The organism is Streptomyces sp. NPDC050485 (assembly GCF_044458185.1).
Classification (GTDB): Bacteria; Actinomycetota; Actinomycetes; order Streptomycetales; family Streptomycetaceae; genus Streptomyces.
Window position 1 is genome coordinate 337,610 of sequence record NZ_JBITHR010000003.1, and the last position, 112,684, is coordinate 450,293.

Annotated in this window: 102 protein-coding genes and 2 riboswitches (1 of these 104 only partly in view); of the genes, 47 read left to right on the plus strand and 55 right to left on the minus strand. The window is 71.3% G+C overall.

Annotation, left to right across the window (positions count from 1 at the left end):
• The first annotated feature begins 123 nt into the window (after positions 1 to 123).
• The 4 genes from ACIBK6_RS08145 (at position 124) to ACIBK6_RS08160 (ending at position 5,725) form a co-directional block, all read left to right on the plus strand.
• Entirely contained in the window at positions 124 to 690 is a 567-nt protein-coding gene (locus ACIBK6_RS08145; protein WP_399049806.1) for a beta-class carbonic anhydrase, read from the plus strand.
• 201 nt (positions 691 to 891) lie between these two features.
• Positions 892 to 1,902 (plus strand): AAA family ATPase, encoded by a 1,011-nt coding sequence (locus ACIBK6_RS08150; RefSeq protein WP_399049808.1) that lies wholly within the window; start codon positions 892 to 894, stop codon positions 1,900 to 1,902.
• Complete coding sequence (locus ACIBK6_RS08155; protein ID WP_399049810.1) at positions 1,902 to 3,260, plus strand: DUF58 domain-containing protein; 1,359 nt, start codon at positions 1,902 to 1,904, stop codon at positions 3,258 to 3,260. Before ACIBK6_RS08150 ends, ACIBK6_RS08155 begins: the two co-directional genes overlap by 1 nt.
• Positions 3,257 to 5,725, plus strand: a complete 2,469-nt coding sequence (locus ACIBK6_RS08160) for a transglutaminaseTgpA domain-containing protein (protein ID WP_399049812.1) — start codon at positions 3,257 to 3,259, stop codon at positions 5,723 to 5,725. The genes ACIBK6_RS08155 and ACIBK6_RS08160 overlap by 4 nt, the downstream gene beginning before the upstream one ends.
• A gap of 116 nt (positions 5,726 to 5,841) precedes the next feature.
• Here the strand turns inward: ACIBK6_RS08160 and ACIBK6_RS08165 are convergent, their stop codons facing one another.
• The 3 genes from ACIBK6_RS08165 to ACIBK6_RS08175 all read right to left on the minus strand — a co-directional run bounded on the left by ACIBK6_RS08165 (position 5,842) and on the right by ACIBK6_RS08175 (position 7,998).
• Complete coding sequence (locus ACIBK6_RS08165) at positions 5,842 to 6,231, minus strand: DUF3040 domain-containing protein (RefSeq protein ID WP_399049813.1); 390 nt, start codon at positions 6,229 to 6,231, stop codon at positions 5,842 to 5,844.
• Positions 6,232 to 6,507: 276 nt separating this feature from the next.
• A complete protein-coding gene (locus ACIBK6_RS08170) occupies positions 6,508 to 7,266 on the minus strand; it encodes a class I SAM-dependent methyltransferase (RefSeq protein ID WP_399049814.1) in 759 nt (252 codons plus the stop codon).
• Positions 7,267 to 7,446: 180 nt separating this feature from the next.
• Entirely contained in the window at positions 7,447 to 7,998 is a 552-nt protein-coding gene (locus tag ACIBK6_RS08175; protein ID WP_399049816.1) for an SAV_6107 family HEPN domain-containing protein, read from the minus strand.
• Positions 7,999 to 8,199: 201 nt separating this feature from the next.
• On the opposite strand from ACIBK6_RS08175, the gene ACIBK6_RS08180 reads away from it, so the two are divergent.
• The 5 genes from ACIBK6_RS08180 to ACIBK6_RS08200 all read left to right on the plus strand — a co-directional run bounded on the left by ACIBK6_RS08180 (position 8,200) and on the right by ACIBK6_RS08200 (position 14,127).
• A complete protein-coding gene (locus ACIBK6_RS08180) occupies positions 8,200 to 8,979 on the plus strand; it encodes an ATP-binding cassette domain-containing protein (RefSeq protein ID WP_399049818.1) in 780 nt (259 codons plus the stop codon).
• Positions 8,951 to 11,035, plus strand: a complete 2,085-nt coding sequence (locus tag ACIBK6_RS08185) for a YhgE/Pip family protein (RefSeq protein WP_399049820.1) — start codon at positions 8,951 to 8,953, stop codon at positions 11,033 to 11,035. Before ACIBK6_RS08180 ends, ACIBK6_RS08185 begins: the two co-directional genes overlap by 29 nt.
• Positions 11,036 to 11,046: 11 nt before the next feature.
• Positions 11,047 to 11,655, plus strand: a complete 609-nt coding sequence (locus ACIBK6_RS08190; RefSeq protein ID WP_329465629.1) for a TetR/AcrR family transcriptional regulator — start codon at positions 11,047 to 11,049, stop codon at positions 11,653 to 11,655.
• Between the two features lie 303 nt (positions 11,656 to 11,958).
• Positions 11,959 to 12,576 carry a DUF4126 domain-containing protein gene (locus tag ACIBK6_RS08195; protein WP_399049823.1) on the plus strand — a complete coding sequence of 206 codons (618 nt, stop codon included), beginning with the start codon at positions 11,959 to 11,961 and terminating at the stop codon, positions 12,574 to 12,576.
• 39 nt (positions 12,577 to 12,615) lie between these two features.
• Entirely contained in the window at positions 12,616 to 14,127 is a 1,512-nt protein-coding gene (locus ACIBK6_RS08200) for a phytoene desaturase family protein (protein WP_399049824.1), read from the plus strand.
• Positions 14,128 to 14,169: 42 nt separating this feature from the next.
• On the opposite strand, the gene ACIBK6_RS08205 is transcribed toward ACIBK6_RS08200, so the two are convergent.
• The 5 genes from ACIBK6_RS08205 to ACIBK6_RS08225 form a co-directional block, all read right to left on the minus strand.
• Positions 14,170 to 15,069: a hypothetical protein gene (locus tag ACIBK6_RS08205; protein ID WP_399049826.1), complete on the minus strand. Its 900-nt coding sequence runs from the start codon at positions 15,067 to 15,069 to the stop codon at positions 14,170 to 14,172.
• Positions 15,070 to 15,130: 61 nt separating this feature from the next.
• Complete coding sequence (metF, locus tag ACIBK6_RS08210) at positions 15,131 to 16,048, minus strand: methylenetetrahydrofolate reductase [NAD(P)H] (protein WP_399049828.1); 918 nt, start codon at positions 16,046 to 16,048, stop codon at positions 15,131 to 15,133.
• Positions 16,049 to 16,208: 160 nt separating this feature from the next.
• Positions 16,209 to 16,859 (minus strand): thiamine phosphate synthase, encoded by a 651-nt coding sequence (gene thiE / locus ACIBK6_RS08215; RefSeq protein ID WP_399049830.1) that lies wholly within the window; start codon positions 16,857 to 16,859, stop codon positions 16,209 to 16,211.
• 109 nt (positions 16,860 to 16,968) lie between these two features.
• Complete coding sequence (locus ACIBK6_RS08220; protein WP_399049831.1) at positions 16,969 to 17,334, minus strand: Rv2175c family DNA-binding protein; 366 nt, start codon at positions 17,332 to 17,334, stop codon at positions 16,969 to 16,971.
• 147 nt (positions 17,335 to 17,481) lie between these two features.
• The gene (locus ACIBK6_RS08225) at positions 17,482 to 18,702 is read right to left on the minus strand and encodes an NAD(P)/FAD-dependent oxidoreductase (RefSeq protein WP_399049832.1); all 1,221 of its coding nucleotides are present in this window, start codon (positions 18,700 to 18,702) and stop codon (positions 17,482 to 17,484) included.
• 119 nt (positions 18,703 to 18,821) lie between these two features.
• Positions 18,822 to 18,934, plus strand: a riboswitch (TPP riboswitch).
• On the opposite strand from ACIBK6_RS08225, the gene thiO reads away from it, so the two are divergent.
• The 5 genes from thiO (at position 18,932) to ACIBK6_RS08250 (ending at position 24,082) form a co-directional block, all read left to right on the plus strand.
• The gene (gene thiO / locus ACIBK6_RS08230) at positions 18,932 to 20,113 is read left to right on the plus strand and encodes a glycine oxidase ThiO (protein ID WP_399049834.1); all 1,182 of its coding nucleotides are present in this window, start codon (positions 18,932 to 18,934) and stop codon (positions 20,111 to 20,113) included. Its footprint overlaps the riboswitch before it by 3 nt.
• Positions 20,110 to 20,310 (plus strand): sulfur carrier protein ThiS, encoded by a 201-nt coding sequence (gene thiS / locus ACIBK6_RS08235; protein ID WP_399049836.1) that lies wholly within the window; start codon positions 20,110 to 20,112, stop codon positions 20,308 to 20,310. Before thiO ends, thiS begins: the two co-directional genes overlap by 4 nt.
• Before the next feature lie 6 nt (positions 20,311 to 20,316).
• A complete protein-coding gene (locus ACIBK6_RS08240) occupies positions 20,317 to 21,111 on the plus strand; it encodes a thiazole synthase (RefSeq protein WP_399049837.1) in 795 nt (264 codons plus the stop codon).
• 140 nt (positions 21,112 to 21,251) lie between these two features.
• Entirely contained in the window at positions 21,252 to 23,219 is a 1,968-nt protein-coding gene (gene pknB / locus ACIBK6_RS08245) for a Stk1 family PASTA domain-containing Ser/Thr kinase (RefSeq protein ID WP_399049839.1), read from the plus strand.
• 11 nt (positions 23,220 to 23,230) lie between these two features.
• Positions 23,231 to 24,082, plus strand: coding sequence for a deoxyribonuclease IV (locus ACIBK6_RS08250; protein ID WP_399049841.1), 852 nt, complete (start codon positions 23,231 to 23,233; stop codon positions 24,080 to 24,082).
• Between the two features lie 23 nt (positions 24,083 to 24,105).
• Here ACIBK6_RS08250 and ACIBK6_RS08255 read toward each other — a convergent pair whose 3' ends face one another.
• Positions 24,106 to 24,738, minus strand: a complete 633-nt coding sequence (locus tag ACIBK6_RS08255) for a sulfite oxidase-like oxidoreductase (protein ID WP_399049842.1) — start codon at positions 24,736 to 24,738, stop codon at positions 24,106 to 24,108.
• Positions 24,739 to 24,891: 153 nt separating this feature from the next.
• Here ACIBK6_RS08255 and bfr point away from each other — a divergent pair, with 153 nt between their 5' ends.
• Positions 24,892 to 25,371, plus strand: coding sequence for a bacterioferritin (gene bfr, locus ACIBK6_RS08260; protein ID WP_161258098.1), 480 nt, complete (start codon positions 24,892 to 24,894; stop codon positions 25,369 to 25,371).
• Between the two features lie 7 nt (positions 25,372 to 25,378).
• Here the strand turns inward: bfr and ACIBK6_RS08265 are convergent, their stop codons facing one another.
• A complete protein-coding gene (locus tag ACIBK6_RS08265) occupies positions 25,379 to 25,636 on the minus strand; it encodes a bacterioferritin-associated ferredoxin (protein WP_399049844.1) in 258 nt (85 codons plus the stop codon).
• A gap of 172 nt (positions 25,637 to 25,808) precedes the next feature.
• Positions 25,809 to 27,149, minus strand: coding sequence for a class II 3-deoxy-7-phosphoheptulonate synthase (locus ACIBK6_RS08270; protein ID WP_399049845.1), 1,341 nt, complete (start codon positions 27,147 to 27,149; stop codon positions 25,809 to 25,811).
• A 177-nt stretch (positions 27,150 to 27,326) separates the two neighbouring features.
• Between ACIBK6_RS08270 and ACIBK6_RS08275 the strand changes: the two genes are divergently transcribed.
• Positions 27,327 to 29,402 (plus strand): trp operon leader peptide, encoded by a 2,076-nt coding sequence (locus ACIBK6_RS08275; protein WP_399049847.1) that lies wholly within the window; start codon positions 27,327 to 27,329, stop codon positions 29,400 to 29,402.
• 104 nt (positions 29,403 to 29,506) lie between these two features.
• The gene (locus ACIBK6_RS08280) at positions 29,507 to 31,357 is read left to right on the plus strand and encodes an anthranilate synthase family protein (RefSeq protein ID WP_399049849.1); all 1,851 of its coding nucleotides are present in this window, start codon (positions 29,507 to 29,509) and stop codon (positions 31,355 to 31,357) included.
• Between the two features lie 19 nt (positions 31,358 to 31,376).
• On the opposite strand, the gene ACIBK6_RS08285 is transcribed toward ACIBK6_RS08280, so the two are convergent.
• From ACIBK6_RS08285 to ACIBK6_RS08305, 5 genes are all read right to left on the minus strand, one after another.
• Complete coding sequence (locus ACIBK6_RS08285) at positions 31,377 to 32,375, minus strand: 2-hydroxyacid dehydrogenase (protein WP_399049850.1); 999 nt, start codon at positions 32,373 to 32,375, stop codon at positions 31,377 to 31,379.
• A gap of 114 nt (positions 32,376 to 32,489) precedes the next feature.
• The gene (locus ACIBK6_RS08290; RefSeq protein WP_399049851.1) at positions 32,490 to 33,518 is read right to left on the minus strand and encodes a 6-phosphofructokinase; all 1,029 of its coding nucleotides are present in this window, start codon (positions 33,516 to 33,518) and stop codon (positions 32,490 to 32,492) included.
• A gap of 144 nt (positions 33,519 to 33,662) precedes the next feature.
• The gene (locus tag ACIBK6_RS08295) at positions 33,663 to 34,361 is read right to left on the minus strand and encodes a response regulator (protein WP_399049852.1); all 699 of its coding nucleotides are present in this window, start codon (positions 34,359 to 34,361) and stop codon (positions 33,663 to 33,665) included.
• Positions 34,358 to 35,572 (minus strand): MacS family sensor histidine kinase, encoded by a 1,215-nt coding sequence (gene macS / locus ACIBK6_RS08300; RefSeq protein ID WP_399049854.1) that lies wholly within the window; start codon positions 35,570 to 35,572, stop codon positions 34,358 to 34,360. The genes ACIBK6_RS08295 and macS overlap by 4 nt, the downstream gene beginning before the upstream one ends.
• A gap of 27 nt (positions 35,573 to 35,599) precedes the next feature.
• Positions 35,600 to 36,379 (minus strand): lysophospholipid acyltransferase family protein, encoded by a 780-nt coding sequence (locus ACIBK6_RS08305; RefSeq protein ID WP_399049856.1) that lies wholly within the window; start codon positions 36,377 to 36,379, stop codon positions 35,600 to 35,602.
• A 155-nt stretch (positions 36,380 to 36,534) separates the two neighbouring features.
• Here ACIBK6_RS08305 and ACIBK6_RS08310 point away from each other — a divergent pair, with 155 nt between their 5' ends.
• Both ACIBK6_RS08310 and ACIBK6_RS08315 read left to right on the plus strand, forming a co-directional pair.
• Positions 36,535 to 37,314: an alpha/beta hydrolase gene (locus ACIBK6_RS08310; RefSeq protein ID WP_399049857.1), complete on the plus strand. Its 780-nt coding sequence runs from the start codon at positions 36,535 to 36,537 to the stop codon at positions 37,312 to 37,314.
• Complete coding sequence (locus ACIBK6_RS08315) at positions 37,226 to 37,861, plus strand: hypothetical protein (RefSeq protein WP_399049858.1); 636 nt, start codon at positions 37,226 to 37,228, stop codon at positions 37,859 to 37,861. The genes ACIBK6_RS08310 and ACIBK6_RS08315 overlap by 89 nt, the downstream gene beginning before the upstream one ends.
• Positions 37,862 to 37,943: 82 nt before the next feature.
• Here the strand turns inward: ACIBK6_RS08315 and ACIBK6_RS08320 are convergent, their stop codons facing one another.
• The 6 genes from ACIBK6_RS08320 to ACIBK6_RS08345 form a co-directional block, all read right to left on the minus strand.
• Positions 37,944 to 38,693: an endonuclease/exonuclease/phosphatase family protein gene (locus ACIBK6_RS08320; RefSeq protein ID WP_399049859.1), complete on the minus strand. Its 750-nt coding sequence runs from the start codon at positions 38,691 to 38,693 to the stop codon at positions 37,944 to 37,946.
• 71 nt (positions 38,694 to 38,764) lie between these two features.
• Positions 38,765 to 39,718 (minus strand): ROK family glucokinase, encoded by a 954-nt coding sequence (locus ACIBK6_RS08325; RefSeq protein ID WP_399049861.1) that lies wholly within the window; start codon positions 39,716 to 39,718, stop codon positions 38,765 to 38,767.
• Positions 39,719 to 39,847: 129 nt separating this feature from the next.
• Positions 39,848 to 40,279: a DUF5304 domain-containing protein gene (locus tag ACIBK6_RS08330; RefSeq protein ID WP_399049863.1), complete on the minus strand. Its 432-nt coding sequence runs from the start codon at positions 40,277 to 40,279 to the stop codon at positions 39,848 to 39,850.
• Between the two features lie 71 nt (positions 40,280 to 40,350).
• Positions 40,351 to 41,484, minus strand: coding sequence for an ArsA family ATPase (locus ACIBK6_RS08335; protein WP_399049865.1), 1,134 nt, complete (start codon positions 41,482 to 41,484; stop codon positions 40,351 to 40,353).
• Positions 41,484 to 41,936, minus strand: a complete 453-nt coding sequence (locus ACIBK6_RS08340; RefSeq protein WP_399049867.1) for an SRPBCC family protein — start codon at positions 41,934 to 41,936, stop codon at positions 41,484 to 41,486. Before ACIBK6_RS08340 ends, ACIBK6_RS08335 begins: the two co-directional genes overlap by 1 nt.
• 126 nt (positions 41,937 to 42,062) lie before the next feature.
• Positions 42,063 to 42,824, minus strand: a complete 762-nt coding sequence (locus ACIBK6_RS08345) for a metallophosphoesterase (RefSeq protein ID WP_399049868.1) — start codon at positions 42,822 to 42,824, stop codon at positions 42,063 to 42,065.
• Between the two features lie 274 nt (positions 42,825 to 43,098).
• On the opposite strand from ACIBK6_RS08345, the gene ACIBK6_RS08350 reads away from it, so the two are divergent.
• The gene (locus ACIBK6_RS08350) at positions 43,099 to 44,895 is read left to right on the plus strand and encodes an AMP-dependent synthetase/ligase (protein ID WP_399049870.1); all 1,797 of its coding nucleotides are present in this window, start codon (positions 43,099 to 43,101) and stop codon (positions 44,893 to 44,895) included.
• 252 nt (positions 44,896 to 45,147) lie between these two features.
• On the opposite strand, the gene ACIBK6_RS08355 is transcribed toward ACIBK6_RS08350, so the two are convergent.
• On the minus strand, positions 45,148 to 46,290 hold the full coding sequence (locus tag ACIBK6_RS08355) for a glycosyltransferase family 4 protein (protein WP_399049872.1): 1,143 nt from the start codon (positions 46,288 to 46,290) through the stop codon (positions 45,148 to 45,150).
• A 156-nt stretch (positions 46,291 to 46,446) separates the two neighbouring features.
• Between ACIBK6_RS08355 and ACIBK6_RS08360 the strand changes: the two genes are divergently transcribed.
• Positions 46,447 to 47,673: a glycosyltransferase 87 family protein gene (locus tag ACIBK6_RS08360; protein WP_399049873.1), complete on the plus strand. Its 1,227-nt coding sequence runs from the start codon at positions 46,447 to 46,449 to the stop codon at positions 47,671 to 47,673.
• Here the strand turns inward: ACIBK6_RS08360 and ACIBK6_RS08365 are convergent.
• Positions 47,634 to 48,962: an MATE family efflux transporter gene (locus ACIBK6_RS08365; protein ID WP_399049874.1), complete on the minus strand. Its 1,329-nt coding sequence runs from the start codon at positions 48,960 to 48,962 to the stop codon at positions 47,634 to 47,636. The two genes, ACIBK6_RS08360 and ACIBK6_RS08365, sit on opposite strands and share 40 nt — an antisense overlap.
• A gap of 94 nt (positions 48,963 to 49,056) precedes the next feature.
• Here ACIBK6_RS08365 and ACIBK6_RS08370 point away from each other — a divergent pair, with 94 nt between their 5' ends.
• Positions 49,057 to 49,584, plus strand: coding sequence for a PadR family transcriptional regulator (locus ACIBK6_RS08370; RefSeq protein WP_399049876.1), 528 nt, complete (start codon positions 49,057 to 49,059; stop codon positions 49,582 to 49,584).
• Here ACIBK6_RS08370 and ACIBK6_RS08375 read toward each other — a convergent pair whose 3' ends face one another.
• From ACIBK6_RS08375 to ACIBK6_RS08395, 5 genes are all read right to left on the minus strand, one after another.
• Positions 49,585 to 50,817 (minus strand): hypothetical protein, encoded by a 1,233-nt coding sequence (locus tag ACIBK6_RS08375; RefSeq protein ID WP_399049878.1) that lies wholly within the window; start codon positions 50,815 to 50,817, stop codon positions 49,585 to 49,587.
• A gap of 15 nt (positions 50,818 to 50,832) precedes the next feature.
• Complete coding sequence (locus ACIBK6_RS08380; RefSeq protein WP_399049880.1) at positions 50,833 to 51,861, minus strand: NlpC/P60 family protein; 1,029 nt, start codon at positions 51,859 to 51,861, stop codon at positions 50,833 to 50,835.
• 239 nt (positions 51,862 to 52,100) lie between these two features.
• Positions 52,101 to 53,126, minus strand: coding sequence for an NlpC/P60 family protein (locus ACIBK6_RS08385; protein WP_399049882.1), 1,026 nt, complete (start codon positions 53,124 to 53,126; stop codon positions 52,101 to 52,103).
• 276 nt (positions 53,127 to 53,402) lie between these two features.
• Complete coding sequence (locus ACIBK6_RS08390) at positions 53,403 to 54,764, minus strand: NYN domain-containing protein (protein WP_399049884.1); 1,362 nt, start codon at positions 54,762 to 54,764, stop codon at positions 53,403 to 53,405.
• Positions 54,765 to 54,809: 45 nt separating this feature from the next.
• Positions 54,810 to 55,064, minus strand: coding sequence for a hypothetical protein (locus ACIBK6_RS08395; protein ID WP_399049886.1), 255 nt, complete (start codon positions 55,062 to 55,064; stop codon positions 54,810 to 54,812).
• A gap of 154 nt (positions 55,065 to 55,218) precedes the next feature.
• Here ACIBK6_RS08395 and ACIBK6_RS08400 point away from each other — a divergent pair, with 154 nt between their 5' ends.
• Positions 55,219 to 55,968, plus strand: coding sequence for a rhomboid family intramembrane serine protease (locus tag ACIBK6_RS08400; RefSeq protein WP_399049888.1), 750 nt, complete (start codon positions 55,219 to 55,221; stop codon positions 55,966 to 55,968).
• On the plus strand, positions 55,965 to 56,246 hold the full coding sequence (locus ACIBK6_RS08405) for an Lrp/AsnC family transcriptional regulator (RefSeq protein WP_399049890.1): 282 nt from the start codon (positions 55,965 to 55,967) through the stop codon (positions 56,244 to 56,246). The genes ACIBK6_RS08400 and ACIBK6_RS08405 overlap by 4 nt, the downstream gene beginning before the upstream one ends.
• Before the next feature lie 113 nt (positions 56,247 to 56,359).
• Here the strand turns inward: ACIBK6_RS08405 and ACIBK6_RS08410 are convergent, their stop codons facing one another.
• The 6 genes from ACIBK6_RS08410 to ACIBK6_RS08435 all read right to left on the minus strand — a co-directional run bounded on the left by ACIBK6_RS08410 (position 56,360) and on the right by ACIBK6_RS08435 (position 63,609).
• Positions 56,360 to 57,757 carry an aminotransferase class V-fold PLP-dependent enzyme gene (locus tag ACIBK6_RS08410; protein WP_399049891.1) on the minus strand — a complete coding sequence of 466 codons (1,398 nt, stop codon included), beginning with the start codon at positions 57,755 to 57,757 and terminating at the stop codon, positions 56,360 to 56,362.
• Between the two features lie 250 nt (positions 57,758 to 58,007).
• Positions 58,008 to 58,125: riboswitch (SAM riboswitch) on the minus strand.
• An 85-nt stretch (positions 58,126 to 58,210) separates the two neighbouring features.
• Positions 58,211 to 59,275, minus strand: coding sequence for an anthranilate phosphoribosyltransferase (trpD, locus tag ACIBK6_RS08415; RefSeq protein ID WP_399049893.1), 1,065 nt, complete (start codon positions 59,273 to 59,275; stop codon positions 58,211 to 58,213).
• 170 nt (positions 59,276 to 59,445) lie between these two features.
• Positions 59,446 to 61,071: a cytochrome bc complex cytochrome b subunit gene (locus ACIBK6_RS08420; protein ID WP_399049894.1), complete on the minus strand. Its 1,626-nt coding sequence runs from the start codon at positions 61,069 to 61,071 to the stop codon at positions 59,446 to 59,448.
• Positions 61,068 to 62,117, minus strand: a complete 1,050-nt coding sequence (locus tag ACIBK6_RS08425) for a Rieske 2Fe-2S domain-containing protein (protein ID WP_399049896.1) — start codon at positions 62,115 to 62,117, stop codon at positions 61,068 to 61,070. Before ACIBK6_RS08425 ends, ACIBK6_RS08420 begins: the two co-directional genes overlap by 4 nt.
• Complete coding sequence (locus ACIBK6_RS08430) at positions 62,114 to 62,923, minus strand: c-type cytochrome (protein ID WP_399049898.1); 810 nt, start codon at positions 62,921 to 62,923, stop codon at positions 62,114 to 62,116. The genes ACIBK6_RS08425 and ACIBK6_RS08430 overlap by 4 nt, the downstream gene beginning before the upstream one ends.
• 65 nt (positions 62,924 to 62,988) lie before the next feature.
• Positions 62,989 to 63,609: a heme-copper oxidase subunit III gene (locus tag ACIBK6_RS08435; RefSeq protein ID WP_399049900.1), complete on the minus strand. Its 621-nt coding sequence runs from the start codon at positions 63,607 to 63,609 to the stop codon at positions 62,989 to 62,991.
• Positions 63,610 to 63,796: 187 nt separating this feature from the next.
• Here ACIBK6_RS08435 and ACIBK6_RS08440 point away from each other — a divergent pair, with 187 nt between their 5' ends.
• On the plus strand, positions 63,797 to 64,198 hold the full coding sequence (locus tag ACIBK6_RS08440) for a hypothetical protein (RefSeq protein ID WP_399049902.1): 402 nt from the start codon (positions 63,797 to 63,799) through the stop codon (positions 64,196 to 64,198).
• A gap of 2 nt (positions 64,199 to 64,200) precedes the next feature.
• On the opposite strand, the gene ACIBK6_RS08445 is transcribed toward ACIBK6_RS08440, so the two are convergent.
• The 4 genes from ACIBK6_RS08445 to coxB form a co-directional block, all read right to left on the minus strand.
• Complete coding sequence (locus ACIBK6_RS08445) at positions 64,201 to 65,454, minus strand: Ig-like domain-containing protein (protein WP_399049904.1); 1,254 nt, start codon at positions 65,452 to 65,454, stop codon at positions 64,201 to 64,203.
• 112 nt (positions 65,455 to 65,566) lie between these two features.
• Positions 65,567 to 65,965: a cytochrome c oxidase subunit 4 gene (locus tag ACIBK6_RS08450; RefSeq protein ID WP_399049906.1), complete on the minus strand. Its 399-nt coding sequence runs from the start codon at positions 65,963 to 65,965 to the stop codon at positions 65,567 to 65,569.
• Positions 65,962 to 67,704 (minus strand): cytochrome c oxidase subunit I, encoded by a 1,743-nt coding sequence (ctaD, locus tag ACIBK6_RS08455; RefSeq protein ID WP_399049908.1) that lies wholly within the window; start codon positions 67,702 to 67,704, stop codon positions 65,962 to 65,964. The genes ACIBK6_RS08450 and ctaD overlap by 4 nt, the downstream gene beginning before the upstream one ends.
• Positions 67,701 to 68,666 (minus strand): cytochrome c oxidase subunit II, encoded by a 966-nt coding sequence (coxB, locus tag ACIBK6_RS08460; RefSeq protein WP_399049909.1) that lies wholly within the window; start codon positions 68,664 to 68,666, stop codon positions 67,701 to 67,703. The genes ctaD and coxB overlap by 4 nt, the downstream gene beginning before the upstream one ends.
• Before the next feature lie 273 nt (positions 68,667 to 68,939).
• On the opposite strand from coxB, the gene ACIBK6_RS08465 reads away from it, so the two are divergent.
• Positions 68,940 to 70,319: a cysteine desulfurase/sulfurtransferase TusA family protein gene (locus tag ACIBK6_RS08465; protein WP_399049911.1), complete on the plus strand. Its 1,380-nt coding sequence runs from the start codon at positions 68,940 to 68,942 to the stop codon at positions 70,317 to 70,319.
• A gap of 29 nt (positions 70,320 to 70,348) precedes the next feature.
• Here the strand turns inward: ACIBK6_RS08465 and ACIBK6_RS08470 are convergent, their stop codons facing one another.
• Entirely contained in the window at positions 70,349 to 71,323 is a 975-nt protein-coding gene (locus ACIBK6_RS08470) for a carbohydrate kinase family protein (protein WP_399049912.1), read from the minus strand.
• 132 nt (positions 71,324 to 71,455) lie between these two features.
• Here ACIBK6_RS08470 and ACIBK6_RS08475 point away from each other — a divergent pair, with 132 nt between their 5' ends.
• Positions 71,456 to 71,662 (plus strand): hypothetical protein, encoded by a 207-nt coding sequence (locus tag ACIBK6_RS08475; protein ID WP_399049913.1) that lies wholly within the window; start codon positions 71,456 to 71,458, stop codon positions 71,660 to 71,662.
• Between the two features lie 114 nt (positions 71,663 to 71,776).
• The gene (locus tag ACIBK6_RS08480; RefSeq protein WP_399049914.1) at positions 71,777 to 73,204 is read left to right on the plus strand and encodes a hypothetical protein; all 1,428 of its coding nucleotides are present in this window, start codon (positions 71,777 to 71,779) and stop codon (positions 73,202 to 73,204) included.
• 90 nt (positions 73,205 to 73,294) lie between these two features.
• Here the strand turns inward: ACIBK6_RS08480 and ACIBK6_RS08485 are convergent, their stop codons facing one another.
• Positions 73,295 to 73,651, minus strand: a complete 357-nt coding sequence (locus tag ACIBK6_RS08485; RefSeq protein WP_030933606.1) for an iron-sulfur cluster assembly accessory protein — start codon at positions 73,649 to 73,651, stop codon at positions 73,295 to 73,297.
• Between the two features lie 295 nt (positions 73,652 to 73,946).
• Here ACIBK6_RS08485 and nadA point away from each other — a divergent pair, with 295 nt between their 5' ends.
• A complete protein-coding gene (gene nadA / locus ACIBK6_RS08490; protein ID WP_399049916.1) occupies positions 73,947 to 75,152 on the plus strand; it encodes a quinolinate synthase NadA in 1,206 nt (401 codons plus the stop codon).
• Between the two features lie 89 nt (positions 75,153 to 75,241).
• Here the strand turns inward: nadA and ACIBK6_RS08495 are convergent, their stop codons facing one another.
• The 5 genes from ACIBK6_RS08495 to ACIBK6_RS08515 all read right to left on the minus strand — a co-directional run bounded on the left by ACIBK6_RS08495 (position 75,242) and on the right by ACIBK6_RS08515 (position 81,607).
• Complete coding sequence (locus ACIBK6_RS08495) at positions 75,242 to 78,361, minus strand: efflux RND transporter permease subunit (protein WP_399049918.1); 3,120 nt, start codon at positions 78,359 to 78,361, stop codon at positions 75,242 to 75,244.
• Between the two features lie 204 nt (positions 78,362 to 78,565).
• A complete protein-coding gene (locus ACIBK6_RS08500; RefSeq protein WP_399049920.1) occupies positions 78,566 to 79,252 on the minus strand; it encodes a response regulator in 687 nt (228 codons plus the stop codon).
• A complete protein-coding gene (locus ACIBK6_RS08505; protein WP_399049921.1) occupies positions 79,249 to 80,466 on the minus strand; it encodes a sensor histidine kinase in 1,218 nt (405 codons plus the stop codon). The genes ACIBK6_RS08500 and ACIBK6_RS08505 overlap by 4 nt, the downstream gene beginning before the upstream one ends.
• A 48-nt stretch (positions 80,467 to 80,514) precedes the next feature.
• Positions 80,515 to 80,793, minus strand: a complete 279-nt coding sequence (locus ACIBK6_RS08510; protein WP_399049923.1) for a hypothetical protein — start codon at positions 80,791 to 80,793, stop codon at positions 80,515 to 80,517.
• A gap of 19 nt (positions 80,794 to 80,812) precedes the next feature.
• Complete coding sequence (locus ACIBK6_RS08515) at positions 80,813 to 81,607, minus strand: PspA/IM30 family protein (RefSeq protein WP_399049924.1); 795 nt, start codon at positions 81,605 to 81,607, stop codon at positions 80,813 to 80,815.
• Positions 81,608 to 81,879: 272 nt separating this feature from the next.
• Between ACIBK6_RS08515 and ACIBK6_RS08520 the strand changes: the two genes are divergently transcribed.
• The 3 genes from ACIBK6_RS08520 (at position 81,880) to ACIBK6_RS08530 (ending at position 84,605) form a co-directional block, all read left to right on the plus strand.
• Complete coding sequence (locus tag ACIBK6_RS08520; protein ID WP_399049926.1) at positions 81,880 to 82,476, plus strand: DUF3043 domain-containing protein; 597 nt, start codon at positions 81,880 to 81,882, stop codon at positions 82,474 to 82,476.
• 59 nt (positions 82,477 to 82,535) lie between these two features.
• Positions 82,536 to 83,270: a class I SAM-dependent methyltransferase gene (locus ACIBK6_RS08525; protein WP_399050174.1), complete on the plus strand. Its 735-nt coding sequence runs from the start codon at positions 82,536 to 82,538 to the stop codon at positions 83,268 to 83,270.
• 249 nt (positions 83,271 to 83,519) lie between these two features.
• Entirely contained in the window at positions 83,520 to 84,605 is a 1,086-nt protein-coding gene (locus tag ACIBK6_RS08530; RefSeq protein ID WP_399049928.1) for a S1C family serine protease, read from the plus strand.
• 49 nt (positions 84,606 to 84,654) lie between these two features.
• Here the strand turns inward: ACIBK6_RS08530 and ACIBK6_RS08535 are convergent, their stop codons facing one another.
• A complete protein-coding gene (locus ACIBK6_RS08535) occupies positions 84,655 to 84,864 on the minus strand; it encodes a hypothetical protein (protein ID WP_399049930.1) in 210 nt (69 codons plus the stop codon).
• A gap of 79 nt (positions 84,865 to 84,943) precedes the next feature.
• Here ACIBK6_RS08535 and ACIBK6_RS08540 point away from each other — a divergent pair, with 79 nt between their 5' ends.
• The 4 genes from ACIBK6_RS08540 (at position 84,944) to ACIBK6_RS08555 (ending at position 89,833) form a co-directional block, all read left to right on the plus strand.
• On the plus strand, positions 84,944 to 86,140 hold the full coding sequence (locus ACIBK6_RS08540) for a bifunctional adenosylcobinamide kinase/adenosylcobinamide-phosphate guanylyltransferase (protein ID WP_399049932.1): 1,197 nt from the start codon (positions 84,944 to 84,946) through the stop codon (positions 86,138 to 86,140).
• A 30-nt stretch (positions 86,141 to 86,170) separates the two neighbouring features.
• Positions 86,171 to 87,256: a nicotinate-nucleotide--dimethylbenzimidazole phosphoribosyltransferase gene (cobT, locus tag ACIBK6_RS08545; RefSeq protein ID WP_399049934.1), complete on the plus strand. Its 1,086-nt coding sequence runs from the start codon at positions 86,171 to 86,173 to the stop codon at positions 87,254 to 87,256.
• Positions 87,257 to 87,335: 79 nt separating this feature from the next.
• Positions 87,336 to 89,105, plus strand: a complete 1,770-nt coding sequence (locus tag ACIBK6_RS08550; protein WP_399049936.1) for a phosphatidylglycerol lysyltransferase domain-containing protein — start codon at positions 87,336 to 87,338, stop codon at positions 89,103 to 89,105.
• Positions 89,102 to 89,833 (plus strand): hypothetical protein, encoded by a 732-nt coding sequence (locus ACIBK6_RS08555; RefSeq protein WP_399049938.1) that lies wholly within the window; start codon positions 89,102 to 89,104, stop codon positions 89,831 to 89,833. The genes ACIBK6_RS08550 and ACIBK6_RS08555 overlap by 4 nt, the downstream gene beginning before the upstream one ends.
• Here the strand turns inward: ACIBK6_RS08555 and ACIBK6_RS08560 are convergent.
• Positions 89,782 to 90,537 (minus strand): hypothetical protein, encoded by a 756-nt coding sequence (locus ACIBK6_RS08560; protein ID WP_399049940.1) that lies wholly within the window; start codon positions 90,535 to 90,537, stop codon positions 89,782 to 89,784. The two genes, ACIBK6_RS08555 and ACIBK6_RS08560, sit on opposite strands and share 52 nt — an antisense overlap.
• Before the next feature lie 69 nt (positions 90,538 to 90,606).
• Here ACIBK6_RS08560 and ACIBK6_RS08565 point away from each other — a divergent pair, with 69 nt between their 5' ends.
• Positions 90,607 to 91,398 (plus strand): adenosylcobinamide-GDP ribazoletransferase, encoded by a 792-nt coding sequence (locus ACIBK6_RS08565; protein ID WP_399050176.1) that lies wholly within the window; start codon positions 90,607 to 90,609, stop codon positions 91,396 to 91,398.
• An 11-nt stretch (positions 91,399 to 91,409) separates the two neighbouring features.
• Here the strand turns inward: ACIBK6_RS08565 and ACIBK6_RS08570 are convergent, their stop codons facing one another.
• The 5 genes from ACIBK6_RS08570 to ACIBK6_RS08590 are packed head-to-tail and all read right to left on the minus strand — an operon-like array spanning position 91,410 to position 97,947.
• Positions 91,410 to 92,228 carry an endo alpha-1,4 polygalactosaminidase gene (locus tag ACIBK6_RS08570; protein WP_399049941.1) on the minus strand — a complete coding sequence of 273 codons (819 nt, stop codon included), beginning with the start codon at positions 92,226 to 92,228 and terminating at the stop codon, positions 91,410 to 91,412.
• On the minus strand, positions 92,225 to 92,842 hold the full coding sequence (locus tag ACIBK6_RS08575; protein ID WP_399049943.1) for a spherulation-specific family 4 protein: 618 nt from the start codon (positions 92,840 to 92,842) through the stop codon (positions 92,225 to 92,227). Before ACIBK6_RS08575 ends, ACIBK6_RS08570 begins: the two co-directional genes overlap by 4 nt.
• A gap of 35 nt (positions 92,843 to 92,877) precedes the next feature.
• Positions 92,878 to 94,314 (minus strand): hypothetical protein, encoded by a 1,437-nt coding sequence (locus ACIBK6_RS08580; protein WP_399049944.1) that lies wholly within the window; start codon positions 94,312 to 94,314, stop codon positions 92,878 to 92,880.
• On the minus strand, positions 94,311 to 95,861 hold the full coding sequence (gene pelF / locus ACIBK6_RS08585; protein WP_399049945.1) for a GT4 family glycosyltransferase PelF: 1,551 nt from the start codon (positions 95,859 to 95,861) through the stop codon (positions 94,311 to 94,313). Before pelF ends, ACIBK6_RS08580 begins: the two co-directional genes overlap by 4 nt.
• Before the next feature lie 52 nt (positions 95,862 to 95,913).
• Positions 95,914 to 97,947 (minus strand): hypothetical protein, encoded by a 2,034-nt coding sequence (locus ACIBK6_RS08590; protein WP_399049947.1) that lies wholly within the window; start codon positions 97,945 to 97,947, stop codon positions 95,914 to 95,916.
• 313 nt (positions 97,948 to 98,260) lie between these two features.
• On the opposite strand from ACIBK6_RS08590, the gene ACIBK6_RS08595 reads away from it, so the two are divergent.
• From ACIBK6_RS08595 to ACIBK6_RS08625, 7 genes are all read left to right on the plus strand, one after another.
• Positions 98,261 to 99,781 carry a leucyl aminopeptidase gene (locus tag ACIBK6_RS08595; protein ID WP_399049949.1) on the plus strand — a complete coding sequence of 507 codons (1,521 nt, stop codon included), beginning with the start codon at positions 98,261 to 98,263 and terminating at the stop codon, positions 99,779 to 99,781.
• 332 nt (positions 99,782 to 100,113) lie between these two features.
• Positions 100,114 to 101,502: a dihydrolipoyl dehydrogenase gene (lpdA, locus tag ACIBK6_RS08600; RefSeq protein ID WP_399049950.1), complete on the plus strand. Its 1,389-nt coding sequence runs from the start codon at positions 100,114 to 100,116 to the stop codon at positions 101,500 to 101,502.
• A 54-nt stretch (positions 101,503 to 101,556) separates the two neighbouring features.
• The gene (gene sucB, locus ACIBK6_RS08605; RefSeq protein ID WP_399049952.1) at positions 101,557 to 103,284 is read left to right on the plus strand and encodes a 2-oxoglutarate dehydrogenase, E2 component, dihydrolipoamide succinyltransferase; all 1,728 of its coding nucleotides are present in this window, start codon (positions 101,557 to 101,559) and stop codon (positions 103,282 to 103,284) included.
• 157 nt (positions 103,285 to 103,441) lie between these two features.
• Positions 103,442 to 104,068, plus strand: coding sequence for a GntR family transcriptional regulator (locus ACIBK6_RS08610; protein WP_399049953.1), 627 nt, complete (start codon positions 103,442 to 103,444; stop codon positions 104,066 to 104,068).
• Between the two features lie 250 nt (positions 104,069 to 104,318).
• Positions 104,319 to 107,015 carry a pyruvate dehydrogenase (acetyl-transferring), homodimeric type gene (aceE, locus tag ACIBK6_RS08615; RefSeq protein WP_399049954.1) on the plus strand — a complete coding sequence of 899 codons (2,697 nt, stop codon included), beginning with the start codon at positions 104,319 to 104,321 and terminating at the stop codon, positions 107,013 to 107,015.
• Positions 107,016 to 107,116: 101 nt separating this feature from the next.
• Positions 107,117 to 107,887 carry a VOC family protein gene (locus ACIBK6_RS08620; protein WP_399049955.1) on the plus strand — a complete coding sequence of 257 codons (771 nt, stop codon included), beginning with the start codon at positions 107,117 to 107,119 and terminating at the stop codon, positions 107,885 to 107,887.
• Between the two features lie 384 nt (positions 107,888 to 108,271).
• A complete protein-coding gene (locus ACIBK6_RS08625; protein ID WP_399049956.1) occupies positions 108,272 to 109,183 on the plus strand; it encodes a FadR/GntR family transcriptional regulator in 912 nt (303 codons plus the stop codon).
• Between the two features lie 46 nt (positions 109,184 to 109,229).
• Here ACIBK6_RS08625 and ACIBK6_RS08630 read toward each other — a convergent pair whose 3' ends face one another.
• On the minus strand, positions 109,230 to 109,460 hold the full coding sequence (locus ACIBK6_RS08630; protein WP_399049958.1) for a hypothetical protein: 231 nt from the start codon (positions 109,458 to 109,460) through the stop codon (positions 109,230 to 109,232).
• A gap of 264 nt (positions 109,461 to 109,724) precedes the next feature.
• Between ACIBK6_RS08630 and ACIBK6_RS08635 the strand changes: the two genes are divergently transcribed.
• Entirely contained in the window at positions 109,725 to 110,597 is an 873-nt protein-coding gene (locus tag ACIBK6_RS08635) for a winged helix-turn-helix domain-containing protein (RefSeq protein WP_399049959.1), read from the plus strand.
• Positions 110,598 to 110,694: 97 nt separating this feature from the next.
• Entirely contained in the window at positions 110,695 to 111,216 is a 522-nt protein-coding gene (locus ACIBK6_RS08640; RefSeq protein WP_399050177.1) for a DUF4240 domain-containing protein, read from the plus strand.
• Positions 111,217 to 111,265: 49 nt separating this feature from the next.
• Here the strand turns inward: ACIBK6_RS08640 and ACIBK6_RS08645 are convergent, their stop codons facing one another.
• Positions 111,266 to 112,069: an SDR family NAD(P)-dependent oxidoreductase gene (locus ACIBK6_RS08645; protein ID WP_399049961.1), complete on the minus strand. Its 804-nt coding sequence runs from the start codon at positions 112,067 to 112,069 to the stop codon at positions 111,266 to 111,268.
• Between the two features lie 121 nt (positions 112,070 to 112,190).
• Between ACIBK6_RS08645 and ACIBK6_RS08650 the strand changes: the two genes are divergently transcribed.
• Positions 112,191 to 112,684, plus strand: the 5' portion of a protein-coding gene (locus ACIBK6_RS08650; protein ID WP_399049962.1) for a TetR/AcrR family transcriptional regulator. The gene runs 139 nt beyond the window's last position; 494 of the gene's 633 nt are visible here — the first part of the coding sequence; its start codon is at positions 112,191 to 112,193; the stop codon falls past the right edge of the window.

Genomic DNA, 112,684 nt, shown 5'->3' on the forward strand with positions numbered 1-112,684 from the left:
TTTTTCACTCGTACGGGTGACACGGAGCGGGGGCTGTGGGTTAGCTCACAAGCGCCCGAGTTGACAGTCTTTTTCCGCCCCCATGGCGAGACTGAACGATCAACGGGGACTACCGTCATAGACATGTCGACTCCTGCGCACATACCCGCAGAGCCTCCCGCGTCCCGTCCGCACCTGACCGTCCGCAGCGGAGGAACGGTGACGGACCGGCTGGTCGAGGCGAACCGCACGTATGCCGACGCGTTCAGCGACCCCGGCATGGACGCCCGCCCGGTGCTCCACGTGGCCGTGGTGGCCTGCATGGACGCCCGGCTCGACCTGCACGCCGCCCTCGGTCTGGAACTCGGCGACTGCCACACGATCCGCAACGCGGGTGGCGTGGTCACCGACGATGTGATCCGGTCCCTCACCATCAGCCAGCGCGCGCTCGGCACCAGCAGCATCATGCTGGTGCACCACACCGGCTGCGGTCTCGAATCGCTCACCGAGGACTTCCGGCACGAGCTGGAGGACGAGGTCGGGCAGCGGCCCGCCTGGGCGGTGGAGTCGTTCCGCGACGTCGACCAGGACGTACGCCAGTCCATGCAGCGGGTCCGGACCTCGCCGTTCCTGCCGCACACCGATGACGTCCGCGGGTTCGTCTTCGATGTGACGACGGGTCTGTTGCGGGAAATCGATCCGGTGGACTGACAACCGTCGGAACGGAAAAAAGGGGGCAACACATGGCCAATCCCCCTCAGTTGTCCACAGGCGAGTGACACGGCGCGGCAACGCCAACAAGAATGCGGATGTGACACCGGTCCGAACCGTTCGGCCGTGGTGTCCGTATTCCGGGGTGGGCCGGGCCGTCGAAGGCGCATCGGCCCGTATGCAAGGGCCGAGGAGGGCCGGGTGACGACCTATGACGATCGAGCGAGCCTCACAGATCTGACCGCCACAGCGGAGCGTGTCCGCGGGTCGGTGGAGAGTGTGATCGAGGGCAAGCCCGAGGTCGTACGGCTTTCGCTGACCGTACTGCTCGCGGAAGGGCACCTCCTGATCGAGGACGTGCCCGGCGTGGGCAAGACCATGCTGGCCAAGACGCTGGCCAGATCCATCGACTGCTCGGTCCGGCGCATCCAGTTCACGCCGGACCTGCTGCCGTCGGACATCACCGGCGTGTCGATCTACGACCAGCAGCGGCGGGACTTCGAGTTCAAGCCGGGCGCGATCTTCGCCCAGATCGTGATCGGCGACGAGATCAACCGCGCCTCGCCCAAGACGCAGTCCGCGCTCCTGGAGTCCATGGAGGAGCGGCAGGTCACCATCGACGGGCAGACCTACGAACTGCCCAGCCCCTTCATGGTCGTCGCCACCCAGAACCCGGTGGAGATGGAGGGCACCTACCCCCTGCCCGAGGCGCAGCGCGACCGGTTCATGGCCCGCGTGTCGATGGGCTACCCGACGCCCGAGGCCGAGCTCCAGATGCTCGACGTGCACGGCGCCGTCTCCCCGCTCGACGACCTCCAGCCGGTGGCGCACGCCCATGACATCGTCAAGCTGATCGACGCGGTCCGCGGCGTGCACGTCGCCGACGCGGTGCGGCGGTACGCGGTGCAGCTGGTCGGCGCGACCCGCAACCACCCGGATCTCAGACTCGGCGCCTCGCCGCGCGCCACGCTCCACCTGCTGCGCGCGGCGAAGGCGTCCGCCGCCCTGAGCGGCCGCGAGTACGCGCTGCCCGACGACGTCCAGGCGCTGGCCGTCGCGGTCCTCGCACACCGGCTGCTGCCCACCGCGCAGGCCCAGCTCAACCGGCGCACCGCCGAGCAGGTCGTCCTGGAGATCCTCCAGCGCACGCCCGTTCCGCAGGCCGGGAATCCGGTGTACGGCCAGCAGCCGCCCGGCGCCCGGCGGCTGTGATGGCGGCCGGGGAGCCTGCCGCGGAGGAACAGGCCAGGGGCGGGCCGTGGGCCGCCCTGTCCGGACTCACCACCCGCGGCCGCTCCTTCCTCGCGGCGGGCGTCGCCGCCGCCGTCTGCGCCTTCGTGCTCGGACAGGAGGACCTGCTCCGGGTCGGTCTGCTGCTCACCGTGCTCCCGTTGGTCTGCACGGTGGTGCTCTACCGGACCCGCTACCGGGTGGCCGGCAGCCGCCGCCTGGTCCCCGGCCGGGTTCCGGCCGGCTCCGAGGCCCGGGTCCAGCTGCGGGTCGACAACGTCTCCCGGCTGCCCACCGGTCTGCTGATGCTCCAGGACCGGGTGCCGTACGTCCTCGGTCCGCGCCCTCGTTTCGTGCTCGACCGGGTCGAGGCGGGCGGCAAGCGCGAGGTGTCCTACCGGGTCCGCTCCGATCTGCGCGGGCGCTATCCGCTCGGGCCCTTGCAGCTGCGGCTCACCGACCCCTTCGGGATGTGCGAGCTGACCCGCGCGTTCAGTGCGTACGACACGCTCACCGTCATCCCCAGGACCGAGCCGCTGCCGCCGGTGCGGCTGTCCGGCGAGGCCGCCGGGTACGGCGACGGACGGCACCGCTCGCTGGCGCTCGCCGGTGAGGACGACGTCATTCCGCGCGGCTACCGGCACGGCGACGACCTGCGCCGGGTGCACTGGCGCTCCACCGCGCGCTACGGCGAGCTGATGGTGCGCCGCGAGGAGCAGCCGCAGCGGGCCCGGTGCACCGTGCTGCTCGACACCCGGGAGACCGCGTACGCGGGCGCGGGTCCCGACTCGGCCTTCGAATGGGCGGTCTCGGGCGCGGCGTCCGCACTGGTGCACATGCTGGAACGGGGCTTCTCCGTACGGCTGTTGACCGACACGGGCAGTTCGGTGCCGGGCGACGGAGCCGGCGGGTTCGCCGGTTCCACCCAGGACTCCTCCGACTCGGCCGGGCTGATGATGGACACCCTCGCGGTCGTCGACCACTCCGACGGCGGCGGCCTGTCGCGCGCGTACGACGTGCTGCGCGGCGGCAACGAAGGGCTGCTCATCGGGTTCTTCGGCGACCTCGACGAGGAACAGGCCGCGGTCGCGGCGAAGATGCGGCGGCGCAGCGGGGCGGCGGTCGCCTTCGTGCTCGACAGCGGGCGGTGGATGCACGGCGCCGCGGAGCGCGGCCCCGTCGAGGAGCGGCTGCGGCTGCTGCGCGAAGGGGGCTGGACGGCGCTCGCGGTGGAGCCGGGCGCGGCCCTGCCCGAGCTGTGGCGCCTCGCGGGCCGGCAACGTACGAACGCGGGAGCGGCGCCCGGCGGCGCTTCCGGCACGGTAGGGGGATGGTCATGAGCGGGCGCGGACGGCTGGCGCTGTGCGCCTACGCGGCCACGGTGATGGCGGCGTGCTCGATGCTGCCGCTGGTCAGCCCGGCGACCTGGATCCTCCAGGCCGCCATCCTGCTCGCGATCCTGAGCGGGGTCGGCGCGCTGGCCCGGCGGGTGCCGCTGGCGCGGCCGCTGACGGTGCTCGCGCAGGCCGTGGTGGCGCTGCTCACGCTGACGCTGGTGTTCGCGCGCGAGCAGGCGATCGCCGGGGTGCTGCCGGGGCCGGACGTCTTCGAGCGGTTCAACTTGCTGCTCCAGCAGGGCAGTTCGGATGTCGGCCAGTACGCGATCCCGGCGCCGACCACCCCGGGCATCCGGCTGATGCTGGTGGGCGGGGTGCTGGTCATCGGTCTCGCGGTGGACGCGCTCGCGGTGACGTTCCGCAGCGCGGCCCCGGCGGGCCTGCCGCTGCTCGCGCTGTACTCGGTGGCCGCGGGGCTCTCCGAGGGCGGCGCGAGCTGGCTCTGGTTCGTCCTGGCGGCCGTGGGCTATCTGCTGCTCCTGCTCGCCGAGGGCCGCGACCGGCTGTCGCAGTGGGGCCGGGTCTTCGGCGGGGCCGCGCGGGCGCCCGGGCGGCCCGCGCAGGGCGTGTTCGAGAGTGCGGCGCCGCTGGCTCCGGTCCGTACCGGGCGGCGCATCGGGGTGCTCGCGCTCGGCATCGCGCTGGTGATCCCGGCGATGCTGCCCGCGCTGGACAGCGGGCTGCTCGGCGGCAGCGGCGGCACCGCGGACGGTGACGGAAACGGCGGCACCATCTCCGCGGTCAACCCGCTGGTGTCGCTGCAGAACAGCCTCAACCAGCCCCAGGACCGCGAGGTGCTGCGGTACAACACCAACGCCCAGGACACCAAGGGGATGTATCTGCGGATCGTCGCGCTCGACGAGTTCGACGGGGCGTCCTGGAAGTCCTCGGAGCGCCGCATCAAGGACGTACCCGATCCGCTGCCGAGGCCGGACGGGCTGAGCCCGTCGGTCAGCACCACCGAGGTGCAGACGAGCATTTCGGCGGCGGGCTGGTACGCGCAGAACTGGCTGCCGATGCCGTTCCCCGCGACCCAGGTCAAGATCAAGGGCGACTGGCGGTTCGAGCCGGTCGGCCGGACCCTGGTCGGCGACCGCAAGCAGACGACCCGGGGTGCGCAGTACACGGTCGGCAGCCTCCTTGTGCAGCCGACGGCGGCTCAGCTGGCCAACGCCCCGGCGCCGCCCTCCGCTCTCCTGACGGAGTACACCCGGGTCCCGGACTCGCTGCCCTCCGTGGTGGGCGCCACCGCCCGGCAGGTGACCAGCGGTGCCGCGAACAACTACGCGAAGGCCGTCAAGCTGCAGGACTGGTTCTCCACCAGTGGCGGCTTCACGTACAACACCCAGGTGCAGTCGGGCAGCGGCACCGAGGCGATAGCCAACTTCCTCAAGGAGAAGGAGGGTTTCTGCGTCCACTTCTCCTTCTCGATGGCCGCGATGGCCCGGACGCTGGGCATACCCGCCCGGGTCGCGGTCGGCTTCACGCCGGGCGTGCCGCGCGCGGACGGCACGATGTCGGTGGGCCTGCGCGACGCGCACGCCTGGCCCGAGCTGTACTTCGAGGGCGTGGGCTGGACCCGCTTCGAGCCGACGCCGACCCGGGGCTCCGTCCCCGACTACACCCGGCAGCAGGCTCCGTCGGGCAGCCCGAGCAGCCCGGCCCAGCCGACCAAGAGCGCCTCGGCCCAGCCCTCGGCGACGCCGTCCGCCGCGGACTCCTGCCCGCCGAGCGCACGCCGCCTCGGCGACTGCGGGCCTTCGGCGGCGGCCGGGGTGGCGGGCCCGACGGACCGCGGCCCCTCGGCATCGACGCTGGTCGGTACGGCCCTCGCAGTGGTGGCACTGCTGGTGCTGCCACTGCTGCCGCTGCTGTGGCGCAGGCGGGTACGGGCCCGGCGGCTCGGCTCCGGCGGCCGGACCCCGGCCGACGCGGTGGCCCGTACGCTCGCCGCCTGGCAGGAGATCACCGACACGGCCTGGGACCACGGCATCCCGCCCGACGAGTCCCAGACGCCCCGGAAGGCGGCGGCGCGGGTGGTGCGGCTCGGCCGGCTCGACGGCGCGGCGGCGGAGTCCGTCCACCGTGCGGCGGGCGCGGTGGAGCAGGCGCTGTACGCACCGCATCCCCAGCCGACGCCGGGCCTGGTGGACGATGTGACCCGGGTGGCGGCGGGGCTCCGCGCAGCAGCGGGCCGCTGGGCCACCCTGCGCGCGATTCTCGCCCCGCGCTCAGCTGTCCGGGTGATCTGGACCCTGTCGCTCCACTGGGAGACGACAACGGCCCGGGTCGCGGAGCGGGCCCAGGGGCTGGCGAGCACATTCCAGGGGCTGGTGGGCACCTTCAAGCCCCTCCGGCGTTTGAGAAGCGGGGGTCCGGGGGCGGAGCCCCCGGGCGGTGCTGGGTGACCGGCCATCCCGTTCGGCACCGGACAAGGCAACCCCCGGCCAGCACCGGACATGCCTGAGGGGCGGCCACCTCATAAAGGTGACCGCCCCTCAGTTCAGGTCAGAAGGGGGCGGGGCTAGCGCCCCTCATCGCGGCGCCGCTGCCAGCGCTGCTCGATCCGGTCCATCACCGAGCGCCGCTGCCGGGCCTGCCGAGGTGCGGCCGAACCGCCCGCACGCGCCTGTTCACCGGGACGCGGCGCCTTGCGCCAACCAGTCACCGCGAGCACCGCACATCCGAGCATGACGAGGAATCCCACCACGCTGATCCAGATCTGCTGCGCGACCATTCCTGCCATGAGGAGCGCGATACCCACCAAGAAGCCGACGACCGCCTGGTAGACCCGTCGCCGGGTGTACGTACGCAGCCCGCTTCCCTCAAGCGCTGTCGCGAACTTGGGATCTTCGGCGTACAGCGCTCGCTCCATCTGCTCGAGCATGCGCTGCTCGTGCTCCGAGAGCGGCACGGAGTCCTCCTACTCGTCGGTCGCGGGGGGCGACCGGATGCGGCCCCTTCAGGATAGGCAGGGAATCGCCCCCGTGAAACCCGCCCTCTACGCCAATTCGCCAGCCGGGCCGCCACGGCGGTTCGGCTGTGGAGATTCAATTCCCCATGCGCCGATCCGTCATGCCGGACGGTGTCCACCGATCATACGGGGCGAAGCCGCCGATCGGGGGGCCTGTGGCGTACTCCATGCGGCACAGCGTCCCTGATCAGCCCGCCGACGGCCGCGCGAGCGAGGTCAGCCGCGCTTCTCGCCCAGTACGTGCAGTTGGGTGGCGACGGCGTGAAAGGCGGGCAGCTCGGCGGCGGCGGCCTCCAGCTTGAGGAGCGCGTCCAGGGCGCCGGGCTCGGTGTCCACCAGGACTCCGGGAACCAGGTCGGCGAAGACCCGCACCCCGTGGACCGCCCCGGCGGTGGCCCCGGCCCCGGCGACCAGCTCGACGAGCTGCTCGGCGGTGAACCGGTGCGGCACCGGGTCGCCCGCGCCCCAGCGGCCCGCCGGGTCGGAGAGCGCGTGGCGGGCCTCGGTGAAGTGCCCGGCGAGCGCCCGGGAGAGCACCGCGCCGCCGAGCCCGGCGGCGAGCAGGCTGAGCGCGCCCTCGGGCCGCAGCGCGTCCACCGCGTTGCGCACGCCTTCCGCCGGGTCCTCGACGTACTCCAGGACCCCGTGGCACAACACCGCGTCGTAGCCGCCGCGCTCGACCACGTCGAAGAGGCCGAGGACGTCGCCCTGGACTCCCTGCACCCGCTCGGCGGCGCCCGCCTCGGCGGCCCTGCGCTCCAGCGCGAAGAGCGCGTTGGGGCTGGGGTCGACCACGGTGACCCGGTGGCCGAGGGCGGCCAGCGGCACCGCGAAGTTGCCGGAGCCGCCACCGGTGTCCAGGACGTCCAGGGCCTCCCGCCCGGTCGCCTTGACCCGACGGTCGAGCGCTTCCTTGAGGACCTCCCAGACCACGGCGGTACGGAGGGAGGCGCGGGGGCGCATGGGGTCCGACACGGCAGTTGACTCCTCGGCGCGGTGCCGCCGCGGACGGCGGGGCGGGAAAGGTGAAGACGCGTCCACCCTAATGGGACGTGAGGGGGCGGCCCGTCATGCCTGGCTCCACCCCGTGCCATGAGCGCCGGCAAGAGAGCGGGCCCGGGCCGTCGCTGCGGCGCAGGGCCGGGGCCGTCGCCGTCAGCCCGTCCCCCGTTCCGCCTCCGGCGCTTGGGACCTGGGCTGGGGCAGCACCGGCTGGAGGACCAGCATCCGCTCGACCAGGCGCAGGAACATCGCCGCGTCGCGGAGCAGGTCGTCGGCGTCCCGGGTGGTGGCCGCGCCCTGGATGCCGGCCTCGGCGCGGGCCCGCCGGTGCGCCCCCGAGGCGAACAGGGCGCTCCACTCGGTCAGTTCGGGCGCTATTTCCGGCAGCACTTCCCAGGCGCTGCGGATGCGTTGGCGGCGGCGCGGGTTGGTCTCGGGGCGGCCGCGGGCGGCGAGGACGGCGGCCGCGGTGCGCAGGGCGGCCAGGTGAGCCGTCGCGTACCGCTCGTTGGGGGCATCGAGGACGGCTGCCTCGTCCAAGCCGCCGCGGGCCTGGGCGAGCAGATCGAGGGCCGCGGGCGGTGCGCCCGCCCGGCGCGGCACCGGATGGACGTCGTTCGCGAGACCGCCCGCCGGACCGTTCAGTGAGGGGGCAGGGCTGCTTGCGCGGCGCCGGGGTGCGGCTGCTGCGGGGGAGCTGGCCATGACGAACCTCCTGTCGTCGTGTGACGGCACTGTGGCCGTATGTGTCCATCGTGAGGGGCACCACTGACAATCGACCCGGATCCCGCCCTGACCTGCCGCTTTGCCTCGCATACAGGTTCGGGCTATCTTTTGTACTGACCAGTCAGTTCAAAAGATGGGGCCGGGTTTCCGGCCCGGGGGACGCGCACAGCAGGGGGGAACGTGGACAGCCCGCACGCGGATGAAACCGGCGCGGCGATACGCGCCGAGGGCTTCGGCCTCAAGGGGCCGCGCGGCTGGGCCTTCCGGGGGGTCGGCATCGACGCCGCACCCGGCTCGCTCGTCGCCGTCGCGGGGCCGTCCGGCTCGGGCCGGACCGCCCTGCTGCTCGCGCTCACCGGCCGGATGAAGCCTGCCGAGGGGCGGGCCGAGGTCGCCGGCCTCCCGCTGCCCCGGAAGATGGCGGCCGTCCGGCGGATCAGCGCGCTCGCCCATGTGCCCGGGGTCAGCGAACTCGACCCGGCGTTCACCGTCGCCGAGCACCTGCGCGAGCGGGTCATGCTGCAGCGCCGCTACGACGGTTCGGTGCGGGCGCTGCTGCGCTCCCCCGCCGAGCGCCGGGCCGAGGCCAGTGCCCGCATCGCCGACGCGCTGGCCGCGGCGGGGCTCGGCCCCGCCTCGCTGCCCAAGCGCGAGCACACCTCCGTACGCGATCTGGAGCGGCTTGAGGCGCTGCGGCTGTCGGTGGCGCTCGCGCTGATCGGGCGGCCCCGGCTGCTGGCCGTCGACGACACCGACCTGAAGCTGTCGGACGCCGAGCGCACCGCCGCCTGGGCGCTGCTGCGCTCGGTCGCCGACGCGGGCACCACCGTGCTCGCCGTGTGCAGCCAGCCGCCCGCCGAGGCCGACATCACCGTACGGACGACAGAGGCGGCCACCGAGGACGGGGCCACGAACGAGGAGGGGGCGGCAGATGCGTTCGCCACGACTGGCAGCGCTTGAGCTGAAACGGTTCGGCAGGGGGAAGCTGCCGCGCGCCGCACTCGTCGCGCTGCTCCTGCTGCCGCTGCTGTACGGCGCGCTCTACCTGTGCTCGTTCTGGGACCCCTACAGCCGTCTCGACCGGATCCCGGTGGCGCTGGTCAACGAGGACAAGGGGGCGAGCGCCGCCGGGCAGCAGCTCCACGCGGGCGACGAGATCAGCAAGAAGCTGCTCACCAGCAAGACCTTCGAGTGGCACGAGGTCAGTGCCGCCGATGCGGGCAAGGGCCTTGAGAAGGGCAGGTACTACCTGTCGCTGACGATGCCCGCCGACTTCAGCAGGAGGATCGCCTCCAGCTCCGGGGACTCCCCCGAGACGGGCGCACTCCAGGTGCGGACCAACGACGCGAACAACTACATCGTCGGCTCGATCTCCCGGACGGTGTTCTCCGAGGTGCGCGCCGCCGCCTCCACCAAGGCGTCGCGGTCGTTCCTCGACAAGATCTTCATCTCGTTCGCCGATCTCCACGACGCGACCGAGAAGGCCGCCAAGGGCGCGGGCGACCTGGAGGACGGGCTCGGCAAGGCCAAGGACGGCTCCAAGAGCCTGGCCGACGGGCTCAAGGACGCCAAGGACGGCAGCGGCAAACTGGCCGGCGGCATCGCGGAGCTCGACACCGGTTCGGGCACCCTGGCGAAGGGCGCCCAGCAGGTCGCCGACGGCACCCAGCGGCTCGCGGACGAGGCCAACGGCGCGGCCGCCCAGGCACGCCCGTACCTCAAGGACAACGGGAAGGCCGTCGGGGACTCGGCCAGGCTCCTCGCGGACTCGATCCCGCCGGTGCGCGACAACCTCGCGAGGATCATCGAGCTCGCGCCCGCCGCTGCGACCGGCACGCGCAACGCCTCCAAGGACCTCGACGCCGTCTACCAGCAGCTCTGTGTGGACACGGCCACGACAGGCCCGGTCTGCCCGAAGCTGCAGGAGGCCAAGAAGGCGATGGCCACCGGCGCGACCCTTACCGAGGACGTCAACGACCTTGTCAAGGACCAGGGCGGTGATTTCAAGAAGCTCGACAAGAGCCTCGAAGACCTCCAGACGAAGGCCAGGGACCTGGCCGCGAAGGCACCGGCCCTCTCCGGCGACCTGGAGACGAAGATCGCCGACATCAACAAGCTCAACAAGGGCGCGCAGGACGTCGCCCAGGGCGCGGCCGACATCCACGCCGGTCTGGGCAGCGCCAAGACGGGTTCCACCGACCTCGACTCGGGTGTCGGCAAGCTGAAGAAGGGCGCGGGCGCCCTGGACGGCGGAATCCTGAAGCTCTCCGACGGCTCCGTCCAGCTCGCGACCGGCCTGCACGACGGCGTCGGGCAGATCCCCGACTACGACAAGCAGGCCCGCGACCAGCGCACCGACGTGATGTCCGACCCGGTCAAGCTGGCCTCGCAGGCGCTGCACAAGGCGCCCAACTACGGCACCGGATTCGCCCCGTACTTCATCCCGCTCTCCCTGTGGGTGGGCGCGATGGTCGCGTACATGCTGATCCAGCCGCTCAACCGGCGGGCGCTGGCCGCCGGCGCCTCGGCCTGGCGGATCGCGTTCGCGGGCTGGCTGCCGGTGGCGGCCGTCGGGGTGCTCCAGATCGCCGCGCTGATGTCGGTCCTGCACTTCGGGCTCGGGCTCGAAATGCAGCGGACCGCCGGGACGCTCGGCTATCTGGCCCTGACCTCCTGCTGCTTCGCGGCGATCGTGCAGTGGCTGAACGCCAAGTTCGGGGCGGCCGGACGCATCCTGGTGCTCGCCGTCCTGATGCTCCAGCTGACGTCGGCGGGCGGCACCTATCCCGTCCAGACGAGCCCCGCGTTCTTCAACGCCATCCACCCCTATCTGCCGATGAGTTACGTGGTCGACGGGCTGCGCAGGCTGATCACCGGCGGCGATCTGGGAGTGGTCTGGCAGGGCTGCACCGTCCTGGTGGCATTCACCGCGGGCGCCCTCGCGCTGACCGCGCTGTCCGCCCGGCAGAAGCAGGTGTGGTCCCTGGACCGGCTGCACCCCGAGCTGAGCCTGTGAGAATCGACGCCATGGACAGCAGCAGCACCAGACGGCAGGCGACCCGGCAGAAGCTCTACGAAGCGGCCGTGACGCTCATCGCCGAGCAGGGGTTCTCGGCCACCACCGTGGACGAGATCGCGGAGCGGGCCGGCGTCGCCAAGGGGACGGTCTACTACAACTTCAAGAGCAAGACCGAGCTCTTCGAGGAGCTGCTGCGGCACGGCGTGGGTCTGCTGACCGCGTCTTTGCAGGCGGCCGCGGATGAAACCGCCGAGCGGGGTGGCACCAAGGTCGAGGCCCTTGACGCGATGATCCGGGCCGGCCTGGGCTTCATCCACCGCTATCCGGCCTTCACCCAGCTGTACGTGGCCGAGCTGTGGCGCACCAACCGCGCCTGGCAGTCGACCCTCCTGGTGGTGCGCCGGGAGGCGGTGGCCGTGGTCGAGACGGTGCTGCGGGACGCGGTGGCGGCGGGCGAACTGAGCGAGGAGATCGACATTCCGCTGACGGCGGCCGCGCTGGTCGGGATGGTCCTGGTGGCCGCGCTCGACTGGCAGGCCTTCCAGAGCGAGCGCTCCCTGGACGACGTCCACGCGGCGCTGTCAAGGCTGCTGCACGGGCGGGTCAGCGGACGCTAGCGGGTACCGCGAACGCCGTACGAGCAACAAAAGTGCGCCGGGCCGGTGCGGTTCGATCCCCCAGAACCGCACCGGCCCGGCGCTTCCCCCGTACGCTCCCCCCGTACCTCCTCACGTCCGGGGAGCCGCGCCGGTTCCGCCGCCCCGTGCCGGCGGTGCCCGCGCCGCGCCCCTTCCGCGGCCTCCACTCTCCCGTCCGCGCAGCTGGGAACCCATCCGCACACCTACTCATCTCGCCTTCTAGGTACGGATACTCAGACGTCCGCGCTCAACCTCAGCCGGAAGCGGTTTACGATCACGTCCGTGTCCGTACTCCCCCTCGTGTTCACCAGCGGCTGGGCGAGCGGGGTCAACGCGTACGCGGTGGTCCTGCTGCTCGGCATCTTCGGCGCCACCGGTCTCACCGACGACGTGCCCGGAGCGCTCCAGCGGCCCGATGTCCTGATCGTGGCCGGCGTCCTGTTCCTCTGCGAGGCGGTCGCGGACAAGATCCCGTACGTCGACTCGGTCTGGGACTCCGTGCACACGGTGATCCGGCCGGTCGCGGGCGCCGTGGTCGGGGCGCTGCTCGCCGGGCAGAACGGTTCGCTGCCGGACCTCGCGGCGGGCGCGGTGGGCGGCTCGACCGCGCTCATGAGCCATCTGGTGAAGGCCGGGACGCGGATGGCGGTGAACACCTCACCCGAGCCGTTCAGCAACATCGCGCTGAGCGTGGCAGAGGACCTGGGCGTCGCCGGGATCATAAGCTTCGCGATCTTCCACCCGCTCGCGGCGGCCGTGATCGCGGGCACGCTGCTGGCGCTGGGCATCGTGATACTGGTCGTGCTGTGGCGGAAGATCCGCCGTTTCCGGCGGCGCAGGGCGCAGCGCCGGGAGGAGAAGCGGCTGGCCGCGGCGGGGGTTCACCGGCCGCCGGAGTGAGAGCCTGTGTTGTCAGTGGCGGCGGTTAAGGTCGCAGACATGGCACGGATTGCGGTGATCGGCGCCGGTGCGGGCGCCATGGCGGCTGCTGCCCGGCTGGCCGTCGTAGGCCACCGGGTGACGGTGTACGAGCGCTCGTCAACTTACGGCGGCGCGCTGGGGCGGTTCGCGCGGGACGGGTTCGTCTTCGACACCGGCCCCGGTCTGCTGCGGCTGCCCGCGGTCTACCGCGACCTGTTCGTGAAGACCGGCAAGGAGCCGCTGGAGAGCTGCGTCGAGCTCGCCCCGGTGGACCCGGCCGCGCGCCACCTGTTCGCCGACGGTACGGACGTGTCGCTGCCCAACGCCTCGCGCGCGGGCGTGGTTTCCGCGCTGGACGCGGCGCTGGGGGCGGGGGCGGGTGAGCGCTGGGGTGAGTTCCTGGGCCGGGCCAGGGAGACCTGGGACCGCACCCGCAGGCCGCTCCTGGAGGAGCCGCTGTGGCCCGACTGGCAGGTGCTCGCCCGCGATCCCTACCCGGCACTGAAGCAGCGCAGGCTGCTGCGTCCGCCCCGGCAGGCGGACACGCTCGGCGAGGTCGCCGCGTGGGAGCTGGGCGGGGGCCGGCTCGCCGCGCTCCTGGAGAGCTACGCCCTGGAGTACGGTCTGGATCCGCGCACGGCCCCCGCGGCCGCGGCCGTGCTGCCGTACATGGAGCAGACCTTCGGCAGTTGGTACGTGCGCGGCGGCATGCGGGAGCTGGCGCGCGCGGTGTACGAGCGCTGTGCGGCCAGGAAGGTCGAGTTCGTCTTCGGCGCCGAGGTGCGGGGCGTACGGGAGAAGGACGGCCGGGCCGCGGGTCTGGAGCTCGCCGACGGCACCGTCGTGGAGGCCGATCACGTGGTGTGCGGGGTGGATCCGCGGGCCCTCCAACCGATGCTGCCCGGCCGGGAGTTGTGGGGATCCGGGCGGGTGCGCCCCTCCGCCGGGGGCGCGCCGAGCCGCTTCTCGGTGCTGCTCGCCCTGCGCGGCGGGCGCCCGGCGGACGCCGCGCACCGCACGGTGGTGCACTCCCCGGACGCGGCGGCCGAGGCCCGTGCGGGGTTCACGGGCCCGCATGCCGCGCCCCCCACGGTCACGGTCCTGCGCCCCGACGATCCGACGGTGCGGCCCGACGACGACCACGAGGCGGTGACGCTGACGGCGACGGTCGCACCGCACGGGCCGGTCGACTGGAGCGAGGGGGCGCTGGTCCGGCGGTACACGGACGATCTGATCGCGGCCGCCGTACGGGCCGTGCCCGATCTGCGGGAGCGGCTGCTGTGGCACGAGGCGCGCACCCCGGTGCACCTGGCGCAGGCGACCGGCGCCGAAGGCGGTTCCGTGCCCGCGCCCTCACTGGCCGGAGCCATGGCCGGATTCCTGCACCCGTCCAACACCACCGGTCTGCCGGGGCTCCATCTGGCGGGCGGCTGGGCGCATCCCGGCGGCGGGCTCGCGCAGTCCGGGATGTCGGGCGCGCTGGTCGCCGGGCTGATCGTGGAAGGAGAGGACTTCCGGGGCTCGCAGTGAACCCCGGGCCGGGCTCACCAGCGCTGGGCCCGCCCGGCTCGGTCAGTAGCGGTACGGCTGCTGCTCGGGGTGGTTCGGCAGGTCCGGGTTGCCCGGGTTGCCCAGGTGGTTCGGGTGGTTGGGGTCGTACGGCTGCTGGACCTGCTGCTCGTACGGGGCGTACAGCTGCTCCCCCTCGCGCTGCTGGGGCACCCACACCCCGCCGGGCGGGGTGTCCATGCCGTACTGGGCGGTGAGCGGGTCCGGATAGGGCTGCTGCTGGCCGCCGAAGCTGTCGTAGCCGCTGTACGTGCCGTACACCTGGCCGCCGTTGCCGATGTACGGGTCGGAATAGGCGGCGTACTGCTGCTGCCCGGCGCCCGTGTCGTACTGCGGGGCGTAGGGATCGGCGTAGGGATCGGCGTACGGCTGCTGCGGGTCGTAGGCGCCGTACTGGTGCTGCGCCTCGGTCTGCGGTGCGGGGTGGTAGACGCCGTACTGGCCGGTGTCGTCGGGCATCGGCTGCGGCTCGTACACGGAGTCGTGGTGATCGATGTGATCGGCGTGATCGGTGTGCAGGGTCTCGCCGTTCGCGTCCGGGGAACCGGCCGCGGCCGTTTCCTCGTACTGGAGGTCCGAGACTTCCAGGACCGGCTCGGGGGCGGGGGCGGACTTCCGGCCGGACCTGCGGCGGCGGCTCGCGCCCGGCCTGCCGCCGAGCGCCCAGCCGGTGGAGAAGCCGCGCCGGAAGGACAGGGTGACGTACACCTGGCCCACGGCGAAGGCGATCGCACCCAGGATGATCACGAAGACCGACGGGATCAGGACACCGATCACCACACCGAGGAATCCGGTGAAGGCGAGCAGCCGCCAGCGCAGCCGCGCCTTGTACTGCAGCAGCACCTCACCGAGCAGCCACAGCGCGACGATTCCGAACGCGATGTAGAGGACCGTCCAGCCCATGTACGTCCCTCTTCTCCTGTCCCGGGTGCAGCTGTCCCCTGACCCCGGTACCACTCACCGGCTACGCCCGCTGGTGCAGACCGAGATTCTCGTAGATTTCGAGCGTCGCCGTGGAGTTGTTGAGGGTAATGAAGTGCAACCCGGGTACACCATCGGCGAGCAGCCGCGAACAGAACTCCGTGGCGAACTCGATTCCAATGGAGCGTACAGCGGCCGGATCGTCCTTGACTGCCAGCATCCGGTCCCGGAGGGCCTCCGGGAAGGCGGCGGTGCTGAGTTGGGGCAGTCGTTCCAGCTGCTTCACGCTGGTCACGGGCATGACCTCGGGGATGATCGGGGTCTCGCAGCCGGCCGCCGAGACCCGGTCGCGCAACCGCAAATAGTTCTCGGGCTCGAAGAACATCTGCGTGATGGCGTAGTCGGCGCCCGCGCGGCACTTGTCCACGAAGTACCGGATGTCGGAATCCCAGTCCTGTGACCGCGGATGCATCTCGGGGAAGGCCGCGACGCCGACGCAGAAGTCTCCGGACTCCCGGATGAGCGCGACGAGTTCGGCCGCGTACGTCACACCCTGGGGGTGCTTGACCCACTCGCCCATCGGGTCGCCCTTGGGGTCGCCGCGCACCGCGAGGATGTTGCGGATCCCGGCGTCGGCGTACTGGCCGACGGTGTGGCGCAGTTCGGCCACCGAGTGCCCGACGGCGGTGAGGTGGGCGACCGGGGTGAGGGTGGTGTCCTCGGTGATCTGCTGGGTGGCCTCGACGGTGCCGGTGCGGGTGGAGCCGCCGGCGCCGTACGTCACCGAGACGAAGTCGGGGGCGACCGCTTCTACCCGGCGCAGCGCGTTCCAGAGGTTCCGCTCGCCCTTCTCCGTCTTGGGCGCGTAGAACTCGAAGGAGTACGTGGTCTCGCCGGTCGCGAGCATGTCGCGCACGGTCCGTGCGCGATCCGTCCTGGTGGAAGCTGTGCCAAGGGCCATACTCGCAGGTTAGCCAGGGGTGTCCGGTCCCCCAACAGGACTGGGGTAATTTGTCCGCATTGTCGGATTCTTGTCCACGCCTCGGACAGCACTCGGACAGCACTCGGGCATCCGACCCCGTCCAGGATCCCACTGGCCCGGGCCTGCCCGGCGGACCGGTCTAGCCGAGCCGCTCCCTGACCCGCTTGGCGAGATCGGCGGCGGCCGCGGCGGGGTCGTCGGCCTCGGTGATCGCCCGGACGACGACGACCCGGTCGGCGCCCGCGTCCAGGACCTCGTCCAGATTGCCCGCGTCGATCCCGCCGATCGCGAACCAGGGCCGGTCGGTGCCGAGCGAGGCGGTGTAACGCACCAGGTCCAGGCCCGGGGCGTGGCGGCCCGGCTTGGTCGGGGTGGGCCAGCACGGGCCCGTGCAGAAGTAGTCCACTCCCGGCTCGGCGGCGGCCGCGGCGGCCTCCTGCTCGGCGTGGGTGGATCGGCCGATCAGCACCTGCTCGCCCAGGACGGCCCGGGCGGCGGGCACCGGCAGATCGCCCTGGCCCAGGTGCAGCACGTCCGCGCCGATGGCGTGTGCCACATCGGCCCGGTCGTTCACCGAGAGGAGCTTGCCGTGCCGCCGGCAGGCGTCCGCGAAGACGGCCAGATGGTCCAGCTCCTCGGCGGCCTCCAGGCCCTTGTCCCGCAGCTGCACGATGTCCACGCCGGACGCCAGCACGGCGTCCAGGAACTCGGGCAGGTCGCCCTGGCGCTTGCGCGCGTCCACGCACAGGTAGAGCCGGGCGTCGGCGAGCTGCTCACGGGCCGTGGGCATGGAAGGTCCCCCGTTGTGTTCGTGTTCGGCCGCGCCGCGGTGCACGGGCCGGTTCGGAACCGGACCGTACACCGCGGCCTGTCGGGGCTGGTCGGTGGGCTCGTTCAGATCACAGGGCGAGCGCCTGGGCGCGGCGCTTCACCTCCGTGCCGCGATTCTCGCTGAGGGCCTGCGCGGGGGTGCCGGGCAGGGTCGGGTCGGGAGTGAAGAGCCACTCCAGCATTTCTTCGTCGGAGAAGCCGTCGTCCCGCAGCAGGGTCAGGGTGCCGGCGAGCCCCTTGACCACCTTGTCGGTGTCAATGAAGGCGGCCGGCACCTGGAGCGCCCGGTTCTCACCGCGGCGTACGGCGATGAGCTGGCCCTCCTTGACCAGCTGCCGTACGCGCGTCACCTCCACGTCCAGCATCTCCGCGATGTCGGGGAGGTAGAGCCAGGCGGGGACGAGAGCATCAATCTTTGCGTCAATCTCGGTCACGGTCCAAGCGTGCCACCTCCCACTGACAGTCGGTACCTGGGTGGTCCCGTCCGGCTACCCGGGGGCTGTGCCCCCGGCCCCCTCCGTTTCCCGTCCGTCCGCCTTTCGCCTGCGGGCCGTGCGCTGACGGGGCAGATTTCTGCGGCGCTACCGCGCCGCCCCCTTCAGCGGAACCGACGGATCCGCCACCCTCTCGGCGTTCAGCGGCATCGCCGACTCGATCAGTTTGCGGCCCTGGGCCAGGTCGCGGGGGCGGCCCACGGCCAGTACGGCCACCAGTGCTTCGTCGCGGAGCCAGCAGACGGACCAGGAGGGCGTTGCCGGGTCGCCACGCCAGATCAGGTCGTCGGCGTCGGTGTGGTGGCCCGCGTACTGGACGAAGCGGCCGAACTGCTCGGACCAGAAGTACGGGACCGGGTCGTAGTCGGCGGCCGCCTCGCCCACGATGTCGGCGGCGACCGTGCGCGGGCCCTGCAGCGCGTTGTCCCAGTGGTGGACGAGCAGCCGCTCGCCGAAGCGGGCCGAGGGGAACGAGGCGCAGTCGCCGACCGCGTACACATCGGGCAGCGAGGTGCGCAGCCGGGCGTCCGCGGTGATCGCTCCCTCGGGGCCGAGCGCGATGTCCGAGCCGGCCAGCCAGCCGGTCGCGGGTCGGGCGCCGATGCCGATGACCACGGCGTCGGCGGGCAGCGCGCGGCCGTCGGCGAGCTGCACCTCGCCCGGCACGACCGCCCGGACCCGGGCGCCGGTGAGGAGTTCGGCGCCGGACTCGGCGTACCAGTCGGCCATGGGGGCGGCGACCTCGGCGGGCAGCACCCCGGCCAGCGGGCGGTCGGCGGCCTCGACCACGGTGACCGCGCAGCCCGCGTCACGCGCGGCGGTGGCGAACTCCGCGCCGATCCACCCGGCTCCCACGACCACGATCCGGTGCCGCTGGTCGAGGACCGGGCGCAGCCGCCGGGCGTCGTCCAGCGTGCGCAGCAGGTGGACGCCGGGCACGCCCGCGCTGCCGGGCAGCGTGAGGGGTTCGGCGCCGGTGGCGATGACCAGGGTGTCGTACCCGACCTCGCCGCCCTCCGTCACCACCCGGTGCTCGGCGGGGCGCACCCCGGTCACTTCCAGGCCGAGGCGCAGCTCCACGTCGAGCGCCTCGAAGTCCACCTCGAAGGCCGAGCCCTCGGCCTTGCCGAGCAGCACCGCCTTGGAGAGCGGGGGGCGGTCGTAGGGCTGGTGGGGTTCGGCGCCGATGAGGGTGATGGCTCCGGCGAAGCCCTGTTCGCGCAGGGCCACCGCGGTCTGCACGCCGGCCATGCCCGCGCCGACGACGACCACGTGCCGCGCTTCGGAATGCGTCTGCTGTTCGCTCACCCGATCACCATAAGCATCTGATGAATCGTCAGGTAAGGGGTTCCGGCCGAGCGCGCGCTCCCGCACCGCCCCGACGCTCCCTTACTGCGGGTTGGGAGCTGGGGCTATGGTGGCAGGCGTAAAGCACTCGCGGGAGCCCGGACGCACCGGGCTGAGAGGGAGGCTGGGCGGCCTCCGACCGTACGAACCTGATCCGGGTCATGCCGGCGAAGGGAGGGGCTGGACGCCCATGCGTTCTTCTCGAAAGGGATCCGCCGAAGGGTCCGACGTCCTCGTGGTCGGGGGCGGCATCATCGGGCTCGTCACCGCCTGGCGGGCCGCCCAGCGCGGCCTCGGTGTCGTGCTCGCCGACCCCGAACCGGGCGGCGGGGCCGCCCAGGTCGCGGCCGGGATGCTCGCCGCCGTCACCGAACTGCACTACGGCGAGCAGACCCTGCTCGCCCTCAACGTCGAGTCCGCCCGCCGCTACCCGGCCTTCGCGGCCGAGCTGACGGACGTCACGGGCCTGGACACCGGCTACCGCGCCTGCGGCACCCTGGCCGTGGCGCTCGACTCCGACGACCGCGCCCACCTGCGGGACCTGCACGCGCTCCAGGTCCGTTCCGGCCTGGAGTCGGAGTGGCTGTCCGGGCGCGACTGCCGCCGTCTGGAGCCCATGCTCGCGCCGGGCGTGCGCGGCGGGCTCCGGGTCGACGGCGACCACCAGATCGATCCGCGCAGGCTCGCGAAGGCGCTGGTCGCCGCCTGTACGCGGGCCGGGGTGCGGTTCGCGTACGGCTGGGCCGAGCGGCTCTCGGTGGTACGGGACCGGGCCGCCGGCGTCGTTCTGGCGGACGGCACCGAGCTCGCCGCCGACCAGGTCGTGCTCGCCGCGGGCAGCCTCAGCGGCAGGCTGGCGGGCCTACCGGAAGAACTGCTTCCGCCGGTACGTCCCGTGAAGGGCCAGGTCCTGCGGCTGACCGTGCCGCCCGCGTACGCGCCCTTCCTGTCCCGCACCGTGCGGGCGGTGGTGCGGGGCGGCGAGATCTATCTCGTACCGCGGGAGAACGGCGAGCTCGTCGTCGGCGCCACCAGCGAGGAGCTGGGCTGGGACACCACGGTCACCGCGGGCGGGGTCTACGAGCTGCTGCGCGACGCGCACGAGCTGGTGCCCGGGATCACCGAGCTGCCGCTCACCGAGACCCGGGCCGGACTGCGCCCCGCCTCCCCCGACAACGCGCCCCTGCTCGGCCCGACCGCGCTGCCCGGGCTGCACCTCGCCACCGGGCACTACCGCAACGGCGTGCTGCTCACCGCGGTCACCGGCGATGTCATGGCGCACGTCCTGACCACCGGTGAACTGCCCGACGAGGCACGCCCGTTCACCCCCCGACGCTTCACCTGCGCACCCCAGGAGCTGACGACCGCATGACCATCTCCGTCAACGGCGAGCCCCGCGCGCTCGCCCCCGGGACCACCCTCGACGCCCTCGTCGCCACCCTCACCCCGGCCCGCTCCGGTGTCGCCGCCGCCGTCAACGAGGCGGTCGTGCCGCGCGGCGCCTGGCCGACGACCACGCTCGGCGACGGCGACCGCGTCGAGGTCCTCACCGCCGTGCAGGGAGGCTGAGCCGCCATGGCCGACGACCCGCTGACCATCGCCGACACCGCCTTCGGCTCGCGCCTGATCATGGGCACGGGCGGGGCGCCCAGCCTCGACACCCTGGAACGCGCGCTCATCGCGTCCGGCACCGAGCTGACGACGGTGGCGATGCGCCGCCTCGATCCCACCGTGCAGGGCTCGGTCCTGTCCGTACTGAACCGGCTGGGCATCCGGGTGCTGCCCAACACCGCGGGCTGCTTCACCGCGGGCGAGGCCGTGCTGACCGCGCGGCTGGCCCGCGAGGCGCTCGGCACCCACTGGGTGAAGCTGGAGGTCGTCGCCGACGAACGCACCCTGCTCCCCGATCCGATCGAACTGCTCGACGCCGCCGAGGTGTTGGTGGACGACGGGTTCACGGTGCTGCCCTACACCAACGACGACCCGGTGCTCGCCCGGAAGCTGGAGGACGTGGGCTGCGCGGCGATCATGCCGCTCGGCTCCCCCATCGGTTCCGGCCTCGGCATCCGCAATCCGCACAACTTCGAGCTGATCGTGGACCGGGCGGGCGTCCCGGTGATCCTCGACGCGGGCGCGGGCACCGCCTCCGACGTCTCACTCGCGATGGAGCTGGGCTGCTCCGCGGTGATGCTGGCCTCGGCGGTGACCCGGGCGCAGGAGCCGGTCCTGATGGCCGAGGCGATGCGGCACGCGGTGGAGGCGGGGCGGCTCGCCCACCGCGCGGGCCGCATCCCGCGCCGCCACTTCGCCGAGGCGTCCTCCACGATGGCCGGCCGGGCCGCGCTGGACCCGGAACGGCCCGCGTTCTAGCCCTATCCAGCCTTTCCTGGCCGCGGACCCAGCCTTTCCTAGCCCTTTCTGGCCGGTCCGCGTCACAGCTCGGCTTCAGTACGGGCCCGGGTCCGCCCGCGGCGTCCGGGTCCCCGGGCGCCGCTCGTAAACTCTCCCCCGTGGATACGACCCTTCATGACCCCCTCGTCGGGCAGGTGCTCGACGGCCGCTACCGCGTCGACGCGCGCGTCGCCGTCGGCGGTATGGCCACGGTCTACCGGGCCGTCGACACCCGCCTCGACCGGGTGCTCGCCCTCAAGGTGATGCACCCGGGCCTCGCCGCCGACGCCTCCTTCGTGGAGCGCTTCATCCGCGAGGCCAAGTCGGTCGCCCGGCTCGCGCACCCCAATGTGGTCGGCGTCTTCGACCAGGGCGCGCAGGGCCAGTACGTCTACCTCGCGATGGAGTACGTCGCGGGCTGCACCCTGCGCGACGTACTGCGCGAGCGCGGCGCGCTCCAGCCGCGCGCGGCCCTCGACATCCTGGAGCCGGTGCTGGCCGCGCTCGGCGCCGCGCACCGGGCCGGTTTCGTACACCGGGACATGAAGCCGGAAAACGTCCTGATCGGCGACGACGGCCGGGTCAAGGTCGCCGACTTCGGCCTGGTCAGGGCGGTGGATTCGGTCACGAACACGACCGGCTCCGTCCTCGGCACCGTCTCCTACCTCGCCCCCGAGCAGATCGAGCACGGCACCTGTGACACCCGCGCCGATGTGTACGCCTGCGGTGTCGTCCTGTACGAGATGCTGACCGGCACCAAGCCGCACAGCGGGGACACCCCCGCCCAGATCCTCTACGCCCACATCCACGAGGGCGTGCCCGCGCCGTCCGCGGCCGTGCCCGGCCTCGCCCTGGAGCTGGACGAGCTGGTCGCCGCGGCGACCGCCCGCAACCCCGACGTCCGCCCGCACGACGCGGTGGCCCTGCTCGCGCAGACCCGCACGGCCCGCGCCGCGCTCGGCGACGAGCAGCTGGACGCGGTCCCGCCGGGCGCGCGCGCCGCGGCCGCGGGCCCCGGTTCCGAGGACCGTACGAGTGTGATCCCGCGGGCCGTGACGACGCCGGCCGGCCCGGCGGCCGGGCCGCTGCCGCCCGAGTCGGCGCGGTCCGAGCCCGTCAACCGCACCAGCCGGCTGATCATGCCGCAGCGCATCGAGGACGAGCCGGAGCCCGCGCCCCGCAGGCCGCGCGGGGGCGGCAACCGGCGCGGGCTGATCGCGCTGGTGGCCGCGCTCGTCATGATCCTGGGCGTCGGCGCCGGCGTCTGGTACATCAACTCCGGCCAGTTCACCCGCGTTCCGGCCCTCATCGGCCAGAGCGAGGACGCGGCGAAGAAGAAGCTGTCGAACGCCGGGCTCGATGTGAAGAAGGTCGACCGGCAGTTCAGCGACACCGTCGAGCGCGGCCAGGTCATCGGGACCGACCCGGCCACCGGCGCCCGCATCCGCGGCAACGGCTCGGTGACGCTGATCGTTTCGCGCGGCCCGGCGACGGCGCAGGTGCCCAAGCTGGACGGGCTGCCGCTCGACCAGGCGAAGAGCGAGTTGCAGAAGGCGGGCTTCGCGCCCGGCGACACCACGACCGAGTTCAGCGATTCCGTGGCCCAGGGCTCGGTGATCCGCACCAGCCCGGCCGCGGGCATCCAGCGCCACACGGACACGGCCGTCGCGCTGGTCGTCAGCAAGGGCGCCCCGGTCGATGTGCCCGTTGTCGTGGGTGACACCGTGGACGCGGCCACCGCCGCCCTCCAGGGCGCCGGGCTCAAGGTCGTCGTCGCCCCCGACCAGGTCAACTCGCCGCAGGACGCGGGCAAGGTGGCCGCGCAGTCCGCCGCCGAACACGCCCAGCTCGCCAAGGGCGACACGGTGACGCTGACCGTCTCCAAGGGCCCCCGGATGATCACCGTGCCCAAGGTGACCGGAGAGAAGGCCGCCGACGCCCAGAAACAGCTGGAGGGCGCGGGCTTCAAGGTGAAGGTCGACCGCAGCTTCCCGTTCCTCAGCGACGAGGTCTCCGCCCAGTCCGTCAACGGCGGCGCCCAGGCCCCCGAGGGCTCCACGATCACCATCACCACCAAGGGACTGTAGGTAGCCACCCCATGCGCAACCCCATCGGCGGCCACGTGCCCGTGGCCGGCGGCCTCGCCACGACCGGACTCGCCTACGCGCGCGAGATCGGCGCCGAGACCGTGCAGGTCTTCGCCGCCAACCCGCGCGGCTGGGCCACCCCCGTCGGAAACCCCGCCCAGGACGAGCAGTTCAGGGCCGAGTGCGCCGAGGCCTCGATCCCGGCGTACGTCCATGCCCCCTACCTGATCAACTTCGGCTCGCACACCGAGGCGACGGCGGAGAAGTCGGTGGAGTCGCTGCGGCACTCGCTGCGCAGGGGCCGAGAGATCGGCGCACTCGGCGTGGTCGTGCACACCGGCTCGGCGACCGGCGGCCGGCCGCGCGCCGAGGCACTCGCGCAGGTACGCACCCATCTGCTGCCGCTGCTCGACGAACTGACCCACGACGACGACCCGTTCCTGCTCCTGGAGTCGACCGCCGGGCAGGGCTTCTCGCTGTGCTCGCGCACCTGGGACTTCGGCCCGTACTTCGCGGCCCTGGACTCCCACCCCAAGCTGGGCGTCTGCCTGGACACCTGCCACATCTACGCGGCCGGGCACGATCTCGCCGGGCCGGACGGGATGAAGCAGACCCTGGACCTCCTGGTGGAGACCGTGGGCGAGGGCCGGCTGAAGCTGATCCACGCCAATGACTCCAAGGACGTGGCCGGTGCACACAAGGACCGCCACGAGAACATCGGCTCCGGACACATCGGCGCCGAGCCGTTCCGCGAACTGCTCGCCCACCCGTCGACCGAGGGCGTACCGCTGGTCATCGAGACGCCGGGCGGCAAGGAAGGTCACGCGGCGGACGTGGCACGGCTGAAGTCGCTGCGCGCGTAGCCCCAGCGGTCAGACACAGGCTCTCAGAGCTCGGGGCCGTCCCCCGGCTCTTCCTGGTAGGAGTAGCGCTGTTCGCGCCAGGGGTCGCCGATGTTGTGGTAACCCCGCTCCTCCCAGAAGCCCCGGCGGTCCGCGGTCATGTACTCGATGCCGCGGACCCACTTGGGGCCCTTCCAGGCGTAGAGGTGCGGCACGACCAGGCGCAGCGGGAAGCCGTGTTCGGCGGTGAGCAGCTCACCGCCGTTGTGGGTGGCGAAGACCGTGCGGTCGGAGAGGAAGTCCGCGAGGCGCAGGTTGGAGCTGAAGCCGTACTCGGCCCAGACCATCACATGGGTGACCTCGGGTGCGGGCGGCGCGAGTTCGGCGATCGTGCGGGCCATCACCCCGCCCCATTCGGCCCCCAGCATCGAGAACTTGGTGACGCAGTGGAGGTCGGCGACCACGGTCGCGAACGGCAGCGCCGAGAACTCCTCGTGGTTCCAGCAGTGCTTGTCGCCGTCGGCGGTGGCCCCGAAGACCCGGAACTCCCAGCGCTCCGGCTTGAACTTGGGCACCGGTCCGTAGTGGGTGACCGGCCAGCCGCGCTGGAGCCGCTGCCCCGGTGGAAGCTCCGACTGCGCTGCTTCCTGCCGCTCCCGGCTCTCCGGCTGACCCATGACTCCATGGTGACAGACCGGGAGGGGTGGTGCTGACCAGGGACGTCCTGATTCGGGCAACTCCTACTAAGCATGCACTTACTGGACGCCCCCTGATCGCGGTGCGAGGATGCGCGGAACCTGCCCAGTAACCGCTTGGAAGGAGCCTCTGCGATGCAGGGCGACCCCGAGGTCATCGAATTCCTGAATGAGCAGCTGAGTGCCGAGCTGACGGCGATCAACCAGTACTGGCTGCACAGCGCGATGCAGGCCAACTTCGGCTGGACGAAGCTGGCGAAGTACACGCGTCACGAGTCGATCGACGAGATGAAGCACGCGGAGGTGCTGACCGACCGGATCCTCTTCCTGGACGGCCTGCCCAACTTCCAGCGGCTCTTCCATGTGCGCATCGGGCAGACGGTCACCGAGATGTTCCAGGCGGACCGGCAGATCGAGGTCGAGGCGATCGACCGCCTCAAGCGCGGCATCGAGGTCATGCGCGCCAAGGGCGACATCACGTCCGCGAACATCTTCGAGTCGATCCTGGCCGACGAGGAGCACCACATCGACTATCTCGACACCCAGCTGGAGCTGGTCGAGAAGCTCGGCGAGGCGCTCTACATCGCGCAGCTCATCGAGCAGCCGGAGAGCTAGGCCGGAGCTAGGCCGCCTCTTCGAGCTGCGGGGCCGATTCCGGGGCGACGGCGGTGAGCGCGGGCTTGCCCTGCTCCACCAGCTCCCGTCGGGGGCAGGCGCCGCGTCCGAGCAGCGCCTGGATGCGGCGTACGCACGAACCGCAGTCGGTGCCGGCCTTGCAGGCCGAAGCTATCTGGCGGGGGGTGCAGGCACCGCCCTCCGCGTGCTTCTTGACCTGCTCCTCGGTGACGCCGAAGCAGTTGCATACGTACACGCGGTTCACCTCCCGGAGCGCTCAACGCGGGATCGATGGATCGATAGGCATCAGCCATCCCGATTGACCGGTGAGGCTAACCTAACCTTACCTGGCGCTCCGGGTGCGCGACAGTCCCTGATACACCAGTGGGGCGCGGATCACATCGATCCGCGCCCCACCTGTGCGTACAGCGGAGAAACTACTGGTCGCGGTACATCTCGGCGACCAGGAACGCCAGGTCCAGGGACTGGCTGCGGTTGAGGCGGGGGTCGCAGGCCGTCTCGTAGCGCTGGTGCAGATCGTCGACGAAGATCTCGTCGCCGCCGCCCACGCACTCGGTGACGTCGTCACCGGTGAGCTCGACGTGGATGCCGCCCGGGTGGGTGCCGAGGCCCTTGTGGACCTCGAAGAAGCCCTTGACCTCGTCCAGGACGTCGTCGAAGCGGCGGGTCTTGTGGCCGGAGGCCGCCTCGTAGGTGTTGCCGTGCATCGGGTCGGTGATCCAGGCGACGGTCGCACCGGAGGCGGTGACCTTCTCGACCAGGTCCGGGAGCTTGTCGCGGACCTTGTCGGCGCCCATGCGGACGATGAAGGTCAGCCGGCCGGGCTCGCGGTCGGGGTCGAGGCGGTCGACGTAGGTGAGCGCCTCGTCCACGGTCGTCGTCGGGCCCAGCTTGATCCCGATCGGGTTGCGGATCCTGGACGCGAACTCGATGTGCGCGCCGTCCAGCTGCCGGGTCCGCTCGCCGACCCAGACCATGTGGCCGGAGGTGTCGTACAGGCTGCCGGTACGCGAGTCGACGCGGGTCAGCGCCGACTCGTAGTCGAGCAGCAGCGCCTCGTGCGAGGCGTAGAACTCGACCGCCTTGAACTCGGCCGGGTCGGTGCCGCAGGCCTTCATGAAGTTCAGCGCATTGTCGATCTCGCGGGCGAGCTGCTCGTAGCGCTGGCCGGACGGCGACTGCTTCACGAAGTCCTGGTTCCAGGCGTGCACCTGGCGCAGGTCGGCGTAGCCGCCGGTGGTGAAGGCGCGCACCAGGTTGAGCGTGGAGGCGGACGCGTTGTACATCCGCTTCAGACGCTCGGGGTCCGGGACGCGGGCCTTCTCCGTGAAGGCGAAGCCGTTCACCGAGTCGCCGCGGTAGGTCGGCAGGGTCACGCCGTCGCGGGTCTCGGTGCCCTTGGAGCGGGGCTTGGAGTACTGGCCCGCGATGCGGCCGACCTTCACCACGGGCACCGAGGCCGCGTAGGTGAGGACGGCGCTCATCTGGAGGAGGGTCTTGAGCTTGGCCCGGATGTGGTCTGCGGACACCGCGTCGAAGGCCTCGGCGCAGTCGCCGCCCTGGAGCAGGAACGCCTCGCCCTTGGCGACGGCTCCCAGCCGGGCGCGCAGCTGGTCGCACTCGCCCGCGAAGACGAGTGGCGGATACGATTCGAGGTCCGCGACTACATCGCGCAGAGCCTCGGCATCCGGGTACTCGGGCTGCTGCGCCGCGGGAAGGTCACGCCAGGTGTTTACGTTCACGGTCACCCGACCCACATTACGGGGTCCGGTATGCCATCCACCCCTGCGACCACCAAATGAGACACCGGCCACGCGGAAGCACCGGGTCCGCCCGGCGGGGGCCGCCTCCTTCGCCCCTCCCAACTCCTGATAATCTCACGCCACTTATTTCAATAGCGGGCAAAGCGACCAGGGGTGGGTGTGAGCCGAAGCGTGAGCAGTAGGCGGCAGGGGAACGCGACGAGGAAGCTCGTTGCCTACGGGGTGGCCGGCGCGGTCGCTGTCACCGCGATGGGCCCGGTGGCCGTCGCCGCGCCGCGCGCCGCGGGGGCGGTGGCGGACGGTGCGGGACGGAGCGCCGGGTCGTCCCTGCAGTCCCGGTTCGCGGACGCGGCCAAGGAGTTCAAGGTTCCGCAGAGCGTGCTGATGGCGGTCTCCTACCGGCAGACGCGCTGGGAGGACCACGGCGGAAAGCCCAGCACGTCGGGCGCGTACAACGTCATGGGGCTGACCCGGGTCACCCCCGCCGACCTGGAGCGGCCCGGCGACCAGGAGCGGCTCGCCCATCTCGACATGAGCGGCGATCCGGCGGTCATGAAGAGGTTCGACGCCCGGCGGGCGCTGGCCGCCGCCGCGCCCGGCGTCGACACCGGCGACCCGCGGCTGCACACCCTGGACGCGGCCGCCCGGCTCGTCGGCAAGCCGGTGGACGCGGTACGCGAGGACGCCGGGCAGAGCGTCCGGGCCGGCGCGGCGCTGCTCGCCCAGTACCAGCGCGCGGCCACCGGCTCGCTGCCCACGGACCCGGGCGCCTGGTATCCGGCGGTGGCCCGCTTCAGCCAGGCCACCGACGCCAAGGGCGCCGATCTCTTCGCGCGGCGCGTCTTCGACTCGGTCCGCTCCGGCGAGAGCCGGGTCACCGCCGGCGGCCAGCGCCTGACACTGCCCGCCGACCGCACGGTCGAGCCCCTCAAGGCGGCGCCGACAGCGCCGTCCGGGAGCGCGGCCCCGGCCCCCGAGTGCCCGGCGGGCCTCGCGTGCGACTTCCAGCCGGCCGACCCGAACAACTACAACGTGGCGAACCGGCCGGACAACGGCTTCGACATCCGGCAGATCGTGATCCACGACACGGAGACCAGCTACCAGAACGCCGTCAACACCTTCCAGAACCCGACGAGCAGCGCCAGCGCGCACTACATCGTCAAGGACGACGGCAGCCTCGTCACGCAGCTGGTGGCGACGAAGGACGAGTCGTACCACGCGGGCAACAAGACCGTGAACATGCACGCCCTCGGCGTCGAGCACGTGGGCTTCGCCATGAAGGCGGGCAGCTGGTACGGCGAGCCGCTGTACGAGTCGTCCGCCGCGCTGGTGAAGTACCTGGCCGACCGGTTCGGCATCCCGCTGGACCGCGAGCACATCATCGGCCACGACGAGGTGCCCGGTCCGCTGGACGCGTACGTGGCCGGGCAGCACTGGGACCCGGGCCCGTTCTGGGACTGGAACCACTACATGTCCCTGCTGGGCGCCGACGCCGGTGACACCGGCCAACCGCTGACGGCCGGGCAGGTCGTCAAGGTCGTCCCGCCCTTCAGCCCGCAGACCACGACGTACCTCGACCCCGCCACCAAGGTCCGCGCCACGTTCGACGAGCCGGTCAACTTCGGCTACCTGTACACCTCCCCGTCGGCCGACGGCGCCCCGCCGGCCGACCCGTACCTGGGTTCGCAGCTCGCGACGGAGGGCCCGAACTGGGCCGACAAGGTCGTCGCGGGCGGCCAGTACGTCGTGGCGGACCGGCAGGACGACTGGACGGCGATCTGGTACGGCGGGCAGAAGGCCTGGTTCTACAACCCGGACGGCCGGTACACCGCCGTGGTGGACCCGGCGGCCCCGGTCGTCCTGAAGGCCAGGGGCACCGGCCCGGTCCCGGTCTACGGGCGCTCCTACCCCGAGGACTCGGCGTACGCGGGCACCGGCGTCCCGGTGCAGGGCAGCAACTCGGCGTCGCTGACGAAGTACAGCATCCCGGCCGACCAGGCCTACGTCGCCGCCGGCGCCCCGGTCGCGGGTGACTACTACTTCGGCGGCACGAAGCTCGGCACCCTGGTCAAGGGCGCCCAGACCTTCTACCCGATCCGGTACAACCACCGGATCGCCTGGGTGAAGGCGGCCGACGTCGAGCAGATCACCCCGGCCGGCCCCAGCTGCCCATGGGGTAAGGTGCCCGGCATGTTCGCGCACTCGACCCAGAACTGGTGGTGGACCGCTCATCCGGCGGCCCGCTGATCTCTGCGCGTACACACAGACTCGCGAAGGCCGCCCCGGAGGGGCGGCCTTCAGTGTTTTCCGGGCCGTTCCTCCCGCTCACCACCGGAAGGAACCCTCAACTCATGCTCATCCAGAGGCTGTTGGACGACTCCTGCCCGCCGTTCGCGCTGCTCCGCAGGCGCACCCCGGGCCGCGACCACGACACCGTGGAGCTGTTGATCGGCGAGGTCCACGAGGCCGAACGGCTCGCCGACCTCCCGGTCGGGGACCGGCCGACGCTCGCCCTGGTGCCGTTCCGGCAGATCAGGGAGCGCGGCTTCGACGTCCGCGACGACGGGACCCCGCTCGCGGTGCTGGTCGCGGACGAGACCTACGAACTGCCGCTCGCGGACGTGCTCGCCGCGCTGCCCGCGCACGACGTACGGGTCGAGGGCGGCGGCTTCGACGTCGGCGACGAGGCGTACGCGGAGATCGTCCGGCGGGTGATCGAGGACGAGATCGGCCGGGGCGAGGGCGCGAACTTCGTCATCCGGCGCACGTTCACCGGCGAGATCCCCGGCTTCGGCCGGGCCGACGCACTGGCCCTGTTCCGGCGCCTGCTGACCGGCGAGCGTGGGGCGTACTGGACGTTCGTCGTGCACACGGGCACCCGTACCCTGGTCGGCGCCAGCCCCGAGGTGCATGTGCGGATGTCCGGCGGCACGGTCGTCATGAACCCGATCAGCGGGACCTACCGCTACCCGGCGGGCGGCCCGGCCCCCGAGGGCCTGCTGGCCTTCCTCGCCGACCGCAAGGAGACCGACGAGCTGTCGATGGTGGTCGACGAGGAGCTCAAGATGATGTGCACGGTCGGCGACATGGGCGGCGTCGTGATCGGCCCCCGCCTCAAGGAGATGGCCCATCTCGCCCACACCGAGTACGAGTTGCGGGGCCGCTCGTCCCTCGATGTACGGGACGTGCTGCGCGAGACGATGTTCGCGGCGACGGTCACCGGGTCGCCGGTGCAGAACGCCTGCCGGGTCATCGAGCGGTACGAGCCCGGCGGGCGCGGCTATTACGCGGGCGCGCTCGCCCTGCTCGGCCGGGACGCGGGCGGCGCCCAGACGCTGGACTCGCCGATCCTGATCCGCACGGCGGACATCTCCCCGGACGGTCGGCTCAAGGTACCGGTCGGGGCCACCCTCGTACGGCACTCGGACCCGGCGGGCGAGGTCGCCGAGACCCATGCCAAGGCGGCCGGCGTCCTGGCGGCGCTCGGGGTTCGCCCGGGTCGCCCGCACACCGATGCCGTGCGCCCCCGGCTCGCGGACGATCCCCGGGTGCGGGCCGCGCTGGATGCCCGGCGGGCGGACCTCGCGCCGTTCTGGCTGCGGATGCAGGACAGGCCCGCCGAGCCGGCCGGAGACGCGCTGGTGGTGGACGGCGAGGACACCTTCACGGCGATGCTGGCGCATGTGCTGCGCTCGGTGGGCCTGTCGGTCTCCGTGCTCCGCTACGACGCCCCGGAGCTGCGGTCGCGGGTGCTCGGCCACGAGGGGCCGGTGATCCTCGGTCCGGGTCCCGGCGACCCCTCGGACCCGGCCGACCCGAAGATGGGGCTGCTGCGCCCGCTGGCGGCGGAACTGCTGCGCTCGCACCGGCACGGGCTGCTCGGCGTCTGCCTCGGGCACGAGCTGATCGCGGCGGAGCTCGGCCTCGACATCGTCCGCAAGCGGGTGCCGTACCAGGGCGCGCAGGTGCGGATCGACCTGTTCGGGCAGGAGGAGACGGTGGGCTTCTACAACAGCTTCGTGGCGCGCTGCGAGGGCGCGGCGGCGGGTGTCGAGCTGGCCCGGGACCCGTCGACGGGCGAGGTGCACGCCCTGCGGGGTGCGGGCTTCGCGGGCATCCAGTTCCACCCGGAGTCGGTGCTGACCCTGCGCGGCCCGGAGCTGGTCCGGGACCTGCTCACGGGGGTGGCGTCGGTGCGCTGAGCCGCGTCCCGCCACGTGGTCACGGCACCGCCGGGACCAGGACGTTCTCGGTGTGGCGGCCCTCGACGTAGGCCGCCACGTTCTCCACCGTCGTCGCGACGATCTGGCCCACCGCGTCCTGTGTGTAGTACGCCTGGTGCGAGGTGACCACGACGTTCGGGAACGTCACGAGGCGGGCCAGGGTGTCGTCCTCGACGGCCTCCAGCGACTTGTCGAGGAAGAACAGGCCCGCCTCGGCCTCGTACACATCGAGGCCGATCCCGGCGAAGCGCCCCTTGCGCAACTCCCCCACCAGCGCGTCCGTGTCGACAAGACCGCCCCGGCTGGAGTTCACCAGGATCGCGTCGTCCTTCATCGCGGCGAGTTCGGCGCGCCCGATGATGTGGTGCGTCGACGGCAGCAGCGGCACATGCAGGCTGATCAGGTCCGCGTTCGCGAAGAGCTCGTCCTTCTCGACGTACTTCATGCCGAGCTCCAGGCAGGCCGGGTTCTGTGCCACGTCCCAGCCGAGCAGTTTCATGCCGAAGCCGTGGGCGATCCGGGTGAACGCCTCGCCGATCTTCCCGGTGCCGAGCACGCCGACCGTGCGGCCCCGCAGGTCGCGGCCGAGCAGCCCGTCGAGGCGGAAGTCGAAGTCGCGGGTGCGGTTGGAGGCCCGCACGATCCGGCGGTTCACCGCCATCGCCAGGGTCCAGGCGAATTCGGCGACGGAGTACGGGGAGTAGTAGGAGACCCGGGCGATGGTGAGGCCGAGGCGTTCGGCCACGTCCAGGTCGATGTTGTTGAAGCCGGTGGAACGCTGGGCGATCATCTGGGTCCCGCCGACCGCCAGGCTCTGCAGCACCCGGGCGTCGAGGCTGGCGTTGACGCTGGTGGAGATCACCTCGTACCCGGCGGCGATCGGGGCCGTGTCCTCGGTGAGGAAGACGTCCAGGCAGCGGACGTCGTGGTGTCCCTCGAAGGCCTTCTCGATCAGCGGCTTCTCATCGGCCTGCACGCCGAATGCCAGGATTTCCACGGCTTTCCCCTCATCGGCGATTTATTGGCGATCCCTGACCATTGGGTCGGATATATGGACTATGGGCCGGATATCGCGAATATACGGCCCACAGCCCGGACCCGCCCGGCCGGATCAGCCGAAGAAGACACCCACCTCGGCGTAGAGCGCGGGGTCCACGGTCTTCAGCTTCGAGGTCGCCTCGGAGATCCCCACCCGCACGATGTCGGTGCCGCGCAGCGCGACCATCTTGCCGAAGTCGCCGTCGCGCACCGCCTCGATGGCGTGCAGCCCGAAGCGGGTGGCGAGCCACCGGTCGAAGGCGCTCGGGGTGCCGCCGCGCTGGACGTGGCCGAGGACGGTGGTCCTGGCCTCCTTGCCGGTCCGCTTCTCGATCTCCTTGGCCAGCCATTCGCCGACGCCGGACAGCCGGACGTGCCCGAAGGAGTCGAGCGTGCCGTCCTTGAGCACCAGCTCGCCGTCCTTGGGCATGGCGCCTTCGGCGATGACGACGATCGGGGCGTACGAGGCCTTGAAGCGGGAGGTGATCCAGCCGCAGACCTGGTCGACGTCGAAGCGCTGCTCGGGGATGAGGATGACGTTGGCGCCGCCGGCCAGACCGGAGTGCAGGGCGATCCAGCCCGCGTGCCGGCCCATGACCTCCACGACGAGCACCCGCATGTGGGACTCGGCCGTGGTGTGCAGCCGGTCGATGGCCTCGGTCGCGATGCCGACGGCGGTGTTGAACCCGAAGGTGTAGTCGGTGGCGGACAGGTCGTTGTCGATCGTCTTCGGTACGCCGACGCACTTGACGCCGTACTCGTCGCTGAGCCGCGCCGCGACACCCAGGGTGTCCTCGCCGCCGATCGCGATCACCGCGTCGATCTCGTGCTTGGCGAGGTTCTCCTTGATGCGGCGGACGCCGTTCTCCGCTTTCAGGGGGTTGGTGCGCGAGGAGCCGAGAATGGTGCCGCCGCGCGGCAGGATGCCGCGCACCGCCGGGATGTCCAGCTTGACGGTGTCGCCCTCCAGCGGGCCGCGCCAGCCGTCCTTGAACCCGGTGAACTCGTATCCGTACTCCTGCGCACCCTTGCGGACGATGCCCCGGATGACGGCGTTGAGTCCGGGGCAGTCACCGCCTCCGGTCAGTACTCCGACCCGCATGGAATGGTCCCTTCGCCTGGGAGTGACGTACCCGGTCCACGCTAGTGGTGACGCATGTCACTCCGGGATGGGGCGAAGGGTCAATTCCCTTGATCAGGGCGGGAGTTGACGGCCCGTCGTTCACCCGCACGGGGGACGCTCCGGTCAGCCGCCGTCCACGCTGTCGAGGCCGCGCTCTATCGCGTACCGCACGAGCTCCACCCTGTTGTGCAGCTGGAGCTTGCCCAGGGTGTTCTGCACGTGGTTCTGCACCGTGCGGTGCGAGATGACCAGGCGCTCGGCGATCTGCTTGTAGCTCAGGCCCTTGGCGACCAGGCGCAGCACCTCGGTCTCGCGCTCGGTGAGCTGCGGGGCCTTCGGCTCGTCGGCGGCGGCGGGCGCCGGGTCCCTGGCGAGCCTGCGGTACTCGCCGAGGACGAGGCCGGCCAGGCCCGGGGTGAACACCGGGTCGCCGACGGCCGTGCGGCGGACCGCGTCGGTGAGCTCCTCGGTGCTGGCCGACTTGAGGAGGTAGCCGAGCGCGCCGGACTTCACCGCTTCCAGTACGTCCGCGTGCTCGCCGGAGGCCGACAGGACCAGGACCCGCAACGCCGGGTCGGCGGCGACCAGTTCCTTGCAGACCTGGGCGCCGGGCAGGCCCGGCAGGTTCAGGTCGAGGACCAGGACGTCGGGCGCGGCGGCCTGCGCCCTGCGCACCGCCTGCGGCCCGTCGCCGGCCGTGGCGACCACGTCGAAGCCGGCCGCCGCGAGGTCCCGGGCCACGGCGTCGCGCCACATCGGGTGGTCGTCGACCACCATCACCTTCACCGTCGCATCAGCCCGCACCGCTTGCCGCTCCGTCATCCGTGCCGTCCCGCCTTCCCCCGTGGAACCTTCAGTTCGACTTCTGTGCCCTGGCCCGGCACGGAGATCAGCTCCGCCGTGCCGCCCAGGTCCCGCAGCCGGCCCCGGATCGAGAGGGCGACGCCCATGCGCCCCTCCCCCTCGGCCTGGTCGAGCCGGCCCGCCGGGATGCCGGGACCGTCGTCCCGTACCGTCACGATCACTTCGTCCCCCCAGTCCTCGACCAGGATCCAGGCCTGGGCGGACTCCCCCGCGTGTCTGCGTACATTGTCCAACGCGGCACTGACAGCGGCCGCGAGCTCCCTGGCCGCCGGGGGCGGAAGCAGCACCGGAGCACCCGGTTCCGCGAAGGAGACCTTCGACCCGGCGTGCGGGGCGAGCAGCGAGCGCAGATCGGTCCCGGCGCCGTCGTCGGGCTCGTCCGCGACCTCCACCGCGCGGACGACGGCGCCGTTCGCGGCGTCCTCGGAGGCCCGGGTGGGCGGCACCAGGCCGCTGGAGACCAGGGTGCGCAGGGCGACCTCCTGCTCGCCCGCCATCCGGCCGAGCTCGGCGGCCTCGCCGCCCAGGGCGGTGCCTCTGCGCTGCACCATGGCGAGCACCTGGAGCACGCTGTCGTGGATGTCGCGGGCGAGCCGCTCGCGCTCGCGGGTGGCCGCCTCGATCTCCAGGGCGCGCGCGAGGGTCGCCTCACTGGCGCGGGCCACTTCGACGATGTAGCCGACGGCGATGGAGGCGATCCACACCAGGATCACGTTGTGGAAGGTGTCCCGGGTGGGGTTGCCGCGCTCGACGATGTTGGCGACGGCCACCAGCGAGGAGGCGAATCCGGCCCAGCGCCAGCCGCCCTTGATGGCGAACGCGAGGACCGATCCGGCCGTCGCTATCGTCGGCAGCGTCGGCCCGTCGAAGTGCTGGGCGTCCAGGTCGGCGACCGGTGTCAGCAGGATGCCGGTGAGCACCACGGCGAGGTCGGCGGTCAGGAAGCGCTTGGTGCAGGCGGCCGCGTTCGCCACCCTGGGCAGCGTGGCGAAGTTCCAGACGGTGAGCACCGAGAGGTAGCCGATGCCCACCCAGGGCCGCTCGAACTTTGCGTAGCCCGTGGCGAAGATCACCACCGCGTAGACCGTGGTGAGCACCCGGTAGCCGGTCAGTGCCCGCCACAGCGGCACCTCCACCGACATCCGTACGACCCGTTCGCGCTTCGCCATGTCCCCCACCCTTGGACGGACGGCCGGCTAGTCGCCGGGCCGTTCCGCCTGCTTGGCCTGCTCCGCCTCGCGGGCCCGTTCCGCCTTCTCGGCGGCCTTGTGCTCGTCGGCGATCCGCTTGGCCTCGTCGGCGATCTGGCGCTTGGCGGCCGTCGCGTAGATGTCGACGTACTCCTGGCCGGAGAGCTTCATGATCTCGTACATGACCTCGTCGGTCACCGAGCGCAGGATGAAGCGGTCGCCCTCCATGCCCTGGTAGCGGCTGAAGTCGAGCGGTTTGCCGATCCGGATGCCGGGGCGCATCAGCTTGGGGACGACCTTCCCCGGCGGCTGGATCTTCTCGGTGTCGATCATCGCGACGGGGATGACGGGGGCGCCGGTGGCGAGCGCCACCCGGGCCAGGCCCCCGGGCTTGCCGCGGTAGAGGCGGCCGTCGGGCGAGCGGGTGCCCTCCGGGTAGATGCCGAAGAGGCCGCCGCCCTTGATGACGTCGATGCCGGCGTTGATCGCCGCCTCGCCCGCGCCGCGGGCGCCCGAGCGGTCCACCGGGAGCTGGCCGACGCCCTTGAAGAACGCGGCCGTCAGCTTGCCCTTCACTCCGGGGGAGGTGAAGTACTCGGCCTTGGCGATGAAGGTGACCTTGCGGTCCAGGACGGCCGGCAGGAAGAACGAGTCCGAGAAGGAGAGGTGGTTGCTCGCGAGGATCGCCGGACCCTCGGCGGGAATGTTCTCCAGGCCCTCCACCCACGGCCTGAAGGCGAGCTTCAGCGACCCGCCGATGGAGAACTTCATTGCGCCGTAGATCAACTCGGATGCCTTCCTGTGCTTGTCGAACAGACCTTAACCCGTGCCGGGCCCGGGCCTGCCGCGCGACGGCTCTGGTCGGTGTCAGTCCGGTCGCGTACCGTGAAGTACGACTCCCCCGCACAACCCCGCCCCTGCTCATGAACAGGAGACCCCTGGTGCCGGTCCTCCCTGGAGCCGAGCCGTTCCGCCACGAGGGCGGAGAGGTCGGCGTCCTCCTCTGTCACGGTTTCACCGGTTCCCCGCAGTCGCTGCGCCCCTGGGCCGAATACCTGGCGGAGCGCGGCCTCACGGTCTCGCTGCCGCTCCTTCCCGGGCACGGCACCCGCTGGCAGGACATGCAGCTCACCGGCTGGCAGGACTGGTACGCGGAGGTGGACCGCGCCCTGCGCGAGCTGCGCGAGCGCTGCACGCAGGTCTTCGTCTTCGGGCTCTCGATGGGCGGCGCGCTGGCGCTGCGGCTCGCCGCGAAGCACGGCGACGAGATCAGCGGCCTGGTGCTCGTCAACCCGGGCAACAAGGTGCACGGCGCGGCCGCCCGCGCGCTGCCGGTGGTCCGCCACTTCGTCCGCTCCACCAAGGGCATCGCCAGCGACATCGCCAAGGAGGGCTCCGAGGAGGTCGGCTACGACCGGGTGCCGCTGCACGCGGCGCATTCGCTGCGCAATTTCTTCCAGCTGGTGGACGGTGAACTGCCGCAGGTGACCCAGCCGTTGGTGGTCCTGCACAGCCCGCAGGACCATGTGGTGCCGCCGGCCGACTCGGCTCGGGTCCTCAGCCGGGTGTCCTCCACGGACGTCGCCGAGATCCTGCTGGAACAGAGCTACCACGTGGCGACGTTGGACCACGATGCGGAGCGGATCTTCGAGGAGAGCTACTCGTTCATCGGCCGCCTCGCTCCTAGCGTCGGGAAGAAGGGGAGCACGACCGGTGGCTGAGCACGACGCGGACCGCGAACCGCAGCCGATCGACGAAGAGGCTGCCTGGGCGGCGATCGTGGCGGGGTACGGCGACGAGCCGGCCGACCCGCCGGGCGCCAAGCCGTTCAAGTCGGTGGAGGACCTCGCGCTGATCGAGGACGAGGTCGACGAGACGCCCGAGCCGAAACCGGATCCCGGGCCCGACAAGGGCCAGGAAAGACCGGCGCTCGGCAGCTCGGTGGTGTTCGCGCCCGGCGTGGGCGGCCCCCGCGACTTCCAGCCGGCCGAGCCGGCCGACGACGACCTGGACGCCTCGGACGAGGGCCACTTCGTACCGCCGGAGCCGCCGCCCCTTCCGGAGGCCGATGCCACGGCGAAGTTCGCGTGGCTGAGCGTGGTGGGCGGCCCGCTGCTGCTCCTCCTCGCGGCGATCTTCAGCTGGGACATGACCTGGTGGCTCACCACCCTGGGCGTGGGCGGCTTCTTGGGCGGCATCGGCACCCTGTTCGCCCGCATGCAGCACGACGAGGACGACGACGACCCGGGCCGCGGCGCGGTGGTCTGAACCGCGACCACAATCAAGCTCAGCCAACTCAAGCCCGTCCGGCTATTGAGGAGCGGGGGGGGCTGGGGGCAGTGCCCCCAGGTCACCCCGTCGGCACCCGCAACGCCGCCAGCACCGGCAGATGGTCCGTAGCCGCCGTCAGATCGGCTGGGGCCACCAGCCCCAACGGGACGCCACAGCCCAGCACTTCAACCCCCCGGGTAGCGAACACCGCGTCGATCCGCTGATGCGGATCGCCCGGCGTGGACGTGAACTCCCCACCCCACGGGGCCACTTGCCAGCAGTCCTGGAGCGCCCCGGCGAGCCGGGTGAAGCTGCGTCCGCCGGGCCGTTCGTTGAGGTCGCCGCCCGCGATCGCGTGGTCCACCCCCATCCCGGCCAGCCGGTCGAGCAGCGCCCCCGCCTGCTCGTACCGCTCGGCGCCCTGGAGGCTGAGGTGGGCGCTCAGGACGCCGATCCTGGCCCCGCCGATCCGTACCACCGCGGTCGCGAAACCGCGCCGGTGCAGGCCGGGGGTGAGCGGGAGCAGCACGTCCTCGGTGCGCTCCACGGTGGCCCGCAGTGAGCACAGCAGCATCGGGCCCGCGGCCGTCGCGCCGCCGCTGAGGATCACCAGGTCGCTCGCCGCGGCGAGGCGTGCGGCGGCCTTGCGCCAGCGGAAGAAGCGGGGCGCCTCCTGGACGAGTACGAGATCGGGTGCGCAGGCGCGGATCACCCGGGCGAGGGCCGCGTTGTCGTCGCGCATCGAGCGGATGTTGTAGCTGAGGACGCGGATCACGGCCGAGCCGTTCTCCGTCGCGGACGCGGGCAGGCCGTCGGCAGGTGTCGTCATGGTCCACAACGTATGACAGCGCCCGCCGGGTCCGGGACCGGAATCGGCGGGCGCTGTCGGTGGCGGGTGCGTCACATGATGGGGTCGGGCTGCCGCGCCAGGTCGGCCGCGCCGACCAGACCGGCCTTGTTGCCGAGCTGGGCCGCGATCACGTCGGCGACCGGGCGCCAGTTCCCGCCGACCAGCCAGCGCTTGTAGGACTTGCGGATCGGGTCGAGCACCAGCTCGCCCTCGTCCGAGAGACCGCCGCCCACGATGAACGCGGACGGGTCGAACAGCGAGGCCAGGTCGGCGAGGCCGGCACCGGCCCAGCGGGCCAGTTCGCGGTAGGAGTCGACGGCGACCGGGTCGCCCTGGCGGGCGGCCATCGAGATGTGCTTGCCCTCGATGCCCTCGGGGGTGCCGTCGCCCAGCGAGAGCAGCACCTCGGCGTTCTCGGGGGTGGCGTTGGCGCGCTGCTTGGCGTAGCGGACGAGGGCGCGGCCGGAGGCGTACTGCTCCCAGCAGCCCTGCGAGCCGCAGCCGCACAGCAGGCCGTCCGGCACCATCCGGATGTGACCGAACTCGGCGGCCACGCCGAAGTGGCCGCGGCGCAGCTTGTTGCCGATGATGATGCCGCCGCCGAGGCCGGTGCCCAGGGTGATGCAGATGACGTTGCGGTGGCCCTTGCCGGCGCCGAAGCGGTACTCGCCCCAGGCGGCCGCGTTGGCGTCGTTCTCGACGACGACCGGGAGGCCGACGCGCTGCTCGACCTTCTCCTTCAGCGGTTCCTGGCGCCAGTCGATATTGGGCGCGAAGTAGACGGTGGAGCGCTGGCGGTTGACGTAACCGGCGGCCCCGATGCCCACGCCCACGATCTCGTGCCCGGCGCGGGCGCCGTCGACGGCCGAGGCGATCGCGTCCACGATGGCATCGGGCGTGCCGGGGGTCGGCACCTTGTGGGTCGAGAGGATGTTGCCGTCCTCGTCGACCACGCCCGCCGCGATCTTCGTGCCGCCGATATCGACACCGATGGTGAGTCCCATGAATCCCTCAGTTCGGTCGAGCCCCGCTGGGGCCAACCGTACCCGAGCCGGGTCGGCACTCAGCGTGCCGAGCCCCGCGTTCACCCGGGGGTGAGTGCAGGTCCCGGCCCCGGCCGCGACCTCAGGCTCTCAGTCGAGGTCGATGTGCTCGGTGGTGCCGGGGCCCTCGTCGCGCTTGCGGTCGTCGGCGGCCGTCCAGCGTCGCTCGTGGCCCTCGACGGCGGAGCGGTAGGCGGCGAGCAGTTCGCTGCCGGCCGCGGCGAGGTGGTCGAAGACCTCGGGGTTGCGCTCGATGACCGGCTCGACGGCGGACTTCGCCTGGCCGATCAGCTGCTGCACGGCGTTCTGGGCGGCCATGCCGGGCAGCGAGGACTGGACTCCCAGGACACCGGCGACCTTGTCGGAGACCGCGTCGATGAGCTTGCGCAGCTCCTCGGCGGCGGATCCCGGCGGGGTGCCGTACTCGGCGCGGCGGCGCGCCTTCTCGGCGGCGAGGTCCTCGGCGCAGGCGTCGGCCCAGGCATCCGCGTCGGGGGCGGGGTGCTCGGTGGCTTCGCTCATGGCGGACTCCAGCGGCTGGTTTTCCTACGGGGGCTGTTTCCTTCGACGTTACCCGAACGGGGGTATGCCGTTCAGCGGCCTCGCGGCCACAGCTCGGGATCGGGTGCGAACCGGACGTCCAGGACGCCGTCGGTCAGCCCGGCGCCGGTGACGGTGCAGCGGCGCAGCGCGGACGGCAGCGGCACGATGCGGCGGAACGGGCCGACGGTGAGCAGCAGTTCGTCGCCGCGCCGCACCAGAGCGAGCCCGTCCTTGACGGCGCCGGGCAGCACGAGGTGCCACACCAGGACGCCGTCCTCGGCGATCCGGTCCTCGACGGTCCACCGTGCGGCCTCGGCGCAGGTCTCGTTGGGCCCGCGCCATCCGCCGTCGAGCCGTTCCAGGTCGTCGTCGCCGCGCGGATCGCGCCCGAGGTGCGCCACCTCGTGTACGGCGGTGAACTCGCCGGTCAGCTCGTCCAGGTGCTTGCGCTGCTGGGCGACGAGCCCGGCGAGCCAGGGGTCGGGGGTCTCGGCGGGCAGCAGCCGGTTGGCGACCACCGCGTCGAGGGCGAGTCCGTGCAGGGCGATGCCGAGCCGGGCGGTGCGCAGGGCGTCCGCGGCGGCCGGTCCGGGTTCCACGACGAGCCGTACGGTCGTGCCGGGGTCCGCCACCACGGCCTGGACGGCGGCCAGTTCGAGGTCCCAGCGCGCGGCGGTCTCGTACAGCCACTGCGCGGGCATGGGCACCCCGGCGAGCTGGGCGAGGACCGGGCGCAGCGAGCGGGCGGCCTGGCGCTCGGGCGGCAGGAGCCGGCGCAGATAGCGGCGCAGCTGCTCGGGCAGGGCGAGGGCGGCGAGCGCCCGGTCGGTCGGCGGGAGGTCCACGACAAGCAGGTCCGGGCCCTCGGCCGCGGCCTCGCGCAGGGCGCTGAGCAGGGCGAGCTGTTCGGCGCCGGGGAGTTCGGTGAGTTCCTCGGCGTCCAGGCGGGCGGCGCCGAGCAGGTCGAGGGCGGCGCCCGCGCGGTCCTGGAAGGCGAGGAGTTCGGTGCGGAAGTGGGCGGCCGCGTCGATGCGCCGGACGGTGACGCCGGACAGTTCGCCGGGCACGCGGTCCGCGGTCAGCAGGGTGACCCGGGTGCCCCGGCGGGCGGCGGCGAGTGCGGTCGCCGCCGCGACGGTGGTGCGGCCCGCGCCGCCGGGGCCGGTGACGAGGACCGTGCGCATCAGGCCGCGGAGTCCGCGGAGCCGCTCTCGACGCGCTTCTTCAGTCCGGCCAGGGCGCGGTCGATGATGACCTTCTCGGCCTTGCGCTTGATCATGCCGAGCATCGGGATCTTGACGTCGACGGTGAGCTGGTAGGTGACCTCGGTCGCCCCGCCGGGGGCGTCCGCCAGGGTGTACGAGCCGTCGAGGGCGCGCAGCATCTGGGACTTGACCAGCGTCCAGCTGACGTTGTTGCCGTTCCAGGTGTAGGCGAGGGTGTGGTCGTCCTTGATGGCGCCCGCGTCGAGCAGCAGCCGCACTTTCTCGGCGTGGCCGGCGGCGTCGGTGGAGAGCACCTCGGCCTCCTTCACCTCGCCGGTCCACTCGGGATAGCGGGCGAAGTCCGCGATCACCCCCATGACGTCGGCGGGGGCCGCCTCGATGGTGATAGACGAGCTGGTGTGTTCCGCCATCGTCGTGGCTCCTCCAGTGCGCGGTCCGGTGGGTCGCAATCTCCCCCGCCCGGCCGTGGCCGGGAGCGCGGGGAGGTGTGCCTGCAGGCTATCGCGTACGGGCCGGGCGCCGGTCCAGTGGCCGGATCACCACTCCAGGGCGAACGGCCGGGAGGTGGCCGCGAAGTGGCCGACGTTGACGCACTCGGTGCGGCCGACGCGCATCCGCCGGGCCAGCGGCTGGTGGACGTGGCCGAACAGGGCGTAGCGGGGCCGGGTCCTGCGGATCGCGGCGAGCAGGGCGCGCGAGCCGCGCTCAAAGCGGCGCGCGACGGTGTCGTACACCAGCTCCGGGACCTCGGGCGGGATGTGCGAGCAGAGCACGTCGACCTCGCCGATCGCCTCGACCTTCGCGGCGTACTCCTCGTCGGAGATTTCATAGGGCGTTCGCATCGAGGTCCGCAGCCCGCCGCCCACGAAGCCGAAGACGCGGCCGGCTATCTCGACGCGCTGGCCATCCAGGACGGTGGTGCCCGGCCGCGCGTACTGCGGCCACAGGTCCGGCATGTCGACGTTGCCGTACGTGGCGTACGTCGGGGCGGGGAAGGCGGCGAACATCTCGGCGTACTGGCGCCGGACCGCCGCCTCGATGGCGGCCTCCCGGTCGAGCCCGGCCCACAGCGAACGTGCCAGCTCACGGGCCTCTTCGAAGCGCCGGGCGGTGCGCAGGGCGACGATCCGGTCGGCGTTCTCGACACCGAAGAGGTCGGGGAAGATGCCGCGCGAATGGTCGGCGTAGTCGAGGAAGAGGACGAGGTCACCCAGGCAGATGAGCGCGTCCGCGCCGTTGCCCGCCTTGGCGAGGCCCTCGGCGTTCCCGTGCACGTCACTGACCACATGAACTCGCATGAAGGCCACCTTAGGCCGTCGGACCTGCGGTTACTTCCGAGTCCTCAAAGGTGTGGACTACTGTGCGCGAAGCAGTGTCAAACATGTGTGACGCACGGAACATCTGGCCAGAACCCCCTATCGGGAACCCACTACCCATGGGTAACGTCCGGGCAGTCCAGTCGTGCTCGGAGTTCCGCCCCCCACGGAATCCCCGGGCACCTGCCCGATCTTGGACCGCAGCCGGTGCGTCACACAGAGCCGTGGCACCGGCGCCCGATGAGGAGCAGCAGTCTTGCGCGAGTTCAGCCTTCCGGCCCTGTACGAGGTCCCTTCGGACGGCAACCTGACGGATCTGATCCGCCGCAATGCCGCACAGCATCCCGATGTCGCGGTGCTGGGCCGCAAGATCGCGGGTGCCTGGGCCGATGTCACCGCACGCCAGTTCCTCGCCGAGGTGCGCGCCGTCGCCAAGGGCCTGATCGCCGTCGGCGTCGAGGCCGGCGACCGGGTGGCGCTGCTCTCGCGGACGCGTTACGAGTGGGTGCTGCTCGACTTCGCGATCTGGAGCGCGGGCGCCGTCACCGTCCCGGTGTACGAGACCAGCTCGCCCGAGCAGATCCAGTGGATCCTCGGCGACTCCGGCGCGACCCTGGCCCTCGTCGAGTCCGAGGCCCACCAGGCCTCCGTCGCCGCGGTCCAGGGCGGCCTGCCCGCCCTCAAGGACATCTGGCAGATCGAGGCCGACGCCGTCGCCCGGCTCACCGCGACCGGCGCGGACGTCTCCGACGAGCTGCTCGACGCGCGGATGTCCTCGGCGCACGCCGACGACCCGGCCACCATCGTCTACACCTCGGGCACCACCGGCCGCCCCAAGGGCTGTGTGCTGACCCACCGCGCCTTCTTCGCCGAGTGCGGCAACGTGGTGGAGCGCCTCAAGCCGCTCTTCCGTACCGGCGAGTGCTCGGTCCTGCTGTTCCTGCCCGCCGCGCACGTCTTCGGACGGCTGGTCGAGGTGGCGTCCGTGATGGCGCCGATCAAGCTCGGCTGCGTACCGGACATCAAGAACCTGACCGATGAACTCGCCTCGTTCCGGCCGACGTTGATCCTCGGGGTGCCGCGGGTCTTCGAGAAGGTCTACAACTCGGCGCGGGCCAAGGCGCAGGCGGACGGCAAGGGCAAGATCTTCGACAAGGCCGCGCACACGGCGATCGCGTACAGCAAGGCGCTCAGCACGGACGCCGGGCCCTCGGTCGGTCTGAAGGTCAAGCACAAGGTCTTCGACAAGCTCGTCTTCAGCAAGCTGCGGGCGGTGCTCGGCGGGCGCGGCGAGTACGCGATCTCCGGCGGCGCGCCGCTCGGCGAGCGGCTCGGCCACTTCTTCCGCGGCATCGGCTTCACGGTCCTGGAGGGCTACGGCCTGACCGAGTCCTGCGCCGCGACCGCGTTCAACCCCTGGGACCGGCCGAAGATCGGCACGGTTGGGCAGCCGCTGCCGGGGTCGGTCGTACGGATCGCGGACGACGGCGAGGTGCTGCTGCACGGCGAGCACCTGTTCTCGGGCTACTGGAACAACGAGGTGGCGACCGCCGAGGCGCTGGCCGACGGCTGGTTCCACACCGGTGACATCGGCACCCTCGACGAGGACGGCTACCTCGCGATCACCGGCCGCAAGAAGGAGATCATCGTCACCGCGGGCGGCAAGAACGTCGCCCCCGCGGTCATCGAGGACCGCATCCGCGCGCACGCGCTGGTCGCGGAGTGCATGGTGGTCGGCGACGGGCGGCCGTTCGTCGGCGCGCTCGTCACCCTGGACGAGGAGTTCCTGGGCCGCTGGGCCGAGGAGCACGGCAAGCCCGCGGGGGCGACCGCGGCCTCGCTGCGCGACGACGCGGAGCTGCTCGCCGAGGTGCAGCGGGCGGTGGACGACGGCAACGCGGCGGTCTCCAAGGCGGAGTCGGTACGCAAGTTCCGCGTCCTGGGCGCCCAGTTCACCGAGGAGGCGGGGCACATCACGCCGTCGCTGAAGCTGAAGCGCAATGTTGTGGCCAAGGACTTCGCGGACGAGATCGAGGCGATCTACACCCGCTGAGCCCTCAGCGGGCCCGGGATTCGGGGGCTCCGCCCCCTGGCCCCCGGGGTCGCTGTGGCCCGTCGGCCCCCTGGCCCCGGCGGCCTGCCCCGTGTCGTCGGCCGTCGGCCGGTAGGCACGGGGCTCCGCCCCGGACCCCGCTCCTCAAACGCCGGAGGGCTGAATTTGCCCACGCCGGCGCGGAGTTGGTCGCCAGCCCCTAACTGGCCACCCGCAGGCTGGAGTTGGGGCGGCCTGCATGAACGGACGGCCCTACAACAGCCCTCTCAGCTTCTCCGCCAGCAGATCCCAGCGCCACTTCTCCTCGACCCACTCCCGGCCGCGCTCCCCCATGCGGCGCCGCAGCTCGGCGTCCTGGAGGAGGGTCACGATGCGGTCCGCCGAGTCCTCGGGGTGGTCGCCGCGCACGACCCAGCCGGTCTCGCCGTCGAGTACCGCGTCCGGGGCGCCGCCCGAGTCGCCCGCGATCACGGGCAGGCCGGTCGCCGACGCCTCCAGGTACACGATGCCGAGGCCCTCGACGTCCAGGCCGCCGCGCCGGGTGCGGCACGGCATCGCGAACACGTCGCCCGCCCCGTAGTGCGCGGGCAGTTCCTCCCAGGGCACCGCGCCGGTGAAGCGGACGGAGGCCGCGACCCCGGTGTCCGCCGCGAGCTTGCGCAGTTCGGCCTCGTACGGCCCGCCGCCGACGATGAGCAGCACCGTCTCCGGCACCTGCGCGAGGATCGCCGGCATGGCGCGGATCAGCGTGTCCTGCCCCTTGCGCGGCACGAGCCGCGAGACGCAGACCACCACCGGCCGGTCGGCGAGCCCGAGCCGGTCGCGTACGACGTCGCCGCCGGAGCCGGGGTGGAAGGTCTTCTCGTCGACGCCGGGCGGGAGTTGGACCATGCGGGCCGCGGCCTGCTGGGTCAGCGCGCCCGCGATCCGGGACCGGGTGTACTCGCCCAGATAGGTGATCGTGTCCGTGCCCTCGCCGATCCGCCGGAGCAGCTGCCGGGCGGCGGGCAGCTGGGCCCACCCCGCCTCGTGCCCGTGCGTGGTCGCCACCAGGCGCTCGGCGCCGGCCCTGCGCAGCGCGGGCCCCATGAGGCCGAGCGGCGCCGCCGCCCCGAACCACACCGAGGAGCAGCCGTGCTCGCGCAGCAGCCCGACGGCCCGCCGGGTGACCCGGGCCGTCGGCAGCAGCATCGTGGTGGCATCCCGTACGACGGTGAACGGCTGCTCGGCGTCGAACTCGGCGGTCGCCTCGATGCCCTCCTGGCTCCGCTTCCACGTCGAGGCGTAGACGACGATCCGGTCGGGGTCAAGGCGCAGCGCCATGTTGTGCAGGAACGCCTGGATCCCGCCGGGGCGCGGCGGGAAGTCATTCGTCACGATCAGGGTCTTGTGCATCGCTGTCGACAGTACCGAACGCGGGGCGCGGAACCGAAAGGGCGGCTCACGGAGCGGGACGGGACCTCCCGGCGCGGCCTGTCTGACGGCCGGCGCCCGTCCGCACCCGGCATCATGGCTGGCTCCGGCCCCCGAAACGAGGACGAGGCGGACATCATGAGCATCCCCCGGCGCACCCTCGCCGTGGCGGCCACCTGGGCCGCGACCCGCTGTCTGCTGCTGCTCTGCGTCTTCCGGGTGCTGGTGCTGCCCGGCCCGGACGTCACCAGCGATGTGCACGTCATCTACCAGGGCTGGTCCCAGGTCCTCCAGACCGGGACGTACCCGCTGGACGACGTCACCTGGCAGTACCCGCCGGCCGCCGCGCTCGCGATCCTCTCCCCCGCCGCGCTGCCCTTCCTCGACTACGCCTCGGCCTTCTTCGTCCTCGCCTTCCTCGCCGACGCGCTGGTCTTCGGCCTCCTGATGTACGCGGCGGGCCGGCCCGGCAAGTCCCCGAACGGGGCCTGGATGTGGGCGGTGGGGGTGCCGCTGCTCGGTCCGACCGCGTACGCCCGCTACGACCTGATGGTGACCGCCGTCGCCGTCGCGGCGCTGCTCGCGGGCGCCCGCCGTCCCCGGGTCCTGGGGGCGCTCGCCGCTTTCGGGGCGCTGCTCAAGGTGTGGCCGGTGCTGCTGCTCGTGCGCGCCCCGCGCCGGGCCTGGACGACCGCCGCGGTCACCGCGGCCGGGCTTTCGGTGGCGTGCGTCGCGGCGGCACCGGGCGCGTTCGCCTTCCTCACCTTCCAGCGGGACCGGGGCACGGAGGTCGAGTCGCTGGGGGCGCTGGTCTTCCAGGTGGCCCGGCACTTCGGCTGGCCGGGCCGGGTGCAGCTGAACTACGGCTCGGTGGAGTTCCTGGGACCGTACGTCCCGCTGGTGTCCGCCCTCGCGCTGGCACTGAGCGCGCTCGCCTTCGGCTGGCTGCTGTTGTGGCGGGTCGGGGCCCGCGGCCCGGTGCGTCCGAGCACCCTCGCGGACGCCGCCTTCACCGCGGTGCTGCTCTTCACCACCACCAGCCGGGTCATCAGTCCCCAGTACCTGCTGTGGCTGGTCGGCCTGGCCGCGGTGTGCCTGGTCTTCCGCCGCGGCCCGATGATCCGCCCGGCCCAGCTCGTCCTGGTCGCGACGGGCGTGACGTTCCTGGAGTTCCCCATCTGGTTCTCCCACGTGGTGGCCGGCGACTGGCTGGGCATCCTCCTTCTCGTCGTACGCAACGGCCTCCTGGTCGCCGCGTCCCTCCTGGCCTGCCGCCGCCTGTGGCGCTCGACGGCCCCCGCCCGCAACCACCCGGCCCTCCCCGTTCAACCGACCCGCACGGCCGAATCGTCGAGCACCCGCTGACCTCTGGCACGCCGGTGGAGCCGCGCGAGGGCGGCACACTGGACGGCCGTGGCCAGCGCCATCGCCAGGCAGACGCCGGGCAGCCCGAGCCCCGAAAGCCCGTAGGCAAGGGCCAGTTGAAGCACCACCCCGCACGCGGTGATCCGCGCCAGGAGCGGGCTGCCGCCGCTGCCCTCGAAGACCCCGCCGAGCGCGATGAAGCAGGAGAGCAGCACCAGATAGGGGCCGAGGCAGCGCAGATACAGCGCCCCCGCGTCGGCCACCTCTCCCCGCGCGCCGAACGCCGCCATGATCCAGGGCGCGGCGGCCACCAGCACAACGAGAGCGGTGACCCCGATCGTCCCCGAGATACGCAGCGCCTCCCGCCCGACGGCCCGCCGTTCGTCGCGCCCGGCACCGAGCAGCCGCGCGGTGTGGATCGCGGCGGCTTGGCGTACGGAGTAGAAGGCCATGGTCGCCACGTACATCGCCTTGGTGGCGATCCCGTACCCGGCGACCTCGGCGACGCCGATCCGGGCGACCACGGCGACCAGGACGAGCGTTCCCGCCATCCGCACCACGAAATCGACCGACATGGGAAGCCCGGTCCTGAAGGTGCGGCACAGATCGGCGGCGAGCCCGCCCGGCGAGGGCCCGGCCGCACGCGGCAGGGCATCGCGCCGCAGCACCACGAGCCCGCACGCCAGCGCGGCCGCCCGCCCGAGCACCGTGGCGACGGCGGCGCCCCGCACGCCCAGGCCGAACCCCAGGATGAGCAGCGGGTCGAGACCGAGGATCAGCCCGTTGGCGAGCAGGGCGAGGCGCATCGGGGTGCGGGTGTCGCCCGCACCCTTGAGGATGCCGTCCACGACGTTGGTGGCGAAGAAGACCGCCATGCCGGGCAGCGCTACGGAGAAGTACCCGGTGGCGAGGTGGAGCGCGGCGCCGCCGTCGCCACCGAGCACCAGGCGGGCCAGCGGCTCCCGGCACAGATACCCGCCCACCGCGACGACGGGCGTGACCAGCGCCCACACCCCCCACCCGCCCCGCACGGCCGCCCGCACCCCACCCGGGTCCCCGGCCCCCCTGGCCCGCGCGACCAGCACGGTCGTCCCCGAACCGGCCATGAGGATGACCCCGAGCAGCACGTTCTCGACGTTGGTCGCGACGGCCACCGCGGCGACCGCGTCCCCGCCGAGCCGCGCCACCCAGACCATGTTGATGATTCCGGCGGTGACCCCGGCCAGGAGCTCGAAGTAGACCGGATACGCGAGCGCCACCAGCCGCCTGCGATGAGCAGTCGACCCCATGATCCATCCCCCCTCTTTTCGCTATACCTCGATTCGAGGTAGCTCGATAAGAGGTACCATGGCGCACGGCAACCGGACAAGACGAGGGGCGCGCATGCTGGAGCTGTCGATCCTGGGTTTTCTGTACGAGGAGCCCCTGCACGGCTACGAGCTCAAGGAGCGCATCAAGGGGCTCAGCGGGCACATCCGGCCGGTCAGTGACGGGGCGCTCTACCCGGCGATCACCCGGCTGGCGAAGGCGGGTCTTCTGGAGCAGCGCACCGAGCCGGGCAGCGGGGCCGCGCCTCGGCGCATCCTCTCGCTCACCGCTGCGGGCCGCGCCAATCTCCTGGAGCGGCTGCGGCACCCCAAGGACGTCGACATCACCGACGGCCAGCGGTTCTTCACCGTGCTCGCGTTTCTGCGGCACCTCCCCGACCCCGCCGAACAGGCCGCCGTCCTCAAGCGGCGGCAGGCGTTCCTGGAGACCCCGGCGAGCTTCTTCTACCGCGAGGGCCGGCCCGTCGCGGCCGAGGAGGTGCCGGACCTGTTCCGGCAGGGGATGCTGCGGATCGCGCGGGCCACGGCGGGCGAGGAGAAGGCGTGGCTCGCCGAGGCCGTCGACCAGCTGGGCCGGGCCTGATCAGGCCAGTTGGTCGCGGACGTACTCCCGCCACATGGTGGTGAACTCCCTTGGGGACAGGCCGAGTTCCTCGGCCATCGCCTTCTCCACCGCGCCCTCGCGGTGCGGCTGGTCGCCCACCTTCGCGTAGAAGCGGGCCAGGGTCGCCTCGCCCCAGTGGGCCGCGATCAGCCGACAGGCCAGCCAGCCGCCCTCGTACGCCCTGGCGAGCCGGTCCGCGCCGCCGTCGAAGCCGAAGTCGGCGTCGGTCGGCAGGTCGGCGGGCAGGTCGCCGGCGCGGACCGCCTGCTGGAGTTCGGGGGCGGCCTGCGGGGCCGTGCGGCCGGTGTCGCGGTAGCCGACCCAGTCCGCGTACCCCTCCGAGAGCCACATCGGGGTGGCGGGCGAGGTGTGCGCGCGGGTGGCGACATGGGTCGTCTCGTGGGTGAGGACGACCCGGCGGCCCACATCGCCGAGGACCGCGTACGCCTCCGGATTGACGATCACCCGGTCCGCGGGGGCGGCCGCGGCGCCGCCCGCCTCGCCGGTGGTCACCGCCGCGATCCCCCGGTAGGACGCGGCGGGCGCCCCGAGCAGCGCGGCCATCCCGTCGAGCGAGGCGGGTACGAGGACGACGACCCGGCCCGCCCACCGACCGGGCCAGGCGGCCGACACCTCGGGCACCGCCGCGTCCGCGGTGTCCGCGATCTCGTGCAGCCGCGCCGCGCCCTGGCCCACCCCGAGCACCAGGCTGCGCTTGCCGCGTACCGCGGTGACCCGGCCCTGCTGCCACAGCAGCTGGGCGGCGCCCTTGGCGGGCTGGTCCCCGGCGACGTACCAGCGGCCGCCCCGCTCGTCGAGGGTGAGGGTGCGGGCGGCGGTCACCGGGGCGGTGTCGTAGCCCTCGACCCGGTAGCGCAGGTCCACCCTCGCGGTGACCGTCCCGCTCTGCCGGTCCACCCCGTTGACCTGGTACGTCCACGCGGTCAGCGGCACCTGCGCGAGATTGCCGAACTCGGTGCGCTGGGCGGAGCGCAGCCCCGTCGCCGCCGGATCGACGGCCGCCAGATAGCCGCCCTCGTCGTGCTTGAGCACCGCCGCCGCCCGCCGGTCCAGGAGCTGCTGCACCTCGCCGACGGTGGCGTCGGGGGCCGGTCCGGGCGCCGAGCAGGCCGCGAGGAGCAGCAGCGCGGCGAGCCCGCATCCCGCCGCCCGCCCGCGCCGCACCCGTCGACCGCGTCCCTGACCTGCCACCCGCCGATCGTACGGTCAGACGCGGGTGATCGAGGAGATGGGCATCATCCCCACCGGGTCGTAGCGCACCGGCGCCCCGGGATACGGGGCGTGCACCACCTGGCCGTCGCCCATGTACATGGCGATGTGGCTGGCGTCGTGGCGGTACGTCACCAGGTCGCCCGGCCTCGCCTCGGAGAGCGGCACCTGCTGGCCCGCGTACCGCTGCGCCTGCGAGGTGCGCGGCAGGCCGACGCCGGCCTGCGCGTACGACCACTGCATCAGGCCCGAGCAGTCGAATCCGGCGGGCCCGTTGGCACCCCAGATGTACGGTCTGCCGATCGCCGCGCGGGCCGCCATGACGGCCGCGGCGGCCCGCTCGGAGGCGGGCGGCGCGTCGGACAGCTCGGGCAGTTCGGTGCGGCCCGAGCGGGAGGCGCGGTCGTAGGCGGCCCGGTCGTCGGCCGGCAGCGCGTTCAGCATCCGGCGCGCCTCGGCCAGCTTCGACTCCACGGTCCGCTTGTGCCGGGCGACCTCGCTGCGGCTGCGCTCCAGCTCGGCCAGTTTGCGGCCGGTGTCGGCCCGCTGCTGCGCGAGGTGGCGCTGCTCGCGCTGGAGCTTCTGGAGCGCGCCGGTCTGATGCTCGCTCAGCCGGTCGAGGGTGGCGGCCCGGTCGAGGTAGGTGTCGGGGTCGGAGGAGAGGAGCAGCGCGAGCGAGGGGTCGATGCCGCCGGAGCGGTACTGCGCGCCGGCGAGCGCGCCGAGCGCGCCCCGCATGCGGTTGATCCGCTCCTGGCCGCGCGCGACGGCGTCCTCGGCCTGCTTCACCTCGTCGCGCAGCCGGTCGGTCCGCTCGCCGGCCTTGTCGTACTGCTCGGTGGCCTGCTCGGCCTCCTGGAAGAGCCGGTCGACCTTGGCCTGCCCCGAGGCACCCGAGGGGTGCGGGTCGGCGCTCGCGGAAGGCGCCGCGAGGGCCGCCGCAGCCGTCGCGGCCGCCGCCGAAAGGACGGTGACGCGGGCGCTCTGGGTGAGGCCGGACGGCGAAGGCCGACGATGGGACGCCACGGATGCCGCACTCCCTTGCACTGCGTGCGGCCCCTGCCGCCCGGGTGGGCGGCGAGATCACCGGGAAACCGCTCGCCGGACAGTAACCGGGCGGATACCCGGCGGCCAACGACCCCGCTCCCCACGCACAGTGACGCCCCACCGGAGAACACAGGTCACCGGCGGGGCGTGGCGTCAGCCTGAGTTGCCGTGATTCGCCCGTTCGGGCGGTGTCGGCGGCTGACGGAGGGAAAGGCGGGTCAGCCTATGCGCACACCGAACTGGAACGGCATGTTGTCCATCGACTCGTAGCGCACGTACGCGCCGGGCTTCGGCGCGTGCAGCACCGTGTTGTTGCCGGCGTACAGGCCGATGTGGTGCAGGTCGCCGAAGAAGAGCACCAGGTCGCCGGGCTTGAGCTCGCTGCGGCCGATCTGGGTGCCCGCGGTGGCCTGTTCCTGCGAGGTGCGCGGCAGCTGGACGCCGGCCTGGCCGTAGGCGTAACCCGTCAGACCCGAGCAGTCGAAGGACGCCATGCCGGTCATGCCCCAGCCATACGGCTTGCCTATCTGGGACTCGGCCGCCTGCAAGGCGGCGGCGCCGACCTGCGAGGCGGGCACATCGTGGCCGAGGTTCGGGCGCGCGTCGGAGCGGTTGGCGCGCGCGTCGGCGGCGGCGAGCGACGCCTTCTCCTGCGCGGTCAGCGAGTTGAGCAGGGTCTGCGCGTCGCTGAGCTTGCCCTGGACTTCCTGCTTCTTGTCGCCGAGCACCTTGCGGGTGTCGGCGAGGTCCTTCAGCTTGTCCTGGGCCTCCTTGCGCTCCTGTGCGAGGGAGCGCTGCTTGCCCTGGATCTTCTGGAGCGCCTCGGTCTGAGTGGCGCTCAACTGGTCGAGCGAGGACGCCTTGTCCAGGAAGTCGTCCGGGTTGGAGGAGAGGAAGAGCTCCAGCGAGGGGTCGATGCCGCCGGAGCGGTACTGCGCCGAGGCCATCGAACCGAGGCCGGTGCGCAGGGTGTTGAGCTCCTGCTGGCCGCGGGCGACCTTGTCCTGGATCTGGCCGATCTGCTTCTCCAGCTGGCTCTGCTTCTCCTTGGCGTTGTTGAACGCCTCGGTCGCCTGCTCGGCCTCGCCGTAGAGCTTGTCGACCTTGCTCTTGACCTCGTCCTTGGAGGGCTTGGGGTCCGCCTGGGCGGCCTGCGAAGTGAGGGCGACGACGGCGGCGGCGGTCGCGCTGAGCACGGTCACGCGGGTGCGGTTCGCGGGCTTGGGACGACGGTGGGACCCCACGAAGGCGAGCTCCTTCTTCCTCAGCCGCCGAACTCTGCTGACTCGGCGGGACCTTCACGGACACCCCGAACGAGTGATCAACCGCATGAAGGTACGAGGCCCGACCCTAGTGACCATCCTGTGATCAGTTCAAATCCTGATGGCAAAAAATTCGGCCGCGGAGAGGATTCTTTACTGTCATCCCACGCGTAGTAGTTGGCACTTGACGGAGTGCTCAGCAGCGATCACCCGAATTCGGGCATTGAACACAGGAGTTACCAGAACACCCGGAATGCCTCAGACGCGGGACAGACGCTTCAGAAGCAGCAGGGAGGCGACCGGGCGCGCGCCCGCCTTCGCGACGCCGTCGGCGACTTCCCTGTCCGTCGAGACGACCACCACGGGCCGCCCCGAGGGCTCGGCGCGCACCAGCTGACGGATCAGCTCGTCCGCGGTCACCCCGGGCTTGGAGAACAGCACCCGTACGCCCCTGGGCGGTGCGAGCAGCACCGGAGCCGCCAGTTCCGCGCCGTCGAAGACGCAGGTGACCTCGGCGCCCGTCTGGGCGGCGAGCACCGAGAGCCCGCCGAGCAGCCGCAGCCGCTGCTTCTCCAACGGCATCGTGGGATAGCCGGTCTTGGTGACGTTGTAGCCGTCCACGAGCAGATGCACCTGGGGCAGCGCGAGAAGCTGGTCGAGCAGCGCCGGGTCGGTCTCGGAGAGCGCCCGGGCCGCGATGTCCTTGGGCGTCATGGTGCCCGGCGCGACCGCGTCCACCGTGTCGGCGGGGCGCACCGAGGCGGGCGGCAGGGCGAGTTCGCGCCGCAGGCCCTGGGCGCTCTCCAGGACGGTGTCGAGCAGCAGCCGCAGCCGCATGTCCTCGACGGAGCGCCCCTCGCGCACCGCGCGCCGGCTCGCCTCAAGACCCGCCTCGGCCTCGCTGAGCCGCGTCTTGAGCCGCCGGGTCTCGCTCTCGGCGGCGGTCACCTGGGCGGCCGCCTCGCCTCTGATGCCGTCGATCTCGGAGTGGGTCTTGCGCAGGGCGGCCTCACCGCGCTTCACATCGCTCTGGGCGCTGCGCAGCTTGCGCTGGAGCGTTTCGGCTTCCTTGCGTGCCGCGGCCAGTTCCGTCCGCAGCTGTTCGTTCTCGGACTTGATCTGGGCGCGCGCCTCGGCGAGTTCCTCGCGCAGCCGGTCCAGCTCGCGCCGGCCCTCCTCGTCGGCCCGCTCGGCGTCCGCCCGCTGGGCCTCCTCGCCGGCCGCGGCGACCAGCTTCACCCAGCCGGTGGGGCGCAGCACATAGGCGACGGCCGCCACGTCCACGGGGTCGGCGGCCGCGGGCGGCGAGCCCGCCTCGACGGCCCCCGCGAGCTCCGGCTGGGACTCCTTGAGCCGCTCGCCGATGCGCTGGCGGAACACCGGGTCGCTCTCCAGGGCGGCGGCCATCGCGTTGCCGGCGAACTTGGCGCGCCGGGTCGGGGTGAAACGGGCGTACTGCCGCAATTGTCCGGGCAGTTCGGCGATGGTCAGGCCGCCGAACGCCTCCGAGACGAAGGCGACGACCCGGCGCCGCACGCCCTCGGGCAGCGGGCGGTCGAGCACCTCGGCGGGGCCGTCACCGGCCGAAGCGGCCGGTTCAGCACCGCTTGCACGCTCCACAATCCGTCACCCCAACTGTCATCCGTACCGCTTGCGGAGCACTCCTCAGGAAACGCTCGCCGAGTCGGTACCCGGCCGGTCCACCAACTCGATCCGGTCCACCGCGTTGCACCACCGGCAGCGGACCGACTCGATGGTCTCACTGACCACCTCGCGTTCCTCCACCGTGGGCTCTCCGGCGAGGTCCAGATGGACGTACTCGACCACTTTCGACGAGCGGGTGACATCGAAACGGGTGAGGTTTCCGCAGAGCGTGCAGCGCCACCGGGTGTCGGCGGTCGGCTGGGGAACGGTGGTCATGTGGTGCCGTCCTCTTTCCACTTCCATGGTCCAGGATCTCGCGGTGCGCCGTCGAACTGCGGGAGTACTGCCCGTAACCCTACGGCCTACCCGCCGACCGCCGACACGGCGAGGCGGTCTGTACCGATAGCCCCTTTTGGGCCATTCTCTCCCCATGGTCAAGTGGCGGGGAGCGGCGATCGTCAAGGGTGCGGTGCGGGGCCCGACGGTGACGTACGGGCTGATCACCGCGTGCTGTCTGCTCTTCGTGGTCGGCCCGGCCTCCGGTCTCAACCCGGTCTACGGGACCGGCGACGCGATCCTCAGCGCCCAGAGCGGCTACTTCGCCCGCTGGGGCGTCATCCCCGGGCAACTCCTCACGGGCCGGCCGCACGCCCTGCTCACCCCGCTCACCGCCCTGTTCGTGCACGGCAGCTGGCTGCACCTGCTCGGCAACATGCTGTTCCTGTACGTCTTCGGCGCGATGACCGAGGAACGCCTGGGCCGGGTGGAGTTCGTCCTGTTCTACCTGGGGAGCGGCTATCTGGCCCTGTTCGCGTACGCGGCGGCACACGCCGACTCGGAGCAGACCCTGGTGGGGGCGTCCGGGGCCATCTCGGCCGTCCTCGGCGCCTTCCTCTGCCTCTTCCCCAGCGCCCGGGTGACCAGCATCTTCCCGTTCCTGCTGTTCCTGCCGCTGCGCTTTCCCGCCTGGATCGTCCTGGCCTTCTGGTTCGCCCTGCAGTGGCTGGCGATCCGCAGCCAGGCGGCCGGGCCCGGGGTGGCCTACCTCGCCCACCTCGTCGGCTTCGGCCTCGGCTTCCTCTACGCATGGGCCCGTTTCCGCCGGACGGATAGAGTGAAACGCCGAAAGCCCGTGAAGCCCGCGGGTGCGGCCGCCACCGAGGGAGAAAGCCAGCCGTGATCACCGCGATCGTGCTCATCAAGACCAGCGTGGACCGGATTCCCGAGATCGCGGAATCGATCGCGGCCCTCGAAAGCGTCAGCGAGGTGTACTCGGTGACGGGTACCTACGACCTGATCGCGCTGGTCAGGGTGGCCCGCCACGACGACCTGGCGGACATCATCCCCGGCAGCATCAGCAAGATCCCGGGCGTCGAGGCCACGGACACGCATGTGGCGTTCCGCACGTACTCCCAGCACGACCTGGAAGCAGCGTTCGCCATCGGCCTGGACTCCTGACCCACCCCCTCGGGGACTCCGCCCCCAAACCCCCTCGGGGCTCCGCCCCGGACCCCGCTCCTCAAACGCCGGAGGGGCTTGATTTTGCCCCCTGGCCCAGAAGCGTCCCGGCACTACACCGCCGGGACGCAGCGGCCGGCCTCCGTGCGGTACTGCCACTTCGCACCCTCGGTGACCAGCTCGCGCACCGCCCCGACGAAACGGGACACGTGCTCGTCCGGCGTCCCGGCCCCGAAGCTGACCCGGATCGCGTTCAGGGAGCGCTCGCCCGGCTCGGCCTCCGGGGCGCCGCACTCGCCCGGGTCCTGCGGGTCGCTCCCGAGCAGCGTGCGCACCAGCGGGTGGGCGCAGAAGAGCCCGTCCCGCACGCCGATCCCGTACTCCGCCGAGAGCGCCGCCGCGAAGTGCGAGCTGTTCCAGCCCTCGACGACGAACGAGATGACGCCGACCCGGGGCGCGTCGTCGCCGAAGAGCGAGAGGACCCTCACCTCCGGCACCGTCGCGAGCCCCTCGCGCACCTTCGCGATCAGCTGCCGCTCCCGCTCGACCAGCGAGTCGAAGCCCGCCTCGGTGAGCGCCTTGCAGGCGGAGGCGATGGAGTACACGCCGATGACGTTGGGCGAACCGGCCTCGTGGCGGGCGGCCGTCGTGTGCCACTCCACGTCCACGCCGCCGTCGCTGCGTCGAGCGACCTTCTTCGAGGCGCCGCCGCCCGCGAGGTACGGCTCGGAGTCCTGGAACCAGTCCGCGCGGCCGGCCAGCACGCCCGAGCCGAACGGCGCGTACAGCTTGTGCCCGGAGAAGGCGATCCAGTCGACGTCCAACTCCCGTACGGAGACGGGGTGGTGGGGCGCCAGCTGGGCGGCGTCGAGCACGATGCGGGCGCCGTGCGCGTGCGCTGCGGCGGCCAGTTCCTTCACCGGCCACAGCTCACCGGTGACGTTGGACGCGCCGGTGACGCAGACGAGCGCGGGGCCATAGGGGTCGCGGTCGGCCAGCGCGCGCTCCAGGGTCTCGACGGCCTGCTGCGGGGTGCGCGGCGCGTTCAGGTACGTCACGCGGGCGTCGCGCCACGGCAGCAGCGAGGCGTGGTGCTCGGTCTCGAAGACGAAGACCTGGCAGTCGGCCGGGAGCACCCGGGCGAGCAGGTTCAGCGAGTCCGTGGTGGAGCGGGTGAAGACGACCTGGTCGCCGGGGCGGCAGTCGAGGAACTCCGCCACCGTCGCCCGGCTGTTCTCGAACAGGTCGGTGGAGAGCTGCGAGAGGTAGCCGGCCCCGCGGTGCACGCTGCCGTAGTACGGGGCGTACGCGGCGACGTCGTCCCAGACCCGCTGCAGCGCGGGCGCGCTCGCCGCGTAGTCGAGGGCGGCGTAGGTCACCTCGCCGCCGGTGACCAGCGGCACGGTGACATCGCGGCCGAGCACCGGCAGCGGCGCGGCACAGCAGGGGTCGGCGGACTCGTCGGTGCGGGGGGCGGTGACGGAAGCGGTGGCGGCGGGGCGTGCGGACATGGCGGTATCTCCCGGCAGGAAAAGGCGAGTTGACTTCGGATCCCGGGTGCGACGGCGTGCCCCGGCCTCGCTGGAGGGGGGTCGACTGCCTTGCCGCGTACGGGTGTTGACCTCGAACACGCAGCCCGGAGAAGGACGGCGTGGAGGGTGGTGAAGAAAGGGGCGGTACGCCCTATCGCATTCGCTTGCTCACGAGACTGCTCCCTTGAGGACCAGGACCCCAGGGCTGTGACATCCGATGATGTCCAGGGGTCCGCGCTTGCCGTAGGCCTTGCTGCCTACGACCTGGTCTTCACCCGGGGCACCCCGCCACGGACGGAGGGTTGCCGGACAGCGAGCCGGGGCCTAAATCGCTGTCACTCATGACCTTGAACAGCATCCTGCCACAGGTCCCGACGTGCGCAAGGCGCAGTCCGCGATCTGGACTGCGCCCTGCGTCACAGGATGTACGGCTCAGGCGTTGCTGGCCGCGACCCACCGCTCCAGGACGCTCCGGGCGGCTCCCGAGTCGATGGACTCGGCGGCCCGGGCCATCGCGGCCCCGATCTGCGCCGCGAGCGGCCCTTCGCCCGGTTCGAGGGCGACAAGCGCGGCCGCCGCGTTCAGCAGCACCGCATCCCGCACCGGCCCCCGCTCGCCCGTGAGCAGCCGGCGGACGACCTCCGCGTTGTACGAGGGGTCCCCGCCGCGCAGCGCCTCGATGGGCGCGATCTCGATGCCGACGTCGCGCGGGTCGAAGCTCTCCTCGCGGACCGCGCCGTCGCGCACCACCCACACCCGGGAGGTGGCGGTGGTGGTGAGCTCGTCGAGGCCGTCGTCACCGCGGAAGACCAGCGCGGACGAGCCGCGCTCGGCGAGCACGCCCGCCACGATGGGCGCCATCCGCGCGTCGGCGACACCGGTCGCCTGGGCCCGTACCCTCGCCGGATTGGTCAGCGGGCCCAGGACGTTGAACGTGGTGCGGATGCCCAACTCCTTGCGGGCGGCGGCCACATACCGCAGCGCGGGGTGGAACTTCACCGCGAAGCACATGGTGATCCCGGCCTCCTCGGCCACCTCCACCACCCGCTTCGGCGACAGGTTCAGATTGACGCCGAGCTTCTCCAGGACGTCGGAGGCGCCGCTGGAGGAGGAGGCCGCGCGGTTGCCGTGCTTGACGACCTTGGCGCCGCTGCCGGCGACCACGATCGCCGACATGGTGGAGATGTTGACGGTCTTGGCGCCGTCGCCGCCGGTGCCGACGATGTCGACGCTCGGGCCCGGCACCTCGATCAGGTTGGCGTGCGCGTACATGGTGCGTACCAGACCGGTGATCTCGGCGACCGTCTCGCCCTTGGCGCGCAGCGCGACCATGAAGCCCGCGATCTGGGCGTTCGTCGCCTCGCCGCGCATGATCTTGTCCATCGCCCAGGCGGTCGCGTCCGCGCTCTGGTCGGCGCCGCTCAGCAGCGAGTCCAGGACACCCGGCCAGGAGTAGGCCGCCACGGTGTCGCCTCCGGTGGGGGTAACAGCGCTCATGCTCGCTCCTGGTGGTCAAAAGGACGGGATACCGCCCGCCAGCCTATCGAGAGGCGCGGGGCGGTCCGCGTCCGTGCCCGCAGTGCGGACGCGGAAAAGACTCCGGCCCGGCCCCCGTGATGGGGCCGGGCCGGAGCCTCGGTTGTGGCGACCGTCAGGTCAAGCAGGGATCAGTGGTGGCCGTGGCCGCTCGTGATCTCCTCGTACTCCGCGGCCGTCGGCTTGGGGATCTGGCTTCCCTCGCCGTAGTAGCCCTTGCTGAGCTTGGCGCGGAGCTTCTGCGTCCGCGACACCTTGCGGGCGACACCGTTCTCGTCGACCGTCGGGCCGATCTCGGCCGGCTTGTACTGCTCGTGCGCGGTGAGCTTGTAGCGCGCACCGGCGTCCAGCGGCTCGTGGACCTCAATGAACTCACCGTGCGGCAGCCGCTTGATAATGCCGGACTCGCGCCCGTGCAGCACCTTCTCGGCGTCGCGCCGCTGCAGACCCAGGCAGATCCGCTTGGTGGCGACGAACGCCAGGACCGGTGCGACGAAGAACGCGATCCGGACGAACCAGGTGATGACGTTGATCGACAGGTGGAAGTGGGTCGCCCAGAGGTCGTTTCCACCACCCATGAGCAGCACCATGTACCAAGTGATCCAGGCGACGCCGAACGCGGTGCGCGTCGGGGCGTTGCGCGGCCGGTCCGCGATGTGGTGCTCACGCTTGTCGCCGGTGACCCAGGACTCGATGAACGGGTAGACCGCGATGGTCGCGAGGACCAGCGGGAAGATCATCAGCGGGATGAACACACCCAGGACGAGCGTGTGGCCCCAGAGGTTGATCTCCCAGCCCGGCATGACACGGATCAGGCCTTCGGAGAAGCCCATGTACCAGTCGGGCTGCGCACCGGTGGACACCTGGTCCGGACGGTAGGGGCCGATCGCCCAGATCGGGTTGATCGTGGCGATCGCCGCGATGGCCGCGATGACACCGAAGACCAGGAAGAAGAAGCCTCCGGCCTTGGCCATGTACACCGGGAGCAGCGGCATGCCGACGACGTTCTTGTTCGTACGTCCCGGACCCGCGAACTGGGTGTGCTTGTGGTAGAAGACCAGGATCAGGTGAGCCACCATCAGGCCGAGCATGATGCCCGGCAGCAGCAGGATGTGGATCGAGTAGAACCGGGCCACGAAGTCCCCGCCGGGGAACTCGCCGCCGAAGAGGAAGAACGAGATGTACGTGCCGACCACCGGCATGGAGAGGATCGCGCCCTCCATGAAGCGGACACCGGTGCCGGAGAGCAGGTCGTCCGGGAGCGAGTAACCGGTGAAGCCGGTGAACATGCCCAGGACGAACAGCAGGAAGCCGAACAGCCAGTTGACCTCACGCGGCTTGCGGAACGCGCCCGTGAAGAACACGCGCATCATGTGCACGAACATGCCGGCGAGGAAGATCAGCGCCGCCCAGTGGTGGATCTGCCGGATCAGCAGACCACCGCGCACATCGAAGCTGATGTGCATGGTCGAGTTGAACGCCTCGGACATGCTCATGCCCTGCAGCGGCACGTACGAGCCGTCGTAGACGACCTCGTTCATGCTCGGGTGGAAGAACAGCGTCAGATACACACCCGTGAGGATGATGATGATGAAGCTGTACATGCAGATCTCGCCGAGCATGAAGGACCAGTGGTCCGGGAAGATCTTGCGCATGTTGGCCTTGGCCAGGGAGTAGATCCCGAGCCGGCCGTCCGCCCAGTCCGCGATCCGCTCACCGGCGGGCGCTTCGCGCCGTGCGTCTGTCGTGGTGCTCATCCGCGCTCCCAGAAGGCAGGACCGACGGGCTCTTCGAAGTCGCCGAGCGCTTCGAGGTATCCCTCGTCATTCACACCGATCCGCAGCTGCGGAAGGGCGTGACCGGCCGGGCCGAAGATGACGCGGGCGCCGTCGGAGAGGTCGAAGGTGGACTGGTGGCACGGGCAGAGCACGTGGTGCGTCTGCTGCTCGTACAGGGAGATCGGGCAGCCGACGTGGGTGCAGATCTTCGAGTACGCGACGATGCCCTGGTGCGACCATTCGAGCTCGCGCTTGTCCTTGATGTCCTCCGGCTTGATCCGGACGAGCATCAGGGCGGCCTTGGCGATCTGCGTCTGGAAGTCGTGCGCGCTCTCCTCCAGGCCCTCGGGCTTGGCGAAGGTGAGCGAACCGACCGTCAGGTCCTCGGGACGCAGCGGCTCGTTGGTGTTCATGTTGATCAGGGCCTTGCCCTTGGACCACATGGTGTGCCGCAGCTTGTCCTCGGGCAGCGTGCCCAGGTCGCGCAGGAGCATCACACCGGAGAGCGGCACCATGGCCAGCGCGCCGAACATGGTGTTGCGGATCAGCTTGCGTCGGCCGAAGCCGGACTCGGCCGCGCCTTGCTTGAAGTCGGCCAGTACCTGCGCCTTGACCTCCGGCGGGGCCGCGATCTCGTGACGCTCGGCCGGCATCTCGACATCCGACATCAGGGTGCGGGCCCAGTGGACCGCGCCCGCGCCGATGCAGAACAGCGCGACGCCCAGGGTCAGACCCAGGGAGAAGTTCAGCGCGCTGACGTGCCCGAACGGGAAGATGTAGATGATCTTGTCGGACGGGAACGTCACGTACGAGGCGATGAAGGCGACCGTCGCGACCATCGACAGGAGGAACATGAACGCGACCGCGCGCTCGGAGCGCTTGGCCGCCCGCTCGTCGATGTCCTGGATGCGCGGCTTGTGGGCCGGCAGTCCCGGGTCGGCGAACGGGTCGTCCGCCCGCTCTACCGCGCCGTGCGCGGTGGCCTGCGCTTCGGGCAGGTTCTCGGAATTCTCTTGGCTACTCATGACTTCTTGGCCTTAGCGGTGTGGGCCGCGACCCAGATGGCTACTGCGATGAGGGCACCCAGACCGAAGATCCAGCCGAACAGACCCTCGCTGACCGGACCGAGCCCGCCCAGCTTGAGCCCGCCCGGGCTCGGGGTCTGGTCACTGTTGACCGCGTGCAGGTAGGAGATGATGTCCTGCTTCTGCTTCTGCGGCATCGTCGTGTCCGGGAAGGACGGCATGTTCTGCGGGCCGGTCTGCATGGCCTCGTAGATGTGCTTGGGGTCCACGTCCGCCAGGCTGGGGGCGAACTTGCCGTTGGTCAGGGCACCGCCCTCACCCGTGACGTTGTGGCACTGGGCGCAGTTGGTGCGGAACAGCTCGCCACCCTTGGCGATGTCCGCACCGTTCGGGTTGTACTGCTCCTTGGTCGGCGCGATGGGGCCGGCGCCGAGCGAAGCGACGTACGCCGCGAGCTGGTCGATCTCGCTCTGCGAGTAGATGACCTTCTTCTTCGGCACCTGCGCGCCGGGCTGCTGCGCCGGCATGCGGCCGGTGCCGACCTGGAAGTCCACGGCGGCCGAGCCGACGCCGACCAGGGACGGGCCGTCAGTGGTGCCCTGACCGCCGGTTCCGTGGCAGCTGGCGCAGCCGACGGAGTAGAGCTTCTTGCCCTCGTCGATGGCGAGGGACTGGGCGGTTTCGTCAGCCTGCGCCTTGCCCGCGGGCGCGAACGTGGCGTACAGCCCCCCGGTGGCCGCCAGCGCGAGGAGTAGGACGACGACCGCCGCCAGCGGATGGCGTCGTCGTGCGGAGAGCTTTTTCACGGATTACCCCGGTGTCAGGATCTTCTGCGTCGATGCTGGATGTGGTGCGGACCTACGGGCCCGGATTACTGGATCAGGTAGATCGTGGCGAAGAGGCCGATCCAGACGACATCGACGAAGTGCCAGTAGTAGGACACGACGATGGCGGCTGTCGCCTGCTCGTGGGTGAACCTCTTGGCCGCGTACGTCCTGCCGAGAACCAGCAGGAAGGCGATCAGACCGCCCGTCACATGCAGTCCGTGGAAGCCCGTGGTCAGGTAGAACACCGAGCCGTACGGGTCCGAGGACAGCGAGAGGCCGTCCTTCTTCACCAGCTCGGTGTACTCGAAGACCTGGCCGCCGATGAAGATCGCACCCATCACGAACGTGATGATGAACCAGGTGCGGAGCTTCTTCACATCGCCCCGCTCCGCGGCGAAGACGCCGAGCTGGCAGGTGAGGGAGGAGAGCACCAGGATCGTGGTGTTGGTCGCCGAGAACGGAAGGTTCAGGGCCGAGGCCTTCTCTGACCAATGCGCGGCACCCGTTACCGATCGCAGAGTGAAGTACATCGCGAAGAGGGCCGCGAAGAACATCAGCTCGGAACTCAACCAGATGATGGTTCCGACGCTGGTGAGGTTCGGCCGATTGACCGACGGGTGCGCGTGCCCGGTTTCTACTGTCGTTGCTGTCGCCACGACCGACATTATGTCGGTCGCTTATCCCGCCCTCACTCCGGGGGGTGCCGTTCGGTGTGTCAGCGCCGTATGCAGGGCCCGTACGGCCCATCGAAGGGCCGTCCGAACCGGTGTTGACGGGCAGTCGGACGGAGTAGCATCCGCGCATCGGTTCATGAGCCAACGCCGGCGAAAACGCCGGACCTTCGGAGGATCCATGCAGTCGAGCGCCACCGTTCTGGTCTACAGCGACGACGCGAACACCCGGGCTCAGGTACGGCTCGCGGCCGGGCGCAGGCCCGCGTCGGACCTGCCGCCGGTCGAGTACCTGGAGTGCGCGACGCTGCCGGCGGTCCTCAAGGAGCTGGACCGCGGCGGTATCGACGTCTGCGTCCTGGACGGCGAGGCGGTCCCCGCGGGCGGTATGGGCGTGTGCCGGCAGCTCAAGGACGAGATCTTCCAGTGCCCTCCGGTACTCCTCCTCATGGGCCGCCCGCAGGACGCCTGGCTGGCCACCTGGAGCCGCGCGGACGCCGCGGTGACCCTCCCCGTCGAACCGGTCGAATTCGCCGGGGCACTGGCCTCCCTGCTGCGCAAGCGGCTGGCCGTGGGTGCCTGAGCTCACACTCCCGGCCGCAGCCGGGCGGAGTTCGCACGGCTCTGCCCGGCCTTGAGGTCGGCCTGCAGGACGCTGCCCTGGCGCCACTCGTCCCACGACATGTTCCAGTCGCCGTACCCGTTGTCGAAGGGCGTCATGTCCTCGCCGATGCTGTTGACGACCTTGACGATGTCGCCCTCGTTGATGGTCTCGAAGAACCACGCGGCGTTGCCGGTGGACATGCCCGTACAGCCGTGGCTGACGTTCTCGGCGCCCTGCGAGCCGACCGACCAGGGCGCGGCGTGCACGTACTCCCCGCTCCAGGTGACCCGGGTCGCGTAGTAGACCGGCAGGTCGTACCCGTCCGAACTGCTCGACGAGATGCCGACGGTGTCCCCGCGCATGCGTACGAAGTACTGCTTGCCCAGGACGACCTTGACGCCGTTGCGGGTGGAGAATCCGGGCTTTCCGGTGGTGACCGGAATGGTGTTGATCACTTCTCCGTTCCGCTTGACCGTCATGTAGTGCCCGGCGGCGTCGGTGATGGCCTCGATGCGGTCGCCGGTGGTGATCTTTAGCGGCTTGCCGGGGCCGCCGTACAGCTTGTCGGCGATCTTCACGCCCTCCAGGTTGGAGTGGACGTTGATGGTGGCGTGGGTGGGCCAGTACTCCTTGGGGCGGTAGTGCAGCATCTTGTCGCCCACCCAGTGCCAGTTGCCCTCCACCTTGGGCGTGGACTCGACCCTCAGGGCGCGTTCGACGATCGCGCGGGCCGCCTTGTCCTTGACCGGCTTGCTGAGTTCCGCGGTGATGGGCTGGCCGACGCCGTACTTGCCCGCGTCCGGGCCGAATTCGACCTCCACGGCGTCCTTGACCGCCGCGGTGTCGAACGTCAGTGTGCGCAGCCCTGGGGAGCCGTCCTCGTCCTCCGTGGAGACCTTGGCGGTGTAGTGCGCGCCGGCCACCAGCGGGGCGGTGGAGTGCCAGCGGCTGCCGTCGGCTGCGAGTTCGCCCCCCAGATAGCGTCCGTTGCCGTCGACGGCCGTGACGTCGGTCAGACGGCTGCCCCTGCCCTTGGCGGTGATCTCCAGGGGCTTGCCGGGATCCGCCTTCTGACTGCCCGCCGGGCCGTTGTAGACCACCTGTCCGGCCGCGTCGTACGGCTTGGCCGAGAGCGGGTTGCCGTCCGGCCCGCCGCACCCCGTCGCCCCCACACCGAGGGACAGGACCAGGAGGGTGCAGCTCAGTACGGTGCGGATACGCGGTGCGTGGCTCATGACCACACGGTATGAAGATTCGTCAGATCCAGCGCGCCGGGTGACTGCAAACGAGGGGCCCGTCACCTCATACGTGAGATGACGGGCCCCTCATGGTGCGGCGGGCGCGGAACTACTGGTTCTGGTTCTCGCCGCGGTAGTACTCGAACACCCAGCCGTAGAGACCGACCAGGATCAGCGGCGCCGAGAAGTACAGCAGCCACCAGCCCATGGCGATCGCGAGGAAGGCCAGGGCGCCGCCGATGCCGAGCGAGAGCGGCTGCCAGGAGTGCGGCGCGAAGAAGCCGACCTCACCGGCGTCGTCCGCGACGTCGGCCTCCAAGTCGTCCTGGGCACCCACGTCGACCCGCCGGGCCGTGAAGGCCAGGTAGAAGCCGATCATGACGCTCAGGGCGAAGGCCATGAAGAGCGCGGTGGTTCCGGCCGCTTCCTTCGACCACACGCCGTACACGACGGCCATGATCAGGATGAAGGCGGACAGCCACAGGAACATCTTGCCCTGGATCTTCACTTCCCGGCCTCCTTGCCACCGGCGAGCATCTTGTCACCGTGGACGTCGCCGTGGTTCTCGAGCTGGTCGAGAGCCGCGATCTCCGGGTGGTGCAGGTCGAACGCCGGCGATTCGGAGCGAATGCGCGGCATCGTGAGGAAGTTGTGCCGCGGCGGCGGGCAGGAGGTCGCCCACTCCAGCGAACGGCCGTAGCCCCACGGGTCGTCGACCTCGATCTTCTTGCCGTACTTGGCGGTCTTCCAGACGTTGTAGAAGAACGGCAGGACCGACAGGCCGAGCAGGAACGAGGAGATCGTCGAGATGGTGTTCAGGGCGGTGAAGCCGTCCGCCGCCAGGTAGTCGGCGTAACGACGCGGCATGCCCTCGACACCCAGCCAGTGCTGCACCAGGAACGTGCCGTGGAAGCCCACGAACAGGGTCCAGAAGGTGATCTTGCCGAGCCGCTCGTCCAGCATCTTTCCGGTGAACTTCGGCCACCAGAAGTGGAATCCGGAGAACATCGCGAAGACCACGGTGCCGAAGATGACGTAGTGGAAGTGCGCGACGACGAAGTACGAGTCGGAGACGTGGAAGTCCATCGGCGGCGAGGCCAGGATGACGCCGGTCAGACCACCGAAGGTGAAGGTGATCAGGAAGCCGACGGCCCACAGCATGGGTGTCTCGAAGGACAGTGAGCCCTTCCACATCGTGCCGATCCAGTTGAAGAACTTCACGCCTGTCGGCACGGCGATGAGGAACGTCATGAAGGAGAAGAACGGCAGGAGCACGCCACCGGTGACGTACATGTGGTGCGCCCACACGGTCACGGACAGACCCGCGATCGCGATGGTGGCGCCGATGAGGCCGCTGTAGCCGAACATCGGCTTTCGACTGAACACCGGGATCACTTCGGAAATGATTCCGAAGAATGGCAGGGCGATGATGTACACCTCTGGATGGCCGAAGAACCAGAAGAGGTGTTGCCACAGGATCGCGCCGCCATTACTGGCGTCGAAGACATGGGCACCGAACTTGCGGTCCGCCTCCAGGGCGAACAGCGCGGCCGCCAGGACCGGGAAGGCCAGCAGGACCAGCACACCGGTCAGCAGGACGTTCCACACGAAGATCGGCATCCGGAACATCGTCATGCCAGGGGCACGCATGCAGATGATCGTGGTGATGAAGTTGACCGAGCCGAGGATCGTACCGAAGCCGGAGAAGGCCAGACCCATGATCCACATGTCGGCGCCGACGCCCGGCGAGCGGACCGCGTCCGACAGCGGGGAGTAGGCGAACCAGCCGAAGTCGGCCGCGCCCTGCGGGGTGAGGAAGCCACCGACCGCGATCGTCGAGCCGAACAGGTAGAGCCAGTAGGCGAACATGTTCAGCCGCGGGAACGCCACGTCGGGCGCGCCGATCTGCAGCGGCATGATCCAGTTCGCGAATCCGGCGAACAGCGGCGTCGCGAACATCAGCAGCATGATCGTGCCGTGCATCGTGAACGCCTGGTTGAACTGCTCGTTCGACATGATCTGCGTGCCGGGACGGGCGAGTTCGGCGCGCATGAAGAGCGCCATGATGCCGCCGATGCAGAAGAACGCGAACGACGTGACCAGGTACATCGTGCCGATCGTCTTGTGATCAGTGGTGGTCAACCACTTGATGACGACGTTTCCCGGCTGCTTGCGCCGGACCGGCAGCTCGTTCTCGTACGAGTCGTCTGCTGCCGCGGCACCCTGAGATTCGTTGAGGATGCTCACAGTTTGTTCGTCTCCGCGTTCTTGGCGGGGTCGGTCTGAGCGATGCCCGCCGGCACGTAGCCGGTCTGGCCCTTCGCCGCCAGCTCCTTGAGGTGCTGCTGGTAGCGCTCCGGGGAGACGACCTTCACGTTGAAGAGCATGCGCGAGTGGTCGACGCCGCAGAGCTCGGCGCACTTGCCCAGGAAGGTGCCTTCCTGGTTCGGCGTGACCTCGAAGGAGTTGGTGTGACCCGGGATGACGTCCTGCTTCATGAGGAACGGCACGATCCAGAAGGAGTGGATGACGTCGCGCGAGGTCAGCACGAAGCGGACCTTCTCGCCCTTGGGCAGCCACAGGGTCGGACCGGGGTTACCGGTCTGCGGGTTACGCGTGCCGGGGATACCGACGTCGTAGACACCGCCCGCGTTCGCCGGGAACGCGGTCTTGAACCGGTCCGGGATCGCGGCCAGGTTCTTGTCCGTCTTGGCGTCGCCCTTCACACCGGGCACGTCCTCGACGTAGTTGAAGCCCCAGCTCCACTGATAGCCGACCACGTTGACGGTGTGGGCGGGCTTCGGGGACAGCTCAAGGAGCTTCGACTCGTCGCGTGCGGTGAAGTAGAAGAGCACCGAGACGATGATGAGCGGGACCACGGTGTACAGCGCCTCGATGGGCATGTTGTACCGGGTCTGCGGGGGTACCTCGACCTTGGTGCGGCTGCGCCGGTGGAAGATGACGCTCCACAGGATCAGGCCCCAGACCAGCACGCCCGTGGCGAGCGCAGCCGCCCACGAGCCCTGCCAGAGGGACAGGATCCTGGGAGCCTCGTCCGTCACCGGAGTGGGCATACCAAGTCGAGGGAAGTCTTTCCAGTTGTACGAGCAACCGGATGCTGTCGCCAGGACCAGGCCCGCAGTCAGCACCTGCGGCAGCTTCCGCCGCATCGGGCGCCGCGACGAGCGGTCGGAGCCGTTGGGACTCACGTAGCGCCTTCCCGAGAGTCTCGCCCGCGCTGGTCGGCTACGGCCGTCTCGCTGGTCGGTCGCCGCCCTGGCACGCGGGCAGGGGTTTGGATGTTTATGCGGACCAAACCCTACTGGACGCTATTTGGGGTCGCGCGGGGAGGGTGCCCAACGCGCCGTCCGAGTCACCGAAGGGGTGGCGCCCCGGCGGAATCCCGGCCTCCGGGCCCCATCTGACGCCCCCTCGCATCGCCCCTCGGGCGGTGGGCGGCGGGCCGGGGTTAGCGTGGCCGGGTGCCCTACTTCGACGCGGCCTCCTCGGCCCCCCTGCACCCCGTCGCCCACCAGGCCCTGCAAGCCTCCCTCGACGAGGGGTGGGCCGATCCGGCCCGGCTCTACCGGGAGGGCAGGCGGGCCAGGCTGCTGCTCGACGCGGCGCGGGAGGCCGCCGCGGACGCCGTCGGCTGCCGCCCGGACGAGCTCACCTTCACCAGTTCGGGTACGCACGCGGTGCACTCCGGAATTTACGGATCCTTGTCCGGGCGTCGGCGTGTCGGCCGGCACCTGGTGGTGTCCGCCGTCGAGCACTCCTCGGTCCTGCATTCGGCGGCCTCCCACGAGTCCGGCGGCGGTTCGGTGACCGAGGTGCCGGTGGACCGTACCGGACGGGTCTGGGCCGAGACGTACGCCGCGGCGCTCCGCCCGGACACCGCGCTCGCCTGCCTGCAGTCCGCCAACCACGAGGTGGGCACCCTCCAGCCGGTCGCCGAGGTGGCCGGGGCGTGCCGGGCGGCCGGGGTGCCGCTGCTGGTGGACGCGGCGCAGTCGCTGGCCTGGGGGCCGGTCGAGGGCCCTTGGTCGATCCTCGCGGCGAGCGCCCACAAATGGGGCGGACCGGCAGGAGTCGGGCTCCTCGTGGTGCGCAAGGGCGTCCGGTTCGCGCCTCAAGGGCCCGCGGACGAGCGGGAGTCGGGGCGCGCGGCGGGCTTCGAGAACATCCCCGCGATCGTCGCGGCGGCGGCTTCGCTGCGTGCCGTACAGGCAGAGGCGGCGGCCGAATCGGAGCGCCTGCGCGGCCTGGTGGACCGGATCCGCTCCCGGGTCGTGGAGCTGGTGCCGGATGTGGAGGTGGTCGGCGATCCGGTGCGGCGACTGCCGCATCTGGTCACCTTCTCCTGTCTCTATGTCGATGGGGAGACCCTGCTGCACGAGCTCGACCGGGCGGAATTCTCCGTTTCATCCGGTTCGTCCTGCACCAGCAGCACCCTGACGCCCAGCCATGTGCTGCGCGCGATGGGGGTGCTGAGCGAGGGCAACGTCCGGGTGTCGCTCCCCCGGGGCACGGCGGCGCAGGACGTCGACCGGTTCCTGGAGGTGCTGCCGGAAGTGGTCGCGTCCGTACGGACCAAGCTGGGGGCGCCGGTCGCGGCGGCCGGGCCTGCCGACGCGGCGGAGTTCGTGGTGGACTCGCTCGGCAAGCTCTGCCCGATCCCGGTGATCGAGCTCGCGAAGGCGATCGGGAAGGTGCCGGTGGGCGGCGTCGTGACGGTACTGGCCGACGACGAGGCGGCCCGGCTCGACATCCCGGCGTGGTGCGAGATGCGGGGGCAGGAGTACGTGGGCGAGCACCCGGCGGCGGGCGGAACCGCCTACCGGGTGCGCCGTACGAGCTGAGAGCCGGGGCCGGCCCCGGGCTCCGAGCCCTACTGGAGGTGTGCCTGGACCTCGGCCGCCGCCTCGTCGCCGTACGCCTTGGTGAAGCGGTCCATGAAGTGGGCGCGGCGCAGCGTGTACTCCTGGGTGCCCAGCGTCTCGATGACCAGCGTGGCCAGCATGCAGCCGAGCTGGGCGGCCCGCTCGTGCCCGACGCCCCAGGCGAGGCCCGTCAGGAAGCCCGCGCGGAACGCGTCGCCGACGCCGGTCGGGTCGACCTTGGCCTCCTCCTCCGGGACGCCGACGACGATGGGCTCGGCGCCGACCTGCTCGATGCGCACGCCGCGCGAGCCGAGCGTGGTGACCCGGTAGTCGACCTTGGCGAGGATCTCCGCGTCGCTCCAGCCGGTCTTGGACTCGATGAGCCCCTTCTCGTACTCGTTGGAGAAGAGGTACGTCGCGCCTTCGAGCAGGGTGCGGATGTCGTCGCCGGACATGCGGGCGATCTGCTGCGAGAAGTCGGCCGCGAAGGGGATGGCGCGCGCCTTGCACTCCTCGGTGTGGCGGAGCATCGCCTCGGGGTCGTCCGCGCCGATCAGGACGAGGTCGAGGCCGCCCACGCGGTCGGCGACCGCCTTCAGCTCGATCTGGCGGGCCTCGCTCATCGCGCCCGTGTAGAAGGAGCCGATCTGGTTGTGGTCGGCGTCGGTGGTGCACACGAACCGGGCGGTGTGCAGGACCTCGGAGATCCGCACCGAGCCGGTGTCGACGCCGTGCCGGTCGAGCCAGGCGCGGTACTCGTCGAAGTCGGAGCCGGCCGCGCCGACCAGGATCGGGTTGCCGCCGAGCTGGCCCATGCCGAAGCAGATGTTGGGACCGACCCCGCCACGGCGTACGTCGAGGTTGTCGACCAGGAAGGAGAGGGAGACCGTGTGCAGCTGGTCGGCGACCAGCTGGTCGGCGAATCGGCCGGGGAAGGTCATGAGGTGGTCGGTGGCGATGGAGCCGGTGACTGCGATACGCACGGCGGGGGCGCTCCTGGGAAGGGACGGCGTTGACAGTTCACGCTACCGGGTCGGGGCTGCTGGGCCGACGGGCGGAAACTACCTGATAGTAGGTCTTTCTGCGCATGCCTCCTGGTGCGTACGGTGCGAAGCATGGAAACCAAGATGAGCAGCGGAGCTGTCGGGACGGCCGATCCGAGCCTGGAGGAGCTGCGCGGCGACTGCGCGCGGATGGCTCCGCACTGGGCCGTTCCGGCGAAGGCCGCTCCGGCGCCCGTACCGCCGTCCCTGATCCACGGTGTGACGGTTCCGCCCGCGTCGGTACGGCTGATCGCGGACATGTCCGAATACGGGGACTGAAACGGCCTGATCGCACGGGTGCGGCGCACGGAGGGAACCGTGCGCTCCCCCACTCCGTCCAAGTGGCGTCCCTCGTAAAGGGGATGCGGGATACGACTGGACAGGAGCGATCTGGTGAGCAGCGAGCACACGCAGGACGAACCCCAACAGCGGCGTTCGCGGCGTTCTCCCGTGATCCTCGCCGCGGTCGCCGTGGCCGTACTGGCCGCGGGGGGCGGCGGGGCGTACTGGGCGTCGACAGCGTCCTCGGGCGGTGGCAGTACGCCGCCCGGTGCGGACGGCGCCCCGCCGCCGCTCGCCCTGGACAGCGCGCCCGGCGGCGGTGGCCCGAGCGGGATCGCGCCGGGTGAGCCCAACCCGTACGGCGTGGTCTACCGGGCGTCGGGCCCGCTGCCCGCGGGCCCCGGCAAGGCGGCCGTCCATCAGCCGCGCGGCACGGTCGACGAGGCCGAAGTGACCCGGCTCGCAAGGGCGTTGGGGATCGACGGGGCGGTGCGCCTTGAAGGCACCGCCTGGAAGGCCGGGGTGACGGCGGACGGTTCGGGCCCTGTTCTGACGGTCAATCAGAAGGCGCCGGGTTCCTGGACGTTCACGCGGTACGGGAGCGGCGGCCCGGGCAACTGCCCCAAGGGCAAGATGTGTCCGCTGCACACCACGGGCGCGGACCCCGGCACCGGCACTCCGGTGAGCGAGCAGGCGGCGAAGGCGGCCGCGGCTCCCGTCCTCAAGGCGCTGGGCCAGGACGACGCCAAGCTGGACGCCAGGCAGCTCCTGGTCTCGGCCCGGGTGGTGAACGCCGATCCGGTGGTCGACGGCCTGCCCACGTACGGCTGGGCGACCGGCATCCAGGTCGGCCCGGACGGTCAAGTGGTCGGCGGCAGTGGGCAGTTGAAGGTGCCTGAGAAGGGTGCGACCTATCCGGTGATCAGCGCGGACGAAACGCTGAAGCAGCTCAACGGCCGGGGGACCGACCAGCCGAAGAACAAGGTCTGCCACGGTCCGGCGCCGCTGACGGCGGAGCAGAAGGCCGAGGACCCGTGCCGGCAGACCCCGCCCTCGACGGCGACGGTCGACCGGGCCACGTTCGGGCTCGCCTCGCAGTTCGTGGACGGCACCCAGACGCTCGTACCGTCGTGGCTGTTCCAGGTGAAGCCGGCGGACGGCGGGCAGCTGTTCACGGTCACCGCTCCGGCGGTGGCTCCCCAGTACCTGATCAAGCCCCCGCCGCCGCCCGGCCACCCTGTGCCGGCACCGACCGGTACACCGGGCATCCAGGTCCCGGCCCTGGCGTCGTACGCCGTCGCACCGGACGGCCGCACGCTGACCGTGACGTTCTGGGGCGGGGTGTGCAGCACGTACAAGGCGACCGCCGACGAGAGCGACGGCGGCGTACGGGTCACGGTCACCGGGCAGGTGCGCGACCCGAAGAAGATGTGCATCGCGCTGGCCAAGGAGCAGTCGGTCACCGTCGAGCTGCAGCAGCCGCTCGGGTCACGTCAGGTGGTCGACGCGGACACCGGCAAGGAACTGCCGAAGAAGTAGCGCGCCGGACAGGAAGAGCGGGCGTCGGACACGACGAAAGGCGGGTGCCCCGGTTCTCCGGGGGCACCCGCCTTTCGGCTGCCGCGAGGCTTAGCTGAAGGAGTCACCGCAGGCGCAGGAGCCCGTCGCGTTCGGGTTGTCGATCGTGAAGCCCTGCTTCTCGATGGTGTCCACGAAGTCGATCGAGGCGCCGCCCAGGTAGGGAGCGCTCATGCGGTCGGTCACGACCTTGACGCCGTCGAAGTCCTTGACGACATCGCCGTCGAGCGAACGCTCGTCGAAGAACAGCTGGTAGCGCAGGCCGGAGCAGCCGCCGGGCTGAACGGCGACACGCAGCGCCAGGTCGTCCCGGCCTTCCTGCTCAAGGAGGCCCTTGACCTTGGCCGCGGCGGCGTCGGACAGGAGGATGCCGTCGCTCACGGTGGTGGTCTCGTCCGATACGGACATCTGCTTCTCTCCCGGGTTGTACGGAGACTGCTTGCCGACGGTTGCAACCGCAGGGGCCCCGGATTCATTCCGGGGGGCGCTTGTCTTTCCGTTCCGTCTTCGTGCTCTTCCCATTCATGCTCGCACACCCGAGCGCACCCGGGGAAAGGGCTGTGGACAACCTCCTGACGGAAACCTCCTGGCGGATGCGTCACACCGACACTATGGCCATCGTCAAAGTGACGTGAAGCAGTTATGATAGATAGCGTCATTTAGACGAAAAGGCCTGTCCCAGGCTCGCTGCAGAAAAGAAAGGGTGCGTGACGTGACCACCGCCCAGCCCCGTGACCTCGACGTCCAGCCGACGCCGCTCGCTCTGCTGCTGCTCGGCCGCGAGGCCGACCCCAGGAGCGAGCGCGGCGTGGAGTGTCCCGGCGACCTTCCCTCGCCCTCCGACCCGGACCTCGTGGCGCGCGCCCGCGCCGCCAAGGCGAAGCTCGGCGACAAGGTCTTCATCCTCGGGCACCACTACCAGCGCGACGAGGTCATCGAGTTCGCCGATGTGACCGGCGACTCGTTCAAGCTGGCCAAGGACGCGGCCGCCAGGCCCGAGGCCGAGTACATCGTGTTCTGCGGTGTGCACTTCATGGCCGAGTCGGCGGACATCCTGACCGGCGACGACCAGAAGGTCGTCCTTCCGGACCTCGCGGCGGGCTGCTCGATGGCCGACATGGCCACCGCCGAGCAGGTCGCCGAGTGCTGGGACGTACTGACCGAGGCCGGCGTGGCCGAGCAGGTCGTGCCCGTCTCGTACATGAACTCCTCCGCCGACATCAAGGCGTTCACCGGCAAGCACGGCGGCACGATCTGCACCTCCTCCAACGCCGAGCGCGCCCTGAACTGGGCTTTCGAGCAGGGAGAGCCCTCAACAACAAAGGTGCTGTTCCTGCCGGACCAGCACCTCGGGCGCAACACCGCCGTACGCGATCTCGGCATGTCCCTCGACGACTGCGTGCTCTACAACCCGCACAAGCCGAACGGCGGGCTCACCGTCGAGGAGCTGCGCGCCGCCAAGATGATCCTGTGGCGCGGGCACTGCTCGGTGCACGGCCGGTTCTCGCTGGACTCGGTGAACGACGTACGCGAGCGGATCCCCGGCGTGAACGTGCTGGTCCACCCCGAGTGCAAGCACGAGGTGGTGGCCGCGGCGGACTACGTGGGCTCGACCGAGTACATCATCAAGGCCCTGGAGGCCGCTCCGCGCGGCTCGAAGTGGGCGATCGGCACCGAGCTGAACCTGGTGCGGCGGCTGGCCAACCGGTTCGCCGCCGAGGACAAGGAGATCGTCTTCCTCGACAAGACGGTCTGCTTCTGCTCGACCATGAACCGCATCGACCTCCCCCACCTGGTGTGGACCCTGGAATCGCTCGCCGACGGCAAGCTGATCAACCAGATCCAGGTCGACCGGGAGACCGAGAGCTTCGCGAAGCTGGCCCTCGAAAGGATGCTGGCCCTGCCGTAGCCCCGGACCTGCCTCCGGACCTGACGGAAGGCCGCCCCCCTGTCGGGAGGGCGGCCTTCGTCGTACGGCCCTTCGTGCGGGCCGCGCGGTCAGGCGTTGGCCGGCTCCAGCTGGTCGGAGTCGTCCGACGGGGCCGGGAGCCCCGCCTTCCTGGCGCGCTTGGCCGCCTTCTTCCTGGCCTTGCGCTCCTTGCGGAGCTCGACCATCGCGTAGAGGGTCGGCACCAGGAGCAGGGTGAGCAGCGTCGACGTGACCAGACCGCCGATCACCACGACGGCCAGCGGCTGGGCGATGAAGCCGCCCTCGCCGGTGACGCCCAGCGCCATCGGGAGCAGCGCGAAGATGGTCGCAAGCGCGGTCATCAGGATCGGGCGAAGGCGGTGGCGACCGCCCTCGACGACCGCCTCGACGACACCGAGACCCTGCCCGCGGTACTGGTTGATCAGGTCGATCAGGACGATCGCGTTGGTCACCACGATGCCGATCAGCATCAGCATGCCGATCATCGCCGGGACGCCCATCGGGGTGCCGGTGGCGATCAGCAGACCGATCGCGCCGGTCGCCGCGAACGGGATGGAGACCAGCAGGATCAGCGGCTGGATCAGGGACTTGAACGTGGCGACGAGCAGCATGAAGACGATCGCGATCGCCGCCAGCATCGCCAGGCCCAGGTTCTTGAAGGCGTCCGACTGGTCCGAGGAGACACCGCCGATGGAGGCGGTGGCGCCGGCCGGCAGCTTCAGGTCCTTGATCTTGGCCTGGAGGTCGGTGCTGACCTTGCCGGTGTTGTCGCCGACCGGCTTGGCCGTGATGGTCGCGGAGCGGGCCCCGTCGATCCGGGTCATCGAGACCGGGCCGGGAACCAGCTTCACCTCGGCGATGTCACCGAGCTTGACCGGGCCGAGCGGCAGGTTCCTGAGCTGGTCCACCGTCGTGGCCGGGTTGGCCGACGTGATGTACACATCCCGCTCGGAGTCGCCCATGACCGCCTTGGCGACCTGGGTGCCGCGCACCTGCTGGGCGACGGCCGCGCCGAGCGTGGCCTGGTTGAAGCCCGCGTCGGCCGCCTTGTCGTTGGGCTGCACCGAGACCCGGGGCACGCTCTGCGCCAGGTCGCTCTGGACGTCGCTGACGTCCTTGAGACCGGCGACCGCCTGGCGGACCTGCTCCGAGGCCTTCTTCAGGACGTCCGCGTCGGCCGCCTTGACGACCACGCTCAGGTCCTGGCTGCCGAAGCCGCCCCCGGCCGAGATCGCCGGGTGGCCCGGCTGGTCCTTGAGCGCCGCCTCAAGGCGGTCGTGCGCCTTGTTGTAGTCGCCCGCGTTCTTCAGCGTCACCGTGTACGAGGCCTGGTTGGCGCCGGTACCGCCGCCGAAGGCCGCCATGAAGCCGGAGGAACCGACGGTGACCTGGTAGCTCTTGACGGCCTCGTCGGCGGCGAGGATCCGCTCGACCTTCTTCGACGCGGCGTCCGCGGCGTCCAGGCTGGTGCCCGGCGGCAGTTCCTGCTTGATCGAGAGGGTGTCCTGCTCGCCCTGGTCGAAGAAGTTGGTCTTCAGCAGGCCGGCCATCGCGAACGTACCGACCAGGACGACGGCCGCGAGCACCACGCTGGTGATGCGGCGGCGGGTCGCGAAGCGGAGCACCGGGACGTACATCCGCTGGAGCCGGGACCTGGTCTCCTTCTCCTCGGCCTTGCGGCGCGCCTCGTCCGGGTCGATGCCCGCGATCGCCTTCGGCGCGCGCAGGAACCAGTACGACAGGACCGGGACCACGGTCAGGGAGACCAGCAGCGAGGCGAGCAGGGCGGCGGTGACCGTCACGCTGAAGGAGCCGAAGAGCGTGCCGACCATGCCGCCGACCAGACCGATCGGCAGGAACACCGCGACCGTGGTCAGGGTGGAGGAGGTGACCGCGCCGGCGACCTCCTTGACCGCCGCCAGGATCGCCTCCTGGCGCTCCTCGCCGTAGCCGAGGTGCCGCTTGATGTTCTCCAGGACCACGATCGAGTCGTCGACGACCCGGCCGATCGCGATCGTCAGCGCGCCGAGGGTGAGCATGTTGAGCGAGTAGCCCCCGATCCACAGCACGATCAGGGCGAGGACGACGGACAGCGGGATGGAGACCGCGGTCACCAGGGTGGAGCGGACCGAGGCCAGGAAGACCAGGATCACGATCACCGCGAACAGCAGGCCGAGCGCGCCCTCGGTGGTCAGACCCGAGATGGCCTTGGAGACCTGCGGGCCCTGGTCCGAGACCACGGTGAGTTCCGCGCCGGAACCGAGGTCCTTCTTCAGGTCGGGCAGCTTGTCCTTGACGGCCTGGGAGATCGCGACGGCGCTGCCGTCGTGGTCCATGGTGGCCAGCACGGCGAGGCTGGGCCTGCCGTCGGTCCGGGTGATGGAGACCCGCTTCGAGGGCTCCTGCCGGACGGCCGCGATGTCGCCGAGGCGGACCGGGGCGCCCTGCTTCGGCTTGATCCGCAGGTCCTCGATCTGCTTGACGGAGGTGTACGGGCCGCCGACCTGGACCGTACGGCTCTTGCCGTCCTCGGAGAACGAGCCGCCGGGGACGGTCGCGCCGCCCGCCTTCAGGGCGTCGCCGAGCGTCATGGTGTCGAGCCCGGCCGCGGCGAGCTTCCCCGCATCGGGCGTGACGTCGACCTGGAGGTCCTGGACGCCGTCGACGCTGACCCGGCCGACGCCCTTGATGTCCTGGAGGACCGGGACGACCGTGCGGTCCAGCTGGTCGGCGAGCGCCTGCTGGTCCTTGTCGGAGGTGACGGCGAGCACCACGGTCGGCATGTCGTCGGTGGAGCCGGCCACGACCTGCGGGTCGACGTCCGAAGGGATCTGATTGCGGGACCGGTTGACGGCCTGCTGGATGTCGGCGACGAGCTGCTTCGTACCGGTGCCGTACTCGAAAGTCGCCATGATCACGGCATTGCCCTCGGACGCCGTGGACGTGATGCCCTTGACTCCGCTGACGGCCTTGATGTTCTTTTCGAGGGGCTCTACGACCTGCTTCTCGACCACGTCGGGGGACGCGCCCTGGTAGGGGGCGAGCACCGACACCATCGGCAGTTCGATGGTGGGCAGCAGCTGCTGCTTGAGCTGCGGTATGGCGATCGCCCCGAAGACGATCGCGACGATCGACATCAGGCCTATCAGGGCCCGTTGTGCGAGGCTGAATCTGGACAGCCAGGACATGGGTGGGGTCTCTCTTCCGTGGCGTGCGAGCGGCGATACCCAGCAGGAGGGGCAGGCGGACCGGCCCGTGCCACGCGGCGCATCACCCGGGAAGACCCGGCCCCCGCCTACACCCTCGGCCATGGGGCGGGTCCCATTCCTCGCTCCCAGGTGCCTTTCCTTATCCCGCGCATACCGCAGCCGCAGTACGCCGCGCTCCACCCTTCAGTCCACCCGTGGGCGGACGAGTCCCGATTCGTACGCGATGACCACCAGTTGGGCGCGATCACGGGCGCCCAATTTGGCCATCGCGCGGTTCACATGGGTCTTGACGGTGAGCGGGCTGACGGCGAGGCGCTCGGCGATCTCGTCGTTGGAGTGGCCGCCCGCGACCTGGACCAGGACCTCGCGTTCGCGGACCGTGAGCGCGGCGAGGCGCTCGCCGTGCCGCCGCGGATCCTCGCCGCCGTCCCAACTGCCGCCCTGTGCAAGGAAGGTGGCGATCAGCCCCTTGGTGGCGGCCGGGGACAGCAGTGCCTCGCCGGCCGCCGCGACCCGGATCGCGCCGAGCAGTTCCTCGGGCTCGGCGCCCTTGCCGAGGAACCCCGAGGCACCGGCGCGCAGCGACTGCACGACGTACTCGTCGACCTCGAAGGTCGTCAGCATCACCACGTGGACGGCGGCCAGCTTGGGATCCGCGGTGATGGCCCGGGTGGCGGCGAGGCCGTCGGTGCCGGGCATCCGGATGTCCATCAGGACGACGTCCGGCAGCGTCGCGTGGACCACGTCCACCACCTCGGCGCCGTCGGCCGCCTCCCCCACGACCTGCATGTCCGGCTCGGAGTCGACCAGGACCCGGAACGCCGAGCGCAGCAGCGCCTGGTCGTCGGCGAGTACCACCTTGATCGTCATGCGCTGCCTTCCCCCTGAGCCCCGCTCCCCGTGGCCTTGACCGGAAGTATCGCCTGTACGCGGAAGCCGCCGCCGTAGCGGGGCCCCGCGGTGCAGCTGCCGCCGAGGGCGGTGACGCGCTCGCGCATGCCGAGCAGGCCGTGGCCGCCGCCCTCGCTGCCGCCGGTGCCGGTGCCGTTGTCGATGACGGTGATCTCGGTGTTCGGGCCGACCCGCACGACGCTCACCTCGGCCTTGGCGCCGGGTCCCGCGTGCTTCTGGACGTTGGTGAGCGCCTCCTGGATCACCCGGTAGGCGGCGAGGTCGACGGAGGCGGGCAGCGGGGAGTGGTCCGCGCGGGCCAGCTCCACGGGCAGCCCGGCCCGCCGGAAACCGCCGAGCAGATCGTCGAGGACGGCGAGGCCCGGGGCCGGTTCGGTGGGCGCCGCCGGGTCGCCGGACTGGCGCAACAGGCCGACGGTGGCGCGGAGTTCACCGAGCGCGGAGCGGCTCGCCTCGCGGACGTGGGCGAGGGCTTCCTTGGCCTGGTCGGGCCGTTTGTCCATGACGTGGGCGGCGACGCCGGCCTGCACGTTGACGAGGGCGATGTGGTGGGCCACCACGTCGTGGAGGTCGCGGGCGATCCGCAGCCGTTCCTCGGCGACCCGGCGGCGGGCCTCCTCCTCGCGGCCGTGCTCGGCCCGCTCGGCGCGCTCCCGGATGGCGTCGACGAAGGCGCGCCGACTGCGCACCGCGTCTCCGGCGGCCGCGGCCATGCCGGTCCAGGCGAAGATCCCCAGGTGTTCCTGGGAGTACCAGGGCGGGGTGCCGAAGAGCATCGCCGTACCGGTGAGGACGACCATGGTGAGCACGCCGACCCGGTAGGTGGTGGGGCGGTCGGTGTGGGCGGCGACCGTGTACAGCGCGATGACGGCGCTCATCGCGACCGGCGCGGGCGGCGCGCCCAGGCCCAGCTCGACCGCGGCGAGCGCACTGGTGCAGGACAGCACCGTCATGGGCCGGCGCCGCCGCAGGGCGAGGGCGGCCGCGGCCAGTGTCATCAGGACGAGTGAACGGAGCCCCGGCGTGCGAGTGCCGAAGGTCGGCCCGTTCGGCCCGTGCGGGTCGGCGAAGGAGCTGACGACCATGCAGAGCAGTACGCCGAAGGCGAGCGCGGCGTCGAGGGCCAGCGGATGCGCCGTGAGCCACGGGCGGGCACGGTCTACGAGGGTCACGGTCACCTACCGTAGAGCGGACCGGCGCCCCTGGCCCCGGCAGGCTCCTCAGCCCGGGATGAGGCCGTCGTCGCCGAGCATGTTCCGCACCTCGTCCAGGGTCGCGTCCGTGCCGGGGAGGATCAGCTCGGAGGGCTCCAGGGCGTCGTCCGGGAGGGGCTCGCCCAGGCGGCGGACCGTGTCGAGGAGCGCGCCGAGGGTACGGCGGAAGCTCTCCTCGTCCCCGGCCTCCACCTCGGCGAGCAGCTCGTCGTCAAGCTTGTTGAGCTCGGTGAAGTGGCTGTCCGCCAGCTTCACCTGCCCCTCCCCCATGATCCGGACGATCATGAACGTCTCCTGCCGCTCGTCACTGCTTGTCGAAGCGCGGGCTCTGCTTGGGGGCCTTGTCCTGAGGAGCGGCGGCGCCGCCCTCGATGGCCTGCTGGCCGGCGGCTCCGCCGCCCATAAGCTCGGCCTTCATCCGCTGCAGTTCCAGCTCTACATCCGTACCACCGGACAGCCGGTCCAGCTCGGTCTGGATGTCGTCCTTGGCGAGCCCCGACTGGTCGTCGAGGGCGCCGGAGGCAAGCAGTTCGTCGATCGCGCCGGCCCGCGCCTGGAGCTGCGCGGTCTTGTCCTCGGCCCGCTGGATGGCGAGGCCGACGTCGCTCATCTCCTCGGAAATGCCGGAGAAGGACTCGGCGATCCGGGTCTGCGCCTGGGCCGCCGTGTAGGTGGCCTTGATCGTTTCCTTCTTCGTACGGAAGGCGTCGACCTTGGCCTGGAGGCGCTGGGCCGCAAGGGTGAGCTTCTCCTCCTCGCCCTGGAGGGTCTGGTGCTGCGTCTCCAGGTCGGTGACCTGCTGCTGCAGCGAGGCACGGCGGGACAGGGCCTCGCGGGCCAGGTCCTCACGGCCGAGCGACAGGGCCTTGCGCCCCTGGTCCTCCAGCTTGGAGGACTGGCTCTGGAGCTGGTTGAGCTGCAGCTCCAGACGCTTGCGGGAGGTCGCCACGTCGGCGACGCCCCGGCGCACCTTCTGGAGCAGCTCAAGCTGCTTCTGGTACGAGTAATCGAGGGTCTCGCGAGGGTCCTCGGCCCGGTCAAGGGCCTTGTTCGCCTTCGCGCGGAAGATCATCCCCATACGCTTCATGACACCGCTCATGGGCTTCGCGCGCCCCCTTCTGACGGACTCCAGCTCCAGCTTCAACAGAACCCACAGTACGGGCCCTGCATCCATTACCGCACTGTTCGGGCAACGATGCGGTCATCCCCAAGGACGACTACGCTCCGCGCCGGTCAGGCGCAAGGAGTAGGCGACCCCCGGGAAACCATGCATTTCGTACGCTCGCTCCCGACGGTACAGACGCAAGGCGTTGTGGGATCGTTCCCCACCGGCCTGGGGTCCATGCCCCGCACCCCGTACCCTTGGGGATTGTGTTCCGAAGCCGTTCCAACGAAGAGAAGGCCCCCACCGACAAGGTGACGGCGGACCTCTCCAAGCAGCCCCGCGACCCCGAGGCCCCCAAGGGGCGCCCCACTCCCAAGCGGAGTGAGGCCCAGACTCAGCGCCGCCGTGCCTCGACCGTGCCGACCGACCGCAAGGAGGCCGCCAAGCGCCAGCGCGAGGCGCGCCGGGTCGACATGGCCAAGCAGCGCGAGGCGCTCGCCAGTGGCGACCAGCGCTATCTCCCGGCCCGTGACAAGGGCCCGGTGCGCAAGTTCGTCCGCGACTTCGTCGACTCCCGGTTCTCGATCGCCGAGATGTTCCTGCCGCTCGCGGTGATCATCCTGGTCCTTTCGATGATCCGCGTCGGCAGCCTGCAGAATCTTTCTCTGCTGCTGTGGCTCGCGGTGATCGTGCTGATCGTCCTCGACTCGATCGGGCTCGCCTTCCGGCTGAAGAGGGCGCTGGCCGCCCGCTTCCCGGACGAGCCGAAGAAGGGCGCCGTCGCGTACGGCCTGATGCGCACGCTCCAGATGCGCCGACTGCGGCTGCCGAAGCCGCAGGTCAAGCGCGGAGAGCGGCCCTGAGCCCGGATGTGTCCGGGTTCCGCGGCGCCTGTGATGCCTGGCTGAAGGGTCTCGGCGGGCTGCGCAACACCGTCCGCCAGGAGCTCGTGGCCCGTCAGCTGGACGAGCAGATAGCCGCCCGCTTCCCGGTGGGCCAGCGCCTGCGGATCCTGGACGTCGGCATGGGCCAGGGCACGCAGGCCCTGCGGCTGGCCCGTGCCGGGCACTCCGTGACGGGCCTGGAGTCCGACGCGGAGATGCTGAAGGTGGCGCGCGAGGCGCTCGCCACCGAACCCGAGGGCATCCGCGAGCGGGTCCGGCTGATCGAGGGCGACGGCCGCGACACCGGCGTGCACTTCCTGCCGGGCTCCTTCGACGTGGTGCTCTGCCACGGCGTCCTGATGTACGTCCAGGAGCGGGACGCGATGCTCGCGGGCCTGGCCCGGATGCTCGCCCCGGGCGGGCTGCTCTCGCTGCTCGTGCGGAACGCGGACGCGCTGGCCATGCGGTCCGGGCTCGCCGGGGACTGGCGGGGCGCCCTGTCGTCCTTCGACACGGACTCGTACACCAACCGCCTGGGCCTCACGGTGCGCGCCGACCACCTCGCCGCGCTGACCCGCACGCTCGACGGGATCGCGGCACCGCTGCACGCCTGGTACGGGGTGCGGGTGTTCACCGACAACGCGCCGGACGACGCGCAGCTGCCGGCCGCCGACGAGCTGGAGCGGCTGCTCGCCGCCGAGGACCGGGCCGGCCGCACCGACCCCTACCGCCAGGTCGCGGCCCTGCTGCACCTGTTCGGCGTACGGGGCTGAGCGCTCCGCGGGAAGTGGCGTTTGTCGACTGCGGGCCGATGCGGGTCCCCCCCCTGCTCTGGGGGCACCTCCCGGCCGAAGGCTGGGGGAGAAGTCGAGAGCTTGGGGGAGGCTGGTCGCGCAGTTCCCCGCGCCCCTTCAGGGCGTGTTCCGCACCGGTACTTCCACAAGATCGCTTAGAGCCACCGGCACCTCGCCGATCGGTCCCGTCGACAGGACGACATATCGGACCAAAGGGATAATCCTGCCATGGATGCATCTCTTCGCCGCAGCCGGCTGCGGCGTTCGGCGCCGGTCTTGACCGCCGTCGCGATCGCCGCGCTCCTCAGCGGCTGTTCGCAGTCCGGCCCCGCGGCGCCGAAGGGGTCGCCGAGCCCCTCGGCGTCGAACGTCCAGAGCAGCGGATCCGTCACCGACTCCCTGCAGAGCGACTACCAGCGGGTGATCAAGAACGTACTGCCGTCGGTCGTGCAGATCGACGCGTCCGCCAGCCTCGGGTCGGGGATCGTCTACGACACCCAGGGGCACATCGTCACCAACGCCCACGTCGTGGGCAACGAGCGGACCTTCAAGGTCTCGGCCTCCGGCAGCAGTTCGGCCGTCACCGCGCGGCTGGTCTCGGCCTACCCCGAGCAGGATCTCGCCGTGATCAAGCTCGACTCGGTGCCGAGCGGGCTGAAGGCGGCCAGGTTCGGCGACTCCTCGAAGGTCGAGATGGGGCAGATCGTGCTTGCGATGGGCTCGCCGCTCGGCCTGTCCTCCAGCGTCACCCAGGGCATCGTCTCCGCGACCGGCCGCACCGTCTCGGAGGGCCGGGGCGGTGGCGGTACCGGCGCCACCCTCGCCAACATGGTGCAGACCTCGGCCGCGATCAACCCCGGCAACAGCGGCGGCGCCCTGGTCAACCTCGACAGCGAGGTGATCGGCATCCCGACGCTCGCCGCGACCGACCCCGACATGGGCGGCAGCGCGGCCCCCGGCATCGGCTTCGCGATCCCGGTGTCGATGGTCAAGACGGTCGCCGACCAGATCATCAAGAGCGGCAAGGTCACCGACTCCGGACGGGCCGCGCTCGGCATCACCGGGCGCACCGTGGTCGACAGCGGCTACCAGCCGGCGGGCGTCGCGATCGTGAACACCAACCCGAACGGCGCCGCGGCCAAGGCGGGCCTGAAGCCGGGCGACATCATCGTCAGGGCCGGCGGCACCGACATCACCACGATCACCTCGCTGACGGAGGCGCTGGCCGCGGACAAACCCGGGCAGAAGATCCAGGTGACGTACAACCGCGACGGGGTGAGGAAGACCGCCGAGGTCACGCTCGGCGAGGTCTGAGCCGGGTCGGAGGCGCCGTCCGCGCCCCCGGCCCGATCGGCAGACCTGTTCAGACCTGTTCGGCGTGCAGGCTCATCGGGCCGTAGATCTGCGTGCTGTCCTCGAAGAGGAAGACCTGGTCGGCGCCGCCTTCGAGGAGGTCCTTCCACACCTCGCCGATCCAGGACTCCGCATCGCCCTGGGTCGTGAACTCCTCCGGCACCACCGCCGGCTCGACCTCCGTACCGTCCGACTTCTCGAAACGCCACGTCCACGCCATGTCCGCCTCCTGGGTCACGTTGCTGCCCGCAGCGTAACCGGGCGCGCAAGAGGGCCGGTGACGCGGGAGGATCGACCCTGTGGAACTGACTCTCCTCGGCACCGGGGCCCCCACCGGGCTGCCGCGCCCCGACTGTCCCTGCGCCGCGTGCGCCGTCGCCCGCGGCAGCGGGGTGCGCGCCGCGACCGCCCTGCTCGTCGACGGCGCGCTGCTGCTCGACCTGACCCCGGGCGCGGCGCTCGCCGCCGCCCGCGCCGGGCACTCGCTGGCGGGCGTGCGGCAGGTGCTGCTCACCCATCCGCACGCCGGGCCCGCCATGGAGCTGCCCGCCGGGCTGCCCGCGGCCGGGCGGGTGCCGGACGGCCGCAGGCTGACGCTGATCAGCGGCCACCGGGTGCTGGCCGTGCCGCTGGACTCGCCGGGGACAGGGTACGAGGTGACCTCGCCGGAGGGCGACCGGCTGCTGTACCTGCCGCCGGGCGGCGCGCCCGCCGGACCGGCCGAGGTGCGCCCGTACGACATGGTGGTGGCCGATGTCGCGGGGCGCCCCGACGCGCTGGCGCGGCTGCGGGCGGCGGGTGGCATCGGTCCCGCCACCGACGTGATCGCCGTGCACCTCGACCACGACGTGCCGCCCGGCCGGGAGTTGGCGCGGCGGCTCGCGGCGCTGGGCGCCCGCGCGGTGCCGGACGGCACGACGCTGGTGGTCGGCGACTACCACGCGGTGCCCGATGTGCCGCGCCGCACGCTGGTCCTGGGCGGCGCGCGGTCCGGCAAGTCGGTGGAGGCCGAGCGGCGCCTGGAGGGCTCCCCGCAGGTCGTGTACGTCGCGACGGGCGGCTCCCGGAGCGGGGACGCGGAATGGGCGGCGCGGGTCGGCCTGCACCGCGAGCGCCGCCCCTCCTCGTGGCGCACCGAGGAGACCTGCGAGCTGGTGCCGCTCCTCGACGAGCAGGGGCCGCCGCTCCTGATCGACTGTCTGGCGCTGTGGCTGACCGATGCGATGGACCGGGTCGGCGCGTGGGACGACGAGAAGTGGGCGGCGGGCGGCGAGCGGGCGCTGAGGGAGCGTACGGCCGAACTGGTCGCGGCGGTCCGGAACACGTCGCGGACGCTGGTGGTGGTGAGCAACGAGGTGGGGTCGGGCGTGGTGCCGGCCACCTCGTCGGGGCGGCGGTTTAGGGACGAACTGGGGCGCCTGAACGCGGTGTTCGCGGCCGAGTGCGAACAGGTGCTGCTCGTCGTCGCGGGGCAGGCACTCACGCTGCGCGGCTGACGGCGGCGCGCTGCCGGTACTGTTCGGCAGATGAGCAGGCTGAACCTGGACGACTTCTCCGATCTGATCGAACGCCCCGACAACGGTGTGCGGCGGGACGCCGAGGAACGCCGGGAGCGGCTGACCGTGCCGCCCGGCGCGCTCGGCCGCCTGGACGAGCTGGCCACCTGGCTGTCGGCGGCGCAGGGCGCCAGCCCGGTCCGGTCCGTCGAGCGGCCCCGCGTGATCCTCTTCGCGGGTGACCACGGCGTGGCCGAACTGGGCGTCTCGGCCCGCCCGGCGGGCTCCGCGCACACCCTCGTACGCTCCGTCCTGGACGGCGCGAGCCCGGTCGCGGTGCTCGCCCGCCGCCAGGGCGCCCCCGTGCGGATCGTCGACGCGGGCCTGGACTGCGATCCCGGACTGCTGCCCGAGGAGGTCGTACGCCACCGGGTACGGCGCGGCAGCGGCCGCATCGACGTCGAGGACGCGCTCTCCGTGGAAGAGGCGGAGGCGGCCGTACGGCTCGGCATGAGGATCGCCGACGAGGAGGCCGACTCGGGCACCGACCTGGTGGTGCTCGGCGACCTCAGCGTGGGCGGCACCACCCCCGCCGCCGTGCTGATCGCGGCGCTGTGCGGGACGGACGCCTCGGTGGTCACCGGCCGCGGCGGCGCCGGGATCGACGACCTGGCGTGGATGCGCAAGTGCGCGGCGATCCGGGACGCGCTGCGCAGGGCCCGGCCGGTTCTCGGCGACCAACTGGAACTTCTGGCCGCGGTGGGCGGCGCCGACCTTGCCGCGACCACTGGTTTCCTGCTGCAGTGTGCGGTGCGCAGACTGCCGGTGATCCTTGACGGGGTCGTCGCGTCGGCCTGTGCGCTGGTGGCCCAGCGGGCGGCCTTCCGGGCTCCGGAGTGGTGGCTGGCGGGCCAGTTGAGCGGCGAGCCGGGCCAGGCGAAGGCGCTGGACCGGATGGCACTCAACCCTCTGCTCGATCATGGCGTCACAGTGGGCGAAGGAACCGGGGCACTGCTCGCGCTTCCCCTCGTACAAGCCGCGGCCGCACTGGCCGCGGAGCTGCCCGAGCGCACCGACCGGCGCGCGGAGAGCGCAGAGGAGAGCGGCGACGCGTGAGCCGCGGTAGGGCCGGGGGCCTCCCCCGGCTCCACCCGCGTCCACTGTGAAACGCTTTGCCCCCATATCATCGCGTTTCATGGGAGAAGTCCGCTTGAGCACCACCGAAGGAACGATCCGGAGCACCCCCCGGTCGCGGCGCAGCATGGCGTTCGCCGTCTGGTACCTGCGCGTCGTGGCGTTCATCAATTTCCTGAGCGCCGTATGGGTCACCCTCGGCCAGGGGCTTCGGCGGCACAACACGGACGACTATTTCACGCCGTATCTGCTCGAAGCCGGGTTCACCTCCGGCGTCGTCACGCTGTTCCTCGCCGTCACCATGCGGCGGCGCAAGCGCGCCGCCTGGATCGTCAACATCATTCTCGGCGGGCTCTTCTTCCTGCTCTTCGCGTTCGCCATGGCGTTCCCGGAGATCCACCGCTACGCGCAGAACTGGGTCTCCCTCGCGCTGACCGCGGCCTTCATGCTGGCTCTGCTGATCGGCCGCCGGGAGTTCTACGCCAAGGGCGACCGCTCCAACCCGCTGGCGGCGGTCGCGACCGCCGTCGGCGGCCTGCTGGTCACCTCGCTGATCGCGGCGGTCCTGGTCAGCGCCACCAACACCTATGACGGCACCGACCACTCCACCTTCCTGCGGCGCTGGCGCTACGGCGTGATGCGGCTGGTGTTCCTGGTCCCCGACGACCGGCACACCCAGGGCATCACCACCCCGGGCTGGGTCAACGTCACCATCAACGTGCTGGCCACCCTGCTCCTGATCGCCGTCATCTACGCGGCCTTCCGCAACCGCAGGGCCGTCGACCCGCTCACCGTCGAGGACGAGGAGAAGCTGCGCGCCCTCCTCGACAAGCAGGGCGAGCGCGACTCGCTCGGCTACTTCGCGCTGCGCCGCGAGAAGGCCGTCATCTGGTCCCCGACCGGCAAGGCGGCCGTCACCTACCGGGTGATCAACAGCGTCTCGCTGGCCTCCGGCGACCCGATCGGCGACCCCGAGGCCTGGCCGGGCGCGATCGAGCCGTGGCTCGCCGAGGCCCGTGCGCACGGCTGGATCCCGGCCGTGACCGGCGCCAGCGAGGAGGCCGGGCAGATCTACGCCCGGCACGGCCTGGACGCCCTGGAGATGGGCGACGAAGCGATCGTGGAGACCGCCGAGTTCACCCTGGAGGGCCGCGCGATGCGGACCGTGCGCCAGGCGTACAACCGGGTCAAGCGGGCCGGGTACGAGGTGCGGATCCGCCGGCACGCGGACATCCCCGCCGAGGAGATGGCCGAACTCCTGCGCAAGGCCGACGACTGGCGCGACGGCGCCACCGAGCGCGGCTTCTCCATGGCGCTCGGCCGGCTCGGCGACCCCGCCGACGGCCAGTGCATGATGCTCGAATGCTTCGACGGTGACGGCGAGTTGCGGGCTCTGCTCAGTTTCGTGCCGTGGGGGCCCAACGGCGTCTCGCTCGATCTGATGCGCCGTGACCGCGACTCCGAGAACGGCCTGATCGAGTTCATGGTGATCGAACTCCTGCAGCGCGCCAAGGAGATCAAGATCACTCAGGTCTCACTGAACTTCGCGATGTTCCGCTCCGTCTTCGAGCGCGGCTCGAAGCTCGGGGCAGGACCCGTGCTGAGGCTGTGGCGCTCGCTCCTCAGCTTCTTCTCCCGCTGGTGGCAGATCGAGTCGCTGTACCGGTCCAACGCCAAGTACCGGCCGATCTGGGAGCCGCGGTTCACCTTGTTCGAGAAGAGTGCAGACCTGCCACGGATTGCCATCGCATCCGCGCGCGCCGAAGGATTCCTGGAAGCCCCGGGCCTGCCCAAGTGGCTGCACCGCAGGCACCTGGAGTCGCAGAGATGAGCCAGCGGGCCAAGGGGGCACTGCGCCGGTTCGCCGAGCGCGAGTGGGGCCCGCTGTACAAGACCGTGAAGTACGCGCTGCGCACGCAGCGTTGGCGGGCGATCCCGCTCGCCCTCTCGGCGGTTCTGCTGACCTCGGTCTGCCAGATCGTCCAGAACCAGTCCTGGGGCTTTCGGCCGGTGCAGATCATCGGCTCGGTGAAGGCCGAGTACCCGCTGTGGGTCTCGCTGCTTCGCACCCCGCTGTCGCTCTTCGTGCCGGCCCTCGACCTGCCGGTGTGGGGCGCGCTCTGCCAGCTCCTCGTGGTGTTCGGCATCGCGGAGATCTGCATCGGCCGGGCCCGGACGCTGCTCATCGCGTACGCGGCGACGCTGGCCGGGACCATGTACGCGCGGGTCGGCATCGCGATCGGCCCGGACAGCGTCTTCGGGCTGCCCGCCAAAGCCGCGCGGATGGTCGACACCGGCCCCTCGGCGGCGGTGGTGGCCCTCGCCGTGTACGTGTGCTGGCGCTACCGGGCGTACTGGACGGCCGGGGCCGTGGTGCTCGCGATGGCCGTCGAGGTGACCCTGAAGAACAACCTCGCGGGCAAGGAGCACATCGCGGCGCTCGTCGCGGTGGCGGGGCTCTGCTGGATCACCTGGATGCGGCGGAAGCGGCGCCGCCGCCGGCATGATCAGGGGCGGCGTACCGGGCGCCTGTCGGGTGCGCCGCCGATCCAGTCCTGAAACCGGCGGCGCGGCCGCGACCAGCGCCGGTCGTGCCGGTACGCCCTGAGCCTGGCCTTGGCCCGGGCACGCGGCCGGTTGCGGTAGAAGCGCTGCGCCCACGGGGAATCCGGCCGGGCCACCCGGATCGCGCCGACCAGCGCCACGAACGGCACGAACGTGCCGATCATCGCGAGCCGCACCTTGCCCTTGAACAGAGCGATCAGCACGAAGCAGAAGTTGATCGCGAGGGTGGTGATGAACGACCCCCGGTCGTGCCGCTCGGCGGGGGTCACGTCGTTGACGCCGAGCGGTGAGAACCCGGCGAGCACGAGCGTCATGAGGGCCGCGGCCATCACCACGATCTCGACGCTCTTGCGCCTGTTCTCGCTCCAGTACACGTCGTCCAGGTGCAGGATCAGCGCGAACTCGTCGAGGACCAGGCCCGCGCCCGTCCCGAACAGCACGGCGAACACGGCCGCCGCGATCCCGTGCCGGCCGCTGCCGACCGCCCCGAACCCGCCGATCATGGTGAGGACGACCCCGGGCACCACATGGTGGATGTGCAGTCCGCCGGGCCGGATATTGCGGAACGGTCCGCGTCCGGCCCGGATCAGGCGGGTGATGGAGCGGGTGACCAGGAACGTCAGGACGAAGGCGGCCAGGGCGAGCAGCATGGGGAGCTTGCCCGGCTCGGTGATGTTCCGGTAGAACCAGTGACCCATCCCACCTGCTCCCGTTTGCGCCGGTATGCACAATTTACCGCCGCCGAGGGGCGGTCCGCTCGGGATACCCTGCGCCGGGTGAACCGCAGCAAGGCCCTGCACGGCGTACGTTTCGCCTTCGGCACCCTCACCGTCTTTCCCGCCCGCATCACGCGCTGGGACCGCGCCGCCGCCCGCGCCGGAATGACGCTCGCCCCGCTGGCCGGGCTCGCCGTCGGCCTGTGCGCGGCGGCCGCGGGCGCGGGATTCCTGTTGCTGGGTTCGGGGCCGCTGCTCGCGGCGGTGGTGACCGTGGCGGCGCCCGCCCTGCTCACCCGGGGTCTGCATCTGGACGGCCTCGCGGACGTGGCCGACGGCCTGGGCAGTGCCAAGCCCGCCGAGGACGCGCTGCGCATCATGAAGCGCTCCGACATCGGCCCCTTCGGCGTGGTCTCCCTGCTCTTCTTCCTGCTCGCCCAGGTCGCCGCGCTGTCCCGGCTGTACGAGGACGGCTGGGCGCGGGGTGCCGCGGCCGCCGTCGTCTGTGCCGTGGCCGCCCGCACCGCGCTCACCCTGGCCTCCCGGCGCGGGGTCCCGGCGGCCCGCCCGGACGGGCTCGGCGCGGTGGTGGCGGGCACGGTGCCGGCCCGGCGCGCGTTCTCGGTCGCCGCCCTGGTGACGGCCGCCGCGGCGGCGGCGGGCCTGCTCCTTAGCCCCTGGTCCGCGCTGCACTTCGCCCTCGCCGTACCGGCCGGGCTCGCCCTCTCGCAGGTACTGCTGCGGCGCTGCGTGCGCAGGTTCGGCGGGGTGACGGGCGATGTGTTCGGGGCCGTCGCGGAGACCGCGACCACGGTGACACTGGTCACGCTCGCCCTCGGCTGACCCGCAGCGTCTCAGCAGGCCTGGCGCCACTCCTTCAAGTCGAGCTTCTTCGCCATCGAACTGAGGCCCAGCTGCTTGGACTCGGCGCAGAACTTGGCCGGCGGGAGTTCGTACTCGACGTGGAAGACGGCCTTGCCCGCTCGGACGAAGGGCTCGGTCTTGTCGCACTCGCCGAACTGGGCGCACTGCTCATTGACCGCGAAGTCGAAGTGGGCGAGCAGCTGCGGGATCTGGTCGAGGTCGTTCTTGAGGCCCACGGCGAGCCCCCGGTCGTGGGCCAGTCTGGCGATGAGCTCGTTGTACTTGAGCTGGTCGGCAGCCTTGAGGGGGAAGCCGGTGTCGTTGGCGTAGCCGTCCATGTTGTCCGGTTCGACCGCGTCGAAGCCCTTGGCCTTGCACAGGTCGAAGCGCTTGGCGATCAGCGGTTCGAGCACGTCGGTGCGGCGGATGTCGAGCCAGCGCTCGCCGTCCCAGCCGTTGCCCTTGCCGAGCACCGACTCGGGAAACTGCTTGGCGTCGGGCCGCCACTTCTCCCAGGCGCCCGTCGAGGTGTAGCAGATGACCTTGCGGCCCCTGCGGTGCAGATCGGCGACGGCCGCCGCGGACTGGTCGAAGGCGTCGATGTCGTAGACCTGGACGTCGACGGCCGGGTCGAGCGTGCCCTTGAGCTGCCACTGCCAGGTCATCCCCGGCTTGGGCTGCCAGTGCGGGCCCGAGGGCGCGGGCGGCGGCCCGGTGTCCTCCCCGTCCCCTTTGTCGGGTCCGGACGGGGAGCTGGTGCAGGCCGCGAGCAGCAGCAGCGGGACCAGCAGCCAGGGTGCGCGTTTCACGGGGCGGGCTCCAAGCGGTGCGGCAACGTGCCCCAGGGGTGCGGCAGTTGACCGGGGACGAGGCAGTGGACCGGGGCCTGGGCGACCGCGTCGGGCGGGGCCGCGTAGACCAGGTGGCAGGTGTCGGGCACGGCGGGCCCGGTGGGCCGGTAGGCGGACCAGGGCCCCTCGAAGGTGACCAGGAGGTCGCCGATCCGGCCGTAGCCGGGGTGCGGCTGGGCGCCGTGGTTGAGGACGAGAGTGACGTACGTGTCGTACGTGGCGGCGAACGCGGCCCGCAGGTCCGCGTAGTACGGCAACTGCTCGGCGGAGGTGGCCGTCTGGTCGAGGAAGATGCCGTGCACCCCGTACCAGGCGCGGTGGCGGGCCGCCTCGCGGACCACGTCCTGCGGCGGGCGCCGGCCGTACGCCGTGTCCACGTAGCCGAGCACCCGCACGCCCGCCGCGCACAGCCGCGCGGCCACCGCCGCGAAGGCCGCGTCGGGTGAACTCCCCGCGCCGCTGGCCGGGTTGAGGACGACCCCGTACAGCGAGGGCGCGGCGGCGATCAGCGCGTCCCAGGCGTCGGGGCGCTCGGCCGGGTGCTCGTAGTAGGGCACCAGCAGCTTGCTCATGTACGTCCTCGCAATGCTCACTCCGCTCGACGGGCTCATGGGCGGTGGGCGGTCGCCCTTCCCAGTACGACACAGACCAGTGCGGCCAGCAGTGCGGCCGCCGTCCCCGACACCACCACCTCGGTCGACGGCGGCGCGCCCTGGGCCAGCGCCAGGGTCTGGGCGACGGCCGCCGCGCAGCACACCAGGGCCGCGCCCGGCGCCGCCCCGAACGACTGGAGCAGCAGCCCGGTCCACAGCACCGCGCCGATGAGCAGCAGCGCCGCCAGGCGCGGTCCGCCCAGCGCCGGGGCGGCCGGCCAGAGCAGGGTGCCGAGGGCGGCGAGGGCGGCCAGGATCACCAGGTAGGCGCCGAGGCAGCCGGTCACGGTGGCGGCGACCGAACGGCGGAATCCCCGCGCGCGGGAGGTGGTGCGCAGCGCGGCCAGGCTCTGGGCGCGGAAGCGGTACAGGAGCCATTCGGCGGGCCCCATGCTGAGGGTGAGCGCTATCGCGGAGGGCCCGGCCACCGAGCCCGCCGAGCCGTGCCGGAAGACATCGCCGAGCGCCGCGTACAGCACGAGCACGCCCGCGCCGAGTCCGAACAGGCCGTACGGGAGCGAGCTGGTCAGCCGGGGTGACACGGCGCCGCGCGCCCGGTCTCCGGCGGCCGGTCCGCGCAGCGCGCGCACGGCCAGGGTCACCGCCGCCGCCAGCGAGACGAGCAGCAGGACCGGACCGGCGGCGGCCGGCAGGCCCGGCACGGCGCCGAGCGTCATGGGCAACAGGGCGCAGAACAGGGCACGTTCGCGGCCGAGGACGAGCAGGACGGTGGCGGCGGCCAGATAGCCGGACTGGCCGGCGGCGAACGCGGCGGCGCCCAGCTCGCCGGGCCCGGCCACCGCGACCGCGGCGAGCGCGCCGAGGGCGGCGCCGAGCGGGGCGCCCCGGCGCAGCGCGCGGACGGCGGCGGGGCGGTCGGCGAGGCTGAGCCAGGAGTGGGCGCGGTGCGAGAGCGACTGGTTCCACACCCAGCCGGTGACCGCCCCGGCGATCAGCGGGATCGTTCCGTCGGGCAGCCCGAGGGTGGTGCGGTGGCCGGCCAGCAGCGGCGCCCCCAGGACGTAGGCGAGGCCGGGCAGCGCGAAGACGAGACCGCGCAGCAGGCAGCCGGCGAGGTGGGCGTGCCAGGGTTCGGCGGGCGGGGCGGCGGCCGCGGGGTAGCGGCGCTCGACGCGGCCGTAGAGCTCCTCGGCGAGCGAGAAGGAGTCGGGGTGCCCGTAGACGGCGCTTATCAGGTCGTCGGTCATGCCGTCGGACTCGATGACCGCGGCTATCTCGTCCGGGTGGACGGCCGCGGCTATCAAGTCCTCCAGGCGGGTGGCGAGTTCGGTGAGGGGATCGTCCTCGGGCAGCCTGGGCAGCCGCTGGCGCGGGATGAAGGGCAGGGTGTCCTGCCCTTCGTCCCGGCCGATCCAGAGGGAGCCGCTCACCGGGGCGACCCGCCGAGCGAGCTGCGGCGGGCGTCGTCGGACAGCTCGCGGTACCAGGGGCCGGTGAGCTGCAGGGTCCACTCGTCCTCGGGCGTGAACCCGGCCTGGAACGGCTCGGGTTCGGGGTGTCCGGCGAGTTCGAGGTAGATGCGGCGGAAGCCGTCCACCGAGCGGTGCAGGGTGAACTTGTCGACCACCCTCTGGCGGGCGGCGGCGCCGAGTGCGGTCCGCCGCGCGTGGTCGCGCAGCAGCCCGATGGTGGCCTCGGCCATGACGGCGGGCTCCCTGGGCGGCACGACGAGCCCGGCGTCGCCCGCCGCCTCGCGGACGCCTCCGACGTCGGTGGACACGGTGGCGCGGCCGCAGGACATCGCCTCGATCAGCGAGAACGGGAAGCCCTCGCTGATGCTGGAGAGCAGCACGACGCTGCCGGACGCGTACGCGCTCGCCACGTCGCTGACCCGGCCCTCGTAGGAGATGCCGTCGGCGACGCCCAGTTCGGCGGCGAGCTTCTCCAGGCGGGTCTTGTAGTCCTCGCCGCCGGCCGGCACGCCCCCGTACAACCGCAGCCGGGTATCGGGGAGTTCGGCGCGCACGATGGCGTACGCGCGGATCAGGGTCTCCAGGTCCTTGATGGGGTCGATGCGTCCGCACCAGCTCAGGGTGGGGACGGCCGGATCGGGTCCGGCGTGCGGGAAGAGGTCGGGGTCGACGCCGTTGTAGACGGTGCGGATCCGTTCGGACGGGGCGCCGCCGCGCTCCTCCCAGCGGCGGTTGTACTGGTTGCACGGGGTGATGAGGTCGGCCTTGCGGTAGCCGAGGGAGTTGAGCTCCCGGTAGAAGCTCAGGAGCACCGACTTCACCGGCCAGCTCTGCTCGCCGGTGCGGTAGCCGAGGTAGCGCTCGCGCAGGTAGATGCCGTGCTCGGTGAGGAGGAACGGCACCTTGTCGAAGTGCTGGGCGGCGAGCGCGGGCAGCGTGGCGAGGCCGCTGCTGACCGCGTGCGCCACGCTGTCCGCCGGAATGCGGGCGGACAGCGGGCGCAGTGCGTGTTCCAGGAGGTCGGTCGCCGTCAGCGCGTCGTGCACGGTCGGCTTCGCCCGGGACAGTGCCAGGTGCGGCATCGTCCAGATCCACATCAGCGACTTCAGCGCCGTTTCGGAGCGGAGCGCCGCCGAGAGCCGCCCGGCCCGGGCCAGTTCCGCCAGGCCGTACAGGGCCGAGGCGAAGTCGCAGCCGGACTCCGGGTCGAGCAGCGCGAGCAGGAAGCGCTCGTAGGTGTCGGTGAACCGGCGCCTTTCCTTGCCGAGGAGCGGCCGGCGCCTGCCGGGCTGCGGCCCCCACAAGGGGAAGGCCGTGTGCCGGTAGACGTTGGCCGGGAGCTCCCAGGTGACCGGCTCGCGGCCGCTGCCGGTGAGGGCGACGACGTTGAAGTCGACCTCCGGCATGCCGCGTACGAGCTGGTCGCACCAGGTGCTCACGCCCCCGTGGATATGCGGATATGTGCCTTCCGTGAGCATGGTGACATGACGGCCACTGCTCGGCATGGATGTCCCCCCAGGACAAGCGGTCTTGCGTGACGAGCGATCAGACGGCTGGTCAGGCCGGCAGCTTCAGTGTGATCGCCGACTGGAACAGCTCGGGCGATGACCAGTCGGAGCGTGCCCCGGCGTATGCGGTGCCGAACACGGTGCTGCCGACGAACAGTTGCTTGCGGGTGCCCTCCGGTGCGGTGATGGGTGCGGCCACTCCCCTGGGGCCCTGCACGGTGACAGTGTTCCCGATGCGGTAGGCCGTCACCGAACCGGCGGCCAGTGCCTTGTCCCAGGACGCGCGGCGGCTGAACTCGGTTCCCGCGTCCTTCTCGCGCAGGTCGACGATCGGCGCGCTGGCGGCGTAGAGGGCCTTGTAGTCGCCGAGCACCTTGTCCAGGACCGGGTAGAGGATGCGCTCCTCGGCCAGGTTCGACTGGTGCGCGTAGTGCGGCCGCGGGTCGTTCCACAGCACGTGCGACAGCGCGGTCTTCGCCTCTTTGGGCACGATGTACGACTGGTAGCCGGTCGCGGTGTTCAGCGGCGCGGGCATGCAGGTGGAGCTCGGGTTGTTCTCGCAGACGCCGCTGCCGCCGTTGGCCTTCGAGGTGTAGAGCCAGTTGTACTCGTCGGTCATCTCGGCGGCCTTGCCGACGTTGTAGTACACGTTCATCGGGTGCCGGGGCACGGTCATGGCGGCGCCGACCGCGCGCTGGTCCGGTTCGCGCGAGGCGTCGCTGCCGGTCCACTTGACCCCGTTGTCGGCGAGCGCGCCCGCCAGGTTCGGGTTGTCGACGGGCTGCTGCGGCAGCACCTTCATGCCGGAGTGCTCACCGGTGACGAGCTCGCTCCGGTCGATGGGGAGGCCCTTCTGGACGGCCCACTTGTAGTTGTTGGAGATCTCGCCCGAGATGTCCGCGCGGGTCGTCCACTGGGTGGACCCGTCGGCGTTCTTCTTGCAGCTCCACGGGACGGTGGTGGTGTCCTGGATACAGCCGAGGAAGAGGTGGGTGTACGTGTGGTTCACCCAGCGGAACTTGGCCTTTTCGGCGAGCAGTTGGGCGGCCATCGCGTCGGTGCCGCCGTGCTCGGTCTTCCACTCCTCCCCCGCCCCCGCGTTGAAGACCATGTCCAGGGTGAAGCCGTTGTTCTGCTCCCACTGGGCGGCGTACTGGGCGTCGGCCGCCGTCATCCGGATGTCCGTGTTCGCGGTGCCGCCGGTGGGGCAGTCGAAGTCGCCCGGGGTGCAGTGGTGGGCGGGGTCCCAGCGGGAGTCGGGCGCGAACACGTCGTCCACGTGCACCGAGAAGTAGTTGCGGCTCTGGCCCAGATGCACGCCCTGGGTCAGCCATTCCACTATGCCCTTGGCCAGCACCTGGAACTGCTCCTGGTACTGGTTGTAGGCGAAGGTGATGACGAGTTCGCTGCGGCCGTCGTGGGCGTACTGGCCGAGCAGGGTGCCGCCGGTCGGCGCGTCGAGGTAGCTGGTGAAGCCGTCCCTGGGATGGCCCGCGTAGCCGTAACTCTCGGGGATCGAGGGGTCGTTGTCCTCGAAGGTGAGCGGCCCGTTGAGATAGCCGAACGGCCCCGCCTTGCCGGCCGGGGTGACCTGGGTCTTCGCGCCGTCCAGGACGCCGGACCAGCCGCCGTTCCGGTCGGTGTAGTCGATCCCGACCTCGGGGTGGGCCCAGGTGTACGCGTCGACCTGGCGGATGCCGAAGGTCTTCTCGTACGCGGCGAGCGCGGCTTGCTCGGGGGCGGCGGCGGAGCCGAACGGGATCTCGTTGGGCGTGACCACGCCCTGGAACTTGGCGCGCGGACGGCCGCCCACGGTGTCGCTGAGGAAGGCCGCGTTGACCGTCGGGCGGCCGGCGGCGCCCAACGCGACGGTCTGGTACGGCACTCCGGTGTTCTTGAGCTGGGCGACGATCGCCCCGACGGCGCTTCCGCCGTCGTCGAGGACCAGCACCCTCAGATCGATCCGCGGCGGCGCCGTGGCCGCCGCGTTCGCGGCCGGGATGGCCGTGGTGAGCAGTCCGGCGGCCATCAGCGCCGTGAGCGCAAGCCGGGTTCTGCCGAGTTTCAAGGCCTTCGCCTTCATATGTCCCCCCTCATGAGAACCCTCCACGCGCGGAGTGCGCATGGAGGACCTGTGGTGATGATGCAAAGGGGCACGGTGCCCCCTGTGCCCAATCGAGGCGAGTGTGACGGAGCTCTCACGGAGTGTGCGGGCCAAACGTGAAAGAGACACCACGGATGAGTGAACTACAGCCACCGCTCTCGAACGTCATCACCGAGCGTAGGCTCGTGGTCGGTGCGCGCCCCGCCCAAAATACGATGCACAGGGCCCCGGCCGAGCCACCCGACGGTCGAACACTCCACAAGGATTCTCAAGGAAGAGAGATCTCACCACCGTGACTGCTCTGACTCTCAGCACTGCCGGTGCGGCGACACTGCGCGCCGACGCCCTCGTCGTCGGCGTCGCCAAGGCCGCCGGCCCCAAGGGCGGACTGGTCGTCGCACCCGGCGCCGAGGCCGTGGACAAGGCGTTCGGCGGGAAGCTCGCCGCTGTCCTGGAGACCCTCGGTGCCAGTGGTGCCGAGGGTGAGGTGACCAAGGCGGTGTCCCCGTCCGGCCTGAAGGCCCCGTTCGTCCTCGCGGTCGGCCTCGGCACCGCCCCCGCCGCCGACGAGGCGTACGCCTCCGAGGTGCTCCGCACCGCCGCGGGCAACGCCGCCCGAGCCCTGCACGGCATCAAGAAGGCCGCGTTCGCGCTGCCGATCGAGGCCGCCGAGGACATCGAGGCGATCGGCGAGGGCGCCCTCCTGGGTGCGTACGCCTTCACCGCCTACCAGGACCGCGGCCCCGACGCGAAGGGCCCGCTCGCCGAGGTGGCGCTGCTCGGCGCCAAGCCGCGCGACAAGGCCCACAAGGCCGCCGCCGAGCGCTCCCTCGCGCTGACCGAGGAGATCAACCGCGCCCGCGACCTGGTCAACACCCCGCCGAACGACCTCACCCCCGAGGCCTTCGCCGCGGTGGTCTCGGCGGCCGGCAAGGAGCACGGCCTCAAGGTGCAGGTGCTCGACGAGAAGGCGCTGGAGAAGGGCGGCTTCGGCGGCATCCTCGGCGTCGGCATCGGCTCGGCCAACCTGCCCCGCCTGGTGAAGCTCTCGTACACGCACGCCAAGAACGCCAAGCACCTCGCGTTCGTCGGCAAGGGCATCACCTACGACTCGGGCGGCATCTCGCTCAAGCCGGCCGGCCACAACGAGACGATGAAGTGCGACATGAGCGGCGCCGCCGCCGTGTTCGCCGCCGTCGTCGCGGCCGCCCGCCTGGGCGTCGAGGTGAACGTCACCGGCTGGCTGGCGCTCGCCGAGAACATGCCGTCGGGCTCCGCCACCCGTCCGGGCGACGTGCTGCGCATGTACGGCGGCAAGACCGTCGAGGTCCTGAACACCGACGCCGAGGGCCGCCTGGTCCTGGCCGACGCGATCGCCAAGGCCTCCGAGGAGAAGCCCGACGCGATCGTGGACGTCGCGACGCTGACCGGCGCGATGGTGATGGCCCTCGGCGACCACACCTTCGGGATCATGGCCAACGACGACGCCTTCCGCACCGCGATCCACGAGATCGCGGAGGAGGTCGGCGAGCAGTCCTGGCCGATGCCGCTCCCGGCCAACCTGCGCAAGACCATGGACTCCCCCACCGCGGACCTCGCCAACATGGGCGTGCGGATGGGCGGCGGCCTGATCGCCGGCCTGTTCCTGAAGGAGTTCGTGGGCGAGGGCATCACCTGGGCCCACCTCGACATCGCGGGCCCGGCCTTCAACGAGGGCGCCCCGCACGGCTACACCCCCAAGGGCGGCACCGGCTCCTCGGTGCGCACCCTGCTCAAGCTCGCGGAGCGCACCGCCGCGGGCGACCTCGGCTGACACCCGAGCGCAGCCGACGCACAGGGCGGCCCCGGGCATACGTCCGGGGCCGCCCGTGTTCACGCTCCGTACCGTCCGGGGCCTACCGGATTTCGCTGTCGATGAAATCCGTACGTCGCGCACGGCGACAGCCCCACCCCCTGAGAACCGCCGCGTCGGACGACCGGCGGTCTCAGACCCCGGGCCCCGCGTCCCGCCTTCCGTCAACAAGTGCGAAGATGGGTTCTCGGCAGGACAGGGCCCCCACCACAGGGCCGAAGACAAGCGGCCGAATACCAGCCGCCGCCGGTCATCGACGACCGCGCCCGGCGCACATGCATGGAGGACGTGACGTGGCGAACGACGCCAGCACCGTTTTCGACCTAGTGATCCTCGGCGGTGGCAGTGGCGGCTACGCCGCGGCCCTGCGCGGAGCGCAGCTGGGCCTGGACGTCGCACTGATCGAGAAGAACAAGCTCGGCGGCACCTGCCTGCACAACGGCTGCATCCCCACGAAGGCCCTGCTGCACGCCGGCGAGATCGCCGACCAGGCGCGCGAGGCCGGCCAGTTCGGTGTCAAGGCCACCTTCGAGGGCATCGACATCAACGCGGTGCACGCGTACAAGGACGAGGTCATCTCGGGCCTGTACAAGGGCCTCCAGGGCCTGGTCGCCTCCCGCAAGGTGACCTACATCGAGGGCGAGGGACGGCTGTCCTCCGCGACCTCGGTGGACGTCAACGGCCAGCGCATCCAGGGCCGCCACGTCCTCCTCGCGACCGGCTCCGTGCCGAAGTCGCTGCCGGGTCTGGAGATCGACGGCAACCGCATCATCTCCTCGGACCACGCGCTGACCCTGGACCGCGTCCCGCAGTCCGCGATCATCCTGGGCGGCGGCGTCATCGGCGTCGAGTTCGCCTCGGCGTGGAAGTCCTTCGGCACCGACGTGACCGTCATCGAGGGCCTCAAGCACCTCGTCCCGATCGAGGACGAGAACAGCTCCAAGATCCTTGAGCGCGCGTTCCGCAAGCGCGGCATCAAGTTCAACCTGGGCACCTTCTTCCAGAAGGCCGAGTACACCGCCAACGGTGTGAAGGTCACGCTGGCCGACGGCAAGGAGTTCGAGGCCGAGGTCCTCCTCGTCGCCATCGGCCGCGGCCCGGTCTCCCAGGGCCTCGGCTACGAGGAGCAGGGCGTCGCGATGGACCGCGGCTACGTCCTGGTCGACGAGTACATGCGCACCAACGTGCCCACCATCTCCGCGGTCGGCGACCTCGCCCCGACGCTCCAGCTCGCGCACGTCGGCTTCGCCGAGGGCATCCTGGTGGCGGAGCGGCTGGCCGGTCTCAAGACCGTCCCGATCGACTACGACGGCGTGCCCCGGGTGACGTACTGCCACCCCGAGGTCGCCTCCGTGGGCATCACCGAGGCCAAGGCCAAGGAGATCTACGGTGCGGACAAGGTCGTCGCTCTGAAGTACAACCTCGCGGGCAACGGCAAGAGCAAGATCCTCAAGACCGCGGGCGAGATCAAGCTCGTCCAGGTCAAGGATGGCGCCGTGGTCGGCGTCCACATGGTCGGTGACCGTATGGGCGAGCAGGTCGGCGAAGCCCAGCTGATCTACAACTGGGAGGCCCTGCCGGCCGAGGTCGCGCAGCTCATCCACGCGCACCCGACCCAGAGCGAGGCGCTCGGCGAGGCCCACCTGGCACTGGCCGGCAAGCCGCTGCACTCCCACGACTAGTAGCCCCTCGGGCGCGACGACCACTACCGCAATTCGTAAGGAGCAACCGAAACCATGTCGGTTTCCGTAACCCTTCCGGCGCTCGGCGAGAGCGTCACCGAGGGCACTGTCACCCGCTGGCTGAAGGCCGAGGGCGAGCGCGTCGAGGCCGACGAGCCGCTGCTCGAGGTGTCGACCGACAAGGTCGACACCGAGATCCCGGCCCCCGCCTCCGGCATCCTCGCCTCCATCAAGGTGGCCGAGGACGAGACCGTCGAGGTCGGCGCCGAGCTCGCCATCATCGACGACGGCACGGGCGCGCCCGTCGCGGCCCCGGCTCCGGCCCAGGCCGAGGCCCCTGCCGCCCCTGCCCCGGTCGCCGAGGCTCCCGCCGCTGCTCCGGCCCCCGTGGCCGCCGCTCCGGCTGCCCCCGCCGCCGCTGCCTCCGGCACCGACGTCGTCCTCCCCGCGCTCGGCGAGAGCGTGACCGAGGGCACCGTCACCCGATGGCTCAAGGAGGTCGGCGAGGAGGTGGCCGAGGACGAGCCGCTGCTTGAGGTCTCCACCGACAAGGTCGACACCGAGATCCCGGCGCCCGTCGCCGGTGTCCTGCTTGAGATCGTGGTCGGCGAGGACGAGACCGCCGAGGTCGGCGCCAAGCTGGCCGTCATCGGCGCCCCGGGCGCGGCTCCGGCCCCCGCTCCGGCCCCGGTCGCGGCTGCCCCGGCCGCCGCTCCGGCCCCGGCCCCCGTCGCCGCCCCGGCTCCGGCTCCGGTCGCCGCCCCGGCTGCTCCGGTCGCCCCGGCGCCGGTCGCCGCTCCGGCCCCCGTGGCCGCCCCGGCTCCGGTGACCCCGGCTCCGGCCCCGGTCGCCACCGCCGGTGACGACGGTGCGTACGTCACTCCGCTGGTCCGCAAGCTCGCCTCCGAGTCCGGTGTGGACCTGGGCGCGGTCAAGGGCACCGGCGTCGGCGGCCGCATCCGCAAGCAGGACGTCATCGCCGCCGCGGAGGCCGCCAAGGCTCCCGCGCCGGCCGCCGCTGCCCCCGCCGCCAAGGCCGCCCCGTCCGTCGAGGCGTCCCCGCTTCGCGGCCAGACGGTCAAGATGACCCGCATGCGCAAGGTCATCGGCGACAACATGATGAAGGCCCTGCACTCGCAGGCCCAGCTGACCACGGTCGTCGAGGTCGACATCACCAAGCTGATGAAGCTGCGCGGCCAGGCGAAGGACTCCTTCGCCGCCCGCGAGGGCGTCAAGCTGTCCCCGATGCCGTTCTTCGTCAAGGCGGCGGCCCAGGCGCTGAAGGCCCACCCGGTCATCAACGCCCGGATCAACGAGGACGAGGGCACCATCACGTACTTCGACTCGGAGAACATCGGCATCGCCGTCGACTCCGAGAAGGGTCTGATGACGCCGGTCATCAAGGGTGCGGGCGGCCTGAACATCGCCGGCATCTCGAAGGCGACCGCGGAGCTGGCCGGCAAGGTCCGCGCCAACAAGATCACCCCGGACGAGCTGTCCGGCGCGACCTTCACGATCAGCAACACCGGTTCGCGCGGTGCGCTGTTCGACACGGTCATCGTGCCCCCGAACCAGGTCGCCATCCTGGGCATCGGCGCCACCGTCAAGCGTCCGGCGGTCATCGAGACCGCCGAGGGCACCGTCATCGGCGTCCGCGACATGACGTACCTGGCGCTCTCCTACGACCACCGTCTGGTGGACGGCGCCGACGCGGCCCGCTACCTGACGGCGGTCAAGGCGATCCTGGAAGCCGGCGAGTTCGAGGTCGAGCTCGGCCTGTGAGGTCCTGACAGGTCCGACAGGTCCGACAGGTCCTGAGAGGCACGCGGAGACGGCTGTAAGACTCGTCTCACCAGCGGCCGCGCCCCCGCCCGGGGCTCTTCCGGGCGGGGGCGCGGCCGTATTGTTTGGAGGTCACCGCTCGCCTTGAGGAGCCCTCATGACCGTGCCCGTCGTCCACTCGCTGCGCGAACAGATCCGCGAGCACATCGTGGAGGGGATCGTCAGCGGGCGCTGGAAGCCCGGTGAGCGGATCGTGGAGCGGCGCATCGCGGTGGAGCTCCAGGTCAGCCAGACGCCCGTACGGGAGGCCCTGCGGGAGCTGGAGAGCCTGCGCCTCATCGAGTCGGCCCCCAACAAGGGCGTACGGGTGCGAAATCTCACGGCGGCCGACCTGGAGGAGAGCTATCCGGTGCGGGCCGGTCTGGAGCAGATCGCGGCCGAGCTGGCGGCCGAACGGCTCGCCGAGGACTGCTCGGCCCTGGAGCCGCACGTGGCGGCGCTGTACGAGGCGGACCGCGCCGCCGACGGCACCGCGCAGGTGCGGCACACCGTCGGTTTCCACCGGGAACTGGTCCGCGCGGCCGACAACAGTGTGCTGTTGCACACATGGGAAGGCCTCGGCATCGAGGTGTTCACCGCGCTGTCGATCCGGTGGCTCGGCACCGTGCAGAAGTCGTACGCCGAGGAGCACGAGGATCTGGTCGCGGCGTTCCGGCGGCGGGATCCGGCCATCGGCGTACTGGTGAAGGCCCACGTCCTGGGGTGCGCGCCGCGCAGCGCCTGACCTGCGGGGCAGCGGACGGGCTCCCCTGCGGGGCCGTGGACGGGCTCCTTCAAAACGAAGGCACCGCGTGCCCTAATTCGCGGCACCCTGTGCCGACTTTCTCGATCTGAAGAAGTTTTTGGCGCAACACTTTGATCGATCATCGATCGTCGGCTTACAGTCGACGGCGGACTCACCAGTCCAAGGCCCCGTCCTGCCAGACAAAGGCCCCCTTTTTCTCCACCCCCCTCCTGTCCGGAAGGCGGCGATCATGATCGACCCCGTAGCCAAGTTTCCGAGCGAGCTGGACCAGCTCCCGGACCGTGACACCGAGGAGACCGCCGAATGGGCGGCCTCCCTCGATGCCGTCGCCAAGGCCGCCGGCCCGCACCGGGCCGCGTATCTGATGCGCCGCACGCTGCAGCACGCCGAAGGCGCGGGCCTGGCCCTGCCGAAGCTGCTGGAGACGGACTACGTCAACACCATTCCGTCCTCCGCGGAGCCCGTCATCGACGGCGACGAGGAGATGGAGCGCCGGATCACCGCGTGGAACCGCTGGAACGCGGCCGCCATGGTGACCCGGGGCTCGAAGTACGGCGTCGGCGGCCACATAGCGACCTTCGCGTCCGCGGCCTGGCTGTACGAGACCGGCTTCAACCACTTCTTCCGCGGGAAGGAGGGCGACGGCTCCGGTGACCAGCTCTACATCCAGGGTCACGCCTCGCCCGGCATCTACGCCCGCGCCTTCCTCGACGGCCGCCTGACCGAGGCGCACCTCGACAAGTTCCGCCAGGAGTCCGGCGGCGACGGCCTGCCGTCCTACCCGCACCCGCGCCGGCTGCCCTGGCTGTGGGAGTTCCCGACCGTCTCCATGGGCCTCGGCCCGCTGTCGGCGATCTACCAGGCCCGGTTCAACCGGTACCTCACCAACCGCAACATCAAGGACGTCTCCAACTCCCACGTGTGGGCGTTCCTCGGTGACGGCGAGATGGACGAGCCCGAGTCGACGGCGGCCCTCGCGCTCGCCGCCCGCGAGGGTCTCGACAACCTGACCTTCGTCATCAACTGCAACCTGCAGCGCCTCGACGGCCCGGTCCGCGCCAACTTCAAGATCGTGCAGGAGCTGGAGGCCCAGTTCCGCGGCGCCGGCTGGAACGTCGTGAAGTCGCTGTGGGGCGGCGCCTGGGACGAGCTCTTCCAGCTCGACACCACCGGCGCCCTGGTCCGCCGCCTGCGCGAGGTCCCGGACGCCCAGGTGCAGACGTACCAGACGCGTGACGCGGCCTACATCCGCGAGGACTTCTTCGGCAAGGACCCGGCGCTCGTCGCGATGGCGAAGCTGCTGAGCGACGACAAGATCCTGGAGTGCTTCCACCTGTCGCGCGGTGGCCACGAGCCGCGCAAGGTGTTCGCCGCCTACAAGACCGCCCTGTCCCACAAGGGTGCGCCGACCGTGATCCTGGCGCAGACCGTCAAGGGCTTCACTCTCGGTGAGGGCTTCGCGTCCAAGAACGCGAACCACCAGATGAAGAAGCTGACGACGGACGAGTTCAAGAACATGCGTGACCTTCTTGAACTCCCCATCTCCGACGCCCAGTTCATCGACGGTGTGGTTCCCTACGGCCACCCCGGCGCCGACTCCCCCGAGGTCCGCTACCTCCAGGAGCGCCGCGCGGCGCTCGGCGGTCCGGCCCCGGCCCGCCGCAGCCACGCGATCGAGGCGCTGCCGGCCCCGGCCGACAAGTCGTTCGCGGCCTTCGACAAGGGCTCCGGCAGCCAGTCCATGGCCACCACCATGGCGTTCGTCCGGCTGATGAAGGACCTGATCCGCGACAAGGTGACCGGCAAGCGCTGGGTCCCGATCGTCCCGGACGAGGCCCGCACCTTCGGCATGGAGTCGCTGTTCCCCTCGCTCGGCATCTACTCGCCGAAGGGCCAGACGTACGAGCCGGTCGACCGCGACCAGCTGATGTACTACCGCGAGGCCAAGGACGGCCAGATCCTCAACGAGGGCATCACCGAGGCCGGTTCGATGGCCGACTTCATCGCCGCGTCCAGCGCGTACGCCACGCACGGCGAAGCGATGATCCCGTTCTACATCTTCTACTCGATGTTCGGCTGGCAGCGCACGGCCGACCAGATGTGGCAGCTCGGCGACCAGCTCGGCCGCGGCTTCCTGGTGGGCGCCACCGCCGGCCGTACGACGCTGACCGGTGAGGGCCTCCAGCACGCGGACGGCCACTCGCCGATGATCGCGGCAACCAACCCGGCGGCCATGTCGTACGACCCGGCCTTCGCCTACGAGGTCGCGGCCATCGTCAAGGACGGTCTGCGCCGGATGTACGGCGAGGCCGCCCCGGGCGAGGACCAGAACGTCTTCTACTACTTGACCGTCTACAACGAGCCCATGCCGCAGCCGGCGAAGCCCGCGGGCATCGACGAGGGCATCGTCAAGGGCCTGTACCGCTTCAACACGGCGGAGTCGGCAGGCGTCACGGTCCCGGTCAACGCCTCGCGCATCCAGCTGCTCGGCTCCGGCACGGCGATCCACTGGGCGCTCGAAGCGCAGAAGCTGCTCGCCGCGGAGTGGGGCGTGGCCGCCGACGTATGGTCCGCCACCTCCTGGACCGAGCTGCGCCGCGACGCCCTCGAAGCGGACGCCGCCCTGCTGCGCGGCGAAGAGCGGACTCCCTTCATCCGCACGGCACTTGAGGGCGTGGACTCCCCCGTCCTCGCGGTCTCCGACTACATGCGCCAGGTCCCGGACCAGATCGCGCAGTGGGTCGAGCAGGACTACTCCTCGCTCGGCGCGGACGGCTTCGGCCTCTCCGACACCCGCGAGGCGGCCCGCCGCCACTTCGGCGTCGACGCCCAGTCGATCGTCGTCGCGGCCCTGGCCCAGCTCGCCAAGCGCGGCGAGGTCCCGGTCACGGCCGTGAAGGAAGCACGCGAGCGCTACGGCCTGTAGGCCCTTCCGCTCCACACACGTGTGCCCCGTCCCGATTGCCGGGTCGGGGCACCCGTGCGTGAATGGTCGACCGGGGGCGCCAAAGACTCCGGGAGCACCGTATGAAGATGCACAACCGTCCGTCCGCGCCCACCTGGGCCGACCTCTCGACCACCGACGTACCCGCTGCCAAGGCCTTCTACGGGGGCCTCTTCGGCTGGCACGGCGAGGACGTGCCCATGAAGGAGGCGGGCGGCTACGGCATGTTCCTCCTCGGCGACCAGTACGTCGGCGGGTACGGGCCGTGCATGGCGCCGGGGCAGCCGGTGGCCTGGCTGGGGTACTTCCAGGTCGAGTCCGCCGACGCGACGGCCGCGGCGGTGACGGGCAACGGCGGCTCGATCATCGCCGGTCCCATGGACGTCTTCGAGTCCGGCCGGCTCGCCGTGCTCGCCGACCCGGAGGGCGCGGTCTTCGGCATCTGGCAGCCGAAGGAGCACAAGGGTTTCGGGGTCGTGGACCAGCCGAACAGCCTGTGCTGGTTCGAGCTGATGGTGCGGAACGCGGACCAGGCGAAGACGTTCTACCAGTCGGTCTTCGGCTGGGACGGCGGCACCGAGCCCTACGGCAACTCCGAGTACACCGAGTGGAAGCTCGACGGGGAGAGCTTCGGCGGCATGATGCGGATGACCGACGACTTCCCGCCGGAGGTGCCGGCGCACTGGATGGTGTACGTCCAGGTCGAGGACTGCGACATGGCGGCGGAGAAAGCGAAGGAACTGGGCGGCGGAGTCCACGTCCCCCCCACCACCATCCCCCCGGGCCGCTTCGCCATGCTGAGCGACCCCCAGGGCGGAATGTTCTCGGTGATCGCCCTGACAAACCCGGAGTAGCCCCACCGAAATCAAGCCCCTCCCCGCCCCTTCCCTAAACCCTCCGGGGGGCCAAAACCCTCCGGGGCAAAATCAGGCCCCCCGGCCAGCGAAGATCAAGCCCCTCCGGGGGGCCAAAAGCCCTACGGGGGCAAAATCAAGCCCCTCATGGGGGTCCCCCCTGGCCCTTTAGGCCTTGGGGGAGATTGAGGAGCGGGGGTCCGGGGGCAGCGCCCCCGGCAACGGCCCGCGGCCGAACCGCGACAGAAGCACCGGGGTCCAGGGGCAGCGCCCCGCTCACCCCGCCCGGCCAAGGGCATCCTCCAACTCCCACGCCGCGCACGCGCATTGGCACACCCTGGCAGACAACTCGCCCCCATTGGCAGCCCGTTGTAGAGTTGAGGCGTGCCTGGAAACAGCGCTTCGACCGATGGACAGCGTCGTCCGCGGGATGTGGTCGCGGACGGCCTGCGTGCTCTCATCTCCGGCGGAGACCTGCGCGTGGGCGAGCGGATCCCGACCCAGGCGGAGCTCAGCCGGCGGTTCGCCGTTCCGCGCGGCGCGGTACGCGGCGCCGTCGAACTCCTTGAGCGGGAAGGCCTGATCAGGCGGGCCCAGCAGGGCACCCCGCCGACGGTCGCCCACCCCGCCACCGTGCCGGTGCCGGCCACCCGACGCCCGGCGCCCCAGCCGCGCCGCAACTCACCGCGGCCCGCCGGGCTCTTCCTCAGCGAGCGGGTGGCGCAGTGCTTCCGCCAGGACGAGGTGACCATCGACGCGTACTGCCTCAACGGCGAGACGCTCGCCTCCGCGCTCGCGGGGCCGCTGGTCGCCATACAGGCCGACGGCTCGGGCCCGCGCCGGGTGGCCGTCCGCATCCTGCTGCCCGCCGCGGAGGACCCGCTGGCCCTCCCCCAGGTGATCGGCGACCCGGAGAACGCCCGGCCGCGCGAACGGCTGCGGATCACCAGCAACCACATCTACGGCTCGCTGCGCCACTCGCTGCGCATGCTCAAGGTGCGCGATCTGGTCCAGGACGTGACGGTCGAGGCCCGCAAGGTGTCGATCACCCCGACCCAGAAGGTCTACATCCTCAACGGCCGCGAAGTCCTGGCCGGCCACTACCAGGTGACGGAGCGGACGGTGGACCTCGACCGGAGCCCGATCGAGATCTACGACATGCTGGGCGTGGAGGGCATGCTCTTCCGGCACACCGCGGTGGACGGGGACCAGGTGACCAGCACCTACGTCGAGCAGACCCAGCAGTGGTTCGACTCGCTGTGGAACACCATCGCCCGCCCCATGGACCCCAACTGAGTGAGCCGATGGACCGGGGCGGGTCGAGACACAGGATCTCAGCCGGTCAGGCGGCGATCAGCAGGAGCACCAGGAGCACGGCCGCCCCGCACACCAGGTTCGTACCCGGCCCGGCCGCGAAGGGCCGCGTCGACTCCCGGCCCGCGCCATCGCGGCCCTTCGCCAGGAGCACCCCCAGGGCCAGCACCAGCAGCCCGGGCGGGCCGAGCAGGGGCGCCAGCACACCCGCGTTCGACAGCAGTTCGAGGACGATCTGCACTCGGGTCTCCGCTCCCATGGAACACCTCCTCCGGTTGTCGCCGCCGCGGACCGCACCGTACTGACTGACGATTGGCACCCTCATTGGCCGGCGATTCTGTTCCCTCCTCCTACCCGGACTGAATGGCAGCCATCTATGGTCAACCGGCTGCATATCAATCAACACATCTATGCCAATGGGTAGTTGAACGAGCATCGGATTCAACCAAACGGGCAACCCGGCCAGTTGACCGGTTCTCGCAGCCATCTGTCCTGCCTTGACCGCGAGTTGTAGCCTCGCCGGGTGACGACCCACACCTCAGGGGCCGACCGGGACGCCACCGGGGAGACCCCCCGCTACCGATCGGTCGCCGACGCGCTGCGCCAGGACGTCCAGAACGGGGTGCCGGCACCCGGCGACGCGCTGCCCAAGCAGGACCAGCTCATGCGCCGGTTCCGCTGCGGACGCGGCACCGTACAGAAGGCGCTCCAGCTGCTGCGCGAAGAGGGGCTCCTGGAGGCCGGGGTGCCGGGCCGGGGTGCCCGAGTGGCCCGGCAGGCTGCCATCGGGCGGCCATTGGTCCACTACGTGTCCCGCGCGTTCGACGCGCCCCACGTCTCGCTGGACGTCTGGTCGCTGCACACCGAGGAGCTCTCCCGGGCCGTCCAGCAGCAGGCCGAGCTCATCCGGCTCGGCGACCGGGCGGCGCCGCAGTCGATCCGGGTACGGGTCCTGGTACCGGATCTGGACACCCACCACCCCTACCCGCGGCACGTCGACGACCCGTCCGATCTGCGCCCGCTGCGGCGGCTGCGCAGGGTCGTCCGGATGTACGCGGAGGCGCTGCACCACTCGCTCACCCAGCTGGCCGAGGAGGGCTCGGTCGGCTCGGTCTCCGTGGAGATCCGGGGCCTGCCGACGGTGCCCGGCGAGAAGCGCTACCTCATCAACGGCACACAGATGCTGACCGGCTACTACTTCCTGCGCACCACCCGCATCCTGGTCGACGCCGCCTCCGTAGAGGTGCTCGAACTGCACAGCGACACCCTGTTCCCGGCGACCCTGGAGGGGAACGGGGCCCGGTCCCTGGAGCGGGCGGAGCTCCAGCAGGTCCAGGCCTGGTTCAACTCGCGCTGGGACATGGTGGCGCAGCCGCTGCGGCTCCTCGACGAGTGACGGGCGGAGCCCGCCGGGGTGGACGGGGAGCGGCAACCGGACGAAATACGCCGCTCCGCGTGCGCCGCCACCCCCTACCCACGATGCTGGTTCCGTGATGGACGAGACGGAGTTCTGGGAGATCGTGGACCGTACGCGCGAGGCCGCCGACGGCGACCCCGAGGAGCAGGCCGAGCTGCTCGTGGAGCGGCTGCTCCGGCTCGACCCCGACGCCGTGCTCGACTTCGCCCGCCACTTCGAGGCGCGCTACAACCGCGCCTACCACTGGGACCTGTGGGGCGCCGCGGCCGTGCTGCTCGACGGCGCGAGCGACGACGCCTTCGACTACTTCCGCTGCTGGCTCATCGGCCAGGGCCGCGAGGTCTTCGAGGGCGCGGTGCACGACCCCGACGCGCTGGCCGGTCTGCTCGGCGAGTTCGACGAGGAGATCGACGGCGACGGGGAGGAGCTCGGCTACGCGGCGGACGAGGCGTACGAGCAGCTCACCGGCGTCGTGGCGCCGGACCTCGGCATCCCGCCGCAGGCCGCCGAGCCGGCGGGCACCCCGCTGGACTTCGAGGACGAGTCCGCGCTCGCGGCCCGTTTCCCCCGCCTGTGGGAGCGCTTCGGCGCGGAGTGAGCGAAGGGCGCGCGCCGGGGGTCAGACGTGGGCGGGCGCGCGCCGGGGGTCAGAAATGCGTTCCGCCGTCGACGCGGACCTCGGTGCCGGTGATGAAGCGGCCGTCGTCGCTGGCCAGCATCGCGACCACCGACGCCACCGTCTCCGGACCCGCGAAGCCCTGGCCGATGGCCGGGGCCAGCTTCATGAAGAGCGACATGTCGGCGTCCGCGGGCAGGCCGGGGCCGATGCTCGACCGGGAGGCGCCGGTGCCGTCGGTCATGCCGGAGGAGATCGAGCCGGGCTGCACGGCGGTGAAGCGGATGCCCTGCTTGGCGTACTCGGCGGCGAGCGCGTGCGTCATCGACTGGATGCCGCCCTTGCTGGCCGCGTACGCCGCCATGTACGGGTGGGCGAACGCCGCCGAGGTGGAGCTGAAGTTGACGACGGCCGCGCCGTTGCCTTCGAGCAGCGCCGGGATCGCCTCGCGGATCATCAGGAAGGTGCCGGTCAGATTGACCGCGATGATCTTGTTGAAGTCGGCCAGGGTGGTCTCGTGGGTGTGCGAGGAGCGCAGGATGCCGGCCGCGTTGACCAGCACGTCCAGGCCGCCGAGCGCGGAGACGGCGGCGCCGACGCCCGCGCGTACCGACTCCTCGTCCGCTATGTCGAGAACGAGGGTGGTGAGGCGGTCGGCGGCGCCCCCGGCCTTCTCCGCGGTGTCCTTCAGGCCCGCCTCGCTCACGTCCGCGGCGACGACCCGGCCACCCTCGGCGAGCAGGCGCAGCACGGTGGCCTGCCCGATGCCCGAGCCGCCGCCGGTGATCAGTGCCCGGCGGCCTTCGTAGCGGCCGGTGACGGTGTTCGCGCTCATCACGTTCCAGCTTTCTTTGATGTCAGGGAGCCACAGCGGTATCCACCGTACGCCCACCTGGCACGTTATGCCATGGTGTCAGTCCGTGCAGGTCCCAAGGTCGCGGGCGTACGCTTGCGAGGTGACCCAGCCCGCGACCCAGCCCTCCCTGACCGAGCGCCGCAAAGCGGCGACCCAGCTCGACATCGCCCGCGCCGCCGCCGCGCTCTTCGCCGAGCACGGGCCGGACGGCACCACCGCCGAGGCGATCGCCCGGCACGCCGGGGTCGCGCTGCGCACCTTCTACCGCTACTTCCGCTCCAAGCAGGACGCGGTGGGCCCGCTGCTCTCGGGCGGCGCCGAACGCTGGCGGGCCCTGCTCGAAGCCGCCGAACCGGGCGCGCTGCCCAAGACCCTGGAGACCGCCGTCACCAAGGCGCTCTCGGTGCCCGACGCGCACACCGCCGAGCAGTTCACCTGGACCCGTGGGCTGCTGCGCGCGGCGGAGCACGACCCGGCGCTGCGCGCGGTCTGGTACCGGGTGAACCAGGACTCCGAGGAGCGTCTGCTGCCCGTGCTCAGCCGCCTGGCCGGGCCGGGCGCCGACCCCCTGGAGGTACGCCTCGCGGCGGCCGC

What these genes read in the sequence shown, in the direction of transcription:
- ACIBK6_RS08205 (WP_399049826.1), bottom strand. Translation starts at nt 15,069, where the DNA reads ATGGGCTGGACGGTCCTCTACATCGCGTTCGGAATCGTCGCGCTGTGG.
- ACIBK6_RS08255 (WP_399049842.1), bottom strand. Translation starts at nt 24,738, where the DNA reads ATGGGTCAGCCGGAGAGCCGGGAGCGGCAGGAAGCAGCGCAGTCGGAG.
- aceE (WP_399049954.1), top strand. Translation starts at nt 104,319, where the DNA reads ATGATCGACCCCGTAGCCAAGTTTCCGAGCGAGCTGGACCAGCTCCCG.
- ACIBK6_RS08340 (WP_399049867.1), bottom strand. Translation starts at nt 41,936, where the DNA reads ATGGCGGAACACACCAGCTCGTCTATCACCATCGAGGCGGCCCCCGCC.
- ACIBK6_RS08290 (WP_399049851.1), bottom strand. Translation starts at nt 33,518, where the DNA reads ATGCGGGTCGGAGTACTGACCGGAGGCGGTGACTGCCCCGGACTCAAC.
- ACIBK6_RS08645 (WP_399049961.1), bottom strand. Translation starts at nt 112,069, where the DNA reads ATGAGCGCGAACACCGTCACCGGCCGCTACGAAGGCCGCCGGGCACTG.
- trpD (WP_399049893.1), bottom strand. Translation starts at nt 59,275, where the DNA reads ATGAGCGCTGTTACCCCCACCGGAGGCGACACCGTGGCGGCCTACTCC.
- ACIBK6_RS08330 (WP_399049863.1), bottom strand. Translation starts at nt 40,279, where the DNA reads ATGAGCGAAGCCACCGAGCACCCCGCCCCCGACGCGGATGCCTGGGCC.
- ACIBK6_RS08510 (WP_399049923.1), bottom strand. Translation starts at nt 80,793, where the DNA reads ATGATCGTCCGGATCATGGGGGAGGGGCAGGTGAAGCTGGCGGACAGC.
- thiO (WP_399049834.1), top strand. Translation starts at nt 18,932, where the DNA reads ATGCGTTCTTCTCGAAAGGGATCCGCCGAAGGGTCCGACGTCCTCGTG.
- ACIBK6_RS08365 (WP_399049874.1), bottom strand. Translation starts at nt 48,962, where the DNA reads ATGGGGTCGACTGCTCATCGCAGGCGGCTGGTGGCGCTCGCGTATCCG.
- ACIBK6_RS08280 (WP_399049849.1), top strand. Translation starts at nt 29,507, where the DNA reads ATGCTCATCCAGAGGCTGTTGGACGACTCCTGCCCGCCGTTCGCGCTG.
- ACIBK6_RS08445 (WP_399049904.1), bottom strand. Translation starts at nt 65,454, where the DNA reads ATGAGCCACGCACCGCGTATCCGCACCGTACTGAGCTGCACCCTCCTG.
- ACIBK6_RS08185 (WP_399049820.1), top strand. Translation starts at nt 8,951, where the DNA reads ATGCGTTCGCCACGACTGGCAGCGCTTGAGCTGAAACGGTTCGGCAGG.
- ACIBK6_RS08155 (WP_399049810.1), top strand. Translation starts at nt 1,902, where the DNA reads ATGGCGGCCGGGGAGCCTGCCGCGGAGGAACAGGCCAGGGGCGGGCCG.
- ACIBK6_RS08160 (WP_399049812.1), top strand. Translation starts at nt 3,257, where the DNA reads ATGAGCGGGCGCGGACGGCTGGCGCTGTGCGCCTACGCGGCCACGGTG.
- ACIBK6_RS08395 (WP_399049886.1), bottom strand. Translation starts at nt 55,064, where the DNA reads ATGACCACCGTTCCCCAGCCGACCGCCGACACCCGGTGGCGCTGCACG.
- cobT (WP_399049934.1), top strand. Translation starts at nt 86,171, where the DNA reads ATGAGCAGGCTGAACCTGGACGACTTCTCCGATCTGATCGAACGCCCC.
- ACIBK6_RS08535 (WP_399049930.1), bottom strand. Translation starts at nt 84,864, where the DNA reads ATGGCGTGGACGTGGCGTTTCGAGAAGTCGGACGGTACGGAGGTCGAG.
- ACIBK6_RS08250 (WP_399049841.1), top strand. Translation starts at nt 23,231, where the DNA reads ATGCGCAACCCCATCGGCGGCCACGTGCCCGTGGCCGGCGGCCTCGCC.
- ACIBK6_RS08440 (WP_399049902.1), top strand. Translation starts at nt 63,797, where the DNA reads ATGCAGTCGAGCGCCACCGTTCTGGTCTACAGCGACGACGCGAACACC.
- ACIBK6_RS08610 (WP_399049953.1), top strand. Translation starts at nt 103,442, where the DNA reads ATGACCGTGCCCGTCGTCCACTCGCTGCGCGAACAGATCCGCGAGCAC.
- sucB (WP_399049952.1), top strand. Translation starts at nt 101,557, where the DNA reads ATGTCGGTTTCCGTAACCCTTCCGGCGCTCGGCGAGAGCGTCACCGAG.
- ACIBK6_RS08435 (WP_399049900.1), bottom strand. Translation starts at nt 63,609, where the DNA reads ATGTCGGTCGTGGCGACAGCAACGACAGTAGAAACCGGGCACGCGCAC.
- metF (WP_399049828.1), bottom strand. Translation starts at nt 16,048, where the DNA reads ATGGCCCTTGGCACAGCTTCCACCAGGACGGATCGCGCACGGACCGTG.
- ACIBK6_RS08515 (WP_399049924.1), bottom strand. Translation starts at nt 81,607, where the DNA reads ATGAGCGGTGTCATGAAGCGTATGGGGATGATCTTCCGCGCGAAGGCG.
- bfr (WP_161258098.1), top strand. Translation starts at nt 24,892, where the DNA reads ATGCAGGGCGACCCCGAGGTCATCGAATTCCTGAATGAGCAGCTGAGT.
- ACIBK6_RS08495 (WP_399049918.1), bottom strand. Translation starts at nt 78,361, where the DNA reads ATGTCCTGGCTGTCCAGATTCAGCCTCGCACAACGGGCCCTGATAGGC.
- ACIBK6_RS08590 (WP_399049947.1), bottom strand. Translation starts at nt 97,947, where the DNA reads ATGAAGGCGAAGGCCTTGAAACTCGGCAGAACCCGGCTTGCGCTCACG.
- ACIBK6_RS08240 (WP_399049837.1), top strand. Translation starts at nt 20,317, where the DNA reads ATGGCCGACGACCCGCTGACCATCGCCGACACCGCCTTCGGCTCGCGC.
- ACIBK6_RS08425 (WP_399049896.1), bottom strand. Translation starts at nt 62,117, where the DNA reads ATGAGTAGCCAAGAGAATTCCGAGAACCTGCCCGAAGCGCAGGCCACC.
- macS (WP_399049854.1), bottom strand. Translation starts at nt 35,572, where the DNA reads ATGGCGAAGCGCGAACGGGTCGTACGGATGTCGGTGGAGGTGCCGCTG.
- ACIBK6_RS08325 (WP_399049861.1), bottom strand. Translation starts at nt 39,718, where the DNA reads ATGGGACTCACCATCGGTGTCGATATCGGCGGCACGAAGATCGCGGCG.
- ACIBK6_RS08475 (WP_399049913.1), top strand. Translation starts at nt 71,456, where the DNA reads ATGGAAACCAAGATGAGCAGCGGAGCTGTCGGGACGGCCGATCCGAGC.
- ACIBK6_RS08560 (WP_399049940.1), bottom strand. Translation starts at nt 90,537, where the DNA reads ATGGGTCACTGGTTCTACCGGAACATCACCGAGCCGGGCAAGCTCCCC.
- ACIBK6_RS08295 (WP_399049852.1), bottom strand. Translation starts at nt 34,361, where the DNA reads ATGACGGAGCGGCAAGCGGTGCGGGCTGATGCGACGGTGAAGGTGATG.
- ACIBK6_RS08620 (WP_399049955.1), top strand. Translation starts at nt 107,117, where the DNA reads ATGAAGATGCACAACCGTCCGTCCGCGCCCACCTGGGCCGACCTCTCG.
- ACIBK6_RS08360 (WP_399049873.1), top strand. Translation starts at nt 46,447, where the DNA reads ATGAGCATCCCCCGGCGCACCCTCGCCGTGGCGGCCACCTGGGCCGCG.
- ACIBK6_RS08630 (WP_399049958.1), bottom strand. Translation starts at nt 109,460, where the DNA reads ATGGGAGCGGAGACCCGAGTGCAGATCGTCCTCGAACTGCTGTCGAAC.
- ACIBK6_RS08575 (WP_399049943.1), bottom strand. Translation starts at nt 92,842, where the DNA reads ATGAGCAAGCTGCTGGTGCCCTACTACGAGCACCCGGCCGAGCGCCCC.
- ACIBK6_RS08315 (WP_399049858.1), top strand. Translation starts at nt 37,226, where the DNA reads ATGCGGAGCGGATCTTCGAGGAGAGCTACTCGTTCATCGGCCGCCTCG.
- ACIBK6_RS08640 (WP_399050177.1), top strand. Translation starts at nt 110,695, where the DNA reads ATGGACGAGACGGAGTTCTGGGAGATCGTGGACCGTACGCGCGAGGCC.
- thiE (WP_399049830.1), bottom strand. Translation starts at nt 16,859, where the DNA reads ATGCCCACGGCCCGTGAGCAGCTCGCCGACGCCCGGCTCTACCTGTGC.
- ACIBK6_RS08400 (WP_399049888.1), top strand. Translation starts at nt 55,219, where the DNA reads ATGGTCAAGTGGCGGGGAGCGGCGATCGTCAAGGGTGCGGTGCGGGGC.
- ACIBK6_RS08320 (WP_399049859.1), bottom strand. Translation starts at nt 38,693, where the DNA reads ATGACGACACCTGCCGACGGCCTGCCCGCGTCCGCGACGGAGAACGGC.
- ACIBK6_RS08145 (WP_399049806.1), top strand. Translation starts at nt 124, where the DNA reads ATGTCGACTCCTGCGCACATACCCGCAGAGCCTCCCGCGTCCCGTCCG.
- ACIBK6_RS08555 (WP_399049938.1), top strand. Translation starts at nt 89,102, where the DNA reads ATGAGCCAGCGGGCCAAGGGGGCACTGCGCCGGTTCGCCGAGCGCGAG.
- ACIBK6_RS08530 (WP_399049928.1), top strand. Translation starts at nt 83,520, where the DNA reads ATGGATGCATCTCTTCGCCGCAGCCGGCTGCGGCGTTCGGCGCCGGTC.
- ACIBK6_RS08345 (WP_399049868.1), bottom strand. Translation starts at nt 42,824, where the DNA reads ATGCGAGTTCATGTGGTCAGTGACGTGCACGGGAACGCCGAGGGCCTC.
- pelF (WP_399049945.1), bottom strand. Translation starts at nt 95,861, where the DNA reads ATGCCGAGCAGTGGCCGTCATGTCACCATGCTCACGGAAGGCACATAT.
- ACIBK6_RS08485 (WP_030933606.1), bottom strand. Translation starts at nt 73,651, where the DNA reads ATGTCCGTATCGGACGAGACCACCACCGTGAGCGACGGCATCCTCCTG.
- ACIBK6_RS08500 (WP_399049920.1), bottom strand. Translation starts at nt 79,252, where the DNA reads ATGACGATCAAGGTGGTACTCGCCGACGACCAGGCGCTGCTGCGCTCG.
- ACIBK6_RS08200 (WP_399049824.1), top strand. Translation starts at nt 12,616, where the DNA reads ATGGCACGGATTGCGGTGATCGGCGCCGGTGCGGGCGCCATGGCGGCT.
- ACIBK6_RS08175 (WP_399049816.1), bottom strand. Translation starts at nt 7,998, where the DNA reads ATGGCCAGCTCCCCCGCAGCAGCCGCACCCCGGCGCCGCGCAAGCAGC.
- ACIBK6_RS08370 (WP_399049876.1), top strand. Translation starts at nt 49,057, where the DNA reads ATGCTGGAGCTGTCGATCCTGGGTTTTCTGTACGAGGAGCCCCTGCAC.
- ACIBK6_RS08335 (WP_399049865.1), bottom strand. Translation starts at nt 41,484, where the DNA reads ATGCGCACGGTCCTCGTCACCGGCCCCGGCGGCGCGGGCCGCACCACC.
- ACIBK6_RS08355 (WP_399049872.1), bottom strand. Translation starts at nt 46,290, where the DNA reads ATGCACAAGACCCTGATCGTGACGAATGACTTCCCGCCGCGCCCCGGC.
- ACIBK6_RS08550 (WP_399049936.1), top strand. Translation starts at nt 87,336, where the DNA reads ATGGGAGAAGTCCGCTTGAGCACCACCGAAGGAACGATCCGGAGCACC.
- ACIBK6_RS08410 (WP_399049891.1), bottom strand. Translation starts at nt 57,757, where the DNA reads ATGTCCGCACGCCCCGCCGCCACCGCTTCCGTCACCGCCCCCCGCACC.
- thiS (WP_399049836.1), top strand. Translation starts at nt 20,110, where the DNA reads ATGACCATCTCCGTCAACGGCGAGCCCCGCGCGCTCGCCCCCGGGACC.
- ACIBK6_RS08420 (WP_399049894.1), bottom strand. Translation starts at nt 61,071, where the DNA reads ATGAGCACCACGACAGACGCACGGCGCGAAGCGCCCGCCGGTGAGCGG.
- ACIBK6_RS08190 (WP_329465629.1), top strand. Translation starts at nt 11,047, where the DNA reads ATGGACAGCAGCAGCACCAGACGGCAGGCGACCCGGCAGAAGCTCTAC.